The organism is Chryseobacterium potabilaquae (assembly GCF_902728265.1).
In the GTDB taxonomy this organism is placed as follows: Bacteria; Bacteroidota; Bacteroidia; order Flavobacteriales; family Weeksellaceae; genus Chryseobacterium; species Chryseobacterium potabilaquae.
On the sequence record NZ_CACVBR010000006.1, the window covers coordinates 57,672 to 160,818 of the forward strand.

At 32.8% G+C, this 103,147-nt stretch carries 90 protein-coding genes and 1 tRNA gene (1 of these 91 running past the window's edge); 46 read left to right on the forward strand and 45 right to left on the reverse strand.

Annotation, left to right across the window (positions count from 1 at the left end):
- The 7 genes from rocD to pdxA form a co-directional block, all read right to left on the reverse strand.
- A protein-coding gene (gene rocD / locus CHRY9293_RS05225) for an ornithine--oxo-acid transaminase (RefSeq protein WP_162031908.1) crosses the window boundary here: on the reverse strand, window positions 1-1,173 show its 5' portion. 75 nt of this gene lie to the left of the window's left edge; the window shows 1,173 of its 1,248 coding nt (coding positions 1-1,173); it begins with the start codon at window positions 1,171-1,173; the stop codon falls past the left edge of the window.
- Between the two features lie 172 nt (window positions 1,174-1,345).
- Window positions 1,346-1,852: a hypothetical protein gene (locus tag CHRY9293_RS05230; protein ID WP_162031909.1), complete on the reverse strand. Its 507-nt coding sequence runs from the start codon at window positions 1,850-1,852 to the stop codon at window positions 1,346-1,348.
- Between the two features lie 137 nt (window positions 1,853-1,989).
- On the reverse strand, window positions 1,990-3,345 hold the full coding sequence (accC, locus tag CHRY9293_RS05235) for an acetyl-CoA carboxylase biotin carboxylase subunit (RefSeq protein ID WP_162031910.1): 1,356 nt from the start codon (window positions 3,343-3,345) through the stop codon (window positions 1,990-1,992).
- A 100-nt stretch (window positions 3,346-3,445) separates the two neighbouring features.
- Window positions 3,446-3,931, reverse strand: a complete 486-nt coding sequence (gene accB, locus CHRY9293_RS05240) for an acetyl-CoA carboxylase biotin carboxyl carrier protein (protein WP_122637570.1) — start codon at window positions 3,929-3,931, stop codon at window positions 3,446-3,448.
- A 128-nt stretch (window positions 3,932-4,059) separates the two neighbouring features.
- A complete protein-coding gene (gene rpmF / locus CHRY9293_RS05245) occupies window positions 4,060-4,263 on the reverse strand; it encodes a 50S ribosomal protein L32 (protein ID WP_007843326.1) in 204 nt (67 codons plus the stop codon).
- A gap of 62 nt (window positions 4,264-4,325) precedes the next feature.
- Entirely contained in the window at window positions 4,326-4,841 is a 516-nt protein-coding gene (locus CHRY9293_RS05250) for a YceD family protein (RefSeq protein WP_162031911.1), read from the reverse strand.
- 83 nt (window positions 4,842-4,924) lie between these two features.
- Window positions 4,925-6,016 (reverse strand): 4-hydroxythreonine-4-phosphate dehydrogenase PdxA, encoded by a 1,092-nt coding sequence (gene pdxA / locus CHRY9293_RS05255; RefSeq protein ID WP_162031912.1) that lies wholly within the window; start codon window positions 6,014-6,016, stop codon window positions 4,925-4,927.
- A 48-nt stretch (window positions 6,017-6,064) separates the two neighbouring features.
- Here pdxA and CHRY9293_RS05260 point away from each other — a divergent pair, with 48 nt between their 5' ends.
- From CHRY9293_RS05260 to CHRY9293_RS05270, 3 genes are read left to right on the forward strand one after another with little or no spacing between them, the layout of a single operon-like run.
- On the forward strand, window positions 6,065-6,661 hold the full coding sequence (locus tag CHRY9293_RS05260) for a riboflavin synthase (RefSeq protein WP_162031913.1): 597 nt from the start codon (window positions 6,065-6,067) through the stop codon (window positions 6,659-6,661).
- Entirely contained in the window at window positions 6,651-8,105 is a 1,455-nt protein-coding gene (locus CHRY9293_RS05265) for a sensor histidine kinase (protein ID WP_122548580.1), read from the forward strand. The genes CHRY9293_RS05260 and CHRY9293_RS05265 overlap by 11 nt, the downstream gene beginning before the upstream one ends.
- A complete protein-coding gene (locus CHRY9293_RS05270; protein WP_228455475.1) occupies window positions 8,105-8,800 on the forward strand; it encodes a tRNA1(Val) (adenine(37)-N6)-methyltransferase in 696 nt (231 codons plus the stop codon). The genes CHRY9293_RS05265 and CHRY9293_RS05270 overlap by 1 nt, the downstream gene beginning before the upstream one ends.
- Window positions 8,801-8,805: 5 nt before the next feature.
- Here the strand turns inward: CHRY9293_RS05270 and CHRY9293_RS05275 are convergent, their stop codons facing one another.
- Together CHRY9293_RS05275 and rpmH are read right to left on the reverse strand one after the other, a co-directional pair.
- Window positions 8,806-9,516: a cell division ATP-binding protein FtsE gene (locus tag CHRY9293_RS05275; protein WP_122548578.1), complete on the reverse strand. Its 711-nt coding sequence runs from the start codon at window positions 9,514-9,516 to the stop codon at window positions 8,806-8,808.
- 156 nt (window positions 9,517-9,672) lie between these two features.
- Window positions 9,673-9,831 carry a 50S ribosomal protein L34 gene (gene rpmH / locus CHRY9293_RS05280; protein WP_162031914.1) on the reverse strand — a complete coding sequence of 53 codons (159 nt, stop codon included), beginning with the start codon at window positions 9,829-9,831 and terminating at the stop codon, window positions 9,673-9,675.
- Between the two features lie 228 nt (window positions 9,832-10,059).
- On the opposite strand from rpmH, the gene CHRY9293_RS05285 reads away from it, so the two are divergent.
- Window positions 10,060-11,064 (forward strand): DHH family phosphoesterase, encoded by a 1,005-nt coding sequence (locus CHRY9293_RS05285; RefSeq protein WP_162031915.1) that lies wholly within the window; start codon window positions 10,060-10,062, stop codon window positions 11,062-11,064.
- Window positions 11,065-11,069: 5 nt separating this feature from the next.
- Here CHRY9293_RS05285 and CHRY9293_RS05290 read toward each other — a convergent pair whose 3' ends face one another.
- From CHRY9293_RS05290 to CHRY9293_RS05300, 3 genes are all read right to left on the reverse strand, one after another.
- Window positions 11,070-11,849 carry a patatin-like phospholipase family protein gene (locus CHRY9293_RS05290; protein ID WP_162031916.1) on the reverse strand — a complete coding sequence of 260 codons (780 nt, stop codon included), beginning with the start codon at window positions 11,847-11,849 and terminating at the stop codon, window positions 11,070-11,072.
- Window positions 11,850-11,999: 150 nt separating this feature from the next.
- Window positions 12,000-12,782 carry an alpha/beta fold hydrolase gene (locus tag CHRY9293_RS05295; RefSeq protein WP_162031917.1) on the reverse strand — a complete coding sequence of 261 codons (783 nt, stop codon included), beginning with the start codon at window positions 12,780-12,782 and terminating at the stop codon, window positions 12,000-12,002.
- 12 nt (window positions 12,783-12,794) lie between these two features.
- Window positions 12,795-13,301, reverse strand: coding sequence for a hypothetical protein (locus tag CHRY9293_RS05300; RefSeq protein WP_162031918.1), 507 nt, complete (start codon window positions 13,299-13,301; stop codon window positions 12,795-12,797).
- Between the two features lie 210 nt (window positions 13,302-13,511).
- Here CHRY9293_RS05300 and CHRY9293_RS05305 point away from each other — a divergent pair, with 210 nt between their 5' ends.
- A complete protein-coding gene (locus CHRY9293_RS05305; protein WP_162031919.1) occupies window positions 13,512-14,348 on the forward strand; it encodes a T9SS type A sorting domain-containing protein in 837 nt (278 codons plus the stop codon).
- 107 nt (window positions 14,349-14,455) lie between these two features.
- Here CHRY9293_RS05305 and CHRY9293_RS05310 read toward each other — a convergent pair whose 3' ends face one another.
- The 8 genes from CHRY9293_RS05310 to CHRY9293_RS05345 form a co-directional block, all read right to left on the reverse strand.
- The gene (locus CHRY9293_RS05310) at window positions 14,456-15,658 is read right to left on the reverse strand and encodes an MFS transporter (protein WP_162031920.1); all 1,203 of its coding nucleotides are present in this window, start codon (window positions 15,656-15,658) and stop codon (window positions 14,456-14,458) included.
- A 66-nt stretch (window positions 15,659-15,724) separates the two neighbouring features.
- The gene (locus CHRY9293_RS05315; protein ID WP_162031921.1) at window positions 15,725-16,237 is read right to left on the reverse strand and encodes a GNAT family N-acetyltransferase; all 513 of its coding nucleotides are present in this window, start codon (window positions 16,235-16,237) and stop codon (window positions 15,725-15,727) included.
- 101 nt (window positions 16,238-16,338) lie between these two features.
- Window positions 16,339-17,286, reverse strand: a complete 948-nt coding sequence (locus tag CHRY9293_RS05320) for a hypothetical protein (RefSeq protein WP_162031922.1) — start codon at window positions 17,284-17,286, stop codon at window positions 16,339-16,341.
- Window positions 17,287-17,372: 86 nt separating this feature from the next.
- Entirely contained in the window at window positions 17,373-17,573 is a 201-nt protein-coding gene (locus CHRY9293_RS05325) for a hypothetical protein (protein WP_162031923.1), read from the reverse strand.
- A gap of 15 nt (window positions 17,574-17,588) precedes the next feature.
- Window positions 17,589-17,789: a hypothetical protein gene (locus tag CHRY9293_RS05330; protein ID WP_122548568.1), complete on the reverse strand. Its 201-nt coding sequence runs from the start codon at window positions 17,787-17,789 to the stop codon at window positions 17,589-17,591.
- 15 nt (window positions 17,790-17,804) lie between these two features.
- Window positions 17,805-19,106: a radical SAM protein gene (locus CHRY9293_RS05335; protein WP_162031924.1), complete on the reverse strand. Its 1,302-nt coding sequence runs from the start codon at window positions 19,104-19,106 to the stop codon at window positions 17,805-17,807.
- 11 nt (window positions 19,107-19,117) lie between these two features.
- Window positions 19,118-20,098 carry a hypothetical protein gene (locus CHRY9293_RS05340; protein ID WP_162031925.1) on the reverse strand — a complete coding sequence of 327 codons (981 nt, stop codon included), beginning with the start codon at window positions 20,096-20,098 and terminating at the stop codon, window positions 19,118-19,120.
- Complete coding sequence (locus tag CHRY9293_RS05345) at window positions 20,088-21,224, reverse strand: AAA family ATPase (RefSeq protein WP_162031926.1); 1,137 nt, start codon at window positions 21,222-21,224, stop codon at window positions 20,088-20,090. The genes CHRY9293_RS05340 and CHRY9293_RS05345 overlap by 11 nt, the downstream gene beginning before the upstream one ends.
- A 1,199-nt stretch (window positions 21,225-22,423) precedes the next feature.
- On the opposite strand from CHRY9293_RS05345, the gene CHRY9293_RS05350 reads away from it, so the two are divergent.
- The 4 genes from CHRY9293_RS05350 (at window position 22,424) to CHRY9293_RS05365 (ending at window position 28,560) form a co-directional block, all read left to right on the forward strand.
- Complete coding sequence (locus tag CHRY9293_RS05350; RefSeq protein ID WP_162031927.1) at window positions 22,424-25,090, forward strand: T9SS type B sorting domain-containing protein; 2,667 nt, start codon at window positions 22,424-22,426, stop codon at window positions 25,088-25,090.
- A gap of 42 nt (window positions 25,091-25,132) precedes the next feature.
- Window positions 25,133-25,804, forward strand: coding sequence for a T9SS type A sorting domain-containing protein (locus CHRY9293_RS05355; RefSeq protein WP_162031928.1), 672 nt, complete (start codon window positions 25,133-25,135; stop codon window positions 25,802-25,804).
- A gap of 629 nt (window positions 25,805-26,433) precedes the next feature.
- Window positions 26,434-27,267 carry a T9SS type A sorting domain-containing protein gene (locus tag CHRY9293_RS05360; protein ID WP_162031929.1) on the forward strand — a complete coding sequence of 278 codons (834 nt, stop codon included), beginning with the start codon at window positions 26,434-26,436 and terminating at the stop codon, window positions 27,265-27,267.
- Between the two features lie 453 nt (window positions 27,268-27,720).
- Window positions 27,721-28,560, forward strand: coding sequence for a T9SS type A sorting domain-containing protein (locus CHRY9293_RS05365; protein WP_228455476.1), 840 nt, complete (start codon window positions 27,721-27,723; stop codon window positions 28,558-28,560).
- Window positions 28,561-28,758: 198 nt separating this feature from the next.
- Here the strand turns inward: CHRY9293_RS05365 and CHRY9293_RS05370 are convergent, their stop codons facing one another.
- Together CHRY9293_RS05370 and tilS are read right to left on the reverse strand one after the other, a co-directional pair.
- On the reverse strand, window positions 28,759-30,828 hold the full coding sequence (locus CHRY9293_RS05370; RefSeq protein ID WP_162031931.1) for a protein-disulfide reductase DsbD family protein: 2,070 nt from the start codon (window positions 30,826-30,828) through the stop codon (window positions 28,759-28,761).
- A 1-nt stretch (window position 30,829) separates the two neighbouring features.
- Window positions 30,830-32,143, reverse strand: a complete 1,314-nt coding sequence (gene tilS, locus CHRY9293_RS05375) for a tRNA lysidine(34) synthetase TilS (protein WP_317173889.1) — start codon at window positions 32,141-32,143, stop codon at window positions 30,830-30,832.
- Between the two features lie 88 nt (window positions 32,144-32,231).
- On the opposite strand from tilS, the gene CHRY9293_RS05380 reads away from it, so the two are divergent.
- The 5 genes from CHRY9293_RS05380 to CHRY9293_RS05400 all read left to right on the forward strand — a co-directional run bounded on the left by CHRY9293_RS05380 (window position 32,232) and on the right by CHRY9293_RS05400 (window position 36,579).
- Window positions 32,232-33,068, forward strand: coding sequence for an OmpA family protein (locus CHRY9293_RS05380; RefSeq protein ID WP_122637824.1), 837 nt, complete (start codon window positions 32,232-32,234; stop codon window positions 33,066-33,068).
- Between the two features lie 381 nt (window positions 33,069-33,449).
- Window positions 33,450-34,097, forward strand: coding sequence for an O-methyltransferase (locus CHRY9293_RS05385; protein ID WP_162031933.1), 648 nt, complete (start codon window positions 33,450-33,452; stop codon window positions 34,095-34,097).
- A 47-nt stretch (window positions 34,098-34,144) separates the two neighbouring features.
- Entirely contained in the window at window positions 34,145-34,864 is a 720-nt protein-coding gene (locus CHRY9293_RS05390) for a C40 family peptidase (protein ID WP_162031934.1), read from the forward strand.
- A gap of 5 nt (window positions 34,865-34,869) precedes the next feature.
- Window positions 34,870-35,325 (forward strand): DUF1648 domain-containing protein, encoded by a 456-nt coding sequence (locus tag CHRY9293_RS05395; RefSeq protein ID WP_162031935.1) that lies wholly within the window; start codon window positions 34,870-34,872, stop codon window positions 35,323-35,325.
- Window positions 35,326-35,346: 21 nt separating this feature from the next.
- Complete coding sequence (locus CHRY9293_RS05400; RefSeq protein WP_162031936.1) at window positions 35,347-36,579, forward strand: 3-deoxy-D-manno-octulosonic acid transferase; 1,233 nt, start codon at window positions 35,347-35,349, stop codon at window positions 36,577-36,579.
- Here the strand turns inward: CHRY9293_RS05400 and CHRY9293_RS05405 are convergent.
- The 3 genes from CHRY9293_RS05405 to CHRY9293_RS05415 are packed head-to-tail and all read right to left on the reverse strand — an operon-like array spanning window position 36,571 to window position 38,953.
- Window positions 36,571-37,197: a deoxyuridine 5'-triphosphate nucleotidohydrolase gene (locus tag CHRY9293_RS05405; protein WP_162031937.1), complete on the reverse strand. Its 627-nt coding sequence runs from the start codon at window positions 37,195-37,197 to the stop codon at window positions 36,571-36,573. The genes CHRY9293_RS05400 and CHRY9293_RS05405 overlap by 9 nt on opposite strands.
- Complete coding sequence (locus CHRY9293_RS05410; RefSeq protein WP_162031938.1) at window positions 37,197-37,952, reverse strand: glycosyltransferase family 2 protein; 756 nt, start codon at window positions 37,950-37,952, stop codon at window positions 37,197-37,199. The genes CHRY9293_RS05405 and CHRY9293_RS05410 overlap by 1 nt, the downstream gene beginning before the upstream one ends.
- Window positions 37,953-37,975: 23 nt before the next feature.
- Window positions 37,976-38,953: an acyltransferase family protein gene (locus CHRY9293_RS05415; RefSeq protein ID WP_162031939.1), complete on the reverse strand. Its 978-nt coding sequence runs from the start codon at window positions 38,951-38,953 to the stop codon at window positions 37,976-37,978.
- Window positions 38,954-39,166: 213 nt separating this feature from the next.
- Here CHRY9293_RS05415 and CHRY9293_RS05420 point away from each other — a divergent pair, with 213 nt between their 5' ends.
- The 11 genes from CHRY9293_RS05420 to CHRY9293_RS05470 all read left to right on the forward strand — a co-directional run bounded on the left by CHRY9293_RS05420 (window position 39,167) and on the right by CHRY9293_RS05470 (window position 49,876).
- Window positions 39,167-39,637, forward strand: a complete 471-nt coding sequence (locus tag CHRY9293_RS05420) for a lipocalin-like domain-containing protein (protein WP_162031940.1) — start codon at window positions 39,167-39,169, stop codon at window positions 39,635-39,637.
- A 180-nt stretch (window positions 39,638-39,817) separates the two neighbouring features.
- Window positions 39,818-42,862: a class I tRNA ligase family protein gene (locus CHRY9293_RS05425; RefSeq protein WP_162031941.1), complete on the forward strand. Its 3,045-nt coding sequence runs from the start codon at window positions 39,818-39,820 to the stop codon at window positions 42,860-42,862.
- 242 nt (window positions 42,863-43,104) lie between these two features.
- Window positions 43,105-43,968 (forward strand): MotA/TolQ/ExbB proton channel family protein, encoded by an 864-nt coding sequence (locus tag CHRY9293_RS05430; RefSeq protein WP_162031942.1) that lies wholly within the window; start codon window positions 43,105-43,107, stop codon window positions 43,966-43,968.
- Between the two features lie 62 nt (window positions 43,969-44,030).
- Complete coding sequence (locus CHRY9293_RS05435) at window positions 44,031-44,639, forward strand: ExbD/TolR family protein (protein ID WP_122548547.1); 609 nt, start codon at window positions 44,031-44,033, stop codon at window positions 44,637-44,639.
- 12 nt (window positions 44,640-44,651) lie between these two features.
- Window positions 44,652-45,224: an ExbD/TolR family protein gene (locus CHRY9293_RS05440; protein ID WP_122548546.1), complete on the forward strand. Its 573-nt coding sequence runs from the start codon at window positions 44,652-44,654 to the stop codon at window positions 45,222-45,224.
- Between the two features lie 23 nt (window positions 45,225-45,247).
- Window positions 45,248-46,090, forward strand: a complete 843-nt coding sequence (locus tag CHRY9293_RS05445; protein WP_122637541.1) for an energy transducer TonB — start codon at window positions 45,248-45,250, stop codon at window positions 46,088-46,090.
- Window positions 46,091-46,168: 78 nt separating this feature from the next.
- On the forward strand, window positions 46,169-46,366 hold the full coding sequence (locus CHRY9293_RS05450) for a DUF308 domain-containing protein (RefSeq protein WP_185153194.1): 198 nt from the start codon (window positions 46,169-46,171) through the stop codon (window positions 46,364-46,366).
- Window positions 46,356-47,228 (forward strand): PstS family phosphate ABC transporter substrate-binding protein, encoded by an 873-nt coding sequence (locus tag CHRY9293_RS05455; protein ID WP_162031943.1) that lies wholly within the window; start codon window positions 46,356-46,358, stop codon window positions 47,226-47,228. The genes CHRY9293_RS05450 and CHRY9293_RS05455 overlap by 11 nt, the downstream gene beginning before the upstream one ends.
- Window positions 47,229-47,316: 88 nt before the next feature.
- Window positions 47,317-48,966 carry a tetratricopeptide repeat protein gene (locus CHRY9293_RS05460; RefSeq protein WP_162031944.1) on the forward strand — a complete coding sequence of 550 codons (1,650 nt, stop codon included), beginning with the start codon at window positions 47,317-47,319 and terminating at the stop codon, window positions 48,964-48,966.
- A 77-nt stretch (window positions 48,967-49,043) separates the two neighbouring features.
- Entirely contained in the window at window positions 49,044-49,763 is a 720-nt protein-coding gene (bshB1, locus tag CHRY9293_RS05465; RefSeq protein WP_162031946.1) for a bacillithiol biosynthesis deacetylase BshB1, read from the forward strand.
- Between the two features lie 36 nt (window positions 49,764-49,799).
- A tRNA-His gene (locus tag CHRY9293_RS05470) sits at window positions 49,800-49,876 on the forward strand.
- Window positions 49,877-50,000: 124 nt separating this feature from the next.
- Here CHRY9293_RS05470 and CHRY9293_RS05475 read toward each other — a convergent pair.
- Entirely contained in the window at window positions 50,001-50,336 is a 336-nt protein-coding gene (locus CHRY9293_RS05475; protein ID WP_002976288.1) for a DUF3276 family protein, read from the reverse strand.
- Between the two features lie 99 nt (window positions 50,337-50,435).
- Entirely contained in the window at window positions 50,436-52,097 is a 1,662-nt protein-coding gene (locus CHRY9293_RS05480) for an ABC transporter ATP-binding protein (protein WP_162031948.1), read from the reverse strand.
- A 92-nt stretch (window positions 52,098-52,189) separates the two neighbouring features.
- On the opposite strand from CHRY9293_RS05480, the gene CHRY9293_RS05485 reads away from it, so the two are divergent.
- The 4 genes from CHRY9293_RS05485 (at window position 52,190) to CHRY9293_RS05500 (ending at window position 54,900) form a co-directional block, all read left to right on the forward strand.
- Window positions 52,190-53,095 (forward strand): transcription antitermination protein NusB, encoded by a 906-nt coding sequence (locus tag CHRY9293_RS05485; protein ID WP_162031950.1) that lies wholly within the window; start codon window positions 52,190-52,192, stop codon window positions 53,093-53,095.
- A gap of 46 nt (window positions 53,096-53,141) precedes the next feature.
- Window positions 53,142-53,645 carry a DUF1573 domain-containing protein gene (locus CHRY9293_RS05490; RefSeq protein WP_162031952.1) on the forward strand — a complete coding sequence of 168 codons (504 nt, stop codon included), beginning with the start codon at window positions 53,142-53,144 and terminating at the stop codon, window positions 53,643-53,645.
- A gap of 20 nt (window positions 53,646-53,665) precedes the next feature.
- The gene (gene yajC / locus CHRY9293_RS05495; RefSeq protein WP_122637535.1) at window positions 53,666-54,028 is read left to right on the forward strand and encodes a preprotein translocase subunit YajC; all 363 of its coding nucleotides are present in this window, start codon (window positions 53,666-53,668) and stop codon (window positions 54,026-54,028) included.
- 140 nt (window positions 54,029-54,168) lie between these two features.
- The gene (locus CHRY9293_RS05500; RefSeq protein WP_162031954.1) at window positions 54,169-54,900 is read left to right on the forward strand and encodes an SDR family NAD(P)-dependent oxidoreductase; all 732 of its coding nucleotides are present in this window, start codon (window positions 54,169-54,171) and stop codon (window positions 54,898-54,900) included.
- On the opposite strand, the gene CHRY9293_RS05505 is transcribed toward CHRY9293_RS05500, so the two are convergent.
- The 6 genes from CHRY9293_RS05505 to CHRY9293_RS05530 all read right to left on the reverse strand — a co-directional run bounded on the left by CHRY9293_RS05505 (window position 54,901) and on the right by CHRY9293_RS05530 (window position 61,798).
- Complete coding sequence (locus CHRY9293_RS05505) at window positions 54,901-55,857, reverse strand: hypothetical protein (protein WP_162031956.1); 957 nt, start codon at window positions 55,855-55,857, stop codon at window positions 54,901-54,903.
- Between the two features lie 41 nt (window positions 55,858-55,898).
- A complete protein-coding gene (gene ligD, locus CHRY9293_RS05510) occupies window positions 55,899-57,749 on the reverse strand; it encodes a DNA ligase D (protein WP_162031957.1) in 1,851 nt (616 codons plus the stop codon).
- Between the two features lie 77 nt (window positions 57,750-57,826).
- Window positions 57,827-58,429 (reverse strand): DNA polymerase ligase N-terminal domain-containing protein, encoded by a 603-nt coding sequence (locus CHRY9293_RS05515; protein ID WP_162031959.1) that lies wholly within the window; start codon window positions 58,427-58,429, stop codon window positions 57,827-57,829.
- Complete coding sequence (ku, locus tag CHRY9293_RS05520) at window positions 58,429-59,214, reverse strand: non-homologous end joining protein Ku (protein WP_162031961.1); 786 nt, start codon at window positions 59,212-59,214, stop codon at window positions 58,429-58,431. The genes CHRY9293_RS05515 and ku overlap by 1 nt, the downstream gene beginning before the upstream one ends.
- Before the next feature lie 330 nt (window positions 59,215-59,544).
- Window positions 59,545-61,299 carry an aspartate--tRNA ligase gene (aspS, locus tag CHRY9293_RS05525; protein WP_162031963.1) on the reverse strand — a complete coding sequence of 585 codons (1,755 nt, stop codon included), beginning with the start codon at window positions 61,297-61,299 and terminating at the stop codon, window positions 59,545-59,547.
- Window positions 61,300-61,441: 142 nt separating this feature from the next.
- Window positions 61,442-61,798 carry an ankyrin repeat domain-containing protein gene (locus CHRY9293_RS05530; protein WP_162031965.1) on the reverse strand — a complete coding sequence of 119 codons (357 nt, stop codon included), beginning with the start codon at window positions 61,796-61,798 and terminating at the stop codon, window positions 61,442-61,444.
- 112 nt (window positions 61,799-61,910) lie between these two features.
- Here CHRY9293_RS05530 and CHRY9293_RS05535 point away from each other — a divergent pair, with 112 nt between their 5' ends.
- Window positions 61,911-63,305, forward strand: coding sequence for an MATE family efflux transporter (locus CHRY9293_RS05535; protein ID WP_162031966.1), 1,395 nt, complete (start codon window positions 61,911-61,913; stop codon window positions 63,303-63,305).
- Between the two features lie 81 nt (window positions 63,306-63,386).
- Here the strand turns inward: CHRY9293_RS05535 and CHRY9293_RS05540 are convergent, their stop codons facing one another.
- The 3 genes from CHRY9293_RS05540 to CHRY9293_RS05550 form a co-directional block, all read right to left on the reverse strand.
- Window positions 63,387-64,034, reverse strand: a complete 648-nt coding sequence (locus CHRY9293_RS05540) for a DUF937 domain-containing protein (RefSeq protein ID WP_162031967.1) — start codon at window positions 64,032-64,034, stop codon at window positions 63,387-63,389.
- Between the two features lie 81 nt (window positions 64,035-64,115).
- The gene (locus tag CHRY9293_RS05545) at window positions 64,116-65,396 is read right to left on the reverse strand and encodes a protein O-mannosyl-transferase family (RefSeq protein ID WP_162031969.1); all 1,281 of its coding nucleotides are present in this window, start codon (window positions 65,394-65,396) and stop codon (window positions 64,116-64,118) included.
- A complete protein-coding gene (locus CHRY9293_RS05550) occupies window positions 65,374-65,883 on the reverse strand; it encodes a DUF2480 family protein (protein ID WP_122548529.1) in 510 nt (169 codons plus the stop codon). Before CHRY9293_RS05550 ends, CHRY9293_RS05545 begins: the two co-directional genes overlap by 23 nt.
- A gap of 77 nt (window positions 65,884-65,960) precedes the next feature.
- On the opposite strand from CHRY9293_RS05550, the gene lpxB reads away from it, so the two are divergent.
- The 13 genes from lpxB (at window position 65,961) to CHRY9293_RS05615 (ending at window position 91,215) form a co-directional block, all read left to right on the forward strand.
- On the forward strand, window positions 65,961-67,064 hold the full coding sequence (gene lpxB / locus CHRY9293_RS05555) for a lipid-A-disaccharide synthase (RefSeq protein ID WP_162031971.1): 1,104 nt from the start codon (window positions 65,961-65,963) through the stop codon (window positions 67,062-67,064).
- Window positions 67,065-67,384: 320 nt separating this feature from the next.
- Window positions 67,385-69,007 (forward strand): ComEC/Rec2 family competence protein, encoded by a 1,623-nt coding sequence (locus CHRY9293_RS05560; RefSeq protein ID WP_228455477.1) that lies wholly within the window; start codon window positions 67,385-67,387, stop codon window positions 69,005-69,007.
- A gap of 143 nt (window positions 69,008-69,150) precedes the next feature.
- Window positions 69,151-69,813, forward strand: a complete 663-nt coding sequence (locus CHRY9293_RS05565) for a succinate dehydrogenase cytochrome b subunit (RefSeq protein WP_162031974.1) — start codon at window positions 69,151-69,153, stop codon at window positions 69,811-69,813.
- A gap of 15 nt (window positions 69,814-69,828) precedes the next feature.
- A complete protein-coding gene (locus tag CHRY9293_RS05570; RefSeq protein WP_122637521.1) occupies window positions 69,829-71,841 on the forward strand; it encodes a fumarate reductase/succinate dehydrogenase flavoprotein subunit in 2,013 nt (670 codons plus the stop codon).
- A 25-nt stretch (window positions 71,842-71,866) separates the two neighbouring features.
- A complete protein-coding gene (locus CHRY9293_RS05575) occupies window positions 71,867-72,634 on the forward strand; it encodes a succinate dehydrogenase/fumarate reductase iron-sulfur subunit (RefSeq protein WP_122548524.1) in 768 nt (255 codons plus the stop codon).
- Between the two features lie 137 nt (window positions 72,635-72,771).
- A complete protein-coding gene (locus CHRY9293_RS05580) occupies window positions 72,772-74,304 on the forward strand; it encodes a TlpA family protein disulfide reductase (protein WP_162031976.1) in 1,533 nt (510 codons plus the stop codon).
- Window positions 74,305-74,417: 113 nt separating this feature from the next.
- On the forward strand, window positions 74,418-75,824 hold the full coding sequence (rlmD, locus tag CHRY9293_RS05585; RefSeq protein ID WP_162031978.1) for a 23S rRNA (uracil(1939)-C(5))-methyltransferase RlmD: 1,407 nt from the start codon (window positions 74,418-74,420) through the stop codon (window positions 75,822-75,824).
- Window positions 75,825-75,853: 29 nt separating this feature from the next.
- A complete protein-coding gene (locus tag CHRY9293_RS05590) occupies window positions 75,854-76,330 on the forward strand; it encodes a hypothetical protein (RefSeq protein ID WP_162031980.1) in 477 nt (158 codons plus the stop codon).
- Complete coding sequence (locus CHRY9293_RS05595) at window positions 76,296-76,955, forward strand: DUF6048 family protein (protein WP_162031982.1); 660 nt, start codon at window positions 76,296-76,298, stop codon at window positions 76,953-76,955. Before CHRY9293_RS05590 ends, CHRY9293_RS05595 begins: the two co-directional genes overlap by 35 nt.
- Window positions 76,956-77,212: 257 nt before the next feature.
- On the forward strand, window positions 77,213-80,185 hold the full coding sequence (locus CHRY9293_RS05600) for a reprolysin-like metallopeptidase (protein WP_162031984.1): 2,973 nt from the start codon (window positions 77,213-77,215) through the stop codon (window positions 80,183-80,185).
- A gap of 275 nt (window positions 80,186-80,460) precedes the next feature.
- On the forward strand, window positions 80,461-83,352 hold the full coding sequence (locus tag CHRY9293_RS05605; protein WP_162031986.1) for a reprolysin-like metallopeptidase: 2,892 nt from the start codon (window positions 80,461-80,463) through the stop codon (window positions 83,350-83,352).
- 283 nt (window positions 83,353-83,635) lie between these two features.
- Window positions 83,636-86,533, forward strand: coding sequence for a reprolysin-like metallopeptidase (locus tag CHRY9293_RS05610; protein ID WP_162031988.1), 2,898 nt, complete (start codon window positions 83,636-83,638; stop codon window positions 86,531-86,533).
- 167 nt (window positions 86,534-86,700) lie between these two features.
- Window positions 86,701-91,215 carry a GEVED domain-containing protein gene (locus CHRY9293_RS05615; RefSeq protein WP_162031989.1) on the forward strand — a complete coding sequence of 1,505 codons (4,515 nt, stop codon included), beginning with the start codon at window positions 86,701-86,703 and terminating at the stop codon, window positions 91,213-91,215.
- Window positions 91,216-91,307: 92 nt separating this feature from the next.
- On the opposite strand, the gene coaE is transcribed toward CHRY9293_RS05615, so the two are convergent.
- Genes coaE through ruvB form a run of 4 tightly spaced genes read right to left on the reverse strand, consistent with a single transcriptional unit; the run spans window position 91,308 to window position 94,482 of the window.
- Window positions 91,308-91,943, reverse strand: a complete 636-nt coding sequence (gene coaE, locus CHRY9293_RS05620) for a dephospho-CoA kinase (protein ID WP_162031991.1) — start codon at window positions 91,941-91,943, stop codon at window positions 91,308-91,310.
- A 9-nt stretch (window positions 91,944-91,952) separates the two neighbouring features.
- Window positions 91,953-92,819, reverse strand: a complete 867-nt coding sequence (locus CHRY9293_RS05625; protein ID WP_122548513.1) for an MBL fold metallo-hydrolase — start codon at window positions 92,817-92,819, stop codon at window positions 91,953-91,955.
- Window positions 92,820-92,843: 24 nt separating this feature from the next.
- A complete protein-coding gene (locus tag CHRY9293_RS05630) occupies window positions 92,844-93,455 on the reverse strand; it encodes an FMN-binding negative transcriptional regulator (RefSeq protein WP_162031992.1) in 612 nt (203 codons plus the stop codon).
- Window positions 93,456-93,459: 4 nt separating this feature from the next.
- Window positions 93,460-94,482 (reverse strand): Holliday junction branch migration DNA helicase RuvB, encoded by a 1,023-nt coding sequence (ruvB, locus tag CHRY9293_RS05635; protein WP_122637508.1) that lies wholly within the window; start codon window positions 94,480-94,482, stop codon window positions 93,460-93,462.
- A gap of 174 nt (window positions 94,483-94,656) precedes the next feature.
- Here ruvB and hutI point away from each other — a divergent pair, with 174 nt between their 5' ends.
- The 3 genes from hutI to CHRY9293_RS05650 all read left to right on the forward strand — a co-directional run bounded on the left by hutI (window position 94,657) and on the right by CHRY9293_RS05650 (window position 98,371).
- Complete coding sequence (hutI, locus tag CHRY9293_RS05640; RefSeq protein WP_162031994.1) at window positions 94,657-95,889, forward strand: imidazolonepropionase; 1,233 nt, start codon at window positions 94,657-94,659, stop codon at window positions 95,887-95,889.
- Window positions 95,890-96,013: 124 nt separating this feature from the next.
- Window positions 96,014-96,937: a formimidoylglutamase gene (gene hutG / locus CHRY9293_RS05645; RefSeq protein ID WP_162031996.1), complete on the forward strand. Its 924-nt coding sequence runs from the start codon at window positions 96,014-96,016 to the stop codon at window positions 96,935-96,937.
- Window positions 96,938-97,078: 141 nt separating this feature from the next.
- Window positions 97,079-98,371, forward strand: coding sequence for an aldehyde dehydrogenase family protein (locus tag CHRY9293_RS05650; protein WP_162031999.1), 1,293 nt, complete (start codon window positions 97,079-97,081; stop codon window positions 98,369-98,371).
- A gap of 54 nt (window positions 98,372-98,425) precedes the next feature.
- Here the strand turns inward: CHRY9293_RS05650 and pyk are convergent, their stop codons facing one another.
- The 5 genes from pyk to CHRY9293_RS05675 are packed head-to-tail and all read right to left on the reverse strand — an operon-like array spanning window position 98,426 to window position 102,602.
- On the reverse strand, window positions 98,426-99,871 hold the full coding sequence (gene pyk / locus CHRY9293_RS05655; RefSeq protein WP_162032000.1) for a pyruvate kinase: 1,446 nt from the start codon (window positions 99,869-99,871) through the stop codon (window positions 98,426-98,428).
- Window positions 99,864-100,337, reverse strand: coding sequence for an IPExxxVDY family protein (locus CHRY9293_RS05660; protein WP_122637503.1), 474 nt, complete (start codon window positions 100,335-100,337; stop codon window positions 99,864-99,866). The genes pyk and CHRY9293_RS05660 overlap by 8 nt, the downstream gene beginning before the upstream one ends.
- Window positions 100,315-101,076 carry a ribonuclease III gene (gene rnc, locus CHRY9293_RS05665; RefSeq protein WP_122548505.1) on the reverse strand — a complete coding sequence of 254 codons (762 nt, stop codon included), beginning with the start codon at window positions 101,074-101,076 and terminating at the stop codon, window positions 100,315-100,317. Before rnc ends, CHRY9293_RS05660 begins: the two co-directional genes overlap by 23 nt.
- A 9-nt stretch (window positions 101,077-101,085) precedes the next feature.
- Window positions 101,086-102,330, reverse strand: coding sequence for a beta-ketoacyl-ACP synthase II (gene fabF, locus CHRY9293_RS05670; protein WP_162032002.1), 1,245 nt, complete (start codon window positions 102,328-102,330; stop codon window positions 101,086-101,088).
- Between the two features lie 32 nt (window positions 102,331-102,362).
- Window positions 102,363-102,602, reverse strand: a complete 240-nt coding sequence (locus CHRY9293_RS05675; RefSeq protein WP_002976354.1) for an acyl carrier protein — start codon at window positions 102,600-102,602, stop codon at window positions 102,363-102,365.
- Window positions 102,603-103,147 lie beyond the last annotated feature (545 nt).

Below are 103,147 nucleotides of genomic sequence, written 5' to 3' on the forward strand. Positions count from 1 at the left end.
AGGTGCTAGTCGTATAATATTTCCATGAGTAGGTTTTGCTAAAAGCCCATTTTCTTTCAGTTTTAAACAAAGATTCCATGCTGTAGAGCTTTCAGGGGTATCATTGATTAATATGGCATTTAGAAGTCCCTTTCCTCTTACTTTAGTAATAAGATTGGTTTTAGTCATTATCTTTTCTATTTCGGATCGAAATAGTTGTCCTAAACTTTCGGATCTTTCAGATAATTTCTCTTCTTCAACAACATCCAATGCTGCCATTGCGACTGCACAGGCTATTGGGTTTCCTCCAAAAGTAGAACCATGTTGCCCTGGTTTTATAACATTCATGATATTGTTGTTAGCTAACACGGCTGATACAGGATACATTCCACCGGAAAGAGCCTTACCTAAAATGAGAATGTCTGGCTGTACATTTTCATGATGACAAGCAATCAATTTCCCGGTTCTTGCGATACCAGTCTGAACTTCATCAGCTATAAAAAGTACGTTGTGTTGCTTACATAACTCTGAGGCTTTTTTCAAAAATCCTTCATCCGGCACATATACTCCTGCTTCACCTTGTATAGGTTCAACTAAAAATGCAGCAATATGGTGTGCTTCTCTAGCTAATACTTCTTCTAAAGCTTGGGTATCATTATATGGAATCTTAATAAATCCGGGAGTAAAGGGACCATAATTTTGATTGGCATCCGGATCATTAGAGAAGGAAACAATAGTTGTCGTTCTTCCATGAAAATTATTTTCACAAACAATAATTTTTGCCGCGTTTTCAGATATTCCTTTTACCTCATAGCTCCATTTTCTAGCTAATTTTACAGCGGTCTCTACTGCTTCAGCTCCTGAGTTCATAGGTAAAACTTTATCAAACCCGAACAATGTGGTGATTTTTCGTTCGTATTCTCCTAATTTAGAATTGTAAAAAGCTCTGGAAGTTAATGCTAATTTTTGAGCTTGATCAACTAATGCAGATACAATTTTAGGATGAGAATGGCCCTGATTTACAGCGGAATATGCGGACAGAAAATCATAATATTTTTTGCCTTCCACATCCCATACAAATACGCCTTCTCCACGATCCAAAACTACTGGAAGAGGATGGTAATTATGTGCTCCATGTTGGTCTTCAAGGTCAATAAAGTATTGTGAATTTCTTGCTGTTTCTACTGTTGACATAATAATAATTGGTTTTTTACAAATTTAATAATTTATTTTTAAAGTATAAATTGGGATAAATTTTTCAAAGAAATTGAAGGCTATAAAGAAGATCCGACTACAGAAAATTGAGATGTCTTTTTTATTTCTTTGAGAGACCAATTCTGTATTATCAGGTGATTTTCCTATGGTTTTAATCATACCAATATTCTTTCCCAATTATATAGCCTGCTTTTTCAAAAGTTTTCTGTAAAGTATGGCCCAAATCTTCATTTTCTTTTTCATTAGATAAATAGAGAAAGAATAAGCTTCCGGTAATGATCTGTTGTTTTTGAGTTTGATCAACAGTGGTGGTGATTACTGTATTAGGTTCTGCTTCCAAAATAATTTGGATATCTTTACTTATATTTCTGATTTTGGCTAAGGGAACCTCTTGTTTTATAATTTGATAGCCCTTAAAATATGGGCTTGTCTTTTTAATCTGAAATGTGAGGTTATTTTTATTATCAATGTTGAATTCTTGAACAATACTAATTGTATCACCATTGAAGTTTGGAGATTTTAATTGATTTTTTACCTCTTTCTTTAATTCCCGATTTAGAAGTTTAATAAGGGCTTTTTCTTGAGCTAAGTATAAATTCCAACATCCAAGAACTAAGATAGAGATTAAAATTTTTTTTATGAATAGAGTAGGTCTCATTATTATGAGATTGTATTATTTAAAAATAACCTTTTTTTATGTATCTCGCAATACCCGCTTAAGTGATAGTTTTGTACTATACTCCATAAAAAAACGACCTCATTGGAGGCCGTTTTTTATGTGATTGTAAAATAATCTTAGTGATTATCGTATTTTTTATCCATTTCAAAGGTTTCCATAAACTTTGTGGTATAATTTCCAGAAAGGTAGTCATCGTTGTCCATTAATTGTCTATGGAAAGGGATCGTAGTTTTTACTCCTTCAATATAAAATTCTTCCAATGCACGTCTCATTTTTGCAATAGCTTCTTCACGAGTTTGTGCAGTGGTAATCAATTTAGCAATCATTGAGTCATAATTGGATGGAATAGTATATCCTGAATATACATGCGTATCAACTCTTACCCCATGACCTCCCGGGATATTTAATCTTGTAATTTTTCCTGGAGAAGGTCTGAAATCGTTGTAAGGATCTTCAGCGTTAATTCTACATTCAATAGAATGTAATTTTGGATAATAATTGATACCCGAGATTGGAGTTCCTGCTGCAAGAAGAATTTGTTCTCTGATTAAGTCATAATCTATTACTTGTTCCGTAATTGGGTGCTCCACCTGAATTCTTGTGTTCATTTCCATAAAATAGAAATTTCTATGTTTGTCAACAAGAAATTCGATTGTTCCTACCCCTTCGTATCCAATAAATTCAGCTGCTTTTACCGCGGCTTCACCCATTTTTTCACGAAGTTCGTCCGTCATGAAGGGAGAAGGTGTTTCTTCAGTTAATTTTTGGTTTCTTCTCTGTACGGAGCAATCTCTTTCAGAAAGGTGGCAAGCTTTGCCATATTGATCGCCCGCTACTTGAATTTCGATATGTCTAGGCTCTTCAATCAGTTTTTCCATATACATTCCTCCATTACCAAAAGCTGCGACAGCTTCTTGAATGGCAGATTCCCAATGATCTTTAAGGTCTTCTTCTTTCCAAACAGCTCTCATCCCTTTTCCGCCCCCTCCAGCTGTTGCTTTGATCATAACAGGATATCCTGTCTCCTTAGCAATTTTTACGGCATGCTCATAAGATTCAATCAATCCGTCCGAACCAGGTACACAAGGCACGCCTGCAGCTTTCATAGTTGCTTTAGCATTTGCTTTATCTCCCATTTTTTCAATTTGTTCAGGAGAAGCACCGATGAATTTAATGCCGTTTTTTTGGCAAATTCTCGAAAAATTAGCATTTTCAGATAAGAAACCGTAGCCTGGATGGATCGCATCTGCGTTTGTTATTTCTGCTGCGGCAATAATATTTGGAATTTTAAGATAGGAATCTTTGCTCATTGCTGGACCAATACAAACTGCTTCGTCAGCAAATCTTACATGGAGGCTATCTTTATCTGCGGTAGAATATACTGCAACAGTTTTAATTCCCATTTCTTTGCAAGTACGAAGAATACGCATTGCAATTTCGCCTCGATTGGCTATTAATATTTTTTTGAACATCTTATTACATTTAAAAATTAGATAATTTGAAAAATCAGATAATGTTATTATATGTTGAATCTATTCTAACATCTCATATTTATAACACCTAATTTCTAAATTAAGATGGATCTACTAAGAATAATGGTTGATCATATTCTACAGGAGTGGCATCGTCTACTAAAATTTTAACGATTTTCCCACTTACCTCCGATTCGATTTGGTTGAAAAGTTTCATAGCTTCAATTACGCAAACTACTTTTCCGTTAGAAACTTCATCGCCTACATTTACGAATACTTCTTTATCTGGAGAAGGTTTTCTGTAAAAAGTTCCAATCATTGGAGATTTGATAGTAACATACTTGCTATCATCAGATACCATTTCAACTTTTTCAGCAGTACCAGCTGTTGGAGTTGCTACAGGAGCCGAAGTTGCAGCTACTTGTGGAGCAGCCGTGTGGTACACAGTAGGCTGAGCGTAAACAGCATCACTTCCAGCTAATGGAGTTTTAATGGTGATTTCGAAATCTTTAGTTTTGTATTTTACTTCAGAAACTTCAGCTTTAGACACAAACTTAATAAGATTTTGTATGTCTTTAATGTCCATAAATTTGATATTTGATTTTGTCCCAAAGATACCAAAAAAACACAAAAAACAACAAAAAACCGCCCAATTTTATCAAAATTGGACGGTTTTTGTATTAAAATGAGGCTTTTTCGTTAGAAAAGCTACTCTTAGTTTTCTTCAGTAGTTGCTACTTCTTTTTCCAATACTACTTTACCTCTGTAATAAAGTTTTCCTTCATGCCAGTGAGCTCTGTGATATAGGTGAAGCTCACCTGTCGTAGCATCTTTAGCTAATTGAGGAACTACAGCTTTATAGTGAGTTCTTCTCTTATCTCTTCTTGTAGACGATTGTCTTCTCTTTGGATGTGCCATTTTGTAATAACTTTTTTAATTGATGAGCGATGAGATTCATCATCTCATCATATTTAAATTATTTAATTTTTATCTTTTAATTTTTTTAATATATCCCATCGGGGATCATTTTTTTGTTCTTCCTCTTCTTTTGGATGAAATTTCTCAAGAATTTCTAAATCTTGATCACTTACATTGGGTGATATTTTTTTCATTGGAATTGAAAGAACTACATTTTCGTAGACCAATTGTGCTACATTAAAAGCATGGTCTGCGGTAGGAATAGTGATTACATCTTCGTCACTATCATCATACTCTTCGCCAAATTTTACCAAAACTTTAATTTGATTTTCAATAGCATGGTCAAATTTATCATTTGTGATATCACAAATGAGCTCTACCAAACCTTGAATTTTTATCTCAAATTCTAAAAAAGTAGTGTGTTTATCTAATAAAACATGCACTGCAATTCTAGGATTAGTAAATTCCTGATCAGTATCAAATAATTGAAAGAACGATTTTTCAATCTCAAACTGGAACTCGTGCTTGCCGTTTTTTAATCCGGAAAAGCTTACGTCGTAGTTTCTTAACTTATCCATAAAATGAGTGTGCAAAAATATGCTTTTTTTTTATAATCAACAAATAAATATAAAACAAATTTAATCTAAAATTTGTTTAAAAATTAAGATTCAGTTTCTTCAGGGAGGTCTTCATCTATTCCATTATCAATGGCTATTTTTCTTGGCTGTAAGCGATTGCTCATTAGCTCATTATATTCGGTTCTGTTTTTAAAAATTTTAATAGCAGTAAACATTGCTTCTGTAAAACTTTGTTCATCAGCCATATTTTTCCCCGCAATATCATAAGCTACACCATGATCAGGCGATGTTCTTATAAAGGGTAGACCTGCAGTATAATTTACCCCCTCTTCATAAGCTATTGTCTTGAATGGAGCTAACCCTTGATCATGATACATGGCTAATATAGCGTCAAAATTTTTGTATTTATGGGGTTGAAAAAAACTATCCGCTGGAAATGGGCCAAACGCTAGAATATCATTGTCTGAAAGTTCTTTAATTGCGGGGCTAATAATATCTATTTCCTCATTCCCAATTACACCTCCATCTCCTGCATGGGGATTCAGCCCTAGGACTGCTATTTTAGGTTTTTGAATACAAAAATCTTCTATTAATGTTTGATTGAGTATACTGATTTGCTTTTTTATTTTTTCTTTAGAAATATTTTCAGCGATATGTGCAACAGGGATGTGGTGAGTGGATACAGCAACTTTCAAATCCTCGGTTACGAGAAACATTAGTCCTTTTTTATTGAATTTTTCTTCAAAATATCCCGTGTGGCCTGCATGTTGAAAGCCCATTTTCATCATCTCATCTTTATTGATCGGTGCGGTGATAAGAACATCGATTTCGTTTTTTATTAGTGCTTCAGTAGCTGCTTCCAAGGAAGAAATCGCTAATTTGGTAGATTCTTCCGTAGGAGTGCCGAGTTCTACATTCATGTTTTCTTTCACGAGATTCACCATGTTCAGTTTTCCCTCTTGTGCTTGTGAAGCTTCATTAATATAATTGAAATTCAGATTTAATTTGAAAATGTTTTTTTGATAGGTAAATATTTTTCCCGAACCAAAAATGATAGGAGTAAAAAAATCTGTAATTGTTTTGTCTTTCAATGACTTCATAATAATTTCTGGACCAATGCCGTTGAAATCACCTATTGAAATTCCTACTCTTATTTTGTGGTTTTTTTGGCTCATTTTAGTTATCTTTGAACATTATAATTTACAAATTTAGCAAAAAATAATATGTTTACAGGAATTATTGAGGGAGTTGGTGTAGTTGAAAAAGTAGAGGAACATGGAGGAAATGTTGATTTTACTCTAAAATGTCCTTTTGTTAATGAGTTAAAGATAGATCAAAGTGTTGCTCATAATGGATGTTGTTTAACTGTTGTTAAAATTGAAGGTGATCAATATGTGGTCACGGCGATTAATGAAACATTGGAAAAGACTAATCTGGGTCAATGGAAAGTTGGTCATGTTGTGAACCTGGAGAGATGTATGAAAATGGATGGGAGATTAGACGGACATATTGTTCAGGGGCATGTTGATAAAACGGGAGAGGTGATCAATATTGAGAGTAAAGAAGGAAGTTTTTTTATCACTATTAAATATGAAGGAGAAGGTAGCTTTGTAACTGTTCCTCAAGGCTCTATTACAGTCAATGGAATCAGTTTAACGGTTGCAAAAAGTGAAGAATCTCAGTTTTCGGTAGCAATTATTCCATATACTTGGGAATTTACTAATATGCAAAATATAAAGGTAGGAGACCAGGTAAATCTGGAATTTGATATTATTGGTAAGTATATTGCTAGGTTAATTAAAAAACAGGGTGTCAATTAATATATATAAAGGATATAGTCTCAGAAACCGTGTGTTTTTTGGTTTCTTACTTGTGTGTCTTTTGAGCGTTGTTGCTGTTTCCTTGGTTCCTTATTTTGTTCTAAGGAAAAATTCTCAACAGCAAAGTAAAATAGATATGCAGGATAAGACGAATGCTGTTATGAGGTTTCTTGATTATGCGGTAAGTCGTACAATTATTCATACCAAAGATCTTCCTCAGGTTTTAGGTAATAAAATATTTGAAATTGCCGATATTAATCAACACGATGTCATTATTTATGATTTAAAGGGGAATTATTTACTTTCAAATAAGGATGAAAGCCTTATTGAGCAAAAATCTATTCCTATCAGTATGGTGAATAAGATTCTATCTACTGATGCAAGGGTTGATACGAAAGGATATGATCAATCTAAAGAAGCTGTTTTTACGTCTTCATATTTGGTTCTAAAAAATAATGTATTAGAGCCTATCGGAGTAGTATATATTCCTTTATATCATAATGAATCCGCAAATTTTGAAGTTCTACATCAATATGTTAAGTATATTCTTTTAGTAGACTTTTTTCTTATTCTTTTTAGTGTTTGGGTAAGCTGGGTCACTTCGAATAGTTTGGCTAAAAATATTACCAAGTTTTCTGATATGATTACTCGTATTACGTTATTCGAAAATGAAATGCGCCCTATTCGATACTATAAAAATGATGAACTGAACGCTTTAGCCCGGGCTTATAATAGAATGATATTGCAAATCCAGGATCAAAAAGAGAGGTTAAGGTTTAAAGCTTCTGAGGAAGCTTGGAGGGAAATGGCTAAACAGGTTGCCCATGAGGTTAAAAATCCTTTAACGCCTATGAAGCTTACTATTCAGAATTTTGAAAGAAAATTTGACCCTGAAGATCCTAATATAAGAGAGCGTGTAAAGCAAATGAGTAAGACAATGGTGGATCAGATTGATCTTATTGCTACGGTAGCATCTGCGTTTTCTGAATTTGCTAAACTTCCTGAAAAAAATAATGAGGTAATTAATCTTAATATAGAGGTGGAAGGAATTCTTAGGGTGTTTAATGATGATAGTATCTTTTTCCATACCAATAAAAATAATATTATGATCAATATGGATAGGATTTACCTTTCCAGAATCATTACTAATCTAGTTACCAATGCAAAGCAAGCAGAAAGTGAAGATCGAAAGTTAATCATTAATGTGGATATTGAGCAATATCAAAAACGAGTGATGGTATCTATACAAGATAATGGAATAGGAATTTCGGAAAATATGTATGATCGAATTTTTGAGCCTAATTTTACATCCAAAAATAGTGGAATGGGACTTGGTTTATCTATGGTGAGAAAAATGGTAGAAGATTATAAGGGTGAAATATCTGTTAAATCAGAAGTGGGAAAAGGGTCTACCTTCACTATTACATTACCTACAAATTTATAGTGAAACCTTTCAGATTCAAGCAGTTTGAAATACGTCAGTCTACCCATGTTTTTCGTGTAGGGACTGATGGTGTTTTGTTGGGAGCTTTGGCGAGTGTTCAAAATGCTTCAAAAGTTTTAGAAATAGGTACAGGTACTGGGCTTATTACTTTGATGCTTGCGCAAAGAAACTCTCAAGCTGATTTTTTAGGTATTGATATCAATGAAGAAGCTGTTAATCTTACTAAAACTAATTTTAATAATTCTCGTTTTCGCCTTAGGCTTAGCAATATTTTTCATGATTTTAAAACTTTTAAAACAGATGTGAGATTTGACCTTATTGTTTCTAATCCTCCTTATTTTGAAGAATCTAATTCTGAGAAAGATAAACTAGCAAGGCAAACCATTGAATTGAATTTTAAAGAACTGATTTCGGGAGCATCAAAGTTGCTGTCCGACAATGGTATTTTTTCTGTCATTATTCCGGTAGAATCGGGAGATTCTTTTGTTGAAATAGCTAAGGATAATGGTTTGATTTTAAATAAAAAAATTAATATAAAAGGAATTGAAAATTCTAAAGAAAAAAGGCTGATTCTCGAGTTTTCTATATTTGAGACGATCCTCCAGGTTGTTGATTTTGTTATAGAAAAAAGTCCGAGACAGTACTCGGACCAATATTTAGAACTCACAAAAGAGTTTCATGTTTTTGGAAAATAATATGGCTATTCGAATAATTCCGTTGTATCTAGTACAGAAACTTTTCCATCTTCACATCTAATTGCTTCTCCAGGGAAATTTTGAATCATATGATAATCGTGTGTTGCCATTACTACTGCAGCGCCATTTTCTAATGCTACTTGCTTTAATAAAGTCATAATTTCATTAGAGGTTTCTGGATCTAAATTTCCGGTTGGTTCATCTGCTAGAATAAGGTCTGGATGATTTAATAGAGCTCTTGCAATTGCAATACGTTGTTGTTCACCACCGGAAAGTTCATGAGGCATTTTGTGTTTTTTACTTTTCATATTTACACTTCCTAGAACTTCGTTAATTCGTTCTTCTATTTTTATAGAATCATTCCATCCTGTAGCTTCAAGAACGAATTTTAGATTTTTTTCTACAGTTCTGTCAGGAAGCAATTGAAAGTCTTGAAAAACAATACCTAATTTTCTTCTGAGGTTTGGAATATCGGATGGTTTTAGTTTTGCGAGGTCAAAGCCTACTACTGCGCCGTGTCCTGAGGCTAGCGGAATGTGTCCGTATAATGTTTTTAAAAGGGAACTTTTTCCTGAACCTGTCTTTCCTATAAGATAGCAAAATCTGCCTTTTTTAATGTTTAGATTTACATCAGAAAGGACAGTAAAGTTTTTTTGAGCTATTTTAGCATGTGCTAAGCTTATAATATTATCTCCAGAGATATTGGTATGTGGCATAATTCAATTTTATAGTGCTATTTCTAAAGAAATTTTTCAATTTTTAAAAATAGAAAAAGAAATGTAAGAAACCTAAATTTTAGTAAATTTTAACAACAACAAAAAATGCCTGAAAAGCTACTTTTCAAGCATAATTTGTATATGATTATAAGAAGATTATCTCTTAGCGCGTGATGCACTTACAGTTAATCTCTTTCTGCCTTTAGCTCTTCTTGCAGCCAAAACTCTTCTTCCATTTGGCGTAGACATTCTTTCTCTGAAACCATGTTTGTTTCTTTTCTTTCTTTCTGATGGCTGGAATGTTCTTTTACTCATTACTATATATTTAAGTCGTAATTATCTATTGATTTTTCAGGTTGCAAATATATAGATTTTTTTAAAATTTACAAACTTTAATTATCTTTTTTTAAAATTATTTGACTTAACTACCATGTTGTATGCTTATTGATTAAGACTCGCTTAGATGTTTTATGTTTTTAAAATAATGATTAATGATTTATATAAAAGTTCTATCTTTGAGGTTTTAAATTTAAATAAACATTGATGTTTACACCTGCAGAGCTTTTAGAAATTAAGACACTCCTTACTCGTGAGAATAAAATAGTTATACTTACACATTATAATCCGGATGGGGATGCTGTGGGCTCTAGTTTAGGATTGAAACATTATTTAAAAGAAAAAGGAATTCATGCTGAGGTTATTGTACCCAATGATTTTCCGAAGTTTTTAAAATGGATGCCTGAAGCTAAAAAGACCATTGTTGCTGAGTATAAAAGAAAGGTGGCATTTGATTTTATTAATGAAGCGGATGTTATTTTCTGTTTAGATTTTAATTCTCCTTCAAGAATAGGGATCTTAGGAGAGTGGTTATCTAAAGCTAAAGGTAAGAAAATTCTGATCGATCACCATCAACAACCCGAGCTCTTTGATTTTGTATACTCTGATACAATCATTCCTGCAACCTGCCAGATGGTTTATCATTTTATTGAAGCAATGGGTGATGAAAAATTAGTAAATAAAGATATAGCAGAGTGTCTTTATACAGGTATTATGACAGATACAGGGGGGTTCCGTTTTAGATCTACTAGCGCGACTACTCATAGAATTATTGCTAATTTGATTGAAAAGGGCGCAGACCCGTCAATTATTACCTCTAATACTTGGGATACTAATACTGTTTCGCGTCTTTATTTATTAGCTTTGATTTTGGGTAGAATTGAAGTCGTGAATGATGGAAAAGTAGCCGTTTTATACTTAACAAGGGAAGAGCTTAAGAAATATGGGTTCCAAAAAGGAGATACAGAAGGGTTTGTAAATTATGGATTGAGTATTGTAGGGGTAAGTATGTCTGCCTTTTTTATGGAGGATTTATATGATGACTTTATTAAAATTTCATTTAGAAGTAAAGGAGATGTGGATGTAAATCAATTCTCAAGAAAATTCTTTAATGGAGGAGGACATATTAATGCGGCAGGTGGTAAGTCATACGAGTCACTCAAAGATACAATCGAAACATTCAAGACTAGGGCTAGGGAAGAGTGGTTATAATATAACTATATTTTGCTATATCCTTTACTTTCTAGTTCATTGCAAGTATATACATATACTTCTTGAAACATATGATCTAGAAATTTTTTATTGAATATGCTAAACCTATTCATTTTAGGGGGATCTAAAAAGATATTACAATATTTTGCTTTAGAGTAGACTGATTTTCCAATAGCTAAATGTAAAATTCTATCAAATTCTTTCATTAAGCTCATACTTTGAAACGAATCATAACTTATTGAATTGACATGTGAAGCTATTAAAATATCACATTGATCCATAATAGGTTCAATAGGTAGGTTATCTAATACTCCTCCATCGATATATACTTTTTCACCAATTCTTACAGGAGATAGGATAAAAGGAACGCTCGAAGAAGCTAATAGAGGAGCAAAAAGTTCGCCTTCTGAGAAAAAATCAATAATACCGTGGGTCATCTCTGTTGCGGCAACATAGACGGGGATTTTAAGAATTCTAAAATCGTCTTCAGGAAAGTGATCTTTAAATAACTTTAAAATAAAATTAGAACTGAAAATACCATTTTTTGAAAGTCTTAGATATGATCTAGACAAAAATGTGGTTTGTTTTATAATATCCATCATTTCCTCAGGAGTTTTTCCGTAGGAATAAAATGCTCCCACAATGGCTCCTGCGCTAGTTCCGGAAATAATATCAGGTTTCAGATCATATTCTTCTAATGCTGTTAAAACGGCAATGTGAGCAACTCCACGCATTCCTCCGCCTGAAAGTGTCAAACCAACTATGGGTTTCTTTTGTATTCCCATTTAATATTTTAATATAATCTAATTTACATGATTTTTTTGAGAAAAATAATAAAATCTAGGGTATTATAAACCAATTTTCACAATAGATTTTAGAAGGAAGTTTTGTTTTTCAGAAAAGCTAAAAGAAAGATGTAACTTCTTCAAGTCGCTTTAAAGAATAAGATTTTTCGGCATATTGTGAAGAAGTTCAATATTGATAATTTCTGCACAAATGCTTGGTTTTTCCCAATGACCATTATGCCCGCAATCGATAATATAAGATTTGATATGTGTTCTTTCCGGAAGATTTTGAATCATTATTTCTGTTTTTACGGCATTATCATGCTTTCCGGCAAGAATCAAAATTTTTGCATCAAGGTTTTCTAAAATATGCTTTTTATCTGTTCTTTCTACCATTCCTTTTACACAGGCTAAGGCTCCTAAGTTATTGGTAGATAGAGCGACTTCTAAAGCGGTCTCTATTTTGCCTTCCAAAACATCTCTTTCATTGGGATTAAATAAATTAGGGATGCCTGCTTTTACATAGTTTGGAAAGGCTTCTTTTATAATTCTATAACTTTTAATACGTTGTTGTTTTTTATCATCATCATCAGGAAAATATGTTGAAAAGAAAAGGGTTAAGCTTTTGAGCTTTTCAGGATATTTCTCAGCAAATGCAAGGGAAATATAACCTCCCATGGAATGACCTAATAAGTGGATTTTATCTAAGTTTTGAGTATCTATCACTTTCTTTACTTCTTGAGCCATGAGTTCCATTGTGTGTACCTCAGCTAAAATATCGGACTTTCCATGACCGGGAAGATCAATTTTTAATAATGAAAAATCCTTGGAAAGATGCATTTCCAAATCATTCCAAATCGAAAGATTCTCCATAAAACCATGTAGTAAAACTAATGTTTCTTTACCACTCCCTTTTTTCTCAAAATGTAGCATAATTTTAAAATATTAAAAATAAATGTCAATATAATCAACAAAGCCCGAACTATTTACCATATCTTGTAATCGATAGGTTTTCCCTCCATCTTTTGACATAAAAGTTTTTGTTCCTTTTCGAGTGTAAGGCTTTCCATTGTCATTTTCACCAATGCTTTGTTTTATTTCTCCCGTAAAGTTGATGTGCTTGGAAGAAACAGCTATAGCAGTTCCATTAATCGTTACATAGTTTTTTCCAGCCTTTATACTTCCTGAAACATCATAATCATCTCTTCCCATTTTTTTGAAATTCACAGACCCTGGTGCTTTAATGAGGTTGTGAGTGAATTTATGATCTCCACTCAGATCTTGGAAACGGTTTTTACTATTGATAGTCTTGATACTATCATTAATTTTTGTCCTCACTGAGTTGATAGAATCAATGGTTTTATTGTCCGTTTGAGATGGTAGAGTACCTGACTCTTTTTTAGAACAAGATAGGAGAGTCGCTATTACTATAGGGATTATTAAATACTTCATGGATGAGATCAATTATAATTCCAAATTTAAATAAAAAATGATATTGGCTAGACTTTTTTATTGAAGGTAATTATGATATAAGAAAAAGAAGTACCTTTGTTGTACTAAAATAATAGCGCTTACAATACGAGATTAGTGTATGTAATTTTATATTCCTTTTGATGGAATATTCCGGGTTAATTCTAATGTTTAACACGAATAATTAAAATGATGACAAAAAAAATCTCAATTACCAAAAGCGCGGCAGAAAGCTTGTTATTCTGCATTATGTTTTTATTAGCACTATCTGCAAATAGGGTACAGGCCCAAACAACCTGTTCCAATACAGCGGATATTTTGCCTAATGGAGTTACATCTGTTAACGGTGTGCAAGTTCTCTCTACTTCTACAGGTTCTGTACAAAATGTAGGATTTATTGGGTTTCCCTTAGTTTGTAGCCCTTTGAATCTTGGGACGGGTCAAGGCATGGCCGTTGGGGCTACTGGAGGTTGGTCTATAAACCTTATTTTTGATAAACCGGTTAATGATTTGATGGTATTAATTAGTGGTGCTGATACTAGTAGTGGTGCTGAAAATTTTATTTTTAATTCTAATATGGGTACTGTCTCCATTTCTTCTGACAATTATTGTGGAATGGTTATTGCCGGAAATCAAATTATTACTACCGCTGTTGGGGGAGGTATTTATAAAATTCATTCTCCGATTTCTTATACACAATTGACCATGAGTGGAGGAGGAGGTTCTGATGGAAGTAATATCGGAATATGCTCAGCAAGTATTAATGTATTAGGAGTGCATGATATTGTTGGTATGAAAAATGATATCGTAGATATTTTTCCAACTCCCACAAAAGGCTTAATCACCATTTCATCTAAGGAAAATTTAAAATCATATAACATTTTTGATGAATCGGGAAAAATGGTCTTATCATCTTTTTTAAAAGGAAATAAAAAAGAAGTTGATTTATCTATTTTGAAGCCAGGAAACTATATCATAACGATAGAAACAGAAACGAAAACGATCAACAAAAAAATAATTAAGCAATAACAAAGAAATTTTATAGTCCAAAAAGAATATCTTAAGCCCCCGGTTTTACATACACAATCCCTAACAGTTAGTTGTTGGGGATTTTTTATGCTCTTTGTAAGTGTTTCTTAAATAGAATTGGTGAGTTTTTTTGTATAGGTAAAATAAATTCCTGTGATAGAAATTATAATCAATATACAAACAACTAACCATAGACTTCTAAAACCATAATTTTGAGCTAAGAATGTACCTAGAAATGGAGATATAAATAGGGCTGTCGAAAAGATAGCTCCAAATAAACCCATATAAGAGCCTATGTTTTTACCTTCTGCCCGGATAGAAGTAATGGTAGACAAAAATGGAATTACTAATATGTTGGAAATAGATATACAGGTAATGGAAATAAGGATAAGATATATATCCGAAAAAAATACCAATATGAAATATCCTGTGAACAATAAAAATAGGCCTAATATTACAATATGAATTATATTTAAAACTTTTGTGAGCCATTTTACTAAAGGCATTTCTATCATAAAAAGCAAAAGACCACAATAGCCAAAGATCATTCCGATTTCTATTTTAGATAATCCTACATTTTTATAAAATAGGGGTAATGTACTGAATAGCTGCATGAGGCATACTGCATAAACAACACAAAAAAGAATAAAAATCAAAAAATATTTGTCTTTATATGGGGAATGCTTATTTTGAGAAATAGTATCATTATTTTTGGAGGTTGTTTTTATTTTATCTTTAAAGAAAAGATAGAGAATGCTTCCCGAAATGAATGCTGCGATCGCATTTACATAGAATATAAGGTTATAAAAAACAGAGGAAAGAATCCCTCCCAAGAAAGGTCCTATGAAAAAGCCTAAGTTTAAAGCTAATCTGTTTAAAGAAAATGCTCTAGCTCTGTTCTCTAATGAGGAATATTTTGTAATGGCAACAGAGTTGGCAGGTAAAAAAATCTCACTGAAGGTACTCTGCAAGAAAAGAATTATAGATAGAAGGTGAAAGTTTTTTATTTCCGGAATTAATAGAAGTCCGGGAATACACAAAAATAGACTTACAATCTGGACTTTGAAATATCCCATTTTGTCCACCATCTTACCTCCTAAGTAGGATCCTAGAATGGCACCTAAACCATAAAAACTTAGCAATGTTCCTGTTTCTTTTAATGAAAAACCAAGTTTCTCTGTTAGATACACTCCAAGAAAAGGAAGTACCATAGAGCCTGAACGGTATACTAGCATAACAACAGATAGCATCCATGATTCTTTAGCTAATCCTTTATATGGACTAATAAAAAAATTAAATATGCGATTCATGTGAACTTAGCAATACTTAATTTATTGGATATTGATAACGTATTGCGAATTTTAAATAGCTTGCTCCTATCCATTCTTAACTAATAAATAGAAACGGTGAAGATTATGAAATTGATTATTCTTATAAACAGCGTCTATTGAAATTCCTTCTTCTATAAAACCATTATTTTTTAATACTTTCATAGATGCTATATTATGCTCAAATACGTTAGCAAAAATTCTATTTACATCTAAGCTATTTTCCGCATAATCTATCATTTTTTTTATTGAAGTACTGGTAATTCCTTTTTTCCAATATTCTTCTCCGATCCAAAATCCAATTTCTATACTTTTTCTATATACATCAGGTTGCTTAATGAAACTTATGACCCCAACAAGTTGGTTATTGAAATCAATGCCAAATGTTAATTGCAAATCTTCTTTAGAGACCATTGCTATAAAGTTTTTTGCATCATCAATAGTATATGGATGAGGGAAAATATCCCTCATGTTATTCCATATATTTCTATTGTTTGCTAATGTACTCAGCACTTCTGTATCATGTACAGATAATTTTCTTAATATTATTACATCTTCCATTGGTGAAATTAATTATTGACCTGTTCCATTAGTAGGAAAAGGTTAATGTTTTCCTCTCATTTTTTGGATAGGGTATTTTTTTAGTATTTATTACTTTTGTATTAAATGCTATAGATGTTTAGAGAGTCTTTCAGTGGAAATAATGATTCTTTTAAAAGGTGTTCCACAGAATTCTTTCCTTTATCAAGTACATCGAGTAAAAACTCATTAGTCAATTGGTTTTCTCTAAAAGGTCTTAATTCTTCGGCTAAAATATGGAAAAAATTCATTTTTGCATCTGTTGTTAAATTAGAAAGCTCTAACTCTTTTGACAGATCTTCTCTGTGTAGAGAGTTGTACCATTCTTGGAATACTCTTTTGTCATTTATAGACATAATTTTAGATTCCAGGTCTTCCAATTTTTCGCTTAGGAAAACACAGTTTTTTTGGATCATATATTTACCATCCACTCCATTAATATATCCGATCTTTGAAGGTACGTACTCGGGGATATTAATAGAAATTCCGTTTCGTCTTTTAAGATTTTCAGCTATTTCTTGCATGATATAGATGTAGCCGATAATTTCTTCACCTCCTTGGAAGTAATCTGCATTAAGGCTTAATGCCATAGACGCTATTCCAAGTTGGGGGTATAGCCATTCTGTGACAGATGGATAATTGCTAAGCCCTAATTCTTTTCTCTGATAAGATTTCAAAGATCCTAGAAATGAATTTTCATATAAGTGATTACAATATTCAGTATCAATTACTGTGCTATAATATAGCATATGTTCCAGGAACAAATGAGCAATATCTGATGTTAATACAATATTATTATTTTCTATATCAAATCCTGAATTGATAAAATCTTGTACCACATACAATGTTCTATTTTGAATGTATTCTCTTTCTTTCGGATACATAAAATAAGCCAAAAGGTCATCTAATACTACAATTGTATTGTATTCATGTTGGCATTCAACTAAAGATTTCATTGCTCCGAAATAATGCCCCAAATGTCTAGGTCCTGTTACTGGATTGTGTGCACTTATTAAATTTTTTCTTTCCATTTTTATTATTTTTTTTATGTTGTGGTAAATAGAGACCAATAAAATTGGCCCCTATATAATACTAAGGAATTACAGTTAAAATTGGTTTATTCGCAGTCCTGTTTTATATCACTGTCATGAATTATGATATTTTCATCGACCATATTCATCATTCTAAGTTTATCTCTTGTTATTTCCAGAGGAGTACTTAGCATAGGCTTTACGTTTTCAAAAACGGGTGTTGCCTTACTGTCAAGAGATTTTACTTTCCCTTTGATTTCTTGGGTGTTTTCTTTTACTGTTTTCATTGTAATACTTTTTGATTATTCACAATCTTGTTTTATATCACTATCATGAATGATGATATTTTCATCAACCATATTCATCATTCTAAGCTTATCTCTTGTTATTTCAAGGGGTGTGCTCAACATGGGCTTCACATTTTCAAAAACAGGTGTCGCCTTACTGTCAAGGGACTTTACTTTCCCTTTAATTTCTTTGGTGTTTTCTTTTACTGTTTTCATTTTAATACTGTTTAATTATAGTAATTCCTTAATATTTACTGTTTTTCCAAAATAATTATCAGCAGTGGTTAAACTTCTCCACTTATTCATGTTATCGGATTCTTGCCAAACATGGATAAGATCGCGTCCTATAATATTTCCTGCATCCCATTCATGATTATTTTCGACATCCACTCTTTTAAGTTTTACTGAAACATAGCATAATCCTTGAGGTGTTATTCTCATTAATCGCTCTCCTGTTCTGGTGAGTAAAGGTTGGTCGTTAATTAATCCTCTGAATACTTCTTCATCCACATCATTTACAATTTCTTGCCATGCTGAGTCAGCGGGTTTAATAATTTTATCATCGACCAGTTGCTTCAATAGAAGATTCGCCTGATACAGTTCTTCATTATTTGGCATATCTTTTTCTAGGTTAAGAGCTCTTCCTGCGATATATAGAGGTGCAAAACTATATCCTAAAGGTTTGTATGGGGATATCAATTTTCCAATATTATAAATGTCATCTTTATTATATTTTGTCAATACAGTACCCACTATAAAAGGAACATTATGCTTTTGAAGTAGCTCCATTCCCTTCATCACTTTTAAGAAATTTCCTTTTCCTCTGTATTGTTCACATATTTCTTTAGTAGAACCGTCTAGTGTTGTTTGCAGGAAAACAAAATTCTTTAGCTGGCTCAAATAAATAATATCTTCTTCAGTTGTTAATGTTAAATCTGAACCAATTGACACCATTAAGCCTAAGCTATCTGCATATGCTACCATTTCTAAAAGGTCTTTCCTCCTTGTAAATGGATCTCCTCCTGTAAATCTTACATAATAAACACCTGAATCTGAAATATTTTTAATAATAGGAAGCCATTGCTCAACGGTGAGTTCTTGAGAAATATCTACACGAGGATTACTGAAATATGAACAATAAGAGCATTCTCTAGCACATTTATTAGTACTTTCAATCTCAACACCTAAAGGGGAATAGAAATATTCATCAGAGAAAGCTTCATCCGGAATATCTTCAAAATAAAAAATAGGTTTGTTTATAGGGTCTTGGTTTTTAAAGTCAACGCAGATATCTACTCTTTTTAAAAGATCTACAAAACTTTCTATTTCCTCGAGGGTAACTTTTGATATATCAAAATCTTCTGATATTTTTTCATAAATTTCTAAAATATTCTTAGGGCTTTTTAAAGCCAATATGATTTGGTATCCTAGTTTGTTGAAAAATCTTACTGATCTTCTTTTGTTGATTAACACAATACAGCCGAAACTTTCTTTTCGTATTTTCAATTGTGAATGTAAGATGAGCTTTTCCATATTATTTCGGTTTAAAAATTATTATTTATGCTGGTTGATGACATTTTATAAATCCCTTTTTTTATAGTTCCAATATGATTGACCAATTGATCTTTTATTTTTTCATAGTTGGAGAGGATGATACTGTCTAAATAATCTATTCCCAATTGGTTTTCTCTAAAAGGTTTTAATTCATTTACTAGTATATCTTTAAGAAGTGTTTTGAGGTATGTGAAGTCTGTATCTATGGAATAAAATTCAAAGACATTTTTATGTCCTGCTGAGGTAAGCCAATCTTTGAGAATGTTTTTATTTTCAATGGTTTCAATTTTTTCAATGATAGAATCTTCATCCTCTGATAAGAAAATGCTATTATGTTGAAACATATATTCGCCATCTAATCCTAGTACATATCCATTTCTTGAGGGCTCGTATACTGGGGGTGGATTATAATCATCATATACTTTCTTTATATTATTCTTTATATTATTCATAATATAGGTATAGCCAATGATCTCTTCACCGCCTTGGAATAGTTCTGTCTCCAAGGCAAGGGAAACGGCAGGCATCCCTAATTGTGGATAAAGAAGCTCAAAAACAGAGGGGTATAAATTAAGTCCCAATTCTTCACGTTGATAAGACTTTAAACCTCCAAGGAAAGAATTCTCATATAAATAATTGCAAAATTTATAGTCAATGAAATCGGCATAAAAAATCACGATCTCCATGATGTATGGCAAATAAGAACTTGTTAAAACTACATGATTTTTTTCCGTGTCATAACCACAATTAATGAAATCCTGTAATACAAAATAAGTCCTGTTTTTAATGGCATGAGCTTCTTTTGGATTCATTAATATCGCCATAATATCATCTATGACCAGATAGGATTCGTGTTTATATTGATTATTAACAAAATCTTTCATGGATCCCCAATAATGGCCTAAATTTCTAGGGCCGAAGATGGGGTTTTGTACGCACACTTGCTTTAATTTATACCTATTATCTTCCATATTTTTTAGTGTAAAATAAATTGATGAAGTCTTTTGTTAGCTCTATTTTATTCTCCTGAATTTCATTGATGATAGAAGGCACAATGACGTCTAGGATTTCTGTAGATTTTGAGTCATAACCTTGCTTTTTCATTGAGCTAGCTTCCTTTTTATAGGTGTTCAATAATTTTAATTTATTTTTTTGCTCAATAAAATTTTTTCTATTTATATCAAATGTTTCAATGATTCTTTTCTTGGTTTTTTTTAAGGAAAGGACATCAATCTCATTCGTTTCTTTAAAGATATTTTTGAATAAGGGGTCTTCAATTAAATTGGCATGGAAATCTTCCTGATATTCTAGCTCAATAAGTTGATCAGAATATCTGAATTCATTATCCATAACTAAGCTAGAACATGCCAGATCTATCAAGTCAATAGCTTTATCCGGGAAGTAAGAATCCGGAATGTTCTGAGTAAGATATATTGCCTCAAGAATCGCTTCATCACTAATTAATATTTTATAAAATTCTTCATATCTGTATTTTAGTTTTTTTATAATTAAATAAGTGATATAATCTTCAGGTTCTTCGATAGTTATTTTATGAAACCTTCTATCTAATGCTTTATCTAATGAAATGGAAGTACTGTATTCCATAAAAGTAGTGGCTCCGATGAGTTGTATATCACCTCTTGCAATGAAAGGTTTAAGGAGATTTACAAAATCCACTGAACCTTCAGAGGCACCTGCTTTCATAATAGTATGTAATTCATCTATAAATAAAATGACATCGCTATTGCATATTTCTTTTAAAAGTTGTTCGGCTCTTTCTTCAAATTCTCCCCTATAACTTGTTCCAGCAAGCATAGTGGACATTTTAATTCCATATATTTTTTTGTTTTTCAGTGCATCTGGTACCTCATTTTGAACAATCATTTGAGCAATACATTCAATAATTGCTGTTTTTCCAACACCGGGATGCCCTAGCAGTATTACATTATTTTTAATTCTTCTGCATAAAGTTTCGATCACTTTTTTTATTTCTATATTTCTATAAAAAACAGGGTCGTATCTCTTTAATTTAGCGTTTTCGTTAAAGTTAATAGCATACTTTTCAATCGAAGACTCAATGGATCTATTATTTTCCATTTTATAATAGTGTTAATAGTATAGGTAATATTTCTGATTATTGATTTATTTCAATTATTTAGCATTCATATGAAGGGTAAATAATTTGCTTTTATTTAATTTATTTAATCCAAATCGTTATAAATTATTAAGTGTATTGTATTAAAAAATCTATTATTTGAAACAAATGATAGTATTTTATTTTACTCCCATTACTGTGATCTTTTCAAATGTATTAATTAAATGAATATCTCATTTTACTGCAGATTTAATTAACACTAAATAATTATTTATTATTGTAATTTTAGTTTATATGTTATTTTATTTATTGAATATGTTGTTTTTGATAAATAAAATATTCTTTTTGTTTTATTGGTATTTTTTTTATTAAAAAAATGATTTACCATAATTAATCTTAGTTAATTTAACGGTTATTTTAATGTCTTATGTGGGCATTTAATGATGAAATCATATAATTTCATGGAAAATAATCCAATAATTTAGAGATGAATTAATAGTCCCGAAAAGTCTGAATAATGTATAAAAGGGAGGGCAAAAATGCTAGTTGCAAAAAAAGCATATTGTAAAAAAGAAACTTTTGTTCAAAACTGATCTTAGCTGAGTGAATTACTTACCCTTTTTCTATTGAACTACAATGCTCAGACAAAAAAAATAAATACTCGTTTTATTAAAATTATATCTTACTTCTTTTTTTAATAATAATAATGAGATAGCATATAGGGCATTAGGAGAGATATAATCAAAAAATAGACACAAAAACTTTGATTAATGATAGAATAAAAAAGCGGATGTTGTAATTATAATATTACAAAGTGAACTGCAATAAAACTCATGAATTAGAGTTAGTTATAAAAAATAACAATCTTTTTAAAACATATAAAATGATAAAAAAATACCTTTGCTTACACTTCTTATTTTTATTTTTTACGAATTACTTTTATTTTTATTCAAAAAAATAGAAGTTGTAGTTATTTTCAGGTGAGATTATTAAAAGCTTGAATGCTGGTACTTTTATAATATTTAATTGTTACCAGTATAAAAATCAGAGTCCTGAAAATCTGTAAAATATCTTTATTGTTATCAATGGAAACACTTTTATTAACCTCTATCAGGAGATGGTCTTGTCATTTTAAGTAATAATCTTAAAAGACTTAAAAGAATCATGAGTCTTGGATATTATATTTTAAACACAAATACTAATGAAAAATAAATTATGGTTATTTCTTGGCATGCTTCTATTCTGCATTTCAAGTAAATTTTCATCTCAAACCTATCAGTTAACAGGCAATCCAATAAATACAACGGGATGGACAATAATACCTAACGCGACTGCCACTGGTGACTTTATAAAACTTACCGCAAACTTGCTCAATCAAACGGGAGGTATTAAATTAAACGAACCTATAAATTTAAAATTCTGTGAGAAATGGAAGGTAGAATTTGATTTTGAAATTGTTGGAAGTAATAGTTTTAGAGGTGATGGTCTATCATTTTGGTATTTATCAAATCCTCCCACTTCGTTTGTTGATGGGGCAGGGCTAGGACTACCCCCCAATTCCAATGGTCTTATGGTAGGTTTTGATATTTTTAATAATATGGCGAACCAAATTCCCTTTTCTACCACAGCCATGAGCAAGGTTCACGTTTTGTATGGCTCAAATAATCAGTTTACCGGGAATTTAGACTCAGATTACAATATAGAGTTTAATAATACTCCCGGAAGTACCTATCATACTCCTGATCTTAATTCAACAATTCCCTTTGTTGGAAGTGGATACAGACATGTTGAAGTCAACGGACAGATTGATCCGGTTAATAATGCGAACTGGATTATAACGATTAAAATCGATAATACTACGGTGGTCAATCAGTCTTTTCAGCCATCGGGAAGTGCTGTAGGTATGACCCAGGGGTATTTTGGCTTTTCAGGAGCAACAGGAGGAGCAACAGCCGAACATTCTATTAAAAATGTTAAAGTATATGTTGATAAAATCCCAACTTTGCAAAATATAGCGAATACTACCTTATGTATAGATCCCATAACAGGAAATGCAAATGTTGATTTAACTTCTTTTAATTCACAGTTTGTAAATAATCCTAATAACTATACTTTTTCTTATTTTATTCAAGGAAGTAATACCCCTATTACAAATCCCACCAGTTTTCAATTGAGTACAGATACAACAGTTTCTGTAATCATATCAGATCCTTCCTCTTCTTTATGTGACAACGGAGATCCCAAAATATACCTTACAATCACACCAGGTATCCCACCAGTAATAACAAGTTCGTCTCCTACTATATGTTTCGGCGGTAGTGTAATATTGACCTCTAATCAATCCACAGGAAACCTATGGTCTACAGGAGAAACAACTCAGTCCATTACGATAACTACACCAGGAACCTATACGCTGACCAATTCCAATGGTACATGTGTAAGTAATCCTGCCTCTATCATTATTACTGAGGAAACAGATCCAAATGTACAAATTACAGGAAACCTTAATTTATGTCAGGCTACGTCTACCCTCTTAACTGCCTCTGCCAACGGAACCGGAAATACATTTGTTTGGTCGAATGGTGCTACCACAGCAAATAATACCGTCACATCTCCAGGAATATATACTGTTACTGTTACTGCTTCTTCAGGATGTCAATATCAAAAGTCGGTAACCGTTACAGCAGAACCTCTTATTACAATAAATATAGCCCCTCCATTGCCCATTACCTGTACAAACCCTCAGGTTACATTAGATGCTACCAATTCTGTTTATCAATCGGGAGCTACTTTCTTATGGACCTCTGCGTCAGGTGGAAACATAGTTTCTGGAGCTAATACATTAACCCCATTGGTGAATGCAGGAGGAGTTTACACACTTACCATTACAAATCCGGGACTATTAACTTGTGCAAAACAAAGCTCAGTAGCTGTGGCCGAGAATTTGAATCCTCCAGTAATATCTCTTAGCTCATCTGCTTTAACTATATGCGAAGGAGATTCTGTTATTCTTACTGCTTCTGGAGGAGTGACTTATAATTGGGTAGGTCTATCTGGAACAGGAAATACTCAAACTGTTACTCCAACATCTACAACCACTTATATGGTTACCGGAATAGGAACAAATGGTTGCATTTCAACGCCTGCTACCATTACAATCAATGTAGTTCCTAAAATTATTTCTCCTTTACATAATATAGAAATATGTCAAGGTGATTCTGCTATATTAGATGCCGGATCAGGTTCTAATTATACCTATATGTGGAATACGGGAGCTAATACTCAAACTATTAACGTCACTCTTCCGGGGACTTATACTGTTACTATAAACAACGGAGGATGTTCTGATGCATTTACAGCCATAGTTTCTTATATTCTTGCTCCGGAAATTTTGGATGTTATTTATAAGGATAATTCTTTAACCATTAATGCAAAAAATCACGGAACAATCTCTTTGGAATATTCTATTGACGGAGGAGTGACTTGGCAGGCCTCTAATGTTTTTTATAATGTATTTAAAAACACAAAATATTCCATCTATGTAAGAAACAAAGGGGTATTGTGTTATTCAGCGATAGACTATTATACTTTTTTTATGACAAATGTTATTACACCCAATGATGACGGGATAAATGATGTAATAGATTTCACTACAATTAGTAAATATAAAAACTTTTCAGGAAATATATTTGATCGATACGGAGCAGCGGTGTTTAAGGTAAGCTCTCAAAACCCTATTTGGAATGGGAAATATTTGGGAAGACCTCTTCCGACAGCCACTTATTGGTACGAATTGTCATGGGAAGATAATGTAAGTAAAAAAACAACTCATACATCCGGTTGGGTTTTATTAAAAAATAGGGATTAATGGAAGAAAGAATTGAGGATTTTTTCCGTAAATATAGGTGGAGTGCAAGTGACGAGTTCTTCTTTTGGATCTATACAATATTCAATTATTGGAGACTTTTATAGAGCTTGTGAGGGTGGACTCATGTCTACAGGAAGCGGTTTACATGTGGGTGAAAATGGTTCTTGGTCTGTAACTCTTTCTTTCAGTAAAGCAGTGAACAATGTAGCTGTGGTAATCAGTGGTGCTGATACTGTTACTAGGCCTGAAGATTTTATTTTTAGTACGAATGGAGGATCGGTTTCTATTATCCCGGGAGAGTCTTGTAGAATGAATATTGTTGGTAATACAATAACTCCTTTGCCGGGGCAAGCTGGATCAGGTTTCTATTTGATCAATTCTACCCCTTATACACAATTAACAATTAATGGAGGTGGTGGATCTGGGGGGAGTGTAATAGGTGTATGTTCCGCAAGTGTTTTGGGGACACAAGATGTGAAAAGTATTCAAAACGAAATGATAGATCCTACTCAAGTAAAAGATATATTGACTATTTCCTCTAAAGAGCCTTTGAAATTCTATAGGATTTTTGATGAATCTGGAAAACTTATTGTATCTTCTACTATTGAAGGTAATAAGAAAGATATTAACTTATTAGGTATTATGACCGGAAGCTATATTATTGCAGTAGAAACGAAGACGCAAACTATAAATAAAAAAATAGTCAAAAAATAATTCATTATAAGGAAGAATCCCGATATTGCATATGTTACCCCTGATAGTTTCTGTTAGGGGTATTTTTATGATTCGGAGATTAATTTGTATTTTGTTTTTAAAATATAATACTCAGTTATTTATATTTGTTTTTTTTAATGAATATGTGGGGGTTTTAATTAAAATAGTATTAAATTTGGTATATGCCTTACTTGATCTCTTTGAGATATTGAATAGTTGGGGATGTGTACTAAAAATAGTCCTAATTGTATAACAAATAAAACAAAGAATGATGAGTGAAAAATTATTTTTTAAAAGATTTACTTTATGTAGACTTTTGTTTATAATTCCACTGAATTTATATGTGGGATTTTTTTCAGGTAATATGCGAAAACTCAAATAATTAATAAGAAAATAATTAAAAATTAATTAATCATAGACATTCTAAAGATCGTCGCTATTGTATGTTCTATTCTTTATAACATATTCTGATAGTGGTTTTTTATAGGATGAGATCTTTAAATAAATTGGTTTTGTGATTATTTAATTGAAAAAAATATAGCCATATTCTCTAATAATTAAGATATGTATGGGTTGAGATATGTGCTATGTGAATCGTTCTAATTTTATAATAATTAAATTAAAAGATGATGGCAAAAAAAATCTCAATGGATAAAAGCTTTACTCGTGGGTTTTTATCACGTTCCTTAGTTTTAGGAGCATTTTTAAGTGTTTGTTCCATACAGGCTCAACTATGTGGCAATACTGCAGATATCAATACCAGTGGAACAATAAGTATTGGAAATGTACAAGTAAGTAGTTCTTCTTCTGGATCTGTACTGTATGAAATGGCTGCCAATTTTTTTGACGCTTGTAATTTAGGTGCTACTCTTTCATCGGGAAGTGCATTAAGAGTAGGAAGTAATGGCTCTTGGTCGGTAACTTTTTCTTTCAGTGTTCCTGTAAACAATGTAAGAATTGTAATTAGTGGTGCAGATATTTTTACTAGGCCCGAAGATTTTATATTTAATACAAATGGCGGCTCTGCGTCTATTATACCTGGCGGCTCTTGCGGAATGGGAATTAATGGCAATACAATTACTGCTATTGGGACTCTTGGAGCAGGTGTCTATATCATTAATTCCTCTCCTTATACACAGCTAACAGTCAGTGGCGGGGGGGGGTCTGGAGGTAGTGTGATAGGTGTTTGTTCTTCGAGTGTTTTAGAAAATCAAGAGATTAAAAATCTAAAGAATGATGCAGTAGATATTTATCCTTCCCAGGTAAAAGATATGATGACTATTTCTTCTAAAGAAACGCTAAAATCTTATAAAATTTTTGACGAATCCGGAAAACTTATTTTGTCAGCACCACTTGGAAGTAATAAAACTGAGATTAACTTATCTGGTTTTATGCCTGGGAGCTATATTGTTGCGGTAGAAACAAAAACAAAAACAATTAATAAAAAAATAATTAAACATTAATATTCTACTAGCATAACCAAAGAGTTTCTGGTATTACAATTTAGATCCCCCAATAAGCAATTAGCTATTGGGGGATTTTTATGATAATAGAAAATGCTCAGTAATTATTGAAACAACTTATTATAATCTCATTTTTTGTTTTAAAAATTAATGCCAAAATAATAGTTATACAATTAAATGACACTTTAATAGCGATAAATCTATAGCTATTTATATTAAAATTTACGGTTGGTGTTCTATTATTAAAGCTTGATATTTTTACATTTGTCTTAAATGAAAATTAGAAAGAGAGTAGTTTTTATTCGACTAGTATTTCCCTTTATGCTAGATATAAAATCAAAAGTAGTAGTATTAAAATTATTATTCGCTTCCATAAGTTTGACTAGAACTTTCTTTTGATTTATAGACGAACCTTATTAATGGTTAATTACAAAATAATATAAAACGAAAATGATGACAAAAAATTTATTTATTGATAGCACTTTTAAAAGAAAGTTTCTATCAGGTTCTATAATTTTTGGCCTATCTCTAAGTGCATGCTCAGTACATGCACAAATATGCCAAAATACGATTAATATGCCAGCTAATGGATCTATAAATGTAGCAGGTGTAAACGGGAGTGTAAGCTCATCAGGGTCAGTGATATATGTGCCTGCAAGTGTTTTCTTAGGAAGTTGTCCGGGAGTGGATGTTCTTTCAACGGGCAGCAGTTTGGACGTTGGAGTGAATGGCAGTTGGTCAACAACTATTTCTTTTAACACACCCGTTAACAATATAGCATTTGTAATTAGTGGTGCTGATACTCTGACTAGGTACGAGGACTTTATTTTTAATTCTAATGGAGGTGGAATCAGTATTTTTCCTGCGAATTCTTGTGGAATGAATATTAGCGGTAATACGATAGCAGCTGCACCTGGAGGCCTAGGGGCTGGAGTATATGCTATTCATGCTTCGAGCCCTTATACCCAATTAACCATCACTGGAGGTGGTGGATCTGGGGGAAGTAGGATAGGGATTTGTTCTGCGAGTTTTCTAGGAGCACAGGAGATAAAAAATATAGGAAATAGTACTGTTGATATCTATCCTTCTCAAGTTAAAGATGTGATGACTATCTCTTCTAAGGAGAATTTAAAGTCTTATAAAATTTTTGATGAGGCTGGAAAGCTTATCTCATCTGCACCACTTGGAATCAATAAAAAAGAGGTTAATATGTCTGGTATTATGCCTGGAAACTATATTATTTCAGTAGAAACACAGACACAAACAGTCAATAAGAAAATAATTAAACATTAAAAAGTCTTAAGACTCTCTTATTATCCAACTCACCATCTATAACTATCATATAACACCTTCAATACTTTTTGAAGGTGTTTCTTATTTAAAATAAGGTGTGTAAAGGTGTGTATTAGAAGAGTTTTTTGATGGCATATTATGAAATATAAAGGCAGTTTAACACATTAAACTGCCTTTGTTATAATTATAAAAATTATTTTATTTTTTCTTTTTAAAATATTGAACGCCACATTCTAAAAATTTTTTGAAATCTTCTTTAGGCATGTATCCGGAAACAGGAGTGTTGATTACTTTTCCATCTGGTGTTATTAAAACGTAATGAGGTTGAGAATTATTATTAAAATTTACCTGTTGGAAAAGGCTCCATCGATCTCCAATGGTCTTTACTTTTTTGAACTGTCCATCACCAAGGTCAATTTTCGTTTTTTGATCTTCAGGAAGCTCTTCTTTATCATCAACGTATAGTGAGGCTAATACAACTTCATTTTGGAGTATGGACAATATATCGGCTTCGCTCCACACAAATTCTTCCATTTTTCTACAGTTTTCACATCCATATCCCGTAAAATCAATTAATATAGGTTTGTTTTCACTTTTTGCAATTTCTATGGCTTTAAAGAAATCATGCTCAGGATGCATACCTAGGATTCCCTCTTTTTCATCGTGGAAATAACTGACATTTAATGGAGGTAAAATACCACTTAATAATTGAAGTTTTGGACGTTCAGAAGGAATTAACCCTTGAAGTAAATAGATGACAAATCCTATTCCCAAGAACCCTATAACTTTTCTTGTTATTGAAATTTTAGGTTTCTTATCATCATGTGGAAATCGAATGATACTGAACAAATATAAAACTAATCCAATTGCAATGATCATCCAGATGGCAATAAAAAGCTCTCTTTTTAAGAAAAAAGTTTTAGATACAAGATCGGCTTTTGATAAAAACTTTAAAGCCAAAGCTAATTCTACAAAACCTAGAACTACTTTTACAGTATTCATCCATCCACCCGATTTAGGTAAGCTTTGTAAGGCTTGTGGAAATAGAGCTAACAGTCCAAAAACAATAGCCCAAGAGAATCCGAAACCTGCTAAAGCAAATGTTAATAACATAGGTACATTAGTAGAGCCTGTTACCGCACTTCCTAGTAAGCTCCCTAAAATAGGACCGGTACAAGAAAATGAAACAATTACCAAAGTAAGAGCCATGAAGAAAATTCCAATCATTCCTCCTGCTTCTTCTGCTTTTGAGGATTTGTTGGCAATTGAGCTAGGTAATGTAATATCATAGTATCCGAAGAAACTTCCTGCAAAGAATATGAATATAATGAAGAATGCGATATTTAACCAGATACTGGTCGAAATTTCATTAAAAATATTTCCTGCAATTCCATCAATTAAATGAAATGGGACACTTAGTAAAACAAAAATTAAAAGAATAAAAAAACCATACATTAATGCATCTCTTTTCCCTTTGGCCTTGTGCTTATTTCCTTTTGTAAAGAAAGATACCGTTAATGGAATCATAGGAAAAACGCATGGTGTTAATAAAGCGATTAAACCTCCTATGAAGCCTAACAATAAATAAGTCCAATAATTTTCATCAACTTTTGTAGAGCCTGTTCCGCAATCGGTTAATGGCTTTTTAAAGTCTAATGTTTCTATCTTTAGCTGTTTGGGATCTAATGTTGAGGTTGCAGCAATAGTTATTTCTTCTTTTACTGGTTTCCCATCGATACTCTCTTCAGTTATAATAGAATCTTTAAGGCTTTTAACATTTTCCTTTTCAACTGCTGTTACCTCAGTTTTTGCCGGAATTACCTTTTGATTAAATTCTAGCGTGTTGGGTGCAAGACATACTCTGTCATCACAAGTTTGGTAAGTGATTTCAGCGGTGACATCACCTTCTTTTGTTTCATCCTTTAACTTGAACTTTTGTTTGAAACCTGCCGAATTAGAATAAAAAATAATTTTACCTCCAAAAGCTTCAGAAAACTCTTCGTGTTTTTTTCCAACTTCAATAAATTTCCCGATTAATTCAATATTTTTTCCCGAAACTTTATATTCTGTAGGAATTCCTGTATCTTCAGGAATATCTCTAGAATAAATATGCCAGCCACTTTCCAAGGTCGCATTCAGAACAGCTTCATATTGATTATTTCCTAAATCATTAATTGTAAATTTAAATTTTACAGGATTTTTTATTTGTGCATTAATTACTGTTGTTAAAAATATCAGAATTAATAAAAACCAGTTTCTAAATTTCATTTTACTTTTTATTAAAAATTTTGAGAATCCTATTCGTTTCCTCATTCCTTGCTTTTCGTCTGTCTTGTCTTAAAGGAATAATTCCCAGTATAGAATTGCTGCTGTCAGTCAATATCCAGATTTTTTGTCTCGCTAAAATAGATAATTTTTCGTCCCTAAAAAATTTAGAAACTTTCTTTTTTCCTGAAAACCCAGACGGATAAAACTCATCTCCATTGTATTGTCGCCTCAACCGTAAAGGAAACTGAAGTTTTGCCGCATCAAAGTCCCATTCAAAAACAGTATTGATTTCTTCTATCTCTTCCATTATATTTTCGAGATTTATGGTCATTTGGTTTTGTGAAACGTCATTATTTTCAATCAGGATATATTCATTACGGGTTTCTTTTTCCTTTTTGATATTAATGACAATCAATTCTTCTCTATTTATGATTAATTGAAAATCTTTCGAAAAAAAAGAACTTCCTGATGCGGCACTGAAAATCTTTACAATTTCTTTTTCGTGAGTAAAACCATATTTTCTTAAAATCTCAAACTTAACAAAATCACTTTCTTGTATCAATTTGTTCTTGGATATAATGATATGATTTTTGTTAAATGTGGTGAGTTGTTTTTCTATTTCTGCAATTTGCTTTTGAACGAATTCCTTTGTTTGATAGAGGTAAGAAGAGCTTTTCCTGAAATTTTCTAAAAAGTGTTCATTGGTTTCTACCAGCTTAGGAACTATCTCATTTCTGATTTTATTTCTTAAATAATCACTTTTTTTGTTGGAAAGATCTTCACGATATTCAATATGATGTTCTTTTGCAAATTGATAAATCTCATCTTTTGTAAAAGATAACAGGGGACGAAGTATATTATGATCATTGGAAGGAATCCCACTTAGGCCACTTAATCCGGCTGCTTTTGAAAGGTTAATAATGAATGTTTCGAGTTGATCATTCAAATGATGTGCAGTAACTAGAAATTCAAGATTTTCTTTTTCTTGAATTTGTTTAAAGAATGTATATCGAAGCTCTCTTGCCCAAACTTGGATGGAATTTTGAGGTTTATTATCTTCTTCAGAAACTTCATATAAATGAAATTTAATATGATTTTTCTCACAAAAATTTTGAACTACATTTTGGTCGGAATCAGAGTCTTTTCCACGAAGTTTATAATTGATATGAGCGATCTCAAATTTTAATCTAAAATGTTGGAAAAGAAATGCTAAAGTCATAGAGTCAGCCCCTCCACTCACCGCCAAAAGGTAGGTGTGATTAAGGGGAGTTTGAATGAGTTTTTCTAATTGATTTTTAAAGCTTGACTTTTTCAATATCTTTATGTGAGTTTTCTTTATGCAAAGATAATCTATATAATTCAATTGAATTTTCCTAACTTTGATTCGTCTAAAATGATTATTTATGAAAATTTTAAAAATCTTCGCAGTTTCTGCAATGGTGTTGGGCATGACGTCTTGTGTAAGTAAAAAACAATATGATGCACTTAGTGTAAACTACAAACAGTGTATTGAAAACGTAGGTGAAAGACAAAGAGAAATTCAGGATCTTAAATCTCAGAATTCGGCTTTGACGGGTGAAAACAACCTATTAAAAAGCCAACATGAGGCATTAAAGTCATCTTTAGATGCTTGTTTATCAAATACAGGAAAAAGTTCGTCTAATATTGATAAGCTAGTAGGTGAGATCAATGCATCGAATGCTTATATTAAGCAGCTTATATCAAGCAATGCCAAAAATGATAGTTTGAATTTAGCATTGTCAAACAAGCTTAAGAGATCGTTGGATAATGTAGCGGATGGGGATGTACAAGTTAAAGTATTGAAAGGGGTTGTGATGATTTCACTTTCAGATAAGATGTTGTACAAAACAGGAGATTATAATGTATTGCCAGCAGCTCAGGAAGTACTTGGAAAAGTAGCTAAAGTGATTAATGATTACGATAAATATTCAGTATTGATTGAAGGAAATACAGATAATGCACCACTCAATTCTCCAAATCTTCCAAAAGATAACTGGGATTTATCAGCTTTAAGAGGAACTGCTGTTGCTAAAATTTTACAAACTCAATTTGCCGTGGACCCTGCAAGAATTACTGCGGGAGGACGTTCCGAATATAATCCTAAAGCGACCAACATGAGTGTTACAGGAAGATCTGAGAATAGGAGAACCGAAATTATCATCATGCCAAAACTTGATGAATTTATGAAGCTAATGGATATTGCTCCTGTTAAGAAATAAAAAGAAATAAAATATATTTAAATCTAAAAAATCCCAGGAAAGCCTGGGATTTTTAGTTAGATTACATCTTCTTTTTTTAGTAAAGAAATAATCCATTGTCGAAAAGAATGTTTTTTTCTAAGTTGTTTTTTTCTTTTAGAATCTATCATACTTTTTTGAGATAGGACAGTTGGATTCTCATGGTTATTTTTTTTGACCTCCTCATGCATATTTTGGTGTTTTGTATTTGATTGCAAATATAGGTTTTTCATTATTTCATACGACTTATATTTTCATAGAATTTTATACGTAATTTTACTTTTAGAGATAAATATTAGTATGAGAATCGATTGCTTTTGTTTCTTATATTTTGGCTAAATTTGGATGATAAAAATTTATAAAATGAGCTTTTTTGAAGAAAAAAACCCTGAAATGGATAGGTATTTGGAAACACACGCCTCTTCAGAACCCGAAGTTTTAAAAAAATTAAGAAAAGAAACGTATCAAAAAACCACCCAGCCTCATATGATTTCAGGCTATCAACAAGGAAGGTTATTGACTATAATTTCCAAAATGATACAACCTAAAAATATTTTGGAAATAGGAACGTTTACAGGATATGCAACACTTTGCCTAGCTTCAGGACTTGCAAAGGATGGGAAAATTACAACGTTGGATATTAATGAAGATCTAGCCTATATTCCCCAAAAATATTTCTCAGAAAGTGAATATTCAAATCAAATTGATTTTAAACTGTGTAATGCTAAAGATTTTTTACAACAGACTGATGAGGTTTTTGATCTTGTTTTTATTGATGCCGATAAAGAAAGCTATGCTGAATATTTCAGATTAATTAAGCCCAAAACAAAGTCGGGATCTGTATTAATGTTTGATAATGTGTTATGGTATGGAAAAGTGTTAGAAGAATACCCCACTCTTAAGTCAACACAGATTATACAGGAATTAAACAATTTGATCGCAAAAGATGATGATTTTGAAAATCTTATTTTACCTTTGCGTGATGGAGTGAATTTCCTTAGAAGAAAATAATATTAATTTTTAACCCCTTCAATCCTCTAATTTTTAATCGATAGCTCATGAATAAAGGGATTTGTATTGTTACGGTAGCACCTGTGCGTGCAGAAAACTCTGATAAAGCAGAAATCGTTACAGAGATTTTGTTTGGAGAAAGTGCCGATATTTTGGAAGTCAATAAAAATTGGACCAAAATAAAAATGCACTATGATGGCTATGAGGGATGGATGGATACGAAGCAAATAAAACATGTTTCAGAGGCAGAATTATCAAAACGAAAAGTTACGGTCGTTACAGAAGATTTTTCTTCTGTAATTATGAATGATGGCAAAACACTATTGTCCATTGGCTCAGAAGTAGACTTTCCGGTGGTAGCATCCAGAAGAAGCCATGATTTACGTGAAAGTATTGCTTTAGCTGCAAGAGAATTTCTTAATGTCCCCTATTTATGGGGAGGAAAGAGTTTCTTTGCTGTCGATTGTTCCGGATTTACTCAGCTTGTTTATAAAGTACATGATATCAAATTGCCGAGAGATACTTATCAGCAGGCAGAAGTAGGAAATCCACTTACATTTGTCGAAGAAAGTCAGCCTGGAGATTTGGCTTTTTTTGAAAATGAGGAGGGAAGGATTATTCATGTAGGAGTTATGCTAGAAAATCAAAAAATTATTCATGCTTCAGGAAAAGTAAGAATTGATACGCTTGATTCGACAGGAATTTTTAATAAAGAAATGAATAAGCACACTCACAAGCTTAGGGTGATTAAAAATGTAATTAACTAGCTTTTATGAAGGTTTCTGGAATATTACTGGGTATTAATATCACTTTGCTCTTATTTATATGGATTTTTACAGCATACAATTATGCGGGACTTCCTGAAATTATTCCTACCCATTTTCTTATCAATCGAGAGATTGATGGAGAAAGTCATAAAGGGATTATTTGGTTTTTACCATCAATAGCAACCTTCATTTTTTTTATTCTGTTTGCTATTACTAACGATCCTAAATCCCCAATGCTTACTATTCCGGATAGCTTCCGAAATGGAGAAACATTAAAGCTATTTTCTTTTACCATATCTATTCCACTGCTATTGTTATTTGGAGATACACTAGTTGAAACTGTTCTTATTACTCAGGGCAAACTTCAAGCTCTTAGCTATATGGCCATGTTTTTATTAAGCCTTCTATTTTTTACTTTGGGAGTTTGGATTTTTGTAATGAATAAAAAAGAAAAATCTTAACAGGTAGAAATTTTTGATTAAATGTCTATATTCTATAACATATTTATCCATGTACTCATCGTAGGGCTGAAGTTGCTTGGATTGTTCAATAATAAAGCCAAAAAAGGATTTGAAGGTAGGAGAAACTCATTAGAGTCGGTAAGGTCAGCTTTTTCAAAAGAAGATTTTGTTATATGGATGCATGCGGCAAGTTTGGGAGAATATGAACAAGGATTACCTGTTTTACAAAGACTAAAAAAGCAATTCCCGGATCATAAAATTCTCATAACTTTTTTTTCACCTTCAGGATACGAAAATGTCATTAATAAAAAGCACTTTGCAGATGCCATTTGTTATTTACCATTTGATAAAAAGAGTATTATCAGGGAGTTTATATCAGGATTTAATACTAAACTATTTTTTACGGTAAAATATGATTATTGGTATAATTTATTACATGAGCTAAAGAGTAATGGAGTAAAAGTCTATGTGATTTCGGCCTTGTTTTATGAAAAACAAGTATTTTTTACAGTGTATGGAAAATGGTTTGTGAGTCAGTTGCAAAAAAATGTAGATTGGTTTTTTCATCAAACAGAAATTTCGTGTATGCTAGCTAAAAGAATTGGACTCAATAATTCTTCTTTTACCGGAGATACTCGTTTTGACAGAGTAAAACAATTAAGAGAAAGAGATAACCATGTGAATTTTATAAAAGAATTTATTGGTGATAATAAGACTGTTGTTTTTGGAAGTTCTTGGCATGCCGAGGAAAAAATGGCAGTACAGATCGCCGAAAAAAATACTGAGATAAAAATTATTATTGCGCCTCATGATTTGAAAAGAATATCACATATAAAGCAACTCTTTCCCCATGCTTTATTATATAGTGAGATAAATACATCTCAATTTCCTGTTTCTAATGCTCAAATATTAATTATTGATAGTATTGGAATGTTATCTAAATTATATTCGTACGCTGATATAGCTGTTGTGGGAGGAGGGTTTCATGATGCGGGGCTTCATAATATCTTAGAAGCAGCCACTTTTGGAATTCCCGTAATTTTTGGAAATCATTACAAAAAAAATCCGGAAGCTGATGATTTAATTAGGGTAGAAGGAGGTAAGTCTTTCAAAGATGATGAGTCGGCTGCAGCATTTCTTTTATTTATTCTTAAGGATAATAAAACCCTTCAGTATATGTCTCAAAATGCTCAAAGGTTTGTTGATGAAAAACCTGATGCAACGGAATTAATTGTTGAAAAAATATTATTTTAGAAAACCTTGGCTTTTTATTTCTTTTAAGATGAGATCTATATCTTTAGGAATCTCATCACATTTCAGCCAATTGAAATTTAAATGATTGTTGCTACATAGCTTTTCTAGAGAAGGGTTTTTATGAATTCTTATATTAGTATTTTTAAATAATTCATCTATTTCTATCCAATAGTCTTCATCTAGTTTTTTAATTAAAACTAAAGTTTTAAAGATCTTATTAATGAGGTAAAGATATAACTTATAGGTATTATTAAACCTTAGTTTAATGAGGTCCTCATTGGATTCTAAAATTTTATTAATTAATAATAGATTAAGATAAACGTCTCCAAATTTGTCGGTGGTTATTTTAACATGTTCGGTAATCTCGGCACTTATTTTTCGAATAATACTTAAGTAATATTGGGGATTTCCTATATGCTTTGAAGCTAATAAAAGTTTTTCGTGAATATCCTCCTCCATTTTTTCTCTCTTATCATCGGTGGTTTCCAAGTCAATAAGTTCAAAATATAATTTTTTAGATAAAAGCTTATCCTTTTTTAATAACCTGAATATAAGACGATCTTTGTCTTTGGAAGAAAATGCGCTTATGGCTGCTTTAAATTCTTTTGAATATTCCATTAATTGAATATTTTAGAATATTTCATGAATCCGTTCATTGCCCAATTAGCCGTATAATAGAGCGATTTTAATGTGGAAAACCCCATGAAATCTTTATATACAAGATATTGATCTTTAATAATGTTTTTTTTCTTTCGGGAAACACTATTTTCCCTCATTCTATACTTTGCCATAGTTTTATCTATGGGATGTCCTTCGGTAATTACTTTTAAAAGATTAAGCCACATCACGTGATCTTCGCGTTTACTTTTTATGGGAAAATAAAATTTTCCTGCTCTTTTGGTATCATACATGGTAGAAACAGGAGCAAGTCTACATGTTTTTAATAAGTTATGAAAAGTGACAATCCGATCTGCTTTAAAGACTTTTAATATAGGTTGTAACTTTTCATCACATCTAGAATAATTACAATATACAAGTTCTGCATGATGATCTTGCATATAATCAATCATAGTTTCAAGATATTCCGGGTACCAAAAATCATCTGAATCCAAAAAAGCAATATATCTTCCCTCAGCTCTTTCAAGACTTTTATTTCGGGCATTTCCTGCTCCTCCATTTTTTTCAAGAACAACTAATTTTATTCTAGGATCATTATACTTGTTAATTATTTCAATCGTTTTATCATGGGATAGATCATCCGTAATTAGCCACTCCCAGTTTTCATAGGTTTGATGTAGAACGGACTGTATTGTTTCCTCAATAAAATCTGCAGAATTATAGCATGGTGTAATAATTGAAACAAGTTCTTTCATTGGTGTTTTATCAATTAATTAGGTTATAAAAATTTTTTCTCGTAAAAATGCCAAGATGTTACGCCTACTGTTATAACAAATAATAAACATACGATTCCCATAAGAAAAGGATTGTAATCTTTAAATAACCCTAAACTTGTAAATGTTCTAATAATAGGAAAGTGAAATATATAAATACCATAAGTGAAATCGCCGTATTTTCCGAAATTATTCAAGAATTTGAAAGAGTATACGATATACATAACGATTATACTTATCATGATAGGAGATACAAATTTAATGTGAAATATTAAATCTGTCCACACAGTAATTAATGCAATAATAATAAGCTTATTTTTATATTGTATAAATTTATCAAAGTTGAAGTAAACCAACATACCTCCTATAAAATAGCATAAGGATCCGGGAAGCTGTCGGGCGATGGAGGCCTGACCCTTCATCTCAAAGAAGTTGAGAAAAACTAATGAGAGGAAATATAAAATAATCAAACTTATATTTCTGTATCGGTTATTTTTACCAAAAAGCAAAAATATCAAAGGAATAGCAAAGTAAAAAGACATTTCTATTTTCATTGTCCAGAGTGCTCCGTTTACCGCTTGATTGTTAAATACACAGGGTAGACTTGGAGCCTTGAAATTCATAAAAAGAGAGTTCCAAAATAAATATTTGTATACTTGAGAATTGCTAAAATATTCACTAAATGATAAACAGCTGATTAAGCTTAAAAGACTTGCCGCAAGAAAAACAACCAAAAGATATCCGGGAAGAATTCTACTAAATCGTTTCTTAAAATAACGAGATAGGCTAGAGGTTCTTTCGTAACTTCTAGCAATTAAAAATCCACTTACAATAAAAAAACCAAAAACGGCGATCTCTACGGGACTATTTTCCAAGATTGCTAATTCTTTGGAAGAACTGAGAGTTCCCAGATGTCCGACAAAAACAATAAAAGCGAGAAGAACACGGATAAAATCAAAATTATTTTTCGTTATGTCTTGCATTGACGTCTTATTTCTTGCAAAAATAACTTTTAAAAATAACTTTTTAATAAAATTTGAAATCCTCATAAGTATTTGCTATTTGCTAAATAAAGGTGATTTTAGGGGTAAAAGCATTTAAATTTTTGAAAATAAACAACTTTAGAATAATTTTTCACAAAAAACTATTAAATAAATCAAAAAAATTATAATTTTAGCGTCTGAAAAAATTGATATATGAAGAAATTAGCAGTGCTATTGGCAGGCTTATCACTATGGGTTGCTACTGGTTGTAACAATGACGACAATACTATAGTAGAATACTCCCTTGTGGGAACTTGGATGCCCGTAAAAGAAGTTCTTACGACTGTCGAAACAGGAGAGGATCCTGTAACCGACGTCATTACTTATAATTCTTGCCAACAAGAATCCCGATGGGTATTTAATGAAGGATCAGGAGGAAAAAGAACAGATAAAGTGGCGAGTGGAACCGTGGGGCAGTGTGATACAAGCTTTGAACGTAATTTTACATATACATACGATAAAGGTGAAAAAAAAGTAAACATAAAATATCAAGGAATAGTAGAACCGGATAAAGGTAAAGTCGTTACACTTAATGATACTACATTCAATCTTATGATAGAAGATACGACAGACCCAACTGAATATCATTCTAAAACGTATACTTTTAAAAGAGTTACACAATAACTCTGTATCCCAATATAATGATAAAGACCGTATCGTAAGATGGGGTCTTTTAGTTTATACTTCCTTATAATAATTGAAAATTAAATTCTCATTTCTTTTAAAATCGCTAATTTTGTCCTTCTTTACTTTTAAAAGAAAAATCTTAAATATTTAAAGTCTAACCTCTAACATCAAAATAAAGTGTTTTACGATCATCAGCAGATAGAAAAAAAGTGGCAGAAATATTGGAAAGATAACCAAACGTATAAAACTTCCAATTCTAAAGATAAACCTAAATTTTATGTACTCGATATGTTTCCATATCCTTCTGGAGCAGGGCTTCACGTGGGGCATCCACTGGGATATATTGCTTCCGACATTTATGCGAGATATAAAAGACATCAGGGGTTTAATGTGCTTCATCCGATAGGGTATGATAGTTTTGGTCTTCCTGCTGAACAGTATGCTATTCAAACAGGTCAGCATCCTGCGATCACCACTGAACAAAACATTATAAGATACGAAGAACAGTTAAGAAAAGTTGGATTTTCATTTGATTGGAGTAGAGAAGTAAGGACTTCGGATGCTACTTACTATAAATGGACACAATGGATATTCATTCAGCTATTTCATTCTTGGTATAATAAAAATAAAGACAAAGCAGAGTCTATCGAGACGTTGATCAAACATTTTGAAGCTAAAGGAACAGAAGGATTGTTTGCTAATCAAAATGAGGAATTAAATTTCACAGCAGACGAATGGAATGACGCTTCGGAGATTGATAAGGAAGATATCTTATTAAATTACAGATTATCATACAGAGCTGAAACTACAGTTAACTGGTGTCCTGCTTTAGGAACTGTTTTGGCAAATGATGAGGTTAAGGACGGGAAATCTGAAAGAGGAGGTTTTCCTGTTTTTCAGAAAAAAATGATGCAATGGAGTATGAGAATCTCAGCCTACTCTGAAAGATTACTACAAGGCTTAAAAACGTTAGATTGGCCACAACCATTAAAGGATTCTCAAGAATATTGGATAGGAAAGTCTCAAGGAGCTCAGGTTAGATTTGATGTTGAGGGTCATAATGAAATTGTTGAAGTCTTCACCACAAGACCTGATACAATTTTTGGTGCCACTTTTATGGTATTGGCTCCGGAAAACCCATTAGTGGAGAAGATTACTACAGAAGCTCAAAAGGCGGAAATAGAAAATTATATTGAAGAGACTTCAAAGAAAACGGAAAGAGATAGAATGTCTGACGTGAAAAACGTTTCAGGGGCTTTTACAGGAAGCTATGCAATCAATCCTTTCAGCAATAATAAGATGCCTATTTATATTTCAGATTATGTGTTGATGGGGTATGGAACAGGAGCCGTAATGGCGGTTCCTGCACATGATGAACGTGATCACAGATTTGCAAAGAAATTTAATCTGGAAATTAAGAAAGTAGTAGAGACTGATGAAGATATTCAAGAGAAATCTTTTGATTCTAAAGATTCAGTTTGTGTAAACTCAGAATTTTTGAATGGACTTAAGTATAATGAGGCAAAATCAAAAATAATTACTGAAATCGAAAACAAAGGAATTGGTCACGGAACAACCAACTACAGACAACGTGATGCTATTTTCTCAAGACAACGATATTGGGGGGAGCCTGTTCCTATATATTATAAGGACGGAATGCCTTACACATTACCAACTTCTGCATTGCCTTTGGAACTTCCTCAGGTTGAAAAATATTTACCTACAGAAGATGGGGATCCACCTTTAGGAAATGCAAAGACCTTTGCTTGGGATGAGGTAAATCAAAAAGTAGTAGATGTTAAGTTGATTAATGATACGACCGTATTTCCATTAGAACTATCTACGATGCCTGGATGGGCGGGAAGTTCTTGGTATTTCCTTCGATATATGGATCCTACTAATGAAGGAGAGTTTTGTGCAAAAGATCTTTCGGATTATTGGGGGCAAGTTGACCTATATATAGGAGGAAGCGAACATGCTACAGGTCACTTATTATATTCTCGTTTCTGGAATATGTTCTTAAAAGACAGAGGATACATCAATCAAGATGAACCTTTCCAAAAGTTGATTAATCAGGGAATGATTTTAGGAATGAGCGCTTTTGTGTATAGAGTTGCCCCATTTATTAAAAATCAAAATAATGTTTATGAGCCATTGGCCGGGATTTTTGAAAATACAATACTTATACCTAAAAATAAAATAGATAAAGAATTTTTCGAAAATAATGATTTAAGGGAGATCGTTATCGATAATTTAAATAGGAAATTACCAATTTTACTAAATCAAAGTTTAAATAATTTTTTTGGTTTCAAGACTTGTTTAGAAATTAAAAAAAATGATTTTAATGGAAAGCAAGAATTAATTCACTTTTTAAGTGATAAAATTGTTTTTGAAGCTCAACAAATTCCCGTTGATATTTCTTTATTAAAAGGAACGTCTGATGAATTAGATACGGAGGCATTTAAAGCTTGGAGACCAGATTATGCAGATGCAGAATTTATTTTAGAAGAGGGCAGATATATCACAGGTCGTGAAGTCGAAAAGATGTCTAAATCAAAATATAATGTGGTGAATCCTGATGACATCTGTGAAGAGTATGGAGCAGACGGGTTAAGATTGTATGAAATGTTCTTAGGTCCATTGGAGCAATCAAAGCCTTGGAATACACAAGGACTAAGCGGAGTGTATGGTTTTCTGAAAAAATTCTGGAATTTATATTTCAATGGAGATGTTTTTGAGGTTTCAGACGAAGAACCGACAAAAGCTGAATATAAAGTTTTGCATACATTAATAAAGAAAGTGGTTTCGGATATAGAAAGCTTCTCTTTTAATACCTCTGTGTCCTCATTTATGATAGCAATAAATGAATTACAGAAAATAAAATGCAATAAGCGCAATATTTTAGAACCTTTAGCCGTTATCATCTCTCCATATGCTCCCCATATCTGTGAAGAAATTTGGAGCTTGCTAGGGAACAGTACTTCTATTGAATTTGAGAAGTTCCCTGTATTGAATGCGGAATATTTGGTAGAGGATGAAATTGAATATCCGGTGAGCGTAAATGGGAAAATGAAATTCAAAATTTCGCTTTCTGCACAACTTTCACCCCAGGAGGTAGAAGATTTGGTGATTAAAAGTGATAAAATGCAAGAGATTTTGGAGGGTAAAACACCCAAGAAAATCATTGTAGTGCCTCACAGAATTGTGAATATTGTAATTTAAATAAAAATTAATATTAGTAATTTTAAAAAAATGATGCGTTAAATTTTTAGAATTATTAATAATTTTTTTTAAATTAGATATTATTGCCAAAAAAAGGAAAAATAATTGAAATTTATAAATCGTATTAAAATTTCTTTATCAAAAAAAACTAAAATGTTTATTTAAGACTCTTGCATTTTAATAAATTTTGCCTTTAATTTACACCTTGTAAAAATTTTTAAAACAATATAATTTAGTTAAATATGGAAATGAATGTTTCAAAAAATGATGAGCAAGTAATTGCTAGAAAAGCGGGAGGTTTAAACCCAGCTGTAATTATTCCTATTTTATTTGCGATAGGAGTTTGTATTTATTTATTCGTGTTAGGTAGTCCAGGGAATTTTAAGGATGCTGATAAACTGGGGGGCGGATCTGTCGCTTTCTCAAGTGTTGAAGGAAAAGATATTCACCCGGATTCATTCTTAGGAATTATCTATAAAGGAGGTGTGATTGTACCAGTTTTGATTACTTTCATGATCACGGTAATTGTATTCTCTTTTGAAAGATATTTCGTTCTTGGCAAAGCTGCTGGGAAAGGGAACTTAGATAACTTCGTAGTACAAGTAAGAAGCCTATTAAACCAAAACAAAATTGATGAAGCTTTAGAAGAGTGCGACAGACAACAAGGTTCTGTAGGTAATGTAGTGAAAGAAGGTCTTACTACGTACAAAGCTCTTTCTCATGATTCTACACTAAATAAAGAGCAGAAAATGGTAGCTCTTAACAAAGCAATCGAAGAGGCTACAACTCTTGAAATGCCAATGTTGGAGAAAAATATGATGATTCTTTCTACATTAGGTACTGTAGCAACATTAGTAGCACTTTTAGGAACGGTAATCGGGATGATCAAAGCATTCTTTGCATTAGGTTCTGGTGGTGGTACTCCAGATGCGGCTGCACTTTCTACAGGTATTTCTGAAGCATTGATTAATACTGCTTTAGGTATTGGTACTTCAGCAATCGCTATTATCCTTTATAACTTCTTTACTTCTAAAATTGATGGATTAACTTATAAGATCGATGAGATTGCAATGAGTATCCAACAGTCTTTTGCTGAATTTAACTAAGATTAGTTAGCTAGACATTTATACTACGTAACAAGAAGTTTAATTAAAAATCATTAATAATAATGGCGAGAGTCAAACCTAAAAGACACGGGGTAATTACGGATATGACCGCAATGTGTGACGTTGCATTCCTACTACTTACGTTCTTTATCTTGACCACTCAGTTTAAAAAACCTGACGTGGAGCAGATTAAACCGCCATCTTCAATATCAGAGAAGTTACTTCCTGATGCAAGTTTGATGACTATCAATGCTACGCCGGAAGGAAAATTTTATTTTCAGCCAGTAGAAAATGCATCAGAGAGACTACAGCTTTTGGATAATATGGGTCAAAAATATGGAATTACTTTTGACAACAAAGAAAAAGCTGCATTCCAAAAAGTACAAGCGATAGGGGTTCCTATGAACCAGCTAAAAAGCTATCTTGATTTGTCAGATGAGGAACAGAAAAATTTTAAGAGTCCTACAGGGATTCCTATGGATAGTACAAATAAACAATTAGTGGATTGGGTACAACAAAGTTTAAGCGTAAATCCTGATTACAAATTAGCAATCAAAGGAGACGTAAATACTGAGTATCCGAAAGTTAAAAGTTTATTTGAAGGTTTAAGAGATATTGATTTTCTTAAATTTTGGTTGATTACAGCACAAGAAGGTAAACCTAATGAATAATATCAATTAGAAATGGCAGAAGTACAAGTACAGGAAAAAGGCGCCAAAGGCGGCAAGGTACGTTCCAAGAAGCAGAGTACCAGAGTTGATATGACTCCGATGGTGGACTTGGGTTTTCTATTGATTACCTTCTTTATGTTCACGACCACATTCAGTAAACCGAATGTAATGGATTTGGGGCTTCCGGCAAAACCAAAAAAGGATCAGCCGAAACCCCCTCCAACTGAGATTAAACTTTCTAATTCGATATCTTTATTATTAGGTAAAGACAATAGGATATTTTGGCACCAACAAGATAATACATCTTTAACAGATCAAAATCTGAATGAGACTCATTTTGATAGAGAAGGGATTAGAAAAATAATTGGGCAAGCAAAGGCAAATGCTGCAGATAAAGCAAAATTTACTGTAATTATTAAGCCTACTGATGATGCTGTGTATAAAAACTTTGTTGATATTCTTGACGAAATGGCAATTACAAAGACTGAACAATACGGGGTTACCGATTTAAAGCCTTGGGAAAAAGCTATTTATGATAAGAAAGTAGGGAATTCAGGAGCACCTGCTGCGCCTGCAACAAAGTAATTTAACCATAAAATTTAAAATCTATGGCAGATGAAAATGTATACAATCCTAATCTAACGTTAGATGAGATTGTATTTGAAAATAGAAATAAGGAATATGGTGCTTATGATCTTAGACATCAGTATCCAAGGCTTCTAACAAAATCTTTTATTATTGGAACTGTTTTATTCCTAGTTTTGGCATTGTCTCCGTTTATTTATCTTACTATTAAAAGACTTACAGAGCCACCTAAACAGGAAGTAAAAGCTGATCTTGTAGAGATTCTGCAGGAAGATAAAATTATCGAACAGCCAAAAGAGGAAGAACCACCACCACCACCTCCACCTCCAAAAGAGGAAGAGAAAATTGAAATTATTCAAAATGTGGTTCCTGAGCCTGTAAAAGCTCCTAAAATTGAAACTCCACCACCTCCAATTTCTAAGCAATTAGAAACTACGACAGGATTGGTTAACCAAGAAGGGGTTAAGGCTCCGGCATATACGCCACCACCTCCACCACCTTCTACAGGTACAAGAACTTCCACAGCTGAGGTAAAGCCTCAGGTAAGTGATACCCAGGTCTATACTGAAGTAGAGCAAACGGCAGAATTCCCTGGAGGTATTAATGCCTTCAGAAACAAAGTATCTAGCAACTTTGATGGATCTGCAATGAATGGTGATGAGGGTACAGTAAAAGCGGAAGTTACTTTCGTTGTAGAAAGAGATGGAAGTATTACTGACGTTAAGGCGAGCGGTGCTAATTCTGACTTTAACTCAGAAGCAGTAAGGACGATTAAGTCTATTAAAAACAAATGGACACCGGCTAAAATTAACGGTCAATCCGTACGATATAGATTTAGATTACCATTGACTATGAATTTTGAATGATAATCTTTTATCTTTAAATAATAATTAAAAAAGAGAAGCACATGCTTCTCTTTTTATTTTTTTTGGTATTTTTGTTGGATGATGTTCAACTGGTTATCTCTTATTACGGGATTGTTTTATATTGTATTAGGAATTGTAGTTATTATTTACAAGTTCTTTTTTACTATCCTGGAGCCGGCTATTGCCTATCCTTTAGGTGGAGTTCTTATTATCTATGGGATATTTAGAATTTTTAGAGCTATTTCAAAAATCAAAAATTCAAGGAATGAAGAATAGCTTAAATTGGAGTATAGTATTTATTCTTAGTATACTTTTCATAGGGTGTAAAAAAGAAGAAAAGTCCCCATCTTATCACAAAGGTGATCTTACCGTACTTACTGATGAATCATTTAAAAGTGTTACTGAGGCTTTAGCGGAAGGATATATGATTAATTATCCAGATACTCATATTAAAGTAGTGACCAAAAAAGAAGATTTAGGTTTTTTGGATGTAATAAATGACAAAGAGAGATTGGCAGTAATGTCTAGAGATCTTTCTCTAGAAGAAATTAAAACCTATGAAGATCAAGTAGATCTAAAGTTCTTACCAGCAAGATTTGCAGCGGATGCAGTTATTTTTATTGTACCCAAAAATGCATCCAAAGAATATATTTCTATGGATGAAATTACGAGAGGGATGCAATCTGAAAATAAAGAATTTATTTTTGATGGGACTAATTCCAGTAACTTAAACTTTGTTGCTCAAAAACTTAAAAAACAACCAAAAGAATTGAAGTTTTCAGTTATTTCTGGAAATAAAAATATTATTGAAGAACTGTCCAAGTATCCGGATAAAATAGGTGTTATTGGTCTTAACACATTAAGTAGACCTTATGATAGAGCATCACAGGAACTTAGGGATATGGTTAAAATTTTACCTATTGAAGATAAAGGGAAGCAATATCAACCTGATTCTTATGGATTAAGAGAAATGAAATATCCGTTTACTAGGGTACTGTATTTTTTAACAAATGAAGGTAATTTTAACATTGCAAATGGTTTCATTAGGTACTCGTGTACCCAATTAGGACAAATGATCGTGCAAAAAGAAGGATTACAACCTTATAATATTTATAAGAGAGAAGTCCAAATGCGTTAAAAAATATTAAATTAAATATTTACCAGAGATAAATATATTATTTTGGTCTGAAAATTGTGTATAATATACTCGATTTAGAAATTTAAAAATGAAAGATATAATGATTATGAATGTAAAGAAGTTTGCTTTTGGAGCAGCTGTAGTGTTTTTTGCCAACTTTGCTTCGGCACAAACATTACAAGATGGTATTAACAGCATAGACAGTGATAAATTTGCGCAAGCTAAAAATAATTTCACTCAAATGATTGCTAAAGAACCAACAGCTGAAAATTATTTTTATTTAGGAAATACATTTTTGAAACAAGGAGAACCTGATTTCGCCAAAGCTACAGAAAATTTTAACAAAGGTCTTGCTGCAGATGCTAAAAGCAATCTTAATAAAATAGGTCTTGCTGCAGTAAAATTAGGAAAAGGAGATAAAAGTGCAGTAGCAGAAATCCAAAAAGTAGTAGCTGATTCAAAAGAAAAAGATGCTGAAGTATTATTCAGAGCTGCAGAAGCTTTAACTTTATTTGAGAAAAATAGTTCACCGGATTTAGCAATTGAATACTTGAATAAAGCGATTGAAAGAGCTCAGAAAAAAGAAGTTCCGGCGAATTACTATTATACGCTTGGAGATGCTTATAGATTAAAGAAAATTCCTGGAGATGCAATGACAGCTTATGACAAAGCATTACCACTAGCCAAAAATAAAGCATCAGTTTATACAAGAATTGGAACTTTGTGGATGGCAGCTCAACAATGGCAACAAGCGAAAACAAGTATTGAGAAAGCAGTTGCTACCGATGCATCATATGCTCCGGCATATAAAGCTATGGCAGCTTACAACATCAGATATCAAGATAATGCGAAGGCAACTCAAGATCTTATCAATTATACAAAATATGCCGATGAAGATCCATATACACAATTGGAAATTGCAAAATTGTACTTTACCAATGATGACTATGCCAATTCTAAAATGACCTTAGATAAAGTATTTGATAAAGTTGAAGATCCTATTAAGTTCAAATTAAGAGCTTATCAGTTATATTCAGAGGGAAAATATGCAGAGGCTAAACAAAGTATGGATACTTTTGTTTCACAAGCGGATAAATCTAGAGTACAACCTGCAGATCAGGGTCTTCAAGGTCTAATTGCTGCTGGTTTAGCAAAAACCGAGGCTGATGAGGCTAAAAAATCGGCTTTAATGGCTGAATCACAACAAAAAATTGCGATGGCTAAAGCGGCTAAGGATGAAACTATGAAATGGGATATGGAATTAGCTAAAATATCTGGAGGAGGAGCTTCTCAAGCAGATGCTGATTCAGGGCCGACAACTCCGGAGATTGAAGCGTTGAAAAAACAAGTAGCAGCAAATTCTCAAGATTCTGATGCGTTATTTAAATTAGCAACAGCTTATCAAGATGCTAAAAATTGGAATGGAGCAATTCTTACATGGCAAAAAATGATAGCTCTTCTTCCTGATTGGGCTCCAGGTTACTATAGCCAGGGATATTCTTATCAACAGGCAGGAAATAATGATGCCGCAAAAATATCCTATGAGAAATTTATTAGTACAGTAAAACCTGCTGATCAAGAAGCAAATAAACAAACACTTGCGTATGCTTATTTTGCAGTAGCCTATATGAGTAAAGATACGGATTTGCCTAAAGCAAAAGATTATGTGGCAAAATCTGTGCAACTTGATCCAACTTATCAAGATGCTGTAAAATTAAACTCAGAAATTAACAAATAGTAATTTAAATTATATTTATTCAAACTTCCCATTCATTGTGTATGGGAAGTTTTGTTTTTAATCTTATCTTTGAAAATATGAAAACAGATATACTTGCTTTTGGAGCGCATCCTGATGATGTAGAGTTGGGGTGTGGAGGAACAATTGCTAAATTGGTTTCAGAGGGTAAAATATGTGCTATTGTTGATCTTACAAAGGGTGAATTAGGTACAAGAGGAACCGATGAAACACGAAAAGTTGAAGCAATGAATGCAGCAAAAATTTTAGGTGTTTCTGCTAGAGAAAACCTTGGAATGAAAGATGGTTTTCTAGAGAATTCTGAAGAGTATCAAATGAGGATAGTAAAAATGATTCGCAAATATAGGCCAGAAATCGTCTTGGCTAATGCAATTGATGATAGACATCCAGACCATGCTAAAGGAGCGAAATTAGTGTCAGATGCTTGCTTTTTAGCAGGGTTAAGAAAGATTGAAACTGTTGTGGAAGGAGAAAGTCAGGAAGTATGGAGACCTAAACATGTTTTTCATTATATTCAATGGAAGGATATAAAGCCGGAATTTGTCATTGATATTTCGGAATATCTTGATCAAAAAATTGAAGCGTGTATGGCTTTTAAAACACAATTTTATGATCCTACATCAACAGAACCTGTCACTCCAATTGCTACAAAAGACTTCTATGAGAGTTTAACCTACCGAGCTCAGGATTTAGGACGCCTTTCGGGAGTTGCTTATGCTGAGGGATTTACGACTGAGAAGCTCATTGCGATGAAAAATTTTGATGGAATTGTTTGGTAATTAAAAAATCTTCCCTATATTTGCACTCACAAAACGGTGATTGTAGCTCAGTTGGTTAGAGCGTCGGATTGTGGTTCCGAAGGTCGTGGGTTCGAGACCCATCATTCACCCCATATTAAACACATTTTCTTAATGAAAATGTGTTTTTTTTTGTTTTAATTGGATCCCTTATTTTTATTTTTGAGCATAAAAAAAGCATCATTTTCAGATGCTTATGTTTTTTTAATATTGATTAATTTAAACTTCGTCGTCAGAATCTATGGTGTATGATCTGCTTTTGAAGTCTTTGTCATGTTTTTCTGAAATTACATCCTCACCTTTTTCGTTAATGATGAAATCTGTGGACTCATTAAACATCTCCTGAAAACTTTTAAAATCTTCTTTATAAAGATAAATTTTGTGTTTCTCGAATGTAGCTTCTCCATTCTCCCCGAAATTCTTTTTACTTTCGGTAATTGTAAGGTAATAATCCCCTGCTTTCGTCTCGCGCACATCAAAGAAATAAGTTCTTCTTCCTGCTTTTAACACCTTGGTGAAAATCTCATTTTCATGGCGTTCCTTGTATTCACTCATTGTTAGATATTTTTTAATCTTGTTAAGAACAAATATAAAAGTTTTCTTTTAATCACAAAATTTTTTTTATGATTTAATTAACATTCCTGAATAAATTAGCTATGCAGTTACAGAATTGTTAAATTCTGTAAGATTAATAATCTTATCCGCTTTTTGCGCGCTAGACTCTCTGTGTGTGATAATTATGGATGTTGCGTTGCGTATTTTTTTATCTATATTTTCTAAAATATTTTGTTCTGTTTCGGTATCGAGAGCAGACAAAGAATCATCAAAAATTATAATATTTGGGTCTTTAATTAAGGCTCTTGCTATACATATTCTTTGTTTTTGCCCTCCGGAAAGCATAACGCCTCGCTCGCCAACAAGTGTTTTATATCCTTCTTTGAACTCTATAATATTTTTATGAACATCTGCTATTTTAGCATATTCATATACTTTTTCATGGGAAGGATGATCAATAGCAAAACCAATATTGTTTTCAATAGAATCTGAAAATAAATAGCTTTCTTGAGGAATATAGCCTATAAAGTTTCTATAATTATCTAAATTATGCTCTTTTAGGTTTTTTCCATCAATTAAGATTTCCCCTTTACTAGGGTCAATTAAGCGACAAAGAAGCAAGGCAATAGTAGATTTTCCACTGCCTGTTTTACCCATAATGGCAATAGATTGCCCGGCGTTTACCTTAAAGCTTAAATTATCTAAAGCTTTTATTCCTGTATTTGGATACACATAAGAGACGTTCTTGAACTCTATATCTCCTTTAATGGGATAATGATCGAAATTTGTATTAATAATTTCTGTCTTTTTATCCAAAAATTCATTAATTCTTTGCATTGAAGCTTCTGCTCTTTGGTTAACAGAAGTTACCCAGCCCACCATAGAAAACGGCCAAATTAGGATGTTGATATACATGAAAAAATCTGCAATCTTTCCTACACTTAATTGCCCATCAATATACTTTTGTCCTCCAATAAGTATAATGGCTACGTTTAGTAATCCGATAACAAATAGAATGATAGTAAAGAAATAAGCTTCTGTCTTGGCTAGATTAAGCGCTTTATCTTGATAATCGGTTACTTTAATGCTGTAGTTTTTTTTGATATAATTTTCTCTCGCAAAAAATTTAACCACTCGGATCCCAGAAAAACTATCTTGAACAAAAGTGGAAATCGCAGATTGGCTTTTTTGCATAATTTTCGACTTTCGATTGATAATCGAGCTTACTTTGAAAATTATATAAGATAAAATAGGAAGTGGTAGTAATGTCCATAAAGTCATGGATACATCTGTTTTTATCATATAAATACTCGTGATCAATAGGAGTATTATTAAATTGACCACATACATTACTCCGGGGCCAAGATACATTCTTACGGCTACGACATCTTCACTTAATCGGTTCATAAGGTCACCAATAGTAGTTTGTTTGTAATCCGTTAAAGATAGCTCTTGATAATGTCTATAAATTTTATTCTTGAGTTCATATTCAATTCTTCTTGAAGCGACAATGATTGTTTGTCTCATCATAAAGGTAAAGAATCCGGTTAACAAGGAACAGCCTACAATAATTCCTACATAAATTAATACTTGATTGTTAAAACCTAGATTTCCATTTTTTGTGAGTTCATCCACAGATTTTCCCACAAATTGGACTTTGTATATATTGAAAAAGTTACTTGCTATGATAAATAATAACCCCCAAAACAAAAGTGCTTTGTGTTTCCAAAAATAAGGGTTTAACGTTTTTAATGCTTTCATAAGGTTTTACAAAATTACGAAAATGTGATTAGAATACGAATTTCATAAATTTTAAATTTTGTATCTTTGCACTTATAAAAAAAGCTCTTTGAATGTTAGGAAGACGACAAATCCGTGAAAAAGTGGTACAATCAGTATATTCGTACTATCAGAATCCTGTAAAGTTTGATGTTTTAGAGAAAAATATGTTCTCTGGTATAGAAAAAATCTATTATCTGTATGTTTATGAACTCAATTTTTTAGTGGCCTTAAAAGAATTGGCTGAGAATCAAATAGAAATTGGGAAAAATAAATATCTTAAAACGGAAGCGGATATTAATCCTAACCAAAAATTTATCAATAATCAGGTTTTAATCAAGTTAGAAGAAAACCCTGAGCGATTATTTTTTACCGGCCAGCATAAGCAGTTAAAATGGGATCTTCATGATGATTTACTAGTCAAGACTTTTCAGAAAATTACGGCAGGTAAGAGATATCAAGATTTTATGAAAGTTGATGGATATTCCTTTGAAGAAGATCAGAAATTTATAGGGAAATTATTCTTAAGATATATTGCTGAAAATGACGATTTCCATGATTATCTTGGGGATAAAGAATTAAGCTGGTATGATGATATTCATATTGCGAATTCTATGGTTCAGAAAACAATTGGATTTTTAAGAGAAGATGAAGATAGCAGAACTTTAATTAAAATGATTAAAGATGATGATGATAAAACGTTTGCAAGCAAGTTGTTGAGAGATACATTAAATAGCTGGGAAAATAACGAAAAGAAATTAGCGGAAAGATTAGAAAATTGGGATTTGGAAAGAGTTTCTTTAATGGATAAGGTTATCTTATCAATAGCGATATCAGAGCTGGATAACTTTTCTTTTACCCCTTCAAGAGTAATTATTAATGAATATATAGAAGTAGCAAAAGTATTTGCGACAGATAGGTCTAATATTTTTATTAATGGTATTTTAGATAAATACTGTAAAGATCAAAATAGAATTTAATATGAAATCAATGATTTGTGAATACATTTTAAGAAATATGAAAAATATGAACAAAAAAGCGTTATCAATTTTCGTTTTGTCTATTATAGGCATGGGTTTGGTCTCTTGTAAAAAAGAAAATAAAGCACAAGAACAAGTTATTTTATCAGGTCATCCTAAAGATGGAATTGATAGTGCAGCTCAAATTTCTTCATCTCCTGCTGAGGAAGTAAAAATGCCTGCTCAATCTACTCAACCATCAACAACAATTGCCTTATCTGAAAGTAATTTTGATTTTGGAAAAATTAAGAAAGGAGATAAGGTAGAACATGAGTATGAAATAACCAATACAGGAAAAAATCCTTTGGTAATCTCTGAGGTTAAACCAGGATGTGGATGTACAGCTCCGGATTTTACAAAAGAGCCTATTATGCCAGGTAAAAAAGGGAAGATTACATTGCATTTTGATTCTACAAACTTTGAGGGAAATGTTCAAAAGTATGCAGATGTTTTTGCTAATGTAGATGATGCTCCTATCCAGTTAACATTCACGGCGAATATTCAACCTTAATATTATAAATAGTAAAAAATATGCTAACAATGTTTTTACAAGCACAACCACAAGGGTCCTCTTCTATGATGTTGATCATGATGGGTGTGATGTTTGTAGGATTTTATTTTCTGATGATTAGACCTCAGATGAAAAAACAAAAGCAAGAGAAAAACTTTCAAGAAACTCTAAAAGTGGGAACTCGAGTAGTGCTTACTTCAGGCCTTCACGGAAGAATTGCTCAGGTTCAAGAGGATGGTTTCGTCATTGAAACGTTGTCAGGAAAATTAAAATTTGAAAAAGCTGCTGTTTCAAGAGAGTTTACAGAAGCTCGTTTTGGAGATAAATCAAAAACAGCTGATAAGCAGACAGAGAAAAAAGAAATTGAAACTGAAAAAAAATAGTTTTCAATTTTTAAAATATATCTAAAACAGCGGTGTGAACTTTGTTCATACCGCTGTTTTTTTACGGATATTTAGACGTAAGTTAATTACTATGATTATATTTTTTTAATTTGCACTTTATAATTTATACTATTTCTCAAATGAATCAAAATAGAGATAAAAATGTTCTCATTTTAGGAGCTAATTCTGATGTAGCAAAGGAATGTATCAAGCAATATGTGAAGAAAGGATTTTATGTGGTTGCTGCGTCTAGAAATATACAATCATTGAATCATTTTGTAGAAGATAATCAAATGGTTGAGAAAGTAAGAGTTTTGTATTTTGATTCTATGGCATTTGATACCCATCAAAAATTTTATAATGATCTCCCGATAAAACCTCATATTGTAGTATACGCTGCGGGTTTTTTAGTGGATAATGAAAGGGCATTGAGAGAATTTAAAGAAACTCAACAAATGATGATCACCAATTATATGGGGGCTGTATCTGTTCTTAATATTATTGCGACGGATGTGAATAATAAAAATTTAGAAAGAATCATCGGGCTTTCATCTCTTTCTGGGGTAAGAGGAAGGAAAAGTAATTTTATTTATGGTAGTACAAAAGCAGCTTTTACAACTTATTTAGCAGGCTTAAGACAAGAACTTGCTTCCAGAAATATTCGAGTAAATGCTTTGGTAATTGGGTATATCAGAACAAAAATTAATGAAGGGCTTAAGCTGAATGAATCTTTAATTATGGAACCTGGCTATGTTGCAAAATTCATCGTCAATGCAGGCAACTCTTTTACAATTGTTCCTAATTTTAAATGGAAGATTATTTATTTAATTTTGAAAATTCTTCCTGAGAGCTTAGTTGCCAAATTACCATGATTAATAAGCGTCTCTTACCCAAAAGAAATCCTCCTCCTTTTTACTTGTTTTTAACTTTTTTAAAATGATTCGGAATTGTTCTATTTGTTTGTTATTTAAATGATTATGTTTTTTGTAAAATTGAGCTAGACGTTCTATTTCACGATCATAAAAATCACTCTGATCATTGGGACTAGTATAACCATATTCATTGTAATAAGTATCCATGTCACTCATGAACTCATTCAGTTTTTTCTCAAGCTCGTCCGATAAGTAAAATTCTTCTACGATAAATTTACAGTAAAAAGGTTTGTTCTTTTTGTCATTGGGAAAGGGGTTTTCATTAATATAAGCATTAATATAATCCTGATTAAACAATAAATTCTGTGTTTCAGAAGATATCTTGACTAAGTCGAAAAAATTAAAAAGAGCTTCATTATTTTGATTGAACATCATGGCTTTGACAATAACATGATTTTTAGGTAAAGGGGGAGTATGTATTCCTACTTGGTTAGCTAACATGAATTTATTCATCTCGGAATAATCATAGTTATCATTCATCACAGTGCAATAAATCATTAAATAATTATTGTCTTTTTTGTTTTTTTCTACCCCTTTATAAGCAATACAGTTTTTGTAAGAATCAACTTCGTAGAGATTTTCGTCTTTTTCAAAATCCATTTGTAAAGTACCCATGTATTCGCTACTGCCACTCTGATGAAGAAATTTTTCATTCAACAGATAGCCGGTAAGATAATGGTCTTTATGCTGCCAGGAAAAGTGCTTTTTATAGCTGCTATCCCAACTTTCCCCATAATCGATGATTAAATTGTCGGTTTTTGAATCGTTACTATAAATACTGAAATTATTATCTTCTTTAATACTATAATGAAGTATACGATCGTAGGACAATTTTTTAATCTGAGCATTAATAATTATAGAAAATAAAAATAAAATAAGAAAAATTTTTTTTTTCATCAGAAATGTGTTTCTTCAAAAATACTAATAAAGTTAAATAGTTAATCATTATTTTGTAACAATTCCAGGGCTTTTATCATATCAATCCCTTTTCCCAAAACAGATTTAAATAAATCTCCCTTTTCTTTAATCCTATCCAATGCATTATGGATATTGAAATCTGTAGCTTTTAACCCTTCTTTCAACTCTTCCCATTCCAAAGGCATTGACACCGGGGCTCCTTCTTTTGGACGTAAACTATAAACGCTTGCCAAAGTCTGTCCTGTTATGTTTTGAAGATAATCTAGATAAATTTTTTTATCGTCTCTTTTTTGTAAGCTCCTTTCCAAAGTGGTAATTTGGAGTGATTTTTCATTAACATGTTTCATTAAAATATGGGCAAAATCTTTCACTTGATCAAAATCGTATTTTTTACCCATGGGAATGTAGATATGCATCCCGGTACTTCCTGAAGTTTTACAGTATCCTTTAATGTTAATGGAGCTCAATACTTCCTTTACTTGTAAAGCTGTTTCAATGACATTATTAAAGCTGTTTTTTTTCGATGGATCAAGATCTAAAACTAAAAAATCGGGATGTTCTAAATCAGGAAGCGAGCTATTCCAAGGGTTAAGGTCGATACAGCCTAAATTATTAAGATAAGCTAAAGTTGCTTTATCGTTACAGTAAATGTAGTCAATGTATTTGTCATTGGACTCTGAATATACCTGTGTAGTTTTTATCCAATCCGGAATGGCATCACCTGCATCTTTTTGATAAAAACCAGGTTTTTCGATTCCATTAGGAAAACGGTTTAATGATAAGGGACGGTTTTTTAAATGGGGTAAGATGTAGCTAGCAATCGATTGGTAATATTCGATCACCTCTCCTTTGGAGATATTATCTGTAGGAAAATATATTTTATCCTGATGAGTTAATTTTACTTTATGGCTATTCAACGTAATTTCTTTTTCAGTGGTTTTGATGTTTTTTGAGGAAGTTTTGGTTTTCATTTTTTGCGATTTTAGGTTAACATCTTCAGGATTTTTATCTTCGCGGATAGCTATAAAAACAGGATGGCGAAAAATCCCATCTTTGGTAATTTCAGAATATTTTATTTCGCATACAAGTTCTGGCTTGGTCCATGTAACAGGCATATTTGTTTTAAGAACGATAGTAAATGGTGATGTTTTTATGATAAGCTTTTTTAATCTTTCATGAAGTTGATTCAGCAAATCTTTATTAAAACCGGTTCCTGTATGTCCGGAATAGATGAGTTTTCCATTTCTATATTTTCCTAAAATAAGTGCTCCGAAACCTTCTCTGGAACCGCGTGGTTCTGTAAATCCGCAAATTATCGCTTCTTCTGTATTAGTAAATTTTATTTTTAACCACTCTGACGTTCGATGATTTCTTGTATATAGGCTATTTGATTTTTTTGCAATCATACCCTCTAACTTCATTTTTTTCATCTGATTAAAAAACTCGATGCCTTTTTCGGAAATATGGTCACAGTATTTAATACGTTCAGTTTCAGTTAAAGCCTCTTTTAAAAGTTCCTTTCTTTGAATTAAAGGGAGTTCTTCTATAGAATGACCATTCAGCCATAAGATGTCAAAGACTTGGTATACAAGGGCTAAGTTGGGGTTATCTCCACTTTGTTGTAGTAATTGAAAATTAGGCCTTCCACTTTCATCATAGGCCACAATCTCACCATCCAAAATCATGGTATGTTTTTGTTCTTTGAAATCTTGCGAAATTTTTTCAAATTTTGATAAAAAAGAAATTCCATTCCTAGAGTAGAATAGGGGGTGATTTTTGCTAAGGTCTGCAATAGCGCGATAACCGTCCCATTTTATTTCAAAAATCCAGTTTTCATCATTAAATGCTTTTTCAAAAGATTTGGCGAGCATAGGTTTGATGAAATTTTTTAATTTTTTTTCTTCACTTAAAGAGTTAAATCTATGATATTTTGACTGGGTATGCGAAGTTATAATTTCTTTTTGCTGCTTTTTAGGCTTTTTTTTTCCTCTAAAAAGTGCGTTACCAAAGAGGTTTTAGAAGTATTTTCCTCGGCATCATAATGTTCTTCTGCAAATTTGTCAGCGTGTTTAATGAGAAGCCATGCATTGTTTTCTGCATTTTTCATTTTGACTAAGGCAAATTCACCTTTTAATTTTTTTCCGTGGAGGACAAACTTTAATGATCCTGTTTTTAATTCTTTCAATAATTCCTTTTCATCCGAAAGTTTACTGTCCTTATCTAATGGTTCATACGTACCGTTATCCCAAACCTCCACTTGTCCTGCTCCATAGTTTACTTCAGGAATATTTCCTTCAAAATCTTTGTAATCATACGGATGATCTTCTACCATCATTGCTAATCGTTTGTCTTTTGGGTCTAATGAGGGGCCTTTAGGTATAGCCCAACTCTTTAGAACTCCTTCCATTTCCAATCTAAAATCATAATGAAGCCGAGAGGCAGCGTGCCGCTGAATCACAAAAACCAGTTTGTCTTTACTTTTTTTTGTTTTTCCCTTGGGTTCGCTGGTTTCAGTGAATTTTCGTTTTGCGTTATAATCTTTGAGAGCCATCACGATGCGGTTTTAGATTTGGGACTTTGTAAGCTAGCTTTTAATTGTGCCATTAAGTCAATCACTTTTCCTTCTTTTGCAGGAGTAGACTTTTGAGTTCTACTATTTTTACCTTTCGCTTTTTGCTTGATAATTTTCAGGAGGGCTGTAGAGTAAGTGTCTTTATACATTGCCGGATCGAATTCCTGTGAAAGTTGTTCTATCAGACTCACTGCCATTTTTAATTCGGCGGGTTTAGGTGCTTTTTTAGCAGGTATTTTTAAGTCATTATAATCTCGTATTTCTTGAGCGAATCGTAATCGATTTAGTACCAAAATATCATCATTATAAGGTCGGATCATTCCAATGGCTTCACTTTCCCGAAGCACAAATGTTCCGATACCTACCATTTTTGTTTGATGTAGAGCTTTCAATAAAAGTCTGTATGCATTCTCTCCATTTTTCTGAGGTTCCAGATAATAAGGGTTTTCAAAATAAACAGAATCGACTTCTGCTTCTTTTACAAACTGATCAATGGAAAGTATTTTTGATTTTTCGGGGCTTGCAGCTTCATAATCTTCATCTTCCAGAACAATATATTTGTCGTCCATGAGATATGCCTTTACAATGTTTTCCCATTTTACCTCCTTCCCAGTTTTTTCATTCACTCTTTTGAATTTAATATTCGAAAAATCGGATTTGTCAAGCATATCTAAATCCAATTTACTGGTTTCTGTGGCGGAATAAATCTTTACAGGAATATTGACTAAACCAAAGCCAATGGCGCCGTTCCAAATTGCTTTCATTGTCTTACGTTTTGTTTAAAACGTACAATGATTGTGCCGTTGAAGGTTTAATAAAATAACTAAATGATTTTTAATTTTGATTTTTTGTTTATATAATTAGTTTTTTTTGTTGAATTTATTTCATGTGTTTTTTTGTTTAAACCAAAACAGATATAGTAATACTCGATAATTATACAGGGATTGATTATTCCAAACACAGTCGGAAATACCAATGAAAGTTTGAATTGATGCTATGAAATCAGAAAATTTAAAAACGACTTGTAAATTCCCTAATGGCATCATTTATATTTTATCAATAAAAAAGCGGAGAATTTTTCTCCGCTTCTAAATTTATGCTTTTAAATTCAATTGTAATTCCAGTTCGTCCAGTTGCTCATTAGCAATCGAAGAAGGTGCATCAATCATCACATCCCGTCCTGAGTTATTTTTAGGAAATGCAATATAATCTCTGATCACTTCATTTCCATCCAGTATGGCTACCAAACGGTCAAAGCCGAAAGCTAAGCCGCCATGAGGAGGGGCTCCATATTTGAAGGCATTCATTAAAAATCCAAACTGAGCTTCTGCTTCTTCTTTTGAGAACCCTAATAAGTCAAACATTTTCGATTGTAAATCTTTATCAAAAATTCTGATAGATCCACCTCCAATTTCGTTTCCATTCAATACCATATCGTAGGCGTTTGCTCTCGCTTTTCCCGGATCGGTTTCTAATAAATGAATGTCTTCGGGTTTTGGAGATGTAAAAGGGTGGTGCATAGCATGATAGCGTCCACTTTCTTCATCAAATTCTAATAATGGAAAGTCAACTACCCAAAGCGGTGCGAATTCATTTCCTTTTCTTAAGCCTAGGCGGTTTCCCAGTTCCATTCTTAAGGCTGAAAGCTGAGTTCTTACTTTATGTTCGTTTCCTGAAAGAATTAACATTAAATCTCCTCCTTTTGCTCCAAATTTTTCAATGATTTTTGCTAAATCTTCTTCATTGTAGAATTTGTTTACCGAAGATGTTTTTACTCCATCATTTTGAAATTTTACCCAAACCATTCCTGAAGCTCCGATTTGTGGTCTTTTTACCCATTCTACAAGTTCATCAATTTGTTTTCTTGTATATTCTGCACATCCTTCAACATTGATTCCTACCACTAATTCTGCATCATCAAATATTTTGAAATCTTTTCCTTTTACCAATTCATTTAACTCCACGAATTCCATTCCAAAGCGAATATCGGGCTTATCGTTACCGTATTTTTGCATTGCATCTGCGAATGTCATTTTTGGGAAAGCTCCGAATTCCTTACCGGTGATCTCTTTTAATAAGGTTTTGGTCATCCCTTCAAAAACATTCATCACATCTTCTTGCTCTACAAAAGCCATTTCACAATCGATTTGTGTAAATTCTGGTTGTCTGTCGGCTCTTAAATCTTCATCTCGGAAACATTTTACAATCTGGAAATATTTATCCATTCCTCCTACCATGAGCAATTGTTTAAACGTTTGGGGAGATTGTGGTAGTGCATAGAATTGTCCTGGATTCATTCTGCTTGGAACAACAAAATCTCTAGCCCCTTCTGGAGTAGACTTGATTAAAACCGGAGTTTCCACTTCGATAAACCCTTCATTGGAAAGATAATTTCTCACTTTTTGTGCCATGGTATGACGGAAAATTAACTTCTCTTTTACAGGATTTCTTCTGATATCTAAATAGCGGTATTTCATTCTTAATTCTTCACCTCCGTCTGTTTCATCTTCAATGGTAAAAGGGGGAAGTTGGGATTCATTAAGAATAACTAATTTTTCCACTAAAATTTCAATTTCTCCTGTCGGAATATTGGGATTTTTACTTACTCTTTCAATTACTTTTCCTGTAATTTGAATAACGAATTCACGGCCTAATTTTTTCGCTTCTTGCATCAATTGTGGCGAAGAACGCTCTTGATCAAAAACAAGTTGAGTAATTCCGTAACGATCTCGAAGATCTATCCAAATCATAAATCCTTTATCACGAATAGTTTGTACCCATCCTGATAGTGTAACTTCTTCATTAAGATTTTTTAGAGATAACTCTCCGTTTGTGTGTGATCGAAACATGTGTTCTAGATGTTAGATATTAGACGTTAAGTATTAGATTTATATTCTAATTTTTTCGTTTGCAAAGATAAGATTTTTAGGTGTTTTATAATAAAAAAACTTCCATAGAGGAAGTTTTATTGATTTATTTTGTGTGTCAGAATTATTTTTTAGCTCCTTTTTTTACCAATGTTTTCATCATTTCAGTTCTATTATTGTTCTGAGCGATTTTAAGAGGTGTTAATGTGCCGCATTTTTTATTTACATCCACTTGGTTTTCAATTAAGTAATTGAAAATATTCTTTTTGTCATAGAAAATACTATAGGTTAAAAGGCTATAAGAATCTGTTTTTACAGAAAAGCATTTGTTATAATCCTCTGTTGAAAAATATTTTTTAAATGTTTCGATATTATCTGTTTGAAAAGCTCTTCTTTGATCTTTTGTCATTTGCTGGGCGAATACCATATTGGTAAATGCTACAATTCCGAATACTAAAATAGTAGAGATTATTTTTTTCATAAAGTTCAGTTTTAAGAATATACAAATCTAATTTTTTTTTGATAAAGTTTTATTTAAATTAATAAGATTTGAATTTGTATTTTTGCGCTCTTATTTTAATAATTTATTGAGGATGACAAAGTATATAGACTTTTTTAAAAAAGCATTTAATGGGGAGGAGGTTGACTTAACTACTGCAAATATTCGGAGCGCAGTGCTCCTTTTGGCTATTCCCATGATGTTGGAAATGGCTATGGAATCAGTTTTTGCATTAGTAGACCTATATTTTGTTGGTCATCTAAAAGAAAGTGGATATGCAATACAAACTGTAGGGTTAACAGAATCTGTTCTTTCTGTAATGTATTCAATTGCGATTGGTATGAGTATGGCAGCAACTGCACTGGTTGCAAGGAGGATTGGAGAAAAAAGCCCGGAAAAAGCATCTCGAAGTGCAGCGCAAGTTATTCTGGTTTCTTTTATCATTACATTTCTTTTAAGTTTATTTGGAGTTCTTTACGCTGAGGAGATTTTAGTTCTTATGGGGGCTAAACAAGAGGCTGCGATGTATGGTAAAGATTTTACCAGAATTATGATGGGAAGTAGTGTTGTTATTATGCTTTTATTTCTGATTAATGGGATTTTTAGAGGAGCAGGAAATGCAGCTATTGCGATGAAAAGTCTTTGGTTAGCCAATGTTGCGAATATTATACTATGCCCAATTTTAATTCGAGGATTAGGACCAATACCGGCAATGGGGCTTACGGGAGCAGCTATAGCTACCACAATAGGAAGAAGTTTAGGGGTAATATATCAGTTATATCATTTGTTAATCTCCGATACGCAGATCCGTATAAAGATGAGCTATTTCAAACCGGATTTTGAATTAATCAAGTCTATTGTTAAAATTGCTACTCCTGGAATTTTTCAATTTGTGATTGCATCTTGTAGTTGGATATTTCTTGCTCAGTTAGTAGCCACTACGGGAGGTGAAAATGCATCGGCTGGATATCAGACAGCTCTTCGTCTTATGATGTTTTTTATGCTGCCTGCATGGGGGCTTAGTAATGCCGCTTCAACGTTGGTGGGACAAAATATGGGAGCGAATGAAATGGTTCGTGCAGAACAATCCGTAATGAAAACCGTAAAATATAATGTAGTATTTATGGTGGTGGTGAGCCTCATATTTTTTCTCTTAGGTGATTTTTTAATCGGTTTTTTCACGCAAGAAATAGAAATTAAAAATTTTGCTAAAAATGCATTGCATATTATGAGTATTGGATTTATTTTCTATGGAATAGGAATGGTAATGGTCAATGCATTTAATGGTGCTGGAGATACATGGACTCCTACTTGGATTAATCTTTTTGGCTTTTGGATATTCCAGATTCCTTTTGCTTATTTTCTTTCAAAGTATTTAGAGATGGGACCTACAGGAGTATTTATTTCTATTCCCGCAGCCGAAACTCTAATCACTATATGTGCTTTTATTTTGTTTAGAAGAGGGAAGTGGAAAACGATTAAAGTTTAGAATAACGTTTATCAAAAAATAAAGATAGAAAGTCCGAAGGTTTAACCTCGGACTTTGTTATTTTTAGATATAATTTTATTTTTATTTCCCACCTAAAATATTTCCTAGAATACTTCCTAATCCTCCTTGCTGCTGTTGATTTCCGCCAAGTACATTACCTAAAATGTCGTTTAAAGGATTTCCTGAAGACTGAGATTGACTATTGCCAAGTACACTTCCTAAGATATCATTTAGAGGGCTTGATTGTTGCTCTTGAGCTTGGTTTGAAGCATTTCCTAGAATTCCTCCTAATAAATCACCCAGGCCTCCGGCTCCTACATTATTTTGTTGTTTTTCTTTTCCTATATATCCCATGATGACAGGGGCAAGCATAGCAAGTATAGGTCCTATTTTATCTATAGAAATTCCTGTGTTTTGGGATAGACTGCTTTCTACATTTTGTTTTTCTCCTCCAAAAATATGATTGAGAATAGAACCGCCTTCTACTTGTCTTTCTTCGGCTTGTGATGTATTATTTAGGATGCTTCCATCATGATCTTTATCTAAAGCAGTATTCAATGCTTCTGCTTCTTTTGCGTCTTGAGATTTATTTCTAAGATGAGAAATAATTAAAGGTGCTGCTACAGCTAATAAAGCAATAATTTGATTTTTGCTTATTCCGAATTTGTTTTCAGCTTGCTGAGCAACCTGATTTCCGGTATTTCCGGTAAGTAGATCGATGAGGCTCATAGTTTTGGGTTTATTTGTTATACAAACTTAAAGTTATCAAAAAATATTCCTGATTGATCTTTTTAATTAGAAATTTTAATCTTAAAAATTTTTTATTTGTTCAGTGGTGTAACCTTTTTCTTTTAGTATACTAATATATTCTTCTGCACTGGCGGTCATCCAGCTAATATCTTCAGAAGCTGTTTTTTTGTCAATGGTAAATTCTAGAATTCCTACATTCTTATTCATCCAAGGAACCAGATAATATTTTAGCCCACCTTTATAGGCTTTTAAATCGTTGAAATCTTTTCCCTGTGGAGTTATTAATACCAATTGAAGAGTGAAATAATATAAAAAAGGTATTAAAAAAGATAACCAATAAGCTTTTTTTAGAAATGAATATTTGTTTAATGATAAACCATACCCGATGGAGAGAGCAAATATAATATTAAATGGTAGAAAAAATACATAATTATCAGTTACTGCATAAAAAGCGGAAAAGCCATAAATGCATACAGAAGCCACGAAAAAGGTATAGAACATCTTAACATTGACTTTATAGAGTGTGATGATTCCTATAATTCCGAAAAAAATGAAAATAGAAAAATTATAAAGCAGATAAGCCAAGGACTTTATAAAATCTTGGATATATTGAGAAAAGCTTTTTTTTAATGAGTCTTCTACCCAACTGGCCTTATCTGATGATATAGGAGATTGAAGGGGTAACCCTTGAGAATAGTTGACAATGAAGAGTAGCGCAAAGAAAATTAAAAAAAATAATAATGAATAGCAGATTTCTTTTTTTTCTGACCGAAAGCAATATAGAAATAATAGGAATGCAGGAATCAATAAAATATTCCCTATATGAAGCCATACACTTATTCCTAATAGGATCCCTGCTGATATAAGGTATTTTTTATGAGGTGTAAGGAAACTTTTAATTATACATAAAAAGAAGAGACTTATCCATGCTGTGTTATAAGTATATACTTCAACTATTTCGGCATTTTTCCAAAAAGTAAAGCTAAAGCCAAACACGATTGCAGCCACTATGGAAGGCGTATTTTTTTTGGTTAGATCATGAACAGTAATATAGATAAGAGAAACTGTTATAGCAGCAGAAAGTATGACTAGGAGTCTATTTGCTTCTATGGCATTGATATTTAAAATGCTTTTTAGTAAAATGGAGGTATTTACATAGAGTAAATGTGAGTTTAAAGTTGCTGTAGTTATATACTCACCCTTTTCCACTAGAAATACAAACCCTACACAGTCTCCAAAAGGAATTTTTGAGAAACTTCCCCAATAATAAATAGTGGAAAATGATAAAAAGATTAATACAAAAAGACTACGTTTGGTATTAGTTTTTAAAAATAGGGACATTTGAGCACGCTTCTCCAAACATTAAAGATTTTACAATGGGTTTTAATTGTTCTACTAGTTCGATATAGGCATTTTCAGGAATTTCGTGATCTGAACATCCTTTAACAAGAATTCTTTTGCCTCTTAATTGATCAAAGTCGTAGGTTTGGATGGCGTTATGCATTAAAATTATTTCTAAATCCTCACGACTTCCGAAAACAATTTTTTTCGCAACATCCGTAAGCTGAGCAGTAAGTAAAAAATAAGCCCAAAGTGGAACAATTGCATCTGCAGAATTGTATATATAGATATAAGAGTCTCTGTATTCTTCAATATCTAAAGCGGATACTTTTTCTCTAAAATCTTTTTCTTTTAAGATCGTTTCCATGAAAAGGAAATCTTTCAAATCAATACCTATTCTTTCCCCTTTAGGAACCAGGTAAGTGAGATCAAAATTAACTAAGCCGCTTTCTGCAACTTTATTTCGGATTTCAAATTCTTGTGACATTTTATGATTATCTTTGGTCAAATTTACAAATTATGTTCCACATCGGACGTAAATTGTTATTTATCTTTACAATAGAAATGAAATATTATATTATTGCAGGTGAAGCCTCTGGTGACTTACATGGAAGTAATTTGATGAAAGCCTTAAGAAAAAAAGATCCTAATGCAGAATTTAGGTTCTGGGGAGGTGATTTAATGAGTCAGCAAGGAGGTGTTTTAGTAAAGCATTATCGAGATCTCGCTTTTATGGGATTTTTGGAGGTTGCTATGAACTTGAGGACGATACTTAATAATATTAAATTTTGTAAGCAGGATATAAAAAAATATAGACCAGATATCTTAATCCTAGTTGATTATCCCGGTTTTAACTTAAGAATTGCAAAGTTTGCAAAAGAGCTAGGAATTAAGGTGATATATTATATTTCGCCTCAACTTTGGGCATGGAAAGAAGGCCGGGTAGAAATTATTAAAAAATACGTAGATGAGATGATGGTCATTCTTCCATTTGAAGAAGAGTTTTATATAAAACATGGTGTTCATTCTCATTTTGTGGGACATCCTTTATTGGATGCTATTTCAAATTTACCAGAGATCTCAAGTAAAGAGTTTAAAGCTAAGAATGGCCTAAATGATAAAGAAATTATAGCATTATTACCGGGATCTAGAAAACAAGAGGTTGATAAAATGTTGGCTATAATGCTTTCTGTGAGATCTTATTTTAAAGAATATCAATTTGTTATTGCAGGTGCGCCTAGCCTTCCTAAAGAATTTTATGAAAAGTATGTGGATGAAAACGTGCATTTTGTTTCGAATAGAACTTACGATTTGTTAAGGTGCTCAAAGGCAGCTTTGGTTACATCTGGAACCGCGACTTTAGAAACTGCATTGTTGAACATTCCGGAGGTGGTTTGCTATAAAGGCAGTACAATTTCATATGCTATTGCCAAAAGATTGGTTAAGAATATCAATTATATTTCTTTAGTTAATCTCATTATGGATAGGGAGGTTGTTAAAGAATTAATTCAAGATGATTTAAATACAAAAAATCTGGTAGAAGAACTTAAGGGAATTTTGGAAGGAGATAAAAGAGATCAAGTTCTAAAAGATTATGAACTTTTAAGAGAAAAGTTAGGAGGTGAAGGAGCAAGTGAAAATGCAGCAAAATTGATATTTGAATCTTAATTGCGGAAAGTATATTGTAAACAGGCTTAAAATATAGAATTAATGATATAAATCGTAGAATTTTTTTCTGCGATTTTCTAATTATAGCCTTAAAGTCCCTTAATTTTTCAAAATTTTAAATTTTTGATAATACTTTAATATTGGATTAACTATTTTGGTCGATAAAATCATAGTTGAGTAAACAACCACTTCTTATTCTTGTCATTTGTTTCATCTTGGGAATTTTCTGTCAGGATATATTTTTCTTTCAAGAAAATGTAATGTACTTAATTGTTTTAGGGTATATTGTTGTTTTGATTTTTACCTTCTTCAAATCTTTTATGATCTATAAACTAATGCCATACTTGCTTGGTATAATGTTTTTGGGGATAGGTATTATTTTTCATTTCCTGAATACGGTTTCATTCGAAAACCATCCTATTTCTAAAAATGAAACCATTGTTTTTACCATTTCAAAAAAATTAAATTCAAACAACCAATTCAAAAAATATGAAATTGTTGCACAGACTGTAGCTACTAATTTTAAGGCCGTATTTTATGTGCCGAAAGAAAAAAAAGAATTAGACTTTAATCATATTTACAAGGCCAATGTATATGTTGCATTATTAAATCCTCCTCAATATGATTTTCAATTTGATTACAGCCAATATTTGAAAAGGAAAGGAATTGATTATCAGTGTTATTTTTCTGGAAATTTGTTAGAAAGCACTAAGGAGTCTTTTTATTTGAATGAAAAAATTCGTCAAAAAAGATGGGAGCTATTACAGACTATGGACAAACTGAAGATGTCTTCTCAAAGCCGAGAGTTTTTAAAAGGAATTATTTTAGCCGATAGAACAGAAATGGACTATCAAACAATGGAAGACTTTAATAAAACAGGGTTAATTCATTTATTGGCTATTTCAGGGACACATATAGCTGTTATTTTTGGACTTTTTTATTTTATCTCCACTCGATATTCTCCTGTGAGATTCAAAAAGTACGGGGTTATTGGAAGCGTTATCTTGATTTGGATATTTGCTGCTTTTATTGGGTTTGGTAATTCTGTTTTGCGATCTTGTATTATGCTAACAGTTTATTTTATGTATGTTTTGTTGGAAAGGAAGCCGGACGTTTTACATTCAATGGCTTTAGCGAGTTTTATTATTTTGATTTCGGATACACAACAAATATTTGATGTTGGTTTTCAATTGAGTTTTCTTGCAGTATTGGGAATTTATTGGCTAAATCAGCCTATTTTAAAATGTTTTCCAAGACAAGATAATTATTTGAAAAAAATTGTATTTAATACGTTCTCAATTTCTGTTTCTGCTCAATTGGCAACCCTTCCACTTGTGTTATATTATTTTCATCAGTTTTCGTTCATTTCAATTATTGCCAATTTTATAATAGTGCCTTTTTCAGAATTTATTATTGTATTTTCATTTTTAATGACAACTTTAGTAGCTATTAAATTGGATTTTGTTTTTATGACGATGATGTATGACTTTGTTATAGATTTCCTTTTAAAAACAATTCATTGGTTTGCGGGCTTTGATATGTTTTTATTTAAAAATGTTTCGGTGAATATTTCTGAAATGTTTTTATTGTTGGGTATTGTTTATTTAGTACGATTTGTTATTTTGAAAATTAATATTAGAAATACGGCAAGGCTAGTTATGGCTATGTTGCTCTATTGTATAATGAGGATTGGTTTTAATATATACCAATATCAATTGGATGAAGTATTAATTCATGATTTTTATAAAAGTAAAATCTTTTCAGTAAAAAAAGGAAATAAAGCTTGTTTTTGGGTTGAAGACGGAATAGACATAAAGAAGGTTGATACATATATTATATCTCAATATAGATGTTCCAGAAGACTGGATGATGTTCAGGTAAAAACTTTTCCGGCTTCGGTGAAAAAGGTAGTTTATGATGAAAAAGAGTATCATTTGAAATAATGGTAAGATTCTGTTGTTTTCCTTTATTCATAATGAGTAACGTCTTATTTAGAAAGATTACAAACTGGCTATTTGTGAGATTTCTCACTTTTTGTTGTAGTTAACATTTCTTAATTTTGTGCAAATTCAAATTTAAACTTAATATGGCAGGTTTAACAAGTTCTACAATAGGTAGGAAGTATGCAATGGCACTTTCGGCAATGTTTCTGCTGATTTTCTTAGTGATGCACATGTCTACCAACATGACATCTGTTTTTAGTGAAGATGCTTTTAATAACGCATCTCATTTTATGGGATATAATCCGGCAGTGCAGTATCTTTTACAGCCGGTTCTTATGATTGCAGTGATTTTCCATTTTGTAATGGGTTTTGTTCTTGAAGTTAAGAATAATAAGGCTCGTCCGGTAAAATATGCCAATAATAATGGAGCTGCAAATTCTAGCTGGATGTCTAGAAATATGATTATTTCGGGAGCTGTTGTGCTTGCATTCCTTGCATTGCATTTTTATGATTTTTATTTTCCTGAAATGAATTATAAATATATTCAAGGGAATACTCCTGATGAAACAAGATATTGGGCAGAGCTACATCATAAGTTCCATGATATCTGGAGAGTCTTGCTATATGTAGTAGCATTTGTGCTACTAGGTTTGCATTTAGCTCATGGTTTTCAGTCTTCATTCCAATCTATTGGTGCAAGACATCCTAAGTATACCCCTATTATTAAAGCATTTGGAAACTGGTATTCAATACTTATTCCACTAGGTTTTATTTTTATAGCAATTTTTCACTTTGTAACTCAATAATATCAATATACTAATATGAGTAAATTAGATTCAAGAATTCCAGGAGGTCCTCTTAAGGATAAATGGAAAAATCATAAAGACCATATGAACCTTGTTGCACCAAACAACAGAGATAAAATTGATATTATTGTTGTTGGAACAGGGTTAGCGGGCGGTTCTGCTGCTGCTACTTTGGCTGAACAAGGATATAATGTAAAAGCATTTTGTTATCAAGATTCTCCAAGAAGAGCGCATTCAATTGCTGCTCAAGGGGGGATTAATGCGGCTAAAAACTACCAAGGAGATGGTGACTCTACCTACAGGCTATTCTATGATACGATTAAGGGAGGAGATTATAGAGCGAGAGAGGCAAATGTTTATAGATTATCTGAAGTTTCTGCAAATATTATTGATCAATGTGTTGCTCAAGGTGTTCCTTTTGGAAGAGAATACGGAGGACAATTAGATAATCGTTCTTTTGGAGGAGTACAGGTAAAAAGAACTTTTTATGCAAAAGGACAAACTGGTCAACAGTTATTATTAGGTGCATATTCTGCTATGAGCCGTCAAATTGGTAAAGGTAGAATTAAAATGTATAACCGTCATGAAATGATGGACCTTGTTATTGTTGACGGAAAGGCAAGAGGTATTATTGCAAGAAATCTTGTAACAGGTGAAATTGAGAGACATTCTGCTCATGCTGTTGTTATTGCTTCTGGAGGTTATGGAAATGTATATTTTCTTTCTACGAATGCAATGGGCTCAAATGTATCTGCAGCTTGGAAAATCCATAAAAAAGGGGCCTACTTTGCAAACCCATGCTATGTGCAAATTCACCCAACATGTATTCCGGTTCATGGAACTCAGCAGTCTAAATTGACACTGATGTCCGAATCATTAAGAAACTCCGGAAGAATATGGGTTCCTAAAAAAATTGAAGATTCAGTGGCAATTAGGGAAGGGAAACTAAGACCAGAGAATATCAAAGAAGAGGATAGAGATTACTATTTGGAAAGAAGATATCCTGCCTTCGGTAACCTTGTGCCTAGAGATGTTGCCTCTAGAGCTGCTAAGGAAAGATGCGATGCTGGTTTCGGAATCGAAAATAATGATACACAAGAAGGTGTTTACTTAGATTTCTCTACCGAAATCATGAAAAAAGGTAAGGAAGCTGCTATTGAAAAACATATTCATAATCCAACTGATCAACAAATCTATGATCTAGGTAAAAGCTGGGTTGAAGAAAAGTATGGTAATTTATTCGTTATGTATGAAAAAATTACGGCTGATGATCCTTATAAAACACCAATGAAGATTTATCCTGCAGTGCACTATACTATGGGTGGTGTTTGGGTTGATTACAATCTTCAGTCTACTATTCCAGGATGTTTTGTTGTGGGAGAAGCTAACTTCTCCGATCACGGAGCAAACAGACTGGGTGCTTCTGCTTTAATGCAGGGGCTTGCTGATGGATATTTTGTACTTCCTTATACGATTGCGGATTACCTTTCAGCAGATATTAGGACGGGAGCTATCCCGACAAATTCTGCATCTTTTGATGAAGCCGAAAAGGGAATTAAAGAGAAAATTGATTTCTTCCTACATAATAAAGGAACTCATTCCGTGGATCATTTCCATAAAAGATTAGGTCATATTATGTGGAATAAAGTAGGTATGGGAAGAACTCCTGAAGGATTAAGAGAAGCCATTAAAGAAATTGAAGAAGTAAGAAATGATTTCTGGAAAAATGTAAAGGTTCCTGGTGAAGGAGAGGGTATGAACACTGAGCTTGAAAAGGCCTTCAGAGTGGCTGATTTCCTAGAATTGGGTCAGTTAATGGCTATCGATGCTTTGCATAGGAATGAATCTTGTGGAGGGCATTTCCGAGAAGATCACTCAACTCCGGATGGAGAAGCGGAAAGGGATGATGTTAATTATAAATACGTCGGAGCTTGGGAATATCAAGGATCGGATATCAATGCGGAAGTGTTGCATAAAGAAGAATTGATATACGATAACATCGAGGTTAAAACTAGAAGTTACAAATAATCTCCAATCTATTAAATATAACATTATGAATGCAAAAAAAGGCTTACATCTTACGCTGAAAATTTGGAGACAAAAAAATAACAAATCTAAAGGTCAGTTTGAGACTTATAAAATATCGGATGTTTCAACAGATTCCTCATTTTTGGAAATGTTGGATATCCTAAATGAAAATCTTATTAACGAAGGAAAGGAACCCATCGCTTTTGATCATGATTGTCGTGAGGGTATTTGTGGAATGTGTTCCCTATATATTAATGGAAGAGCGCACGGTCCAGATACAGGAATCACTACATGTCAGCTTCACATGAGAATGTTTAAAGATGGTGAAACAATAGTGATTGAACCTTGGAGAAGTGCTGCTTTCCCTGTTATTAAGGACTTAATGGTAGACAGAAGTGCATTTGACAGAGTCATGGCTGCAGGAGGTTTCATTTCAGTAAACACTTCGGGGAATACACTGGATGCTAATGCTATTCCTGTTCCTAAAGAAGATGCTGATAGAGCAATGGATGCTGCTGCATGTATTGGATGTGGGGCTTGTGTGGCTACTTGTAAAAATGGATCTGCAATGTTGTTTGTTGGAGCAAAAGTTTCTCAGTTTGCTTTACTTCCTCAAGGAAGAGTAGAAGCGAAGCGAAGAGTTCTTAATATGGTGAAGGCTATGGATGAAGAAGGCTTTGGAAATTGTTCAAATACAGGAGCTTGTGAAGTGGAATGTCCTAAAGGAATTTCTCTTGAAAATATTGCTAGAATGAATAGAGAATATATGGCTGCCTTTGTAGACAAAGGATAAATATAGATTCCAGATATTTGAAAAATCGTCTTCCTAGTGGAATGGCGATTTTTTTAGTTAAATCTTTCTTAAAAATTTTATTTCACTGTTTAAAGTTTATTGAAAAACTTATTTTTGCGTAATTATTAAAAATCAAAATGAAAAAATATCTTTTATTGTTTATCATCGCAATTTTTGTGATGTCTTGCTCTAAAAAAGTAGAAGTAAAAGGAAAAATCACCGGAGGGTCTCCATTAGAAAGAATTGAGTTTATTGAAGCTTCAGGTGTTGCTACTTTACCACTTACAAATATCGGATTAAAAAATGACGGAACATTTACCGGAAGTTTTGAAGCTCCTAAGAATGGAATGTATGTAATCTCTTATGGTGGAAAGCAAAATTTAATTTATTTAAAAGGAGGTCAGAAGCTTGAAATTTCAGGTAATGGATCAACTTTTCCTACAGAGTATATAATTACTGGGGATGCTAAGAAAAATAATGATTTTTTCTCTGCAACTCAAAAGTATCTTACAAACTATGCTCAAACGTTTAATATGAACGAGCTTATTATGAAGGATGAAAAAACCTTTATTAAAGGAATTCAGAAATTAGAAGCAGATATTAATAAAAATATTGATGAAAACGTAAAGAAATTTAATCCGGATAATGAAATTGTTACTTGGAAAAAGAATGATTTATCAGGAACGTTACTTACTATTATGAATCAATATGAATTGAGTCATAAACAAATGGGGAATCCATCCTTTAAAGTAACGAAGGCTTTCACGGATTATGAAAATAAACTTCAAACGAATAAAGATGTCATGTTGAAAGAAAATCCTTTCTATAGACAATATCTTTTAGCAAAAATGAGCTCTGATTTTCAAAAATATGCTGAGACTAATAGCAAAGGAAGAACAGATGTTGTTACTTCAGAATTATTTAATCAATATTTGAAAGGGAAGAAAGACATTTCACAAGTGACTAAAGATTATCTTTTAGCGTTTGTAATGGCTCAATCGGATATTCATCCTGGAACTCCTGCAAAAACAATTGATAAGATCACAAAAATCATTAATGATGATATTAAAGATGCTACGATTAAAGAAGATTTAAAGAAGATTTTATTTGCTATCACTGGATTTAAGATCGGAGAAATGGCTCCGGAAGCAAGCCTAATTAAACAGGATGGTAAATCTTATAAGCTTTCTGAAAATAAGGGTAAACCTTATATGATCTCTTTTTATGCTTCTTGGAATCCTTATATTGGAGAAGCGACCGTTCCGGTTTTAAAAGAAGTAGTTAATTTTTATAAATCAAAAATGAACTTTGTTTTTGTCAATGTAGATGATACAAAAGATCAGTTTATAAAAACTAGCAATTCTTTATTGAAAGGAATTAATGGAACAAATGTATATGGAGAAGGAGGATTAACTTCTGATATTGCCAAAAAATATGGTGTTTACGGGTTTAAACTACCTTGTTTTATTGTAGTGGATAAAGACGGTAAAGTAGCGAGTAAGCCTTTCTTTAATTTAGGTGATCCGGAGTTGGTTACTGTATTGGATAAACAAACAGGGCTTTCAGCTCCAAAAGTGGATCCAAGAGTTCAATTACAACCGGGTTTAGGAGGTGAACCTTCTGTTCAGCAGGCTCCAAATCCTCAACCTCAACCTGAGAAAGTGAAATAGTAAACTTTTCGAGATATAAAAACCTTGTCCTTAGGATAAGGTTTTTTTTATTGTATTTTTGCAGAGTAAAACTATAGAGTTTTATTCAATTACATATAAAATAGAATTATTGAATGAAAAAGAAAAAAAATCTCATTCTAGAAAATATCAAACTCATAAATGCAGGAGCTAAAGGTGTTGCAATTGGAAGGACTGAGGAAGGAAAAACGGTAATGGTTTCAGGAGCAATTCCTGGAGATGTTGTGAATGTGCGGGTGAAAAAAGCTAAATCAAAATATTATGAAGGAGAAGCAATAGATGTTTTGGAAAAATCACCTTATAGAGTAGATCCAAAATGTATTCATTTTGGAGTTTGTGGAGGGTGTAAATGGCAAAATATGAGTTATGAAAAGCAGTTGGATTTTAAGCAGGAAGAGGTTTATAATAATATTAAAAGAATCGGAGGAATTGAAAATTTTGAAACAGTTCCCATCTTAGGTTCTGCCGAACAATATTTTTACAGAAATAAAATGGAGTTTTCTTTTTCTAATGCTCGTTGGCTTACTCAATACGAGATTAGCTCTGAAGAAAATTTTGGTAATAAAGATGCTCTAGGTTTCCATATTCCCGGAATGTGGAGTAAGATTCTTGATCTTAAAGAATGTTTTCTTCAGGAAGATCCTTCCAACTTAATAAGACTAGCAGTAAAGGAATATGCTGTTAAAAATGGACTGGATTTTTTTGATGTTAGAAATCATGAAGGTTTCTTAAGAACTCTTATGATGAGACAGAATTCAAAAGGGGAATGGATGGTTCTCTTTCAATTATACAGAGAAGAAAAAGAAAATAGAGAAAAGCTTTTTGAATTTTTATTACAAAAATTTCCTCAAATAAGAACTTTAGTCTATGCTATCAATTCAAAACCAAACGATTCTATTTACGATTTAGATATTAATATTTATTTTGGAGGTGGATTTTTAATGGAAGAAATGGATGGATTAAAGTTTAAAATAGGTCCAAAATCATTTTTTCAAACTAATTATAAGCAAGCTTTAGAGTTATATAGAAAGACGCTCGAGTTTGCAGAATTGAAAGGAGATGAAGTTGTATATGATTTGTATACAGGAACGGGGACAATAGCACAATATGTTGCCAGAAATGCAAAGCAGGTAATTGGTATTGAATCTGTTCAAGAAGCTATCGATGCAGCAGTAGAGCATGCCGAATTGAACGGTCTTACTAATACAAAATTTTATTGTGGAGATATGAAAGATATTTTCAATGATAATTTCCTTGCTAACCATCCAAAAGCAGATGTTTTAATCACAGATCCACCAAGAGATGGAATGCATCAAAAGGTTGTTGAGCAAATTTTAAAACTTTCTCCTGAAAGAGTTGTGTATGTAAGTTGTAATTCTGCAACGCAAGCGAGAGACATTGCATTAATGAAAGAACATTACACGGTCGTGAAAATTTTACCCGTAGACATGTTTCCTCAAACTCATCATGTGGAGAATATAGCTCTATTAATTAAAAAATAAATTATTTAAATTTGAATCAATTTATTCCTATGAAATATTTTAAAGTACTGATATTAGGTATTCTCTTAAGCATGCTTTTTTCATGTGGAGGAGACAATGATATTTGTGAAAGTGGAGAAGGTACACCACGAATGAAAATTGCTTTTAAAAATGCAACGACAGAGAAAGCTATTATATTGGACACTCTTTATATATCTGTTGATTATGGCTCGGGAAAGGTAGATTTGGGAAAAACGATAAATACAGAATCAAGATTAATTCCTTTGCGGGTAGATAATTCCTCCTATACTGATGTGTTTATTAAGAGAAGGTTTAATGGGAATGAATCTAAAGTCAGAATAAATTATACAACTACATCAACCTATGTTTCTCCGGGATGTGGAATAAAGAAAGGATATGAAAATTTAAATTCAGAATTGTTAACCTCTGATCCGGTTGAAAAATTAGAATCTGGACAAAACTTTATAGAAAATGAAGACAAAACCAATCTTTTCCTTCTTTTTTAGTTTAATCACTATTGTGATGTTTTCACAAAAAAAGGAAGATGTGAAAAAAGAAAAATTTACTTATAAGCCTAACTTTATGGTTGGTTTTGATGCACTCAATTTTGGGGCATCTTTTTTTTCCGATAGAAAATTATACCAAGGTTTTATATCATCAAGATTGAAAGAAAACTTACATTTGGTGATTGATGCAGGTTTTGAAAGTAATATATACCAAAAAAATGGTTATGATGCCAAGGTAAATGGTCCTTTTATTAAGCTTGGAGCTTTTTATATGCTGGCTAAGGATGCTGAAAATGAGTTTAATGGATTCTATGCTGGAGGAAAAGCGGCAGGCTCATTTTATACTCAAGAATATATGGCCATTCCTGTTAGAGGGTTTGGGGGAAGTAATTCTTCGGTTTCGTTTCCTTCTTCACCACAGTCTTCATATTGGATAGAAGGTAGTTTAGGGGGGAGAGTACAATTATTTGAATCTAATTTTTATATAGATGTGAATCTTCAACCCAAATATTTATTGTATACAACAAAGCAAGATGATATTCAGCCGATGATTGTACCGGGCTTTGGAAGAAGCTCTTCAAAATTTAGTATGGGCTTTGCTTGGAGCTTAGCATATAAATTTTAGTTGCTATTTTTTCTAAAAAATGAAATATTAAAATAGTAATAGAAGGATAATATTCTTTCTAATTAAATATAAAAACTATATAATTAATAGACTTTAATTAAATAAAAAACCTGGATTTTTCTAGGTTTTTTTATTTTTATTTTAATAGATGTTATCATTGTTAACAAGAGTGTTAAAATAAATTGATAATTATTTAATAATATATTATGCTAATTGATTATATTTGGCGGATTATTATAATTGATATTTCTTAATTTATGAAAAAAATACTTACTACTTTAATGCTGGTTTCAGTTGGTGGAGCATTGTTTGGGCAATGGACACCTACCTCTGCTAGATCACATCAAAAACAAAAGTCGGTAGATATTACTGACCTTTCTAATATTAAAAAAGAATATTATAAACTAGACTTAAATGTATTAAAGTCTCAATTAAGGAGTGCACATGAAATGGGTGCGGATGCTAAGCCTGTTATTATTTCTATTCCTACTTTAAACGGGAAAATTGAAAGATTTAATGTATACAGTTTTCCAGTTGTTGTAAAGGAATTAGCGGAACAATATGAACTAGGCTCCTATATAGGAACGGGGATTGATGATCCTACAAAAACTTTAAGATTTTCTATATCTCCTAAAGGATTTAATTCAATGATTTTTACAGAAGGAGGGTATGAATTTATCGATCCTCAAATCAATGATAATACAGTCTATGAAGTTCATCCAAAAACAAAAAATACAAGGGGGAAAAGTTTTGTTTGTAATACTGAAGAAGCCTCTTCAGGTATAAAAGACATCGAGACATTATTAGAAAACGGAAAGTCGTTTACCAATCAACCCAATGACTTTACATCAAAAATGTCTGACAAGAAATATAGAACCATGAGACTTGCTATGTCGGTGACTGGGGAATATACTGCTTTTCATGGAGGAACTGTGAATGGTGCTCTTGCTGCCATAAATACTACTTTAACAAGAGTAAATGGTGTATTTGAAAAAGATTTTGCACTACATTTAAATTTACAAAATTTTCCCGGAATAATCTATATAGACCCAAATGCTGATCCGTACTCTGATGCTGATGATATGGATAATTGGAATGTAGAGCTTCAACAGACGCTAACCGCAAATGTAACTAACGGTAATTACGATATCGGACATTTGTTTGGAGCTTCCGGAGGAGGAGGGAATGCAGGGTGTATAGGTTGTGTATGTATTAATCCCGCGACGAATACATCCACTCAAAAAGGATCAGGATATACCTCTCCTGCGAACGGGATTCCACAAGGAGATAGTTTCGATATTGATTATGTGGCTCATGAAATGGGGCATCAGCTAGGAGCTAATCATACATTTTCTCACGGTTTAGAAAATACATCGGTAAATGTAGAACCAGGCTCGGGCTCCACTATTATGGGGTATGCAGGTATTACAGGTTCAAATACGGATGTTCAACCCCATTCAGACGCCTATTTTCATAATGTAAGTATTAAGCAAGTTCAAGCTAATTTGAATATTAAAACTTGTGATGTAGAAACGACAATGGTAAATAACCCTCCTCTTATTAACGTTTTACCTACCTATAATATTCCAAAAGGAACGGCGTTTGTTCTCACGGCATCAGCTACTGATGCTGAAGGAGATCCTATGACTTACTCATGGGAAGAGGTAGACAATGCAGGTATACCAATCAATAAGACTAATTTAGGGACTACAAGTACAGGTGCTACGTTTAGATCTATGATGCCAACTTCAAGTCCTACCCGATATTTTCCTAAATTATCATCAGTATTAGATGGTGTTTTAGATAATGCTAATAATGGATGGGAATCGGTGTCTAAAGTAGCCAGAACAACGAAATTTGCTGTAACTGTAAGGGATAATAATCCTAATGTAGCCCAGCAAGAAACTCAATATGCTGAGCAAACTATTGTTGTAGGGAATGATGGTCCATTTCGAATAAATACTAATCTTCAATACGTTTATTCTAATCAGGCTACTCCTATTGAATGGGATGTTGCTAATACAACAGCGTTTCCTTATAGTGTATCTAATGTTAAAATAGATTATACATCCGATAATGGAGCTACTTGGGTTGTTCTTTCTTCGTCAACACCTAATGATGGATCGGAATCATTTACTTTTCCTACTTCTTTAAATAATCAAATCATTAAATTAAGGATTTCGTCTATAGGGAATGTTTTTTATGCGGCTAAATCAGTAGCAGTAGCAAATTATGTAACTTGTACTAGTGGAGGGGCTGCATCTGCTGTATTGGTTAATAATATAACAACTTTTACGGCTAATGTTACTTGGGCGCCTGTTTCAGGGACGGCTTCTTATATTATTAGATATAAGAAAACATCCGAAACAACTTGGCAACAAACTACTTCTGCCACTAATAGTGTAGCTTTATCAAATCTTGAAGATGCAACGGCTTATGAAGTACAGGTTGCGGCGGTATGTTCAGGGACTCCGGGAGGTTATTCTACTTCATCTAATTTTACAACAGTAGGATTAACATATTGTGCAGCGACTTCTACTTCTGCTAATCCTGCATATGAATATATTTCCAATGTGACGCTGGCAAACGTAAATAATAATTCTGGGCAAACGAATTATGGGAATTATACTACCAATTCTACGCTTCAGATTAATATGATTAAAGGAACCTCTTATCCGCTTTCTGTTACAGTAGGTAATCCAGACTATGATGCTGTAATTGGTTATATAGACTTTAATAGAAACGGAACATTTGAATCTTCCGAAAAAGTGTTAGATTTTCCTGTAGATTTACCTACTGGTCCTATTACATCAACAGTAACAGTTCCTTCAACGGCTGTGGAAAATAAACCTTTAAGAATGAGAATTATCTTAGTCTATGGAGGACCGAATGCTATTGGTGTTTCACCTACGGGAACTTGTGGAAGTTTAACATATGGTGAAATTGAGGATTATAATGTGGTTGTTGCTTCAACTCTATCCACGTCTGAACCAACTACTAAAAATTCAGGTATTCAGATATATCCGAATCCGGTATCTGATATTTTAAATGTTACCAAAGTATCAGATAAAGCAACGTATAGAATATATAATGCTGCTGGTCAGTTGGTAATCCATGGTGCGGTTATAAATGGACAGATTAATGTTTCCGGATTAATAAAAGGAGGATATGTGATTACTATTGAAGACTATGAAAAAGATGTATTCAATTCTAAATTTATCAAAAAATAATATTTAGCTTCATAAAGTAAAAATCCTCAGGTAAATCCTGGGGATTTTTGTTTTGTAAGAATGAAAAGAGTAGAAAAATGGAATGACTTGATTTCAAGAGTATTTTTAAATCTAAATAATGTGAATAAAATTCTTTATCATGCTTTTTATTTATTATTAATTTTAACGTAATAGTAGGATATGTTTGCTTTATTGTTTGATATATTGTGATTATATCACTTTTTTTTGATTTTTTAATATACGCTAAGTATTTTTAAGCACTTAAAAAAACTTGTATGAAGAAAATCATTACTATTTTATTGTCCGGCCTAATGGTTGGCAATTTGTTTTCACAATGGACTCCGGTTACATTGGAAAAAAAGTTTGAAAAAACTTCTTTAATAAGGCATCATTATAAATTAGACCTTCAAGGTATTAGAGAAAAGCTTTCTAGAGCAGAAGAGCCAGGATCAAATGCTAAAGCTGTAGAAATTTCTTTACCTACAGAGGGGAAAATCGAAAGATTTGCAGTATACAGTTTTCCTGTAGTTGTAAAAGAACTTTCTGAGCAGTACCAATTAGGCTCTTATGTAGGAGTAGGAATTGATGATCCCACTAAGTATCTTAGATTTTCTGTTTCTCCGATTGATTTTCAATCAATGGTTATTAAGAATGGTATCTATGAGTTTATTGATCCTCAAAATAACGATAAGACAATATACGGAATACATTCTAAAACAAAACCGACAGGAGGAAAAAGTTTTATTTGTAATACAAAGGAAGGAAATGCAGCAATTCAACAAATAGATGATATGCTTAAGCATGGAAAGTCTTTTATAAATCAGACAAATGATTTTGCAAAAATGTCTGATAAGAAATATAGAACAATGAGGCTAGCCATATCAACTACAGGTGAATATACAACATTTCATGGAGGAACTATTGCTGGGGCACTATCTGCAATTAATGCTACTATGACAAGGGTAAACGGGGTTTTTGAAAAAGATTTTGCGTTACATTTGAATGTGCAAAATTTTCCTAATATCATATATACCAACTCAGCTAATGATCCTTATACTAATAATTTAAATATTCAGCTGCAACAAACACTTACAGCAAATGTAGGAGAGGGCAATTATGATATGGGACATCTCTTCAATGCAGCTGGAAATAATGGAAACGCGGGTTGTATTGGATGTGTTTGTATAGATCCCACTTCTGCAGAACCTCGAGGTAAAGGAGCGGCATTTACTCAAAGTGTGAGCCCGGTTGGAGATGATTTTGATATTGATTTTGTAGCTCATGAAATGGGACATCAATTAGGTGCTAACCATACATTTTCTTTCGGTTTAGAAGGAGCGGGTGTGGGGGTTGAGCCAGGATCCGGATCGACAATTATGGGATATGCTGGTATTACTGGCCCTAATACTGATGTTCAACCCCATTCTGATCCCTATTTTCATTTAGTAAGTATTGGACAAGTTCAAGCCAATTTAATAGATAAGACTTGTGATGTAGAAACGTCAATAGCAAATAATCCACCTGTAATTGCTCCTTTAGCAACATATAATATTCCTAAAGGAACCGCATTTGTATTAACAGCTTCTGCCACGCATGAAGGGAATGCTCCTCTGACCTATACTTGGGAACAAGTGGATGATGCAAATGTAACAATAAACAAGAATAATTTAGGAAATACATCTACAGGAGCGACATTTAGGTCTGCTGCACCCACAGCTAGCCCTATCAGATATTTCCCTAAATTATCTTCCGTAATGAATGGTGTACTTGATAATTCTAATAATACTTGGGAGTCTGTTTCTAAGGTAGCAAGAACTACCAAGTTTGGAGTGACTGTGAGAGACAATAATCCGGATCCGGCACAACAACAAGCTCAATCTGCAGAACAAACTATTATTGTAGGTAATGATGGACCATTTCAAATAAACACTCATTATGGTGCGTCTAACGGAACTTCTCTTATTGAATGGGATGTTGCTAATACAAATACAGCTCCATATAATGTTGCTAATGTTAAAATTGATTACACTATTGATGAAGGTGCAAATTGGGTCACGTTGGCGGCTTCTACGAGTAATGATGGAGTAGAGGAATTTATTTTTCCCGCATCATTGGATGGACAAACTATAAAATTAAGAGTTTCATCTATAGATAATATATTTTATGCTGTTAAGCCAATAGGAATAGTTTCTTATATGTCGTGTGATGGTACTGCGCCAACAGGGATAGCAACAAATAATATTACTTCAAATAGTGCTAATATAAGCTGGGTTCCTATTGCAGGAGCTAATTCATATGTTGTTAGATACAAAAAGGTATCAGATATAATTTGGCAAGAGGTAACTTCTACGACGAGCTATCTTACCTTATCTAATCTTATGGATAACACTCTGTATGAAGCTCAAGTTGGTGCTGTATGTTCAAATACTACGGGATCATTTTCTAATTCTATCAACTTTACCACTAAGGTACTTACTTATTGTATATTGACTTCAGGTACAGCTGTGGATGAATATATATCAAATGTGACAATTGCTAATCTAAATAATACTTCAGGGCCAGGTACATATACTAACTATGGCACTGATCCCCTAAAGTTAGTCAACCTTACTCAAGGGTCTTCTTATGCCATTTCAGTTTCTAAAGGATGGTCAGGTACTCCTTTTGAGGATGGTGTAGCCGCATGGATTGACTTTAATAGAAATGGGATTTTTGAATCAAATGAACAGGTTTTAAGCTCTAGCCCTAATAAAATAACTCCAGTATCTGCGACATTTACAGTGCCTTCATCATCGGTTGTAAATCAAGAGTTAAAAATGAGAGTGGCATTAGGTTATAATATAGTACCAGATGCTTGTGACTCTTTTCAATATGGGGAAGTAGAAGATTATAATGTGATTATTTCCTCAGTTTTGGGAACAGGGGAAGTAAAGGATTCTAAAATAGCGATTTCTTTATATCCAAATCCGGTATCAGATATTCTAAATGTTACTAATGTTTCTAATAAAGCGAACTATAAAATTTATGGAGCGACAGGGCAGTTGGTGAATCAAGGAAATGTTATGAATAAACAGATTAATGTTTCAGGATTAATAAAAGGAGGGTATGTCATAGAAATTGAAGAAAAAGGTAAAGATTCATTCAAATCTAAATTTATAAAAAAGTAAAAAAAATACTATTGCAAAATAGGAGCCTCGGAATGTCTTATTCCGAGGTTTTTATTTTTTTTGTTGTATAGGTTATAAATAGTAGTAAGAAAGTATTAATAATTAATTATCAGATTTTTATATCTAATATCAGTGAATAAAATCCTAGTATTTATTTTATTTGTTTTCAATTTTATTGTAGAATTTCAAATTTTATCATTTTTTAGTGAAAAATTCATATTGAATTCTTTTTGTTTGATTTTTAGTGAGTGTATAGGTATTTTTAGTCTCTTAAAAAACTTATATGAAAAGAATTATTACTATTTTAATATGTAGTTTGGTCGGGAATAATGTATTCTCACAATGGACTTCTACTACATATAAACAAAAATCTACTAATTCAGAAAATTATTATAAACTGAATCTTAACTTGATTAGAGAACAGCTTAAAAACGCAGAAGAAACTGGATATAATGCTAAGTCTGTTGAAATTTCCTTACCCACTTTGAATGGTGAAATTGAAAACTTCAAAGTATATAGTTTTCCCGTAATGGTAAAATCACTTGCAGAGCGCTATCAGTTAGGTTCTTATGGTGGAGTGGGAATTAAGGATCCTTCAAAATATGTAAGGTTTTCTGTTTCTCCCAAGGAGTTAAAATCAATGATGATTCATAATGGTATTTATGAATTTATTGACTATCAAAATGAAGGAGATGTGTATAAGGTCCATTCTACTATGAAAATAGCAGAAGGAGAAAGCTTTACATGTCATATAAAAGAGAATGTATTAATGGTCAAAGAGCTGAAAAGCCTTCAAGAGAAAGGAAGCCGTTTTAATAATCAATTTGCTGATTTTTCAAGAGCTTCAGATAAAAAGTTTCGTACGATGAGGTTAGTTTTATCCGTAACTGGTGAATATGCTCAATATTTTGGAGGAACAGTTGCGGGAGCTCTTACTGAGATTAATGCCACAATGACAAGAGTAAATGGAATATTTGAAAAAGATTTGGCTTTACATTTAAATGTACAAGATTTTCCGGAACTAATCTATACGAATCCTTCTACTGACCCTTATTCGGATATGATTTTTGGAGTAGGGGGAGCATGGAATACAGAACTGCAAAATACTTTAACAAACAGTATTGGAAATGCTAATTATGATATTGGGCATTTATTCAGTCTTGGAATTAATGGAGATGCAGGGTGTGTTGGGTGTGTGTGTGTTGATCCTACTGCCAACGAGCCTAAAGCTAAAGGTTCTGCATTTTCTTCATCTCCTGCTCCGGATGGAGATCTCTTTGCGATAAAACTTGTCACCCATGAAATGGGGCATCAATTGGGAGCAACGCATACTTTTTCTAATGCTTTATATGGAGGTGAAGAAGCTGCCGTTGAACCTAGCTCAGGTTCAACTATTATGGCTTATGCGGGAACTCCGCCAGCTGTTCAATCGAATCCGGATACCTATTTTCATTATGTTAATATTAAACAGATTCAAACCAATTTAAGTAGTAAAGATTGTATTACCGAAACCGTGATTGCAAATAATCCTCCAGTAATTGAACCTCTTATAAATTATACTATACCTAAGGGGACTGCTTTTGCTCTTGCCGCCTCTGTTACTGACCCGGAAGGAGATGCTATGACTTATACATGGGAACAAATGGATAATGCTGAATTACCTGTCATAGAAGTTACAGGAAATAATATAACGGGAGCATTATTTAGATCTTTACCCCCCAAACCTTCTCCTGTTAGGTATTTTCCTAAATTATCATCTGTTTTAAATGGTAATTTAACAATTCCTCTTGACTGGGAAACCGTTTCAAATGTTGCAAGGTCTATGAAGTTTGCTCTTACCGTTAGGGATAATCATCCTATTGCTAATCAGCAACAGACTCAATCTGCAGAACAGTCTATCACAGTGGGAAATGATGGCCCTTTTATAATAAACACGATACAAGCTAATCCTAATAGTCTTTCGTTAGTAGAATGGGATGTGGTGAATACCAATACTGTACCTTATAATGTTTCTCATGTAAAAATAGATTATACAACGGATAATGGTTCTACTTGGAATGTGCTTTTAGCTTCTACTCCTAATGATGGATCAGAAAATGTATCATTTCCAATGTCTATAAATAATCAAACTATTAAACTTAGAATTTCAGCAATAGAAAATGTGTTTTATGCCATACAGAAAGTCGTTGTAACGAATGGAATTTGTGAAAACACACCTCCTGCGAATATAACAGTAAGTGATTTAGGTCCATCTTCAGTACTTCTGAATTGGGATCCTATTTCCAATGCGACCTATGAAATTAAATATAAAAAGTCTTCAGATACTTCTTGGGTATCTACAATTTCCGCAGTTAATTCATTAAATTTAAACGATTTGGAAAGGAATGTGCAATATGATGTGCAAATAGCAACAGTCTGTGCAGGAACAGCGGGGACTTTTTCAAATACTTTTAATTTTACGACTCTAGCCTATTGTGAAGCATCTTCTTTGGATGATTCTAATGATTATATTTCTAATGTAAGTCTAGCTAACATAAATAATTTTTCTTCTGCTAGTACGTATACTAATTATACTACCAATTCATCATTGAAAATAGATTTGTTGAAAAACGAATCTTATACATTATCTATCATGAAGGGAGGGGCTAGTATACCTCCGCATCCTGTTACAATTATTTCTTTCATAGACTTTGATAATGATGGGCAGTTTGGTAATACACCAGAAGAATTAATTATGTTTGTATCAAATAATGATACTTCAAATCCTGTGATGTCCAATTTTATTGTGCCGATGAGTGCCCTTATGAATCATGAATTGAGAATGAGAGTTATATTGTCTTATGATAGTTCTGGATTTCCACCTTTTCCATGTGGAACATTTAATGTGGGAGAAGTAGAGGACTATAGTGTCATGATTACTGATGTTTTATCTACAAATGATGTTCTAGATTCAAACAATAGCATCAAATTATATCCAAATCCGGTTGTAGATATTTTGTATATATCTAAAGTGTCTGATAAAACGGCTTATAAAATTTATAGCTCAATAGGACAGTTAATCATGAAGGGGAATGTTATGAGTAATCAGATTAATGTTTCTGAATTGATAAAAGGTGAATATATAATTACTATTGAAGAAAAAGGGAAAGACGTATTCAAGTCTAAATTTATCAAAAAATAATACATAATTTACTACAAATAGAAAAATCCTCAGGTTAACTGGGGATTTTTCATTTTGAAAAATATAATTTAATTATTGTGAAATTTCCGTAAAAAAAATATATAAACATATAACTTGGTAATGAAAAATGATTAGATTTGTACAATTAATATAATAATGAGAAAAATATGAAGAAACTCTTTACTTCTTTACTTCTTCTCCTGATTGCTTACATAACTCATATTTCGGCGCAGACGTGTAACCCTGCGCCAGTACCTTTTTCAGAGTCTTTTAGCTCAGGGGCAGTTCCAACATGTTGGGTGAATCAAAACCCTAATTCTAGCTCTACATCCGCAAATGTGAAGTGGAAGTTTGCTGGCTCTGCTGATTATGGCGCAACCGGAAATGGTGGTAAGCCTGCAGGGACTTTTGCATGGGTAGATGCGAGTACTCCGTATGATAATATAAATACAGTAGAGCTCCTCACTCCACAGATCAACCTAACCGGACTTACAGTTCCGTATGTGAAATTTGAATGGTTTAAAAATCATTTGACTTCATTAACAGGAACACTACCTAATTATGATAATAATAAATTAAAGGTAGAAGTTAATAGTGGTTCAGGATGGGTCCAAATTTTTTCTGATGATACCAATAGTTCTGAATGGAGATCTGTAGGAATTCCATTAGCAGCAAGCTATATTGGGGCTACTGTACAACTAAAATTTACAGTAAATAAAGACGCATCAGGAAATGGATATTTTTATGATGATGTACTTTTAGATGAGGTTCAGGTGGTTGAAGCGCCTACTTGTTTTGTGCCTTCAGGATTAGTTTCAAATGTAACTCCTAATACGGCAACGTTGAGTTGGACAGCTCCTACTCAAGCACCCGCGAATGGATATGAATATTATATAAATACAACGAATACTGCTCCTACTTCTGGAACTTTGGGTACGCCTGTTACAGGTATTTCAGTGCCAGTAACGGTTTCATCGGCAAATACTTACTACTGGTGGGTAAGATCGGTTTGTTCATCTACAGATAAGAGCGCATGGGCACCTGGTGCTGCGTTTACTTCGGGACAAATTGGATCGGGAACAGGAACGGGAAGGCTTCCTGTATATAGTTATTTTGGATATAATTACTCTCAACAAATTTATACAGCGTCCGAGGTACTAGGGGCGGTTGGGGCAAGTCATTATATTACATCGATTAAATTTTATGTAGCGACTCCACAAACGCCTTTGGCTAATTATGACCAATGGGTTATTTATATGGGGCATACCAATCAAAATAATTTTGCGAATAACACGAGCTGGATACCAATTGGTTCTTTATCGCAAGTGTTTTCTGGAACGTTATCTTCTGCACCAGCTAATACATGGGTAGAGATTCCTTTATCTTCACCTTTTCTTTGGAATGGAACGGATAATATCGTAATTGCAGTTGATGAAAATTCTCCAGGATACACGGGCTCACCTGGTACAACTTGGGGAACATATAATGCTGGAAGTAATAAAGGTATTCTTTATTATAATGATAGTACAAATCCTAGTCCTGCAAGTCCTCCAACAGCTTCGGAGAGATATTCAGATATTCCGAGAGTACAGTTAGTGGGAGTGGATCTACAGCCATGTACCACTGCAGCTCCTGCAAATATTACTGTAAGTAACGTAACTCCTTCAACTGCTTTTTTATCTTGGACTCCATCAGTGGGTGCTTCATATACTTTACAATATAGAACATTGCCAAGTGGGACTTGGGTTCCAGTAAATATTACCGGCTCACTAGTAAATAGTTATACGCTACAAGGTTTAGCAGAACAGACACAATATGAAGTGCAAATATCTACAATTTGTGGAGGGGCGTCAGGGCCATTCTCTTCAAGTGTAAATTTTACGACGCCTGCTATTTCTTATTGTACATCTGCTCCTACAACTACTTTTAATTATGAGTATATATCCAATGTAACGGTTACACCTACAGGTTTTTCACCAATGGTAAGTAATTCTACACCTCCACCACCATACTATTCAGACTATACGGCGGATACTTCTAGAATTATTACATTGATTAAAGGAACAAGTAATAATCAAATTTCCGTGACTAAAGTATGGCCAGGCATTGTATATGATTCTGGTACAAGAGCTTGGATTGATTTTAATAGAAATGGTACTTTTGAAGCAAGTGAGATGATTCTTGATTCTCCTTCAAATGGTACGTCAGTGGTAGGAAATAATAACTTTACAGTTCCAGCCAACGCTTATTCCGGTAATTTACCTGTAAGAATGAGGGTTATATTGAGAGAAAGTGGATCTCCGGATCCTTGTGGAAGTTTTACATATGGTGAAGTAGAAGATTATTCGGTAAGATTAATCGATTTACAGCCTTGTACTACGGCTGCACCTACGAATGTTACAGCAACTAACCTTACGGCTTCAACAGCTTATATCTCGTGGATGCCTACTTCAGGGGCTGTTTATAGAATTAGATGGAGAAAACAGAATACGACAGCTTGGTTACCACAGCCTCAAGGATATTTACAATTAGCTTCAGGGGCTACCAGTTATACAATTACAGGCTTAGAAGAGCAAGCTGCATATGAAGTACAATTGTTAACAGAGTGTAATGGGACTTTAGGAAGTTTTGGTACATCCACAATATTTACTACTCCTCCAATTTCTTATTGTAATATGACTGGTACTGGCACGAATGACCATATTTCAAATGTAAAGGTTAATTCTGCTAATCCAGGTGTTAATCCGATGAGTAATACATCGGTTCAAAATAACTATACAAGCTATGCGACTCCAGCTACCTTAATTACTTTAGATATTGGATCTACAGGAAACCAAATTTCTGTTTCTAAAGGTTGGACTGGTTCTACATATAGTGATGCAGTAAGTGCATGGATTGACTTTAACAGAAATGGAACATTTGAGGCTTCAGAACAAATTTTAGCTTCTCCCACAAGTACGGCTACTCCAGTAACCAATCTTTTTGATGTTCCTTCAACAGCATATAATGGTGTTAGAACGACAACAATGAGGGTTGTATTGAAGCGAAATAGTGCACCTACGATGTGTGAAGCATCTACAGCTAATGGAGAAGTTGAGGACTATGCCGTGAAGCTAAGACCTTGTAATACTACTGTGCCTGGGGCACCTACGGTTTCGGGAATTACTCATAATGCTGCATCCATTACCTGGACTTCGCCAGGAGATACAACTTATTTTGTGAGATATAGAAAGCAAGGTCCTCCGGCTGGAGCATGGGTAGAAACATATACATCTACACAGCTGGGCAATATTCCTCTTGCATTAACTGGTTTAGATCCTGCTACTATATATGAAGTACAGATTGCAACAGTGTGTGGTGCAACGGTAGGAACTTTCTCTCCTTTAACGGTATTTACTACCAAATGTGATCCTACACCACCGAATGTTACTATAACTGGTGTGACATCTACTTCAGCCGTAGTTACTTGGTCTCCACTTGCAGTAAGTGCAAACTATGTATTACGATATAGAATAGTAGGCAGTGGAGCCGCAGGATGGAATAATCCATTAATTAGCTTACCGGCTGCTCCTACTAATACTTATACACTACAAAATTTAACTCCATATACTTCTTATGAGGTACAAATTGCAAATAAATGTAATGGTTCTGATACAATTAATCCATGGTCAAACCCTAAAATATTTATTACAGAGAGAACTTGCGAGCTACCTCCTCCGGGATTAACAATTACAAATCTTACTCCTACAACTGCAGAGATAGAATGGGATGCATTTCCCGGAGCAACCTATATATTAAGTTATAGAAAAGTGGGGATCCCAAGTTGGACTAATGTTCCTACCGCAGTAAACACTGTAACCCTTACAGGACTAACAGAGTTGACGAAATATGAAATGCAAGTTGTAAATGTATGTAGCGGTACACCTGGTAATTATACACCTCCATACTTCTTTACAACTCCTACAGTAAGGTATTGTCAAATGGCTTCCGGAAGTTCCGCTGGAGAATTTATTTCAAAAGTTACTGTTAAGCCGAATGGTAAGCCTGTAATGGAGAATACTTCGGGAGCATCTACTTATACAGATTATACTGGGGTAAATAGTAAGTTTATACAATTGATCCAAGGCTCTACAGGTAATGAAATTACTATTGAAAAATCATGGGTTGGATCACAAAATAACGAAGGAATTGCTGTATGGATTGACTTTGATAGAAGTGGTACTTTTGATTACAACGAAAGAATTCTTGTCTCTTCTCCCAATACAAACACTCCTATTACAGGGACGTTTAATGTGCCAGCAGATGCTTTCGTCAGCTTAACGGATTACAAATATGTGGTTATGAGGGTGGCAATGCAAAGAGATGGAATACCAGTAAATTGTACGAATTTTCAAAATGGAGAAGTTGAAGATTATACAGTCAGAATCTCTAAGCAAGTTGTTCCTAATCCTACGAACCAAACAGATATTCTGATTTACCCTAACCCGGTAAAATCAACACTGAATGTGAAGAATGTTAGTAAGCGTGTTAATTATAAAATTTATAATGCAACTGGACAGGTAATTTCGAGTGGAATAATCCTTAACAACAGTATTGATGTAAAACAATTAATAAATGGTGTGTATGTGATAGACATTGAAGATAATGGTGTATCAGTACAAAGGAAATTTATTAAAGAATAATACAGTATGCCTAAATAAAAAATAAGCTCTCAGAAATGAGGGCTTATTTTTTATTATGATGAGGTAGTTGTAATAATTGGAGCTATTTTTTACTATTCAATATTGAAGATTACTCGTTCTGTGCTTTCTTTTAAATCCTCGATATTTGTATTATTATAGATGATACAATCAGCTAATTTTACTTTATCTTTTTCAGGCATTTGTTTTTCCATAATTGTTTGGACTTCACGATATGTTTTATCATCTCTATCCATAACTCTTTTAATTCTGATATTATCTTCAGCAGTAACTAAAAGAGATTTGTAACAATCTTTATTAAGCTTTAATTCAAATAATAAAGCAGTTTCTTTAAAAACTAAATATTTGGTTTGTTTTTTTATCCATTCTTCAAAATCGATCCGAACAGCAGGATGTATAATCTCATTTAATTTTTGAAGTAAATTTTGATTATTAAAAACTTTTTCAGCTACAAATTTTCTGTTATAAAGCCCATTTTCATCATAGGCTTGGTCTCCCAGAAGATCTTTGATTTTTATCTTGACATCTTCATTATCATTGACAATTGTTTTTGCTCTATCGTCCGAATAATACACTGGAAATCCAAATTCTTCGATAAAACGGGCAACTGTAGTTTTTCCCGAACCAATTCCTCCGGTTAGCCCAATGATTTTTGGGACTGGTGCTGGATCTGGTTCTGGGTTTTGTGTATTTGAATTTAATTTTTCCATAACTAAAAATTAGTATCCAAACACCTCATTAAAAGTATAGGTTTCATCAAGTCGTACTCCTTTTTCTGTCATTTTAAGACTAGCTAATTCATGATGTGCATCATGTTCAAAGAATAGTAGATATTCGTTGTCAACACATTGTTTTAAAAATTTTCCTTTTTCTTCAATTGTTAAGAGAGGTCTCGTATCATATCCCATTACATAAACTGGGTTGATATGTCCCGCCGTAGGAATTAAATCTGCTGCAAAAACAACAGTTCTATCTTGGTATTGAAGAACGGGTAGCATTTGTTTTTCAGTATGACCGTCTACAAAAATAACATCCATTTTTAAATCTGGTGCAAACCCATAATTTCCTGTTTTAGGAAGAGGTAAAAAATTAAGCTGACCACTTTCTTGTAGGGGAATAATATTTTCCTTTAGAAAACTAGCTTTTTCTCGTGAATTGGGTTCAGTTGCCCATTGCCAATGGTTTTCGTTGGTCCAATACTGAGCATTTTTAAAAGAAGGTCTATACCCTGTTTTGTTATCATTCCATTCAATAGCGCCGCCACAATGATCAAAATGAAGGTGGGTAAGGAAAACATCTGTAATGTCTTCTTTTATAAAACCATATTTTTTTAAATTTTTATCTAAACTATCATCTCCCCAAAGAGCATAATGTCCAAAAAATTTTTCATCCTGTTTGTTACCAAGACCACAATCAACAAGGATCAGTTTTTTACCATCTTCAATAAGAAGGGATCGGGTACCTAGTTCTATTAAGTTTTTTTCGTCTGCTGGGTTTGTTTTTTCCCAGAGACTCTTTGGGACGACTCCAAACATAGCGCCGCCGTCGAGTTTAAATTTTCCACATTGTATTGGATATAGTTTCATATAATATTAAAGTTTATAATGTTTTTATTTTTTTAATAGTTTCATTTTTTCAGCAATTCTTTTTTCATTTTCATTCCCTTTCTCAAGATTCGAAATAATATTTAGATAATCATTTTCTTTTCTATTTTGAGATAACTTTTGCTTGATGAAAATCTCAGAAGGGGCAATTTTTAAGCCATACACTCCTTTCATCTCTTTTTCTACAAATTCTTTGCCCATATTATGCACCATGACAGGGCATTGTTGGACGTTTTCATATTTATAAGTAAGCTTTTCAAGATGTTGATAGAGTTCCTCATGATTCATCACTTCAATTGTACCATAGATTTGTACTGCTTCATAATTCCATGTAGAAACATTGATATGATCATACCAACTACTGGAAATGTAGGCATGAGAACCTAGGAAGTCACAAAGAACTTCATCTCCGTTTTTCAAGGTTTTTGCTTGTGGATTAGCTTTGGAAATGTGGGTTTCAAGATAAATATTTTCAGGGTTCTCCTCATTAAGCATAATCATACAATGAGTAGCCCTAATTTTATTGATAGAGGAAATTAATAAAGCGAATGTATTTTCTCTGATTATTTCTTTCATCAGGTCAAGATCTTCGCTTTTATATAATTTAGGAGTAAACATAAATTTAGAATAATTCCCCGGGATTTTTTGGTTTTGAAATATTTAAATGTTGGTATGCTTTTTCTGTAACTTCTCTTCCTCTAGGAGTTCTAATGATAAATCCTTCTTGAATCAAAAAGGGCTCATAAACTTCTTCTAAGGTTTCCGGATTTTCACCAATGGATGTGGCGAGTGCAGATATTCCTACCGGCTTTCCTTTAAAGTTCTCAATCATAACACGCATAATTTTATTATCCATTTCATCTAAACCATACTCGTCAACATTAAGAGAGTTAAGGCCATATTTTGTAATATTGATTTCAATTTCTCCATTACCTTTTATTTCAGCAAAGTCCCGAACTCTTCTTAGCAAAGCATTTGCTATTCTGGGGGTGCCTCTGCTTCTTCTCGCTATTTCAATCGCTGCGTCTTCATAAATTTTTATGCCCAATACTCTCGCACTTCTTTGGATAATAATGGATAAAAGTTCAATAGAATAATATTCCAATCTACTTTGAATTCCAAATCGGGCTAGCATAGGTTTGGTCAACATACCACTTCTTGTTGTTGCTCCGACAAGAGTGAAAGGATTTAAGCCAATTTGAACACTTCGTGCATTGGGACCGGTTTCTAGCATAATATCGATTTTATAATCCTCCATTGCAGAATAGAGATATTCTTCTACAACGGGTGATAGTCGATGAATTTCATCAATAAAAAGGACATCATTTTCTTCAAGATTAGTGAGCAAACCGGCTAAACTTCCTGGTTTATCTAAAACAGGGCCTGAAGTTACCTTACAATTTACACCAAGTTCGTTGGCGATAATATTAGCTAGAGTTGTTTTACCTAGACCCGGAGGGCCATGCAATAGCACATGATCTAAAGCTCCCCCTCGTTTTTTTGCTGCAGTTACAAAAACTTCAAGGTTTTCCAAAGTTTTTCTTTGTCCTGCAAAATCTTTGAAACTTTGAGGACGTATTTGTGCTTCCTGCAAAAGCTCTTCGCGGGAATAATTTTCTTTATCTGGATGTAAAAAATCAGGCATTAATTCAATTTCATTTACTTCAAAGATAGGAAATTTACATTAGGCTAGGAGGAGATAATAGGATAATATTTAATTGAGGATTTCTAAAAGAGTAAAAAAATTGAGATAAACAGATATTTTAAGTAATTTTGGAAGTGAAAATTTTAGTAATAATAGTCTTAGTAGTATTATATAATGAAACTTATAGGTCCGTTTAAGCAATTGGTGACTCTTGCCAACCTTCCATTAAGAGGAAAACTTTCTGATGAACAGCTGGAGGTTATTCTTGATGGTGGGATTTTAATTAAAGGTGGAAAAATTCAAAAAATTGGAAATTTCAATGAATTGAAATTAGAATACCAAAATCAAAATATAGAAATTGAAAATATAGATGGAGAACAAGTTGGATTTCCTGCTTTTGTAGATTCTCATACCCATATTTGTTTTGGAGGCAATCGAGCAAATGATTTTGCAATGCGCAATGCAGGAAAAACATATTTAGAGATTGCAGAAAGTGGTGGGGGAATCTGGAGTTCAGTTCAGCATACAAGAAGCGCTTCGGAAGAAGAACTTTTGACAACATTATTACAGAGAATTGATTTTTTAATATCTCTAGGAATTACAACAGTTGAAATAAAGAGTGGATATGGTTTAGATGTAGATAACGAACTTAAAATGCTTCGAATTATAAAAAAAGCCCAAGGACAAACAAGAGCTACCTTAGTACCTACTTCTCTTGCAGCTCATTTAAAGCCTAAAGATTTTAAGGGAGATAATCAAGACTATTTACACTATATTCTTACAGATATTTTACCTATAGTCAAGCAAGAAAATTTAGCGAGACGAGTTGATATTTTTATCGAAAAATCGGCATTTCAAATCGAAGAAAGTAAGCTTTTTTTATTGAAGACTAAAGATTTAGGCTTTGAAATTACGGTTCATGCAGACCAATTTACACCAGGGAGTTCACGTGTTGCAGTTGAAGTAGGTGCAAAATCCGCTGATCATTTGGAAGCGACTATAGATGAAGATATTGATTTTATTGCAACATCAAATACGGTAGCAACGGCTTTGCCAGGGGCTAGTTTAGGTTTGGGAGAAAAGTTTACTCCGGCAAGAAAATTATTAGATGCTGGGGCAATTGTAGCTATTGCTAGTGATTGGAATCCGGGCTCAGCACCGATGGGAAATTTAATAACGCAAGCTTCAATTTTAGCTACTTATGAAAAATTGACTACTGCTGAAGTTTTAGCCGGAATTACGTTTCGCTCGGCGTATGCTTTAGGTTTAGAGGATAGAGGAAAGCTAGAAGCAGGTTATAAGGCCGACTTTATTACCTTTAAAACAAATAATTTTCAGAATGTTTTATATCATCAGGGTAGTTTAAAAGCTGAAAATATTTATATTGACGGAAATAAAATAATGTAATCACAACTTTATCATACAGAAAATATATTATATGTATGAAAAACTACGGTTATGTTTAAGGAAAGTTACATTTCCTTTTAGAGATTATATTTTTGAAAGGAAAAACACTAAATTATTTTAAATAATGGACAACGATATTTGGCAAGGAAGATTAGATGGAGAAGAACTTCTTTTTCACAGGGTATTTCAAAGAGTTAAAAATGAAAACGATTATGATACTATTATAGATAATGATTTTGTTTTACATGGATTTGCTGTGGATGAAGGGGTCAGAAGGAATAAGGGAAGACAAGGTGCAAAGGATGCCCCCAACATTATTAGAAAAAATATGTCTAATTTTCCAGTAATTCTTCCATCTTTTTCGTTATTAGATTTCGGAAATGTTACATGTGATGATGGAAATTTAGAAGATAGTCAGAATCAGCTGGCTAAAAATGTTTCTAGGGTTTTATTGAAAGGAGGAAAGTCTCTTGTTTTAGGAGGTGGGCATGAAGTTACCTATGCACATTATCTTGGAGTAAGAACAGCATTTCCTGAACAAAAAATCGGGATTATTAATATTGATGCTCATTTTGATAACAGGCAACCTGAAAGTAATATTGGTGCAACTTCTGGGACAGGTTTTTGGCAAATTGCGCAAGAAGGAGATATAAATTCTTTACATATTGGAATTCAAAGGAACTCAAATACATTGAAATTATTTGATACTGCTCATCAAAACGGAATGAAATATATTTTAGCTGATGAATTATTTTTTGAAAATTTACCTTCAATATATCAGAGAATAGATGATCTACTAGATAATGTGGATATAGCTTATCTCACTATTTGTATGGATGTATTTAGCGCCTCTATAGCACCGGGAGTATCTGCTTCTGCTTATAATGGTATTTTTGCAGATGCAACTTTCATGCATTTTTATAAACATATTTTAAAAAATAAAAAATTACTAGCATTGGATGTGGCAGAAGTTAATCCTTTGTTCGATATTCAGGATAGAACAGCTAGATTAGCCGCTTGTCTTATGAATGAGTGGTTTATGATTTAATGTAAATAAAACTTTACATCTACTATAGAAAAAATCACTATTTTATAAACATGTAAGGAACAAAATTTGTTTCTTTTATGATGCTTTTAAAAAAAGCATTCAATAAATTCATTTTTTGAATTTAAAACTAATATTTACGATATGGAACAGTTAATTGAAAATAAACTTATTAAAGCTAATAAGGTGTTTTCAGAATGGAGACAACAGCCTTTTGAAGAAAGACAAAAATTGATAAGAAAATCGGCTGAAATTTTAAAAAACAATGCAGAAAAATTTGGTAAAATTATTACCAATGAAATGAATAAGCCTATTTCGCAATCTATTGCTGAAATAGAAAAATGTGTTTTGATGATGAATTATTATGCGGATGCTGAAAATATTTTAAGCCCTGAAAAGATAGATTCGGAGTTTGCATATTCTGAAATTCATTACGTTCCAAAAGGAGTAATTTTGGGTGTAATGCCTTGGAATTTCCCTTTTTGGCAAGTATTAAGATTTACTATTCCTACTATTCTAGCAGGAAATACAGTAGTATTGAAACATGCCTCAATCTGCTTTGGTAGTGGAAAAGCTATTGAAGATATTTTTTTGGAGGCTGGTTTTCCGCAAGGTGTTTTTCAAAACTTAGAAATAGGACATGCTGAAGTTAAAGAAATTTTAGAACATGATGTCATAAAAGGAGTAAGCTTAACGGGAAGTGAAAAAGCAGGTGGAGAAGTGGCATCTATTGCAGGGCTCAATATAAAGAAATCATTGTTAGAATTAGGAGGAAGTGATGCTTTTATTGTTTTAAATGATGCAAATTTCGATGAAGCAGCGAAAGTGGGAGCTCAAGCTAGGTTGCAGAATTGTGGACAAACATGTGTTGCTGCAAAGAGATTTATTATACAAGCAGAAATTGAGGAATTATTTTTACCCAAATTTATTGAAGAATATAAAAAGTTTGTTCCAGCTGATCCTATGGATAAAGAAACAAAACTAGGTGGAATGGCAAGACCCGATTTGGCTGATGAACTAGAAAAGCAATTTAATAAAGCTCTTGAAAATGGGGCTGAGATTATTATTCCTTTAGAACGAGTTTCTGATAATGAGTTTAATCCCGGATTAATAAGAGTAAACGAAGGAAACCCAATCTTAAAGGAGGAGTTATTTGGCCCTCTGGGAATGGTTATGATTGCCAAAAGTGATGAGGATGCCTTGAGAATGGCTAATGATATTCCTTTTGGACTTTCCAATTCTGTCTGGACAAAAGATAAAAATCGTCAATATTTTTTTATAGAAAACCTTGAATCAGGGACGGTAAATATCAATAGGATGACAAGCTCTGATCCTCGTTTTCCGTTCGGAGGAACCAAGAGTTCTGGTTATGGAGTGGAACTTTCATTATTAGCATTGAAAGAATTTGTAAATGTTAAGACTATTGTAGGTAACTAAAAAACAAAACTCTCGATTTTCTCGAGAGTTTATTTTTATATAAAATATCTGTATTTATACAGTAGTAAGTCTTAAAGTATTTGTTTTTCCCCCTTCGTATGACGGTGTTGCATTGATATTGATTACAAAATCTCCCGATTCAATATAGCCGTAATTGTGAGTCAACATATTTACTTGAATAATGGTTTCATCCGTAGATTTATTCATATCATAATAATATGCGTGAACTCCCCAAAGTAAATTAAGCATTGTAATTACTCTTTTATTACCACTATATACAATGATATGTGAATCGGGTCTATGAGCAGAAAGTTGGAAAGCCGTATAACCTGAGTGAGTTAAAGTGACAATAGCTGCAACATTGGTTGTTTTTGCAATTCTTACTGCAGCAAGGCAGACTCTATTGGTAATAAACCTTTCATCTATGCAGTTAAAATCTTTTTCAATAGGCTCATTTTTATGCTGATAAAAATGAGTCATCTCAATATTTTTTACAATTTTTGTCATATTTTCGACCACCTGAACAGGATATCTACCTACTGAGGTTTCTCCAGAAAGCATAACTGCGTCGGCTCCATCTAATACAGAGTTAGCGACATCATTTACTTCAGCTCTAGTAGGTGTTAAGCTATTAATCATCGTTTCCATCATTTGAGTAGCGATAATTACAGGTTTAGAATAAAACCTAGCCTTTTCTACTAAAGTTTTTTGGATGGCAGGGACTTCTTCCATAGGAACTTCTACTCCTAAGTCTCCACGTGCCACCATTAGTCCATCACATTCTAATAAAATTTGCTCAATATTTTGGACCCCTTCCGGTTTTTCAATCTTTGCAATAATCGGGGTTTTAAATTTACCATTTGGATGTTTTGCAATTAATTCTTTCAAATCAATGATATCTTGAGCGTGACGAACAAAAGAAAGAGCAATCCAATCCACCTCCATGTCGAGCATGAAATTAGCATCTTGAATGTCTTTTTCTGTGAGAGCAGGCAGTGAAACATTCGTATTAGGTAAGTTTACTCCTTTTTTAGAGCTTAATGGTCCCCCTTGAATAGTTTTTGCTTTAACAGTATCTATTTGATTTGTTTCGGTTACTTCTAAGACTAATTTTCCATCATCAATAAGGATTCTTTCACCCACTTTAACATCTTGAGGAAACTGTTGGTAAGTCATATAAACTTTAGTAGAGTCTCCTTCTATTTTTTCATTGGTGAAAGTAAGAATATCTCCTGGGTTTAGATAGGAACCTTCTTTTACCACTCCAACTCTCAATTTTGGACCTTGTAAATCTCCTAAAATTCCAACGGAAAAACCATATTCTTTATTAAGTTCTCTGATTATTTCAATATTGTTGCGAACCAAGTCGTAATCTGCATGTGAGAAATTTATTCTGAAAATATCAACACCCGCCTTCATTAGCCCTAGCATAACCTCCTTAGATGATGAAGCAGGCCCAAGTGTTGCAATAATTTTTGTTTTCTTTAAATACTTATTCATAATACTGGATAATTTGATAAAGTTCCTCATCAGAACTTAGTGTATAGTCTTGAATTGGAAATACAAGATTTTCAGGGAGCAAAATTACGGAAAAATCAGGAAACTGTTCCGAACTATGCAAAATATATTGCACATCTGCCTGATTATTTAATAAAAATTTAATGTTTTTTTCTTCTGAAAAAAGTTCCGTTTGTAATTTTTTTTGTTTACTATCGGAGGATTTATTTGAAATAAAAGTAAAACAAGTTTTTGTATACTTATGGTAAGCTTCAAATCTAGGAAAATAGTAATCATAATACGCTCCATGAATTATAAGATCTATAATTCTAGAAAATTTAAGTTCGTTTATTTGATTTACTTTAAAAAAAAACTCATGATTGGGTATATTTTTGACTAATCTTACCAAAGCTATGGTAATATCTTCAAATTCTATATCATCAATATCATAAAGTTTTTGAATTTCCAAGTATGTTTTCTTTTTTATTTAAAATGTAGAATGCTCTTTGTGCAGCTTTTTCTTCTGCTTTTTTCTTGGAAGTTTCCATAGCATTTGCAATTTTTTCATCTCCCAGCCATACATGGCATCTAAAAACGATTGCTTTATTTACTTGTACCTCTTCACAAGTTTCATATTTTATGTTTACTTTTTTCTTCTGACTCCATTCGAGTAAAAGGCCCTTGTAGCTTACAATTTTATTTTCAAGCTTATTCATTTCTATTGGTGTGAGAAGTCTCTCCAAAATGATTTTTTTACAAATCTCATATTGGAAGTCCAAATAAGCAGCACCAATTAAAGCCTCAAATAAATTTCCGGAGATATTTTCGCCTAAAGCCATGGAGTTTGACTTTTGTAAAAGACTCGTTAGCTTTAGATCTTCTCCTAATTTATTAAGATTTTTCCTATTAACAATCTTAGATTTCATTTGTGTTAAATAACCTTCATTGGCTTGAGGGTAAGTTTGAAACAAATGACAAGAAATAATTGTACCCAAAACAGAATCACCTAAAAATTCGAGCCTTTCATAATTACTTTCTTGATTTTTTGAAGAATTTTTCAATGAAAAGGCTTCACGATAAAGAGATATATTTCGTATTTCAGAACCTAGTATTTTCTTTAATTCAGTACTAAGAAAATAGTCTCTCTCTGTTAATTTTTTTTTTCTGTTTTTGAGAAGGAATTTAGAAAAGTATTTCTGTAACTCCATTCATTGAATTTAGATTTTCTTAAATAGAACGCAAGCATTATGTCCACCAAACCCAAAAGTATTGCTCATGGCTACTTTTACATCTTTCTTCACAGCTTCGTTGAATGTAAAATTCAGTCTACTATCGATATTTTCATCGTCAGTAAAATGGTTTATGGTAGGAGGAACGATACCATGAATAATAGTTCCTAATGCAGCAATAGCTTCGATAACTCCGGCGGCACCAAGTAGGTGACCTGTCATTGATTTTGTAGAATTTATCTGAATGTCATAAGCATGTTCGCCTAATAGTTTTGAAATTGCATTAGATTCTGCGATGTCTCCTAATGGAGTAGAAGTGCCATGCATGTTGATATGATCTACTTCATCAGCAGTTAAGCCTGCATCTTCTAAACAATTTTTCATCACTAAATAAGCGCCAAGTCCTTCAGGGTGAGGTGCAGTCATATGATGTGCATCGGCACTTAAACCACCACCTTTTAATTCTGCATAAATTTTTGCGCCACGTTTTACCGCGTGTTCATATTCTTCAAGAACAATACATCCAGCCCCTTCTCCTAATACAAATCCATCTCTATCTTTATCAAATGGTCTTGAAGCAGTTGTAGGATCATCATTTCTTGTAGAAAGTGCCATCATTGCATTGAATCCACCGACACCACTTGCGGTAACAGCTGCTTCAGAGCCTCCGCATACAATCACATCTGCTTTTCCTAGTTGGATAAGCATTTTGGAATCAATTATAGCATTTGCTGAAGACGCACAGGCAGAAACAGTGGTATAATTTGGACCGTGAAATCCATATTCAATAGAGATATGTCCTGGAGTAATATCTGCTATCATTTTTGGGATGAAGAAAGGATTAAACCTAGGGATATCCGTATTGGCCCATCCTAATACTTCGGTTTCAAAAGTTTCTAAACCTCCGATTCCAGACCCCCAAATCACTCCAACTCTGTTTTTATCTACATTGTCTTCAATGATTCTGGAATTTGCAACAGCTTCTCTTGCTGCAACAAGTCCCAACTGAGTATTTCGATCCATTTTTTTTGCCTCTTTTTTATCGAAGTATTGTAATGGATCAAAACCTTTTACTTCGCAAGCAAATTTTGTTTTGAAATTTGTGGCATCAAAAAGAGTAATCGGAGCAGCACCGCTCTCACCTTTTACAAGATTTTCCCAGTATTCTGTTGCATTATTTCCAATCGGTGTTACTGCGCCAAAACCGGTTACAACTACTCTTTTTAATTCCATAAATTTTTAAATTTTCTTTTTGTTGAAGAATATTATTTATTTACTACTTCTTCGATATAAGCGATAGCGTGTCCTACAGTAGTAATTTTTTCAGCCTGATCATCAGGGATTTGGATGTTAAATTCTTTTTCGAATTCCATGATCAATTCAACTGTATCCAATGAATCAGCTCCTAAATCGTTAGTGAAGCTAGCTTCAGGAGTTACTTCTGTTTCTTCAACGTCAAGCTTATCAGCGATGATAGCTTTTACTCTTGATGCAATGTCTGACATAGTAAATTATTTTTTTAATTGTTAGATGGTGCAAATATATAAAATTCTTTACGATAAAACATTCTTTTAGTCTTTTTTGTGGTAGAGATGTATTTTATTTCAAAGAGGATTAATTTAGTATTTTAATTCTCAACATCTTATAGTAACTATAGTAGAGTTGGTTCAGGAATATCTTCTATTAATTTAATCAGTAACCAATTTTTTTAGTTAAGGTGCTATGATTATTAATTGATTAATTCAAATATATGTAATAAATATGTCAAGAATAAACTATACCATATGGGGTGAAATTGTAGAGTTGGTGTTTTACTTATTATAATATACTTAGTATAAGGATTATAATTAAGGGATTAAATAATTTATATTTTGGACAATTTATAGAGTACTTAGTTTTTGGTCATTTAATTATTTCTACCTATCTCATATTCTACTATATAAAAGAATAGTAGAATATGAGTTTTTTTTATAAAGAAGACGTAAACCGTCTCAATATTCATGAATTTTTCATATAAAATAAATTTTTAGATTAATATAGTAGTATTAAT

Excerpts from the sequence above, each read along its gene's own strand:
- CHRY9293_RS05415 (WP_162031939.1), bottom strand. The coding sequence starts at position 38,953 with ATGCAAGACATAACGAAAAATAATTTTGATTTTATCCGTGTTCTTCTC.
- CHRY9293_RS05360 (WP_162031929.1), top strand. The coding sequence starts at position 26,434 with ATGGCAAAAAAAATCTCAATGGATAAAAGCTTTACTCGTGGGTTTTTA.
- CHRY9293_RS05605 (WP_162031986.1), top strand. The coding sequence starts at position 80,461 with ATGAAGAAAATCATTACTATTTTATTGTCCGGCCTAATGGTTGGCAAT.
- rnc (WP_122548505.1), bottom strand. The coding sequence starts at position 101,076 with ATGGAGTTACAGAAATACTTTTCTAAATTCCTTCTCAAAAACAGAAAA.
- CHRY9293_RS05310 (WP_162031920.1), bottom strand. The coding sequence starts at position 15,658 with ATGAATCGCATATTTAATTTTTTTATTAGTCCATATAAAGGATTAGCT.
- CHRY9293_RS05305 (WP_162031919.1), top strand. The coding sequence starts at position 13,512 with ATGACAAAAAAAATCTCAATTACCAAAAGCGCGGCAGAAAGCTTGTTA.
- CHRY9293_RS05530 (WP_162031965.1), bottom strand. The coding sequence starts at position 61,798 with ATGAAAAAAATAATCTCTACTATTTTAGTATTCGGAATTGTAGCATTT.
- CHRY9293_RS05565 (WP_162031974.1), top strand. The coding sequence starts at position 69,151 with ATGGCAGGTTTAACAAGTTCTACAATAGGTAGGAAGTATGCAATGGCA.
- CHRY9293_RS05335 (WP_162031924.1), bottom strand. The coding sequence starts at position 19,106 with ATGGAAAAGCTCATCTTACATTCACAATTGAAAATACGAAAAGAAAGT.
- CHRY9293_RS05400 (WP_162031936.1), top strand. The coding sequence starts at position 35,347 with ATGTCTATATTCTATAACATATTTATCCATGTACTCATCGTAGGGCTG.
- yajC (WP_122637535.1), top strand. The coding sequence starts at position 53,666 with ATGCTAACAATGTTTTTACAAGCACAACCACAAGGGTCCTCTTCTATG.
- CHRY9293_RS05285 (WP_162031915.1), top strand. The coding sequence starts at position 10,060 with ATGTTTACACCTGCAGAGCTTTTAGAAATTAAGACACTCCTTACTCGT.
- CHRY9293_RS05540 (WP_162031967.1), bottom strand. The coding sequence starts at position 64,034 with ATGAGCCTCATCGATCTACTTACCGGAAATACCGGAAATCAGGTTGCT.
- CHRY9293_RS05370 (WP_162031931.1), bottom strand. The coding sequence starts at position 30,828 with ATGAAATTTAGAAACTGGTTTTTATTAATTCTGATATTTTTAACAACA.
- ligD (WP_162031957.1), bottom strand. The coding sequence starts at position 57,749 with ATGCTCGCCAAATCTTTTGAAAAAGCATTTAATGATGAAAACTGGATT.
- CHRY9293_RS05630 (WP_162031992.1), bottom strand. The coding sequence starts at position 93,455 with ATGTTTACTCCTAAATTATATAAAAGCGAAGATCTTGACCTGATGAAA.
- CHRY9293_RS05320 (WP_162031922.1), bottom strand. The coding sequence starts at position 17,286 with ATGGAAAGAAAAAATTTAATAAGTGCACACAATCCAGTAACAGGACCT.
- accB (WP_122637570.1), bottom strand. The coding sequence starts at position 3,931 with ATGGACATTAAAGACATACAAAATCTTATTAAGTTTGTGTCTAAAGCT.
- ruvB (WP_122637508.1), bottom strand. The coding sequence starts at position 94,482 with ATGCCTGATTTTTTACATCCAGATAAAGAAAATTATTCCCGCGAAGAG.
- CHRY9293_RS05380 (WP_122637824.1), top strand. The coding sequence starts at position 32,232 with ATGAAAATTTTAAAAATCTTCGCAGTTTCTGCAATGGTGTTGGGCATG.
- CHRY9293_RS05445 (WP_122637541.1), top strand. The coding sequence starts at position 45,248 with ATGGCAGATGAAAATGTATACAATCCTAATCTAACGTTAGATGAGATT.
- CHRY9293_RS05260 (WP_162031913.1), top strand. The coding sequence starts at position 6,065 with ATGTTTACAGGAATTATTGAGGGAGTTGGTGTAGTTGAAAAAGTAGAG.
- CHRY9293_RS05580 (WP_162031976.1), top strand. The coding sequence starts at position 72,772 with ATGAAAAAATATCTTTTATTGTTTATCATCGCAATTTTTGTGATGTCT.
- fabF (WP_162032002.1), bottom strand. The coding sequence starts at position 102,330 with ATGGAATTAAAAAGAGTAGTTGTAACCGGTTTTGGCGCAGTAACACCG.
- hutI (WP_162031994.1), top strand. The coding sequence starts at position 94,657 with ATGAAACTTATAGGTCCGTTTAAGCAATTGGTGACTCTTGCCAACCTT.
- CHRY9293_RS05505 (WP_162031956.1), bottom strand. The coding sequence starts at position 55,857 with ATGAAAAAAAAAATTTTTCTTATTTTATTTTTATTTTCTATAATTATT.
- CHRY9293_RS05395 (WP_162031935.1), top strand. The coding sequence starts at position 34,870 with ATGAAGGTTTCTGGAATATTACTGGGTATTAATATCACTTTGCTCTTA.
- pdxA (WP_162031912.1), bottom strand. The coding sequence starts at position 6,016 with ATGAGCCAAAAAAACCACAAAATAAGAGTAGGAATTTCAATAGGTGAT.
- CHRY9293_RS05275 (WP_122548578.1), bottom strand. The coding sequence starts at position 9,516 with ATGCCACATACCAATATCTCTGGAGATAATATTATAAGCTTAGCACAT.
- rlmD (WP_162031978.1), top strand. The coding sequence starts at position 74,418 with ATGAAAAAGAAAAAAAATCTCATTCTAGAAAATATCAAACTCATAAAT.
- CHRY9293_RS05230 (WP_162031909.1), bottom strand. The coding sequence starts at position 1,852 with ATGAGACCTACTCTATTCATAAAAAAAATTTTAATCTCTATCTTAGTT.
- CHRY9293_RS05365 (WP_228455476.1), top strand. The coding sequence starts at position 27,721 with ATGACAAAAAATTTATTTATTGATAGCACTTTTAAAAGAAAGTTTCTA.
- CHRY9293_RS05490 (WP_162031952.1), top strand. The coding sequence starts at position 53,142 with ATGAACAAAAAAGCGTTATCAATTTTCGTTTTGTCTATTATAGGCATG.
- aspS (WP_162031963.1), bottom strand. The coding sequence starts at position 61,299 with ATGTTTCGATCACACACAAACGGAGAGTTATCTCTAAAAAATCTTAAT.
- CHRY9293_RS05570 (WP_122637521.1), top strand. The coding sequence starts at position 69,829 with ATGAGTAAATTAGATTCAAGAATTCCAGGAGGTCCTCTTAAGGATAAA.
- CHRY9293_RS05650 (WP_162031999.1), top strand. The coding sequence starts at position 97,079 with ATGGAACAGTTAATTGAAAATAAACTTATTAAAGCTAATAAGGTGTTT.
- coaE (WP_162031991.1), bottom strand. The coding sequence starts at position 91,943 with ATGGAAAAATTAAATTCAAATACACAAAACCCAGAACCAGATCCAGCA.
- CHRY9293_RS05480 (WP_162031948.1), bottom strand. The coding sequence starts at position 52,097 with ATGAAAGCATTAAAAACGTTAAACCCTTATTTTTGGAAACACAAAGCA.
- ku (WP_162031961.1), bottom strand. The coding sequence starts at position 59,214 with ATGAAAGCAATTTGGAACGGCGCCATTGGCTTTGGTTTAGTCAATATT.
- CHRY9293_RS05610 (WP_162031988.1), top strand. The coding sequence starts at position 83,636 with ATGAAAAGAATTATTACTATTTTAATATGTAGTTTGGTCGGGAATAAT.
- CHRY9293_RS05560 (WP_228455477.1), top strand. The coding sequence starts at position 67,385 with ATGATCTATAAACTAATGCCATACTTGCTTGGTATAATGTTTTTGGGG.
- rpmH (WP_162031914.1), bottom strand. The coding sequence starts at position 9,831 with ATGAGTAAAAGAACATTCCAGCCATCAGAAAGAAAGAAAAGAAACAAA.
- bshB1 (WP_162031946.1), top strand. The coding sequence starts at position 49,044 with ATGAAAACAGATATACTTGCTTTTGGAGCGCATCCTGATGATGTAGAG.
- CHRY9293_RS05385 (WP_162031933.1), top strand. The coding sequence starts at position 33,450 with ATGAGCTTTTTTGAAGAAAAAAACCCTGAAATGGATAGGTATTTGGAA.
- CHRY9293_RS05440 (WP_122548546.1), top strand. The coding sequence starts at position 44,652 with ATGGCAGAAGTACAAGTACAGGAAAAAGGCGCCAAAGGCGGCAAGGTA.
- CHRY9293_RS05250 (WP_162031911.1), bottom strand. The coding sequence starts at position 4,841 with ATGGATAAGTTAAGAAACTACGACGTAAGCTTTTCCGGATTAAAAAAC.
- CHRY9293_RS05315 (WP_162031921.1), bottom strand. The coding sequence starts at position 16,237 with ATGGAAGATGTAATAATATTAAGAAAATTATCTGTACATGATACAGAA.
- rpmF (WP_007843326.1), bottom strand. The coding sequence starts at position 4,263 with ATGGCACATCCAAAGAGAAGACAATCGTCTACAAGAAGAGATAAGAGA.
- accC (WP_162031910.1), bottom strand. The coding sequence starts at position 3,345 with ATGTTCAAAAAAATATTAATAGCCAATCGAGGCGAAATTGCAATGCGT.
- lpxB (WP_162031971.1), top strand. The coding sequence starts at position 65,961 with ATGAAATATTATATTATTGCAGGTGAAGCCTCTGGTGACTTACATGGA.
- CHRY9293_RS05300 (WP_162031918.1), bottom strand. The coding sequence starts at position 13,301 with ATGAAGTATTTAATAATCCCTATAGTAATAGCGACTCTCCTATCTTGT.
- CHRY9293_RS05515 (WP_162031959.1), bottom strand. The coding sequence starts at position 58,429 with ATGGCTCTCAAAGATTATAACGCAAAACGAAAATTCACTGAAACCAGC.
- CHRY9293_RS05290 (WP_162031916.1), bottom strand. The coding sequence starts at position 11,849 with ATGGGAATACAAAAGAAACCCATAGTTGGTTTGACACTTTCAGGCGGA.
- CHRY9293_RS05340 (WP_162031925.1), bottom strand. The coding sequence starts at position 20,098 with ATGGAAGATAATAGGTATAAATTAAAGCAAGTGTGCGTACAAAACCCC.
- hutG (WP_162031996.1), top strand. The coding sequence starts at position 96,014 with ATGGACAACGATATTTGGCAAGGAAGATTAGATGGAGAAGAACTTCTT.
- CHRY9293_RS05500 (WP_162031954.1), top strand. The coding sequence starts at position 54,169 with ATGAATCAAAATAGAGATAAAAATGTTCTCATTTTAGGAGCTAATTCT.
- CHRY9293_RS05325 (WP_162031923.1), bottom strand. The coding sequence starts at position 17,573 with ATGAAAACAGTAAAAGAAAACACCCAAGAAATCAAAGGGAAAGTAAAA.
- CHRY9293_RS05455 (WP_162031943.1), top strand. The coding sequence starts at position 46,356 with ATGAAGAATAGCTTAAATTGGAGTATAGTATTTATTCTTAGTATACTT.
- CHRY9293_RS05450 (WP_185153194.1), top strand. The coding sequence starts at position 46,169 with ATGATGTTCAACTGGTTATCTCTTATTACGGGATTGTTTTATATTGTA.
- CHRY9293_RS05545 (WP_162031969.1), bottom strand. The coding sequence starts at position 65,396 with ATGTCCCTATTTTTAAAAACTAATACCAAACGTAGTCTTTTTGTATTA.
- CHRY9293_RS05615 (WP_162031989.1), top strand. The coding sequence starts at position 86,701 with ATGAAGAAACTCTTTACTTCTTTACTTCTTCTCCTGATTGCTTACATA.
- CHRY9293_RS05435 (WP_122548547.1), top strand. The coding sequence starts at position 44,031 with ATGGCGAGAGTCAAACCTAAAAGACACGGGGTAATTACGGATATGACC.
- CHRY9293_RS05430 (WP_162031942.1), top strand. The coding sequence starts at position 43,105 with ATGGAAATGAATGTTTCAAAAAATGATGAGCAAGTAATTGCTAGAAAA.
- CHRY9293_RS05350 (WP_162031927.1), top strand. The coding sequence starts at position 22,424 with ATGAAAAATAAATTATGGTTATTTCTTGGCATGCTTCTATTCTGCATT.
- CHRY9293_RS05600 (WP_162031984.1), top strand. The coding sequence starts at position 77,213 with ATGAAAAAAATACTTACTACTTTAATGCTGGTTTCAGTTGGTGGAGCA.
- CHRY9293_RS05535 (WP_162031966.1), top strand. The coding sequence starts at position 61,911 with ATGACAAAGTATATAGACTTTTTTAAAAAAGCATTTAATGGGGAGGAG.
- pyk (WP_162032000.1), bottom strand. The coding sequence starts at position 99,871 with ATGAATAAGTATTTAAAGAAAACAAAAATTATTGCAACACTTGGGCCT.
- CHRY9293_RS05485 (WP_162031950.1), top strand. The coding sequence starts at position 52,190 with ATGTTAGGAAGACGACAAATCCGTGAAAAAGTGGTACAATCAGTATAT.
- CHRY9293_RS05675 (WP_002976354.1), bottom strand. The coding sequence starts at position 102,602 with ATGTCAGACATTGCATCAAGAGTAAAAGCTATCATCGCTGATAAGCTT.
- CHRY9293_RS05595 (WP_162031982.1), top strand. The coding sequence starts at position 76,296 with ATGAAGACAAAACCAATCTTTTCCTTCTTTTTTAGTTTAATCACTATT.
- CHRY9293_RS05590 (WP_162031980.1), top strand. The coding sequence starts at position 75,854 with ATGAAATATTTTAAAGTACTGATATTAGGTATTCTCTTAAGCATGCTT.
- CHRY9293_RS05550 (WP_122548529.1), bottom strand. The coding sequence starts at position 65,883 with ATGTCACAAGAATTTGAAATCCGAAATAAAGTTGCAGAAAGCGGCTTA.
- CHRY9293_RS05345 (WP_162031926.1), bottom strand. The coding sequence starts at position 21,224 with ATGGAAAATAATAGATCCATTGAGTCTTCGATTGAAAAGTATGCTATT.
- CHRY9293_RS05405 (WP_162031937.1), bottom strand. The coding sequence starts at position 37,197 with ATGGAATATTCAAAAGAATTTAAAGCAGCCATAAGCGCATTTTCTTCC.
- CHRY9293_RS05295 (WP_162031917.1), bottom strand. The coding sequence starts at position 12,782 with ATGCTACATTTTGAGAAAAAAGGGAGTGGTAAAGAAACATTAGTTTTA.
- CHRY9293_RS05420 (WP_162031940.1), top strand. The coding sequence starts at position 39,167 with ATGAAGAAATTAGCAGTGCTATTGGCAGGCTTATCACTATGGGTTGCT.
- CHRY9293_RS05625 (WP_122548513.1), bottom strand. The coding sequence starts at position 92,819 with ATGAAACTATATCCAATACAATGTGGAAAATTTAAACTCGACGGCGGC.
- CHRY9293_RS05330 (WP_122548568.1), bottom strand. The coding sequence starts at position 17,789 with ATGAAAACAGTAAAAGAAAACACCAAAGAAATTAAAGGGAAAGTAAAG.
- CHRY9293_RS05575 (WP_122548524.1), top strand. The coding sequence starts at position 71,867 with ATGAATGCAAAAAAAGGCTTACATCTTACGCTGAAAATTTGGAGACAA.
- CHRY9293_RS05460 (WP_162031944.1), top strand. The coding sequence starts at position 47,317 with ATGAAAGATATAATGATTATGAATGTAAAGAAGTTTGCTTTTGGAGCA.
- CHRY9293_RS05410 (WP_162031938.1), bottom strand. The coding sequence starts at position 37,952 with ATGAAAGAACTTGTTTCAATTATTACACCATGCTATAATTCTGCAGAT.
- CHRY9293_RS05390 (WP_162031934.1), top strand. The coding sequence starts at position 34,145 with ATGAATAAAGGGATTTGTATTGTTACGGTAGCACCTGTGCGTGCAGAA.
- CHRY9293_RS05475 (WP_002976288.1), bottom strand. The coding sequence starts at position 50,336 with ATGAGTGAATACAAGGAACGCCATGAAAATGAGATTTTCACCAAGGTG.